Source organism: Kitasatospora sp. NPDC049285, from assembly GCF_040678815.1.
GTDB lineage: Bacteria > Actinomycetota > Actinomycetes > Streptomycetales > Streptomycetaceae > Kitasatospora.
Genome location: NZ_JBFAQR010000012.1, coordinates 1 through 114,016, shown reverse-complemented (window position 1 = coordinate 114,016; position 114,016 = coordinate 1). Strand labels below are relative to the sequence as shown.

At 73.2% G+C, this 114,016-nt stretch carries 100 protein-coding genes, 1 tRNA gene and 2 pseudogenes (1 of these 103 cut by a window edge); 68 read left to right on the top strand and 35 right to left on the bottom strand.

Annotation, left to right across the window (positions count from 1 at the left end; translation table 11 throughout):
• Positions 1-414: the 3' portion of an ABC transporter permease gene (locus AB0K51_RS11445; protein ID WP_363453097.1), read on the top strand. Its footprint begins 390 nt before the window's first position; 414 of the gene's 804 nt are visible here — the last part of the coding sequence; the start codon falls outside the window, past its left edge; the stop codon is at positions 412-414.
• A 53-nt stretch (positions 415-467) separates the two neighbouring features.
• Positions 468-1,133 (top strand): DUF2567 domain-containing protein, encoded by a 666-nt coding sequence (locus AB0K51_RS11440; RefSeq protein ID WP_363453095.1) that lies wholly within the window; start codon positions 468-470, stop codon positions 1,131-1,133.
• A 25-nt stretch (positions 1,134-1,158) separates the two neighbouring features.
• On the opposite strand, the gene ybaK is transcribed toward AB0K51_RS11440, so the two are convergent.
• The 3 genes from ybaK to AB0K51_RS11425 form a co-directional block, all read right to left on the bottom strand.
• The gene (gene ybaK / locus AB0K51_RS11435) at positions 1,159-1,659 is read right to left on the bottom strand and encodes a Cys-tRNA(Pro) deacylase (RefSeq protein ID WP_363453093.1); all 501 of its coding nucleotides are present in this window, start codon (positions 1,657-1,659) and stop codon (positions 1,159-1,161) included.
• 13 nt (positions 1,660-1,672) lie between these two features.
• Entirely contained in the window at positions 1,673-2,401 is a 729-nt protein-coding gene (locus AB0K51_RS11430) for an LON peptidase substrate-binding domain-containing protein (protein WP_363453091.1), read from the bottom strand.
• Between the two features lie 61 nt (positions 2,402-2,462).
• Positions 2,463-4,118 carry an oxidoreductase gene (locus AB0K51_RS11425; RefSeq protein WP_363453089.1) on the bottom strand — a complete coding sequence of 552 codons (1,656 nt, stop codon included), beginning with the start codon at positions 4,116-4,118 and terminating at the stop codon, positions 2,463-2,465.
• Positions 4,119-4,227: 109 nt separating this feature from the next.
• On the opposite strand from AB0K51_RS11425, the gene hisD reads away from it, so the two are divergent.
• Genes hisD through hisF form a run of 8 tightly spaced genes read left to right on the top strand, consistent with a single transcriptional unit; the run spans position 4,228 to position 9,970 of the window.
• A complete protein-coding gene (gene hisD / locus AB0K51_RS11420; RefSeq protein WP_363453087.1) occupies positions 4,228-5,535 on the top strand; it encodes a histidinol dehydrogenase in 1,308 nt (435 codons plus the stop codon).
• Positions 5,532-6,632: a histidinol-phosphate transaminase gene (locus AB0K51_RS11415; RefSeq protein WP_363453085.1), complete on the top strand. Its 1,101-nt coding sequence runs from the start codon at positions 5,532-5,534 to the stop codon at positions 6,630-6,632. The genes hisD and AB0K51_RS11415 overlap by 4 nt, the downstream gene beginning before the upstream one ends.
• A 6-nt stretch (positions 6,633-6,638) precedes the next feature.
• The gene (gene hisB, locus AB0K51_RS11410; protein ID WP_363453083.1) at positions 6,639-7,232 is read left to right on the top strand and encodes an imidazoleglycerol-phosphate dehydratase HisB; all 594 of its coding nucleotides are present in this window, start codon (positions 6,639-6,641) and stop codon (positions 7,230-7,232) included.
• The gene (locus AB0K51_RS11405) at positions 7,232-7,375 is read left to right on the top strand and encodes a hypothetical protein (RefSeq protein WP_363453081.1); all 144 of its coding nucleotides are present in this window, start codon (positions 7,232-7,234) and stop codon (positions 7,373-7,375) included. The genes hisB and AB0K51_RS11405 overlap by 1 nt, the downstream gene beginning before the upstream one ends.
• An 11-nt stretch (positions 7,376-7,386) precedes the next feature.
• Positions 7,387-8,022, top strand: coding sequence for an imidazole glycerol phosphate synthase subunit HisH (hisH, locus tag AB0K51_RS11400; protein WP_363453079.1), 636 nt, complete (start codon positions 7,387-7,389; stop codon positions 8,020-8,022).
• 21 nt (positions 8,023-8,043) lie between these two features.
• On the top strand, positions 8,044-8,772 hold the full coding sequence (gene priA / locus AB0K51_RS11395; RefSeq protein WP_363453077.1) for a bifunctional 1-(5-phosphoribosyl)-5-((5-phosphoribosylamino)methylideneamino)imidazole-4-carboxamide isomerase/phosphoribosylanthranilate isomerase PriA: 729 nt from the start codon (positions 8,044-8,046) through the stop codon (positions 8,770-8,772).
• Complete coding sequence (locus AB0K51_RS11390; protein WP_363453075.1) at positions 8,769-9,203, top strand: RidA family protein; 435 nt, start codon at positions 8,769-8,771, stop codon at positions 9,201-9,203. Before priA ends, AB0K51_RS11390 begins: the two co-directional genes overlap by 4 nt.
• The gene (gene hisF / locus AB0K51_RS11385) at positions 9,200-9,970 is read left to right on the top strand and encodes an imidazole glycerol phosphate synthase subunit HisF (RefSeq protein WP_363453073.1); all 771 of its coding nucleotides are present in this window, start codon (positions 9,200-9,202) and stop codon (positions 9,968-9,970) included. Before AB0K51_RS11390 ends, hisF begins: the two co-directional genes overlap by 4 nt.
• A 54-nt stretch (positions 9,971-10,024) precedes the next feature.
• Here hisF and AB0K51_RS11380 read toward each other — a convergent pair whose 3' ends face one another.
• The 3 genes from AB0K51_RS11380 to AB0K51_RS11370 form a co-directional block, all read right to left on the bottom strand.
• Entirely contained in the window at positions 10,025-10,807 is a 783-nt protein-coding gene (locus tag AB0K51_RS11380) for a VOC family protein (protein WP_363453071.1), read from the bottom strand.
• Positions 10,808-10,952: 145 nt separating this feature from the next.
• Positions 10,953-11,597 carry a TIGR03085 family metal-binding protein gene (locus AB0K51_RS11375; protein ID WP_363453069.1) on the bottom strand — a complete coding sequence of 215 codons (645 nt, stop codon included), beginning with the start codon at positions 11,595-11,597 and terminating at the stop codon, positions 10,953-10,955.
• A 139-nt stretch (positions 11,598-11,736) separates the two neighbouring features.
• Positions 11,737-12,258, bottom strand: a complete 522-nt coding sequence (locus AB0K51_RS11370) for a hypothetical protein (protein ID WP_363453067.1) — start codon at positions 12,256-12,258, stop codon at positions 11,737-11,739.
• A 180-nt stretch (positions 12,259-12,438) separates the two neighbouring features.
• On the opposite strand from AB0K51_RS11370, the gene AB0K51_RS11365 reads away from it, so the two are divergent.
• The 22 genes and pseudogenes from AB0K51_RS11365 to AB0K51_RS11260 all read left to right on the top strand — a co-directional run bounded on the left by AB0K51_RS11365 (position 12,439) and on the right by AB0K51_RS11260 (position 36,104).
• Entirely contained in the window at positions 12,439-12,732 is a 294-nt protein-coding gene (locus AB0K51_RS11365; RefSeq protein ID WP_363453065.1) for a hypothetical protein, read from the top strand.
• Complete coding sequence (locus tag AB0K51_RS11360) at positions 12,732-14,450, top strand: WXG100 family type VII secretion target (protein ID WP_363453063.1); 1,719 nt, start codon at positions 12,732-12,734, stop codon at positions 14,448-14,450. Before AB0K51_RS11365 ends, AB0K51_RS11360 begins: the two co-directional genes overlap by 1 nt.
• Positions 14,451-14,555: 105 nt before the next feature.
• Positions 14,556-15,047, top strand: a complete 492-nt coding sequence (locus AB0K51_RS11355) for a hypothetical protein (RefSeq protein WP_363453061.1) — start codon at positions 14,556-14,558, stop codon at positions 15,045-15,047.
• A gap of 61 nt (positions 15,048-15,108) precedes the next feature.
• On the top strand, positions 15,109-15,486 hold the full coding sequence (hisI, locus tag AB0K51_RS11350) for a phosphoribosyl-AMP cyclohydrolase (protein ID WP_363453059.1): 378 nt from the start codon (positions 15,109-15,111) through the stop codon (positions 15,484-15,486).
• A 42-nt stretch (positions 15,487-15,528) separates the two neighbouring features.
• Positions 15,529-17,034, top strand: coding sequence for an anthranilate synthase component I (locus AB0K51_RS11345; RefSeq protein ID WP_363453057.1), 1,506 nt, complete (start codon positions 15,529-15,531; stop codon positions 17,032-17,034).
• Between the two features lie 514 nt (positions 17,035-17,548).
• Complete coding sequence (locus tag AB0K51_RS11340) at positions 17,549-18,157, top strand: TIGR02234 family membrane protein (RefSeq protein WP_363453055.1); 609 nt, start codon at positions 17,549-17,551, stop codon at positions 18,155-18,157.
• Between the two features lie 155 nt (positions 18,158-18,312).
• Positions 18,313-18,561 (top strand): HGxxPAAW family protein, encoded by a 249-nt coding sequence (locus AB0K51_RS11335; RefSeq protein WP_363453053.1) that lies wholly within the window; start codon positions 18,313-18,315, stop codon positions 18,559-18,561.
• Positions 18,562-18,654: 93 nt separating this feature from the next.
• Entirely contained in the window at positions 18,655-19,116 is a 462-nt protein-coding gene (locus AB0K51_RS11330; RefSeq protein ID WP_363453051.1) for a DUF2752 domain-containing protein, read from the top strand.
• Between the two features lie 142 nt (positions 19,117-19,258).
• Positions 19,259-20,071: an indole-3-glycerol phosphate synthase TrpC gene (gene trpC, locus AB0K51_RS11325; RefSeq protein WP_363453049.1), complete on the top strand. Its 813-nt coding sequence runs from the start codon at positions 19,259-19,261 to the stop codon at positions 20,069-20,071.
• 214 nt (positions 20,072-20,285) lie between these two features.
• The gene (trpB, locus tag AB0K51_RS11320; RefSeq protein WP_363453047.1) at positions 20,286-21,515 is read left to right on the top strand and encodes a tryptophan synthase subunit beta; all 1,230 of its coding nucleotides are present in this window, start codon (positions 20,286-20,288) and stop codon (positions 21,513-21,515) included.
• Between the two features lies 1 nt (position 21,516).
• Positions 21,517-22,326, top strand: coding sequence for a tryptophan synthase subunit alpha (gene trpA / locus AB0K51_RS11315; RefSeq protein WP_363453045.1), 810 nt, complete (start codon positions 21,517-21,519; stop codon positions 22,324-22,326).
• 144 nt (positions 22,327-22,470) lie between these two features.
• Complete coding sequence (locus AB0K51_RS11310) at positions 22,471-22,641, top strand: hypothetical protein (protein WP_363453043.1); 171 nt, start codon at positions 22,471-22,473, stop codon at positions 22,639-22,641.
• A gap of 130 nt (positions 22,642-22,771) precedes the next feature.
• Positions 22,772-23,278, top strand: coding sequence for a MauE/DoxX family redox-associated membrane protein (locus tag AB0K51_RS11305; RefSeq protein WP_363453041.1), 507 nt, complete (start codon positions 22,772-22,774; stop codon positions 23,276-23,278).
• Positions 23,279-23,341: 63 nt separating this feature from the next.
• On the top strand, positions 23,342-24,199 hold the full coding sequence (locus tag AB0K51_RS11300) for a thioredoxin domain-containing protein (RefSeq protein WP_363453039.1): 858 nt from the start codon (positions 23,342-23,344) through the stop codon (positions 24,197-24,199).
• 83 nt (positions 24,200-24,282) lie between these two features.
• On the top strand, positions 24,283-25,296 hold the full coding sequence (gene lgt / locus AB0K51_RS11295; protein ID WP_363453037.1) for a prolipoprotein diacylglyceryl transferase: 1,014 nt from the start codon (positions 24,283-24,285) through the stop codon (positions 25,294-25,296).
• 187 nt (positions 25,297-25,483) lie between these two features.
• A complete protein-coding gene (locus AB0K51_RS11290) occupies positions 25,484-26,224 on the top strand; it encodes a VIT1/CCC1 transporter family protein (protein WP_363453035.1) in 741 nt (246 codons plus the stop codon).
• A 442-nt stretch (positions 26,225-26,666) separates the two neighbouring features.
• A complete protein-coding gene (gltB, locus tag AB0K51_RS11285; RefSeq protein WP_363453135.1) occupies positions 26,667-31,247 on the top strand; it encodes a glutamate synthase large subunit in 4,581 nt (1,526 codons plus the stop codon).
• Entirely contained in the window at positions 31,240-32,700 is a 1,461-nt protein-coding gene (locus AB0K51_RS11280; protein WP_363453033.1) for a glutamate synthase subunit beta, read from the top strand. The genes gltB and AB0K51_RS11280 overlap by 8 nt, the downstream gene beginning before the upstream one ends.
• A 333-nt stretch (positions 32,701-33,033) precedes the next feature.
• A complete protein-coding gene (locus AB0K51_RS11275; RefSeq protein ID WP_363453031.1) occupies positions 33,034-33,903 on the top strand; it encodes a helix-turn-helix transcriptional regulator in 870 nt (289 codons plus the stop codon).
• A 73-nt stretch (positions 33,904-33,976) separates the two neighbouring features.
• Positions 33,977-35,434, top strand: coding sequence for an aldehyde dehydrogenase family protein (locus AB0K51_RS11270; protein ID WP_363453029.1), 1,458 nt, complete (start codon positions 33,977-33,979; stop codon positions 35,432-35,434).
• 160 nt (positions 35,435-35,594) lie between these two features.
• Positions 35,595-35,858 (top strand): annotated as a pseudogene (locus AB0K51_RS11265) (FAD-binding molybdopterin dehydrogenase); the annotation flags it as partial.
• Positions 35,838-36,104 carry a helix-turn-helix domain-containing protein gene (locus AB0K51_RS11260; protein WP_363453133.1) on the top strand — a complete coding sequence of 89 codons (267 nt, stop codon included), beginning with the start codon at positions 35,838-35,840 and terminating at the stop codon, positions 36,102-36,104. The pseudogene AB0K51_RS11265 and the gene AB0K51_RS11260, both read left to right, overlap by 21 nt.
• Positions 36,105-36,209: 105 nt before the next feature.
• On the opposite strand, the gene AB0K51_RS11255 is transcribed toward AB0K51_RS11260, so the two are convergent.
• Positions 36,210-38,045 (bottom strand): 5'-nucleotidase C-terminal domain-containing protein, encoded by a 1,836-nt coding sequence (locus tag AB0K51_RS11255; protein WP_363453027.1) that lies wholly within the window; start codon positions 38,043-38,045, stop codon positions 36,210-36,212.
• Positions 38,046-38,369: 324 nt separating this feature from the next.
• Here AB0K51_RS11255 and pyk point away from each other — a divergent pair, with 324 nt between their 5' ends.
• Positions 38,370-39,794 (top strand): pyruvate kinase, encoded by a 1,425-nt coding sequence (gene pyk, locus AB0K51_RS11250; protein ID WP_363453025.1) that lies wholly within the window; start codon positions 38,370-38,372, stop codon positions 39,792-39,794.
• 72 nt (positions 39,795-39,866) lie between these two features.
• On the opposite strand, the gene AB0K51_RS11245 is transcribed toward pyk, so the two are convergent.
• Positions 39,867-40,796 (bottom strand): NADP-dependent oxidoreductase, encoded by a 930-nt coding sequence (locus tag AB0K51_RS11245; RefSeq protein ID WP_363453023.1) that lies wholly within the window; start codon positions 40,794-40,796, stop codon positions 39,867-39,869.
• A gap of 149 nt (positions 40,797-40,945) precedes the next feature.
• On the opposite strand from AB0K51_RS11245, the gene AB0K51_RS11240 reads away from it, so the two are divergent.
• The 4 genes from AB0K51_RS11240 to AB0K51_RS11225 all read left to right on the top strand — a co-directional run bounded on the left by AB0K51_RS11240 (position 40,946) and on the right by AB0K51_RS11225 (position 45,427).
• Positions 40,946-42,289 carry a helix-turn-helix transcriptional regulator gene (locus AB0K51_RS11240; protein WP_363453021.1) on the top strand — a complete coding sequence of 448 codons (1,344 nt, stop codon included), beginning with the start codon at positions 40,946-40,948 and terminating at the stop codon, positions 42,287-42,289.
• 187 nt (positions 42,290-42,476) lie between these two features.
• Positions 42,477-43,469, top strand: a complete 993-nt coding sequence (locus AB0K51_RS11235; protein WP_363453019.1) for a hypothetical protein — start codon at positions 42,477-42,479, stop codon at positions 43,467-43,469.
• Positions 43,470-43,544: 75 nt separating this feature from the next.
• A complete protein-coding gene (locus AB0K51_RS11230) occupies positions 43,545-44,528 on the top strand; it encodes a hypothetical protein (RefSeq protein ID WP_363453017.1) in 984 nt (327 codons plus the stop codon).
• Positions 44,529-44,545: 17 nt separating this feature from the next.
• Positions 44,546-45,427, top strand: coding sequence for a hypothetical protein (locus AB0K51_RS11225; RefSeq protein WP_363453015.1), 882 nt, complete (start codon positions 44,546-44,548; stop codon positions 45,425-45,427).
• 23 nt (positions 45,428-45,450) lie between these two features.
• On the opposite strand, the gene AB0K51_RS11220 is transcribed toward AB0K51_RS11225, so the two are convergent.
• Positions 45,451-45,524, bottom strand: a tRNA-Leu gene (locus tag AB0K51_RS11220).
• Between the two features lie 97 nt (positions 45,525-45,621).
• Between AB0K51_RS11220 and AB0K51_RS11215 the strand changes: the two genes are divergently transcribed.
• Complete coding sequence (locus tag AB0K51_RS11215) at positions 45,622-46,275, top strand: response regulator (RefSeq protein WP_363453013.1); 654 nt, start codon at positions 45,622-45,624, stop codon at positions 46,273-46,275.
• A 71-nt stretch (positions 46,276-46,346) separates the two neighbouring features.
• Here the strand turns inward: AB0K51_RS11215 and AB0K51_RS11210 are convergent, their stop codons facing one another.
• The 7 genes from AB0K51_RS11210 to AB0K51_RS11180 form a co-directional block, all read right to left on the bottom strand.
• Positions 46,347-47,063 carry an ABC transporter ATP-binding protein gene (locus AB0K51_RS11210; RefSeq protein ID WP_363453011.1) on the bottom strand — a complete coding sequence of 239 codons (717 nt, stop codon included), beginning with the start codon at positions 47,061-47,063 and terminating at the stop codon, positions 46,347-46,349.
• Positions 47,060-47,896, bottom strand: a complete 837-nt coding sequence (locus tag AB0K51_RS11205; protein ID WP_363453009.1) for an ABC transporter ATP-binding protein — start codon at positions 47,894-47,896, stop codon at positions 47,060-47,062. Before AB0K51_RS11205 ends, AB0K51_RS11210 begins: the two co-directional genes overlap by 4 nt.
• A 7-nt stretch (positions 47,897-47,903) precedes the next feature.
• Positions 47,904-49,859, bottom strand: a complete 1,956-nt coding sequence (locus tag AB0K51_RS11200) for a branched-chain amino acid ABC transporter permease (protein ID WP_363453007.1) — start codon at positions 49,857-49,859, stop codon at positions 47,904-47,906.
• Positions 49,860-49,864: 5 nt separating this feature from the next.
• Positions 49,865-50,794, bottom strand: a complete 930-nt coding sequence (locus tag AB0K51_RS11195; RefSeq protein WP_363453005.1) for a branched-chain amino acid ABC transporter permease — start codon at positions 50,792-50,794, stop codon at positions 49,865-49,867.
• Positions 50,795-50,878: 84 nt separating this feature from the next.
• Positions 50,879-52,108: a branched-chain amino acid ABC transporter substrate-binding protein gene (locus tag AB0K51_RS11190; RefSeq protein WP_363453003.1), complete on the bottom strand. Its 1,230-nt coding sequence runs from the start codon at positions 52,106-52,108 to the stop codon at positions 50,879-50,881.
• Between the two features lie 299 nt (positions 52,109-52,407).
• On the bottom strand, positions 52,408-53,067 hold the full coding sequence (locus AB0K51_RS11185; protein ID WP_363453001.1) for a Tat pathway signal sequence domain protein: 660 nt from the start codon (positions 53,065-53,067) through the stop codon (positions 52,408-52,410).
• 84 nt (positions 53,068-53,151) lie between these two features.
• Positions 53,152-53,604 carry a hotdog fold thioesterase gene (locus AB0K51_RS11180; protein WP_014135167.1) on the bottom strand — a complete coding sequence of 151 codons (453 nt, stop codon included), beginning with the start codon at positions 53,602-53,604 and terminating at the stop codon, positions 53,152-53,154.
• A gap of 200 nt (positions 53,605-53,804) precedes the next feature.
• Here AB0K51_RS11180 and polA point away from each other — a divergent pair, with 200 nt between their 5' ends.
• Genes polA through AB0K51_RS11165 form a run of 3 tightly spaced genes read left to right on the top strand, consistent with a single transcriptional unit; the run spans position 53,805 to position 57,648 of the window.
• Positions 53,805-56,486 carry a DNA polymerase I gene (gene polA / locus AB0K51_RS11175; RefSeq protein ID WP_363453131.1) on the top strand — a complete coding sequence of 894 codons (2,682 nt, stop codon included), beginning with the start codon at positions 53,805-53,807 and terminating at the stop codon, positions 56,484-56,486.
• Positions 56,487-56,527: 41 nt separating this feature from the next.
• Complete coding sequence (locus AB0K51_RS11170) at positions 56,528-57,121, top strand: GNAT family protein (protein WP_363452999.1); 594 nt, start codon at positions 56,528-56,530, stop codon at positions 57,119-57,121.
• Between the two features lie 47 nt (positions 57,122-57,168).
• Positions 57,169-57,648, top strand: coding sequence for a hypothetical protein (locus AB0K51_RS11165; protein WP_363452997.1), 480 nt, complete (start codon positions 57,169-57,171; stop codon positions 57,646-57,648).
• A 7-nt stretch (positions 57,649-57,655) separates the two neighbouring features.
• Here AB0K51_RS11165 and hrpB read toward each other — a convergent pair whose 3' ends face one another.
• Both hrpB and AB0K51_RS11155 read right to left on the bottom strand, forming a co-directional pair.
• Positions 57,656-60,247, bottom strand: a complete 2,592-nt coding sequence (gene hrpB, locus AB0K51_RS11160) for an ATP-dependent helicase HrpB (RefSeq protein ID WP_363452995.1) — start codon at positions 60,245-60,247, stop codon at positions 57,656-57,658.
• Between the two features lie 5 nt (positions 60,248-60,252).
• On the bottom strand, positions 60,253-61,164 hold the full coding sequence (locus AB0K51_RS11155) for a class I SAM-dependent methyltransferase (RefSeq protein WP_363452993.1): 912 nt from the start codon (positions 61,162-61,164) through the stop codon (positions 60,253-60,255).
• Positions 61,165-61,587: 423 nt separating this feature from the next.
• Between AB0K51_RS11155 and rpsA the strand changes: the two genes are divergently transcribed.
• The 3 genes from rpsA to AB0K51_RS11140 all read left to right on the top strand — a co-directional run bounded on the left by rpsA (position 61,588) and on the right by AB0K51_RS11140 (position 66,144).
• Positions 61,588-63,078, top strand: coding sequence for a 30S ribosomal protein S1 (rpsA, locus tag AB0K51_RS11150; RefSeq protein WP_363452991.1), 1,491 nt, complete (start codon positions 61,588-61,590; stop codon positions 63,076-63,078).
• A gap of 260 nt (positions 63,079-63,338) precedes the next feature.
• Positions 63,339-65,471: an MMPL family transporter gene (locus tag AB0K51_RS11145; protein ID WP_363452989.1), complete on the top strand. Its 2,133-nt coding sequence runs from the start codon at positions 63,339-63,341 to the stop codon at positions 65,469-65,471.
• Between the two features lie 28 nt (positions 65,472-65,499).
• Positions 65,500-66,144, top strand: coding sequence for an MBL fold metallo-hydrolase (locus tag AB0K51_RS11140; protein WP_363452987.1), 645 nt, complete (start codon positions 65,500-65,502; stop codon positions 66,142-66,144).
• A gap of 230 nt (positions 66,145-66,374) precedes the next feature.
• Here AB0K51_RS11140 and AB0K51_RS11135 read toward each other — a convergent pair whose 3' ends face one another.
• Positions 66,375-67,256, bottom strand: coding sequence for an alkaline phosphatase family protein (locus tag AB0K51_RS11135; protein WP_363452985.1), 882 nt, complete (start codon positions 67,254-67,256; stop codon positions 66,375-66,377).
• A 190-nt stretch (positions 67,257-67,446) separates the two neighbouring features.
• Here AB0K51_RS11135 and coaE point away from each other — a divergent pair, with 190 nt between their 5' ends.
• Both coaE and AB0K51_RS11125 read left to right on the top strand, forming a co-directional pair.
• Complete coding sequence (gene coaE, locus AB0K51_RS11130; protein ID WP_363452983.1) at positions 67,447-68,055, top strand: dephospho-CoA kinase; 609 nt, start codon at positions 67,447-67,449, stop codon at positions 68,053-68,055.
• A 107-nt stretch (positions 68,056-68,162) separates the two neighbouring features.
• Positions 68,163-70,280, top strand: coding sequence for an MMPL family transporter (locus AB0K51_RS11125; RefSeq protein WP_363452981.1), 2,118 nt, complete (start codon positions 68,163-68,165; stop codon positions 70,278-70,280).
• Here AB0K51_RS11125 and AB0K51_RS11120 read toward each other — a convergent pair.
• The 3 genes from AB0K51_RS11120 to soxR all read right to left on the bottom strand — a co-directional run bounded on the left by AB0K51_RS11120 (position 70,235) and on the right by soxR (position 72,575).
• A complete protein-coding gene (locus AB0K51_RS11120) occupies positions 70,235-71,059 on the bottom strand; it encodes a sulfurtransferase (protein WP_363452979.1) in 825 nt (274 codons plus the stop codon). The genes AB0K51_RS11125 and AB0K51_RS11120 overlap by 46 nt on opposite strands.
• 65 nt (positions 71,060-71,124) lie before the next feature.
• Positions 71,125-71,976, bottom strand: coding sequence for an SAM-dependent methyltransferase (locus AB0K51_RS11115; protein WP_363452977.1), 852 nt, complete (start codon positions 71,974-71,976; stop codon positions 71,125-71,127).
• Positions 71,977-72,086: 110 nt separating this feature from the next.
• On the bottom strand, positions 72,087-72,575 hold the full coding sequence (soxR, locus tag AB0K51_RS11110; protein ID WP_363452975.1) for a redox-sensitive transcriptional activator SoxR: 489 nt from the start codon (positions 72,573-72,575) through the stop codon (positions 72,087-72,089).
• Positions 72,576-72,641: 66 nt separating this feature from the next.
• Between soxR and AB0K51_RS11105 the strand changes: the two genes are divergently transcribed.
• Both AB0K51_RS11105 and AB0K51_RS11100 read left to right on the top strand, forming a co-directional pair.
• Entirely contained in the window at positions 72,642-73,328 is a 687-nt protein-coding gene (locus AB0K51_RS11105) for a transketolase (protein ID WP_363452973.1), read from the top strand.
• Between the two features lie 29 nt (positions 73,329-73,357).
• The gene (locus AB0K51_RS11100; protein ID WP_363452971.1) at positions 73,358-74,263 is read left to right on the top strand and encodes a transketolase C-terminal domain-containing protein; all 906 of its coding nucleotides are present in this window, start codon (positions 73,358-73,360) and stop codon (positions 74,261-74,263) included.
• 10 nt (positions 74,264-74,273) lie between these two features.
• Here the strand turns inward: AB0K51_RS11100 and treZ are convergent, their stop codons facing one another.
• The 4 genes from treZ to glgX form a co-directional block, all read right to left on the bottom strand.
• Positions 74,274-76,010 carry a malto-oligosyltrehalose trehalohydrolase gene (gene treZ / locus AB0K51_RS11095; RefSeq protein ID WP_363452969.1) on the bottom strand — a complete coding sequence of 579 codons (1,737 nt, stop codon included), beginning with the start codon at positions 76,008-76,010 and terminating at the stop codon, positions 74,274-74,276.
• On the bottom strand, positions 76,007-78,382 hold the full coding sequence (gene treY / locus AB0K51_RS11090; protein WP_363452967.1) for a malto-oligosyltrehalose synthase: 2,376 nt from the start codon (positions 78,380-78,382) through the stop codon (positions 76,007-76,009). The genes treZ and treY overlap by 4 nt, the downstream gene beginning before the upstream one ends.
• A gap of 138 nt (positions 78,383-78,520) precedes the next feature.
• Positions 78,521-79,363 carry an SDR family oxidoreductase gene (locus AB0K51_RS11085; protein ID WP_363452965.1) on the bottom strand — a complete coding sequence of 281 codons (843 nt, stop codon included), beginning with the start codon at positions 79,361-79,363 and terminating at the stop codon, positions 78,521-78,523.
• 118 nt (positions 79,364-79,481) lie between these two features.
• Positions 79,482-81,611 carry a glycogen debranching protein GlgX gene (glgX, locus tag AB0K51_RS11080; RefSeq protein ID WP_363452963.1) on the bottom strand — a complete coding sequence of 710 codons (2,130 nt, stop codon included), beginning with the start codon at positions 81,609-81,611 and terminating at the stop codon, positions 79,482-79,484.
• A gap of 392 nt (positions 81,612-82,003) precedes the next feature.
• Here glgX and AB0K51_RS11075 point away from each other — a divergent pair, with 392 nt between their 5' ends.
• From AB0K51_RS11075 to AB0K51_RS11065, 3 genes are all read left to right on the top strand, one after another.
• Positions 82,004-83,260 (top strand): SAV2148 family HEPN domain-containing protein, encoded by a 1,257-nt coding sequence (locus AB0K51_RS11075; RefSeq protein WP_363452961.1) that lies wholly within the window; start codon positions 82,004-82,006, stop codon positions 83,258-83,260.
• Positions 83,261-83,469: 209 nt separating this feature from the next.
• Complete coding sequence (locus tag AB0K51_RS11070) at positions 83,470-84,690, top strand: Dyp-type peroxidase (protein WP_363452959.1); 1,221 nt, start codon at positions 83,470-83,472, stop codon at positions 84,688-84,690.
• A gap of 101 nt (positions 84,691-84,791) precedes the next feature.
• Positions 84,792-85,499, top strand: coding sequence for an exonuclease domain-containing protein (locus AB0K51_RS11065; RefSeq protein WP_363452957.1), 708 nt, complete (start codon positions 84,792-84,794; stop codon positions 85,497-85,499).
• A 57-nt stretch (positions 85,500-85,556) separates the two neighbouring features.
• On the opposite strand, the gene AB0K51_RS11060 is transcribed toward AB0K51_RS11065, so the two are convergent.
• The 3 genes from AB0K51_RS11060 to AB0K51_RS11050 all read right to left on the bottom strand — a co-directional run bounded on the left by AB0K51_RS11060 (position 85,557) and on the right by AB0K51_RS11050 (position 89,782).
• Positions 85,557-86,546, bottom strand: a complete 990-nt coding sequence (locus tag AB0K51_RS11060) for a polysaccharide deacetylase family protein (RefSeq protein ID WP_363452955.1) — start codon at positions 86,544-86,546, stop codon at positions 85,557-85,559.
• Between the two features lie 127 nt (positions 86,547-86,673).
• On the bottom strand, positions 86,674-87,552 hold the full coding sequence (locus AB0K51_RS11055; RefSeq protein WP_363452953.1) for an aminoglycoside phosphotransferase family protein: 879 nt from the start codon (positions 87,550-87,552) through the stop codon (positions 86,674-86,676).
• Positions 87,553-87,592: 40 nt separating this feature from the next.
• Positions 87,593-89,782: an MMPL family transporter gene (locus tag AB0K51_RS11050; RefSeq protein WP_363453129.1), complete on the bottom strand. Its 2,190-nt coding sequence runs from the start codon at positions 89,780-89,782 to the stop codon at positions 87,593-87,595.
• Between the two features lie 515 nt (positions 89,783-90,297).
• Between AB0K51_RS11050 and AB0K51_RS11045 the strand changes: the two genes are divergently transcribed.
• The 3 genes from AB0K51_RS11045 to AB0K51_RS11035 all read left to right on the top strand — a co-directional run bounded on the left by AB0K51_RS11045 (position 90,298) and on the right by AB0K51_RS11035 (position 94,782).
• A complete protein-coding gene (locus AB0K51_RS11045) occupies positions 90,298-92,463 on the top strand; it encodes an MMPL family transporter (protein ID WP_363452951.1) in 2,166 nt (721 codons plus the stop codon).
• A 288-nt stretch (positions 92,464-92,751) separates the two neighbouring features.
• Positions 92,752-92,955 (top strand): cold-shock protein, encoded by a 204-nt coding sequence (locus tag AB0K51_RS11040; protein WP_363452949.1) that lies wholly within the window; start codon positions 92,752-92,754, stop codon positions 92,953-92,955.
• A 174-nt stretch (positions 92,956-93,129) separates the two neighbouring features.
• Positions 93,130-94,782, top strand: coding sequence for a DEAD/DEAH box helicase (locus tag AB0K51_RS11035; protein ID WP_363452947.1), 1,653 nt, complete (start codon positions 93,130-93,132; stop codon positions 94,780-94,782).
• Between the two features lie 115 nt (positions 94,783-94,897).
• Here AB0K51_RS11035 and AB0K51_RS11030 read toward each other — a convergent pair whose 3' ends face one another.
• Complete coding sequence (locus AB0K51_RS11030) at positions 94,898-95,350, bottom strand: MarR family transcriptional regulator (protein ID WP_363452945.1); 453 nt, start codon at positions 95,348-95,350, stop codon at positions 94,898-94,900.
• Positions 95,351-95,461: 111 nt separating this feature from the next.
• Between AB0K51_RS11030 and AB0K51_RS11025 the strand changes: the two genes are divergently transcribed.
• On the top strand, positions 95,462-95,950 hold the full coding sequence (locus AB0K51_RS11025; RefSeq protein WP_363452943.1) for a hypothetical protein: 489 nt from the start codon (positions 95,462-95,464) through the stop codon (positions 95,948-95,950).
• Positions 95,951-96,094: 144 nt separating this feature from the next.
• Here AB0K51_RS11025 and AB0K51_RS11020 read toward each other — a convergent pair whose 3' ends face one another.
• On the bottom strand, positions 96,095-97,306 hold the full coding sequence (locus AB0K51_RS11020) for a YihY/virulence factor BrkB family protein (RefSeq protein ID WP_363452941.1): 1,212 nt from the start codon (positions 97,304-97,306) through the stop codon (positions 96,095-96,097).
• Positions 97,307-97,528: 222 nt separating this feature from the next.
• Here AB0K51_RS11020 and AB0K51_RS11015 point away from each other — a divergent pair, with 222 nt between their 5' ends.
• From AB0K51_RS11015 to AB0K51_RS10965, 11 genes are all read left to right on the top strand, one after another.
• A complete protein-coding gene (locus AB0K51_RS11015) occupies positions 97,529-97,612 on the top strand; it encodes a putative leader peptide (RefSeq protein WP_318264789.1) in 84 nt (27 codons plus the stop codon).
• Positions 97,613-97,798: 186 nt separating this feature from the next.
• Positions 97,799-99,520, top strand: a complete 1,722-nt coding sequence (locus tag AB0K51_RS11010) for a nitrite/sulfite reductase (protein WP_363452939.1) — start codon at positions 97,799-97,801, stop codon at positions 99,518-99,520.
• Entirely contained in the window at positions 99,517-99,693 is a 177-nt protein-coding gene (locus tag AB0K51_RS11005) for a hypothetical protein (RefSeq protein WP_363452937.1), read from the top strand. The genes AB0K51_RS11010 and AB0K51_RS11005 overlap by 4 nt, the downstream gene beginning before the upstream one ends.
• Positions 99,677-100,375: a phosphoadenylyl-sulfate reductase gene (locus tag AB0K51_RS11000; protein WP_363452935.1), complete on the top strand. Its 699-nt coding sequence runs from the start codon at positions 99,677-99,679 to the stop codon at positions 100,373-100,375. Before AB0K51_RS11005 ends, AB0K51_RS11000 begins: the two co-directional genes overlap by 17 nt.
• Positions 100,376-100,424: 49 nt before the next feature.
• Positions 100,425-100,991, top strand: coding sequence for an adenylyl-sulfate kinase (cysC, locus tag AB0K51_RS10995; protein ID WP_363452933.1), 567 nt, complete (start codon positions 100,425-100,427; stop codon positions 100,989-100,991).
• Positions 100,988-101,926, top strand: coding sequence for a sulfate adenylyltransferase subunit CysD (gene cysD / locus AB0K51_RS10990; protein WP_363452931.1), 939 nt, complete (start codon positions 100,988-100,990; stop codon positions 101,924-101,926). The genes cysC and cysD overlap by 4 nt, the downstream gene beginning before the upstream one ends.
• 2 nt (positions 101,927-101,928) lie before the next feature.
• Positions 101,929-103,257, top strand: a complete 1,329-nt coding sequence (locus AB0K51_RS10985) for a GTP-binding protein (protein WP_363452929.1) — start codon at positions 101,929-101,931, stop codon at positions 103,255-103,257.
• 220 nt (positions 103,258-103,477) lie between these two features.
• A complete protein-coding gene (locus tag AB0K51_RS10980; RefSeq protein WP_363452927.1) occupies positions 103,478-104,620 on the top strand; it encodes an aliphatic sulfonate ABC transporter substrate-binding protein in 1,143 nt (380 codons plus the stop codon).
• A gap of 138 nt (positions 104,621-104,758) precedes the next feature.
• Positions 104,759-105,562 carry an ABC transporter ATP-binding protein gene (locus AB0K51_RS10975; protein WP_363452925.1) on the top strand — a complete coding sequence of 268 codons (804 nt, stop codon included), beginning with the start codon at positions 104,759-104,761 and terminating at the stop codon, positions 105,560-105,562.
• Positions 105,549-106,448, top strand: a complete 900-nt coding sequence (locus AB0K51_RS10970; protein WP_363452923.1) for an ABC transporter permease — start codon at positions 105,549-105,551, stop codon at positions 106,446-106,448. The genes AB0K51_RS10975 and AB0K51_RS10970 overlap by 14 nt, the downstream gene beginning before the upstream one ends.
• A 6-nt stretch (positions 106,449-106,454) precedes the next feature.
• The gene (locus AB0K51_RS10965) at positions 106,455-107,249 is read left to right on the top strand and encodes a CbiX/SirB N-terminal domain-containing protein (RefSeq protein ID WP_363452921.1); all 795 of its coding nucleotides are present in this window, start codon (positions 106,455-106,457) and stop codon (positions 107,247-107,249) included.
• Positions 107,250-107,303: 54 nt separating this feature from the next.
• Here the strand turns inward: AB0K51_RS10965 and AB0K51_RS10960 are convergent, their stop codons facing one another.
• The 3 genes from AB0K51_RS10960 to rsgA all read right to left on the bottom strand — a co-directional run bounded on the left by AB0K51_RS10960 (position 107,304) and on the right by rsgA (position 110,572).
• The gene (locus tag AB0K51_RS10960) at positions 107,304-107,810 is read right to left on the bottom strand and encodes a methylated-DNA--[protein]-cysteine S-methyltransferase (protein ID WP_363452919.1); all 507 of its coding nucleotides are present in this window, start codon (positions 107,808-107,810) and stop codon (positions 107,304-107,306) included.
• A complete protein-coding gene (locus tag AB0K51_RS10955) occupies positions 107,807-109,399 on the bottom strand; it encodes an AlkA N-terminal domain-containing protein (protein WP_363452917.1) in 1,593 nt (530 codons plus the stop codon). The genes AB0K51_RS10960 and AB0K51_RS10955 overlap by 4 nt, the downstream gene beginning before the upstream one ends.
• A gap of 99 nt (positions 109,400-109,498) precedes the next feature.
• Positions 109,499-110,572, bottom strand: a complete 1,074-nt coding sequence (gene rsgA, locus AB0K51_RS10950) for a ribosome small subunit-dependent GTPase A (protein ID WP_363453127.1) — start codon at positions 110,570-110,572, stop codon at positions 109,499-109,501.
• Positions 110,573-111,041: 469 nt separating this feature from the next.
• Between rsgA and AB0K51_RS10945 the strand changes: the two genes are divergently transcribed.
• Both AB0K51_RS10945 and AB0K51_RS10940 read left to right on the top strand, forming a co-directional pair.
• Positions 111,042-112,274, top strand: a complete 1,233-nt coding sequence (locus AB0K51_RS10945) for a hypothetical protein (protein ID WP_363452915.1) — start codon at positions 111,042-111,044, stop codon at positions 112,272-112,274.
• Positions 112,265-112,585 carry a hypothetical protein gene (locus AB0K51_RS10940; RefSeq protein WP_363452913.1) on the top strand — a complete coding sequence of 107 codons (321 nt, stop codon included), beginning with the start codon at positions 112,265-112,267 and terminating at the stop codon, positions 112,583-112,585. Before AB0K51_RS10945 ends, AB0K51_RS10940 begins: the two co-directional genes overlap by 10 nt.
• Here the strand turns inward: AB0K51_RS10940 and AB0K51_RS10935 are convergent.
• Positions 112,582-114,016 (bottom strand): annotated as a pseudogene (locus AB0K51_RS10935) (hypothetical protein); the annotation flags it as partial. The gene AB0K51_RS10940 and the pseudogene AB0K51_RS10935 overlap by 4 nt on opposite strands.

The window sequence follows — 114,016 nt, the reverse complement described above, 5'->3', positions numbered from 1 at the left end:
TTCACGGTGCCCGGGGTGTTCGTCACCGCCGGGGCGGGCTGCTGGCTGTTCGACCTGCCGATGGGTCGGCTCTGGGTCCTCGCGGCGGTGATCCCGCTGGCCGGGGCCGCGCTGGCCGGGCTCGGGGCGGCCCTCGGGCTGCTCGCCCCGCGGCAGGAACTCGCCACGCTGGCCGGGCAGTTGGGCATGTCCGCGGCGCTGCTGCTGGGCGTCCTGCCGGCCTCCCGGCTGCCCGGCGCGGTGCAGTGGCTGCGCGACCTGCTGCCGTCCAGCTACGGCGTCGACGCCTTCGCGCTGACCTTCGCGCCCGACCCGGACTGGGCCCGGGTGCTCCTCGACCTCGGGGTGTGCGGCGCGGTCGGCCTGGCCTCCCTCACCCTCGCCACCTGGGCCTACCGGCGGGCCGCCCGCTGACCTTCCCGGGCGGAGATCGACACCTGCGGGGGCGGTCGTGAAACGATGGGGCCGTGACCGTACCGAACACACCTGCGGGTAGCACCCCCGGGCCGGACCCGTTCGCCCCGCCGCACTTCCCGCCGCAGCCGCCCGTCCGCGCCCCGCGACGGCCCCTCGGGCCCGAGCTGGGGATCGGCGCGCTCATCACCGTCGCCGGCGCGGTCCTCGGCGTCCTGCTCGGCTACCTGTGGCTCTGGCTGGCCCCCCGGATCGGCTTCCAGGTCCAGGGCAACCGGATCCTGTACCTGGACCCGGAAGGCGAGGAGGGCATCGCCGCCGACGCCGTCTTCGCCCTGCTCGGCCTCGGCTTCGGCATCCTCACCGCGCTGGTCTCCTTCCTGCTGACCCGCGCCCGCGGCGGCGGCATCGCGGTCGCCGTCGGCCTGGTCCTCGGCGGCCTGGCCGGCTCGGTCATCGGCTGGCAGCTCGGCATCCGGCTCGGCCCCACCAGTGACCTCCGCGCGCACGCCCTCGCCGTCGGCGACGGCGGCCGCTTCGACGGCCCCCTGCAGCTCTCCGCACACGGCGCGCTGCTGGTCTGGCCGATGGCGGCGACCGTCCTGCTGCTGGCCCTCTCCGCGGCGTTCGGCAAGCGCGAACCCGACCTGCCGCCGTACTGGGCGACCACACTTCCCCCGCTGCCGCCGCCCGCGGGGGAGAAGCCGGCGGGCGAGTAGGCGACGGCGGAGCAGGCGGCGGGGTTCAGCCCCGGCCGATCTCCGCCGTCCGCGCCCCCGTCAGCCGCACCAGGTCGGCAGGGGCGAGCTCCACCTCCAGGCCGCGGCGGCCCGCCGAGACGAAGACCGTCGCGTGGCCGAGGGCGGAATCGTCGACCACCGTGCGCAGCGCGGTGCGCTGGCCGAGCGGGGAGATACCGCCGAGGACGTAGCCGGTGGCGCGCTCGGCCGCCGCGGGGTCGGCCAGCGCGGCCCGCTTGGCGCCGAGCGCGGCCGCCAACGCCTTGAGGTCGAGCTGGCCGGAGACCGGGACCACCCCGACCGCGAGCGTGCCGTCCAGGTCGGCGAGCAGGGTCTTGAACACCCGCTCCCGGGGGACGCCCATCGAGTCGGCGGCCTCCTCGCCCCAGCCCGCGCCGGTGCCGTGCTGGGTCACCTCGTAGTAGTGCACCGTGTGCGGTACGGCGGCCTGCTCCAGCCTCAGCAGGGCAGGGGTGCCGGCCGGGCCGCGCTTCTTCTTCGGCATCGGGAGGGGCCTCCTAGTTGGGGCTGAACGCCTGCCGGGTGAGGTCGGCGGCGGGCAGCGAGGGGAGCTTGGCGATCACCGCGGTCTCGTGGCGGAGCAGTTCGAGCTCGCGGGCGAGCCGCTGGGCGGTGTCGGGGCAGGCGAGGAGTTCCTGCTTGACGGACACCGGCAGCACGGTGGCGGCGGCGACCAGGTAGGAGAGCACCTGCGGGTCGTCGGGGAGGGTCTGGTCGCCGGTGAGGCTGGCCTCGCGGGCGCCGGCGATGCGCTTCTGGTAGGTGCGGAAGACCCGTTCGACGCCGGAGGCGAGGGCGCCCGAGCCTTCGCCGGGCTGCTCGGGCAGGACCGAGACGTCGCCGACCAGGTAGGGGCCGGTGGCGTCGAGGGCGCGCAGCCGGAACCGGGTGGTGCCGGTGACGAGCAGCTCGTAGCGGCCCTCGGGCTGCTCCCGGATGTTGGCGACGTCGGCGACGCAGCCGACCGCGTACAGGGCGTCCATGGGGTCGCCGCCGGGGGTGCCGATGCCGTCCAACGGGCCTGCGGGGGCGTCGAGTTCGCGGACGGGGGCGACCTCGCGGCCGTCCTTCACGGCGATCACGCCGAAGCGCCGCGGCTCGTCCTCGGGCTGCTTCTGCAGGTCGGCGACCAGCCGGCGGTAGCGCTCCTCGAAGACGTGCAGCGGCAGGACCAGGCCCGGGTAGAGGACCGTGTTGAGGGGGAAGAGCGGCAGCCGATCAGTCACGGCGGACAGCGTAGTTGGCACGGGGCCGCCCCCGCGCCGGACTTTGCCCGGGGGCGGGCGGTCAGCTGCGCTGGAGCAGCCGGGTGACGCCGGCCACGGCGGTGGTGGCGAGCACCCAGCCGGTGAGCACGAGCGCCGCGGCGACCCACTGGCCGGTGCGGTCGGGGTTCCAGCCGGACTGGCCGAGGTCGACCAGCGGCAGCACCTTGCTCGCGGCGTACAGCGCGGCGTTCCAGGTGGGGACCTCGTCGGCCTTGAGCGGCTCGGGCGGGTGGTCGGCGAAGTACGCGGTGCCGAGCGCCCAGGCGAGGACCAGCCAGGCGGCGGCCCGGCCGGGCCGGTAGCCGTAGCCGACCGCGACGTCCTGGAGGTGACCCCAGATCCGGCCGGGCAGCGGGAGGGTGCGCCGGCGGCGGCGCTGCTTGGCGTGCAGCACGGTGCGGGCGTCCTCGTCGGCGCCGTCACGGCGCAGTGCGGCGGCGAGCTGCTCGTACGCCTCGGGCCGGAACTCCTTGCCGGAGTCGACCCAGGCGATCCGGCGCTCCAGCGGGAAGTCCTCGGCGGGGCGGAGGGCCTCGTAGGTGAAGCCGGTGAGCGAGACGTGGTGGGCGGTGGGCCAGCTGCCCGGGGTGTCGATCAGGTTGCCGATCCGGGCGCGGCTGAGCGAGACCGGCCCGGTCGGCGGGGTGACGCAGGTGAAGCGGAGTTCGGGGGACTGGATCCGGCTGAGCGCGAGTTCCTCGCCGGGGCCGAGGTGGAACTCGGCGAGGGAGATCAGGCAGGCGTTCTCGAAGCGCGCGTCGGAGAGCCGGATCCGGCCCCAGGCGCGGAACGGGGTGTAGCTGGTGGCCCGGTTGTCGGCGGTGTTCACGGGCTCGCCGTAGCCGGAGCCGTACACGGAGCGCGAGCCGGTCCAGCCGGCGTCCTCGGAGCTGGCCAGGTACAGGGTGTGGCCGACGCTGATCCGGGCGGCGTCGAGCGCGTTGGGGTTGCCGGCGGCGGCCCGCAGCTGGGCGCCGCGGAGGGCCAGGCGGCCGCCGATGCGGGCCGATCGGAGGCTCAACTCGCCCTGCAGCTCGAGGCGTTCGGCCTCGACGTCCTGGTTGACGGTCATCCCGTCGGCGGAGACCGCGCGGCCGTACAGGTCGGGGCCGACGGCGCTCTGGTTGAGCAGCAGGTCGGTGCCGATCCGGGCGTCGGTGAGCCGGATGCCGCCGGGTATCCCGCAGCGGGCGAGGTGCACGTCGCCGTCGCTGGCCAGCCGGGAGGCCTCGATCCGCGGGACGTGGCAGGAGACCAGCCGCAGGGTGCCGATCGAGGCCTCGGAGATCAGCACCTTGCCGTCGAACCGGCAGAGCTGGAACTCCACGTAGCTGTCGATCCGGCCGCCGGCCAGCCTGAGCTGTCCGGTGATCGCGGCGCCGGTGAGCTTGAGCGAGGTGACCCGGCCGGGGCGGGCCGGCGGGCCGGCCAGCAGCAGGCGGGCGATCACCTCGGCGCGGACGGTGCGCTCGGGACCCCACGCCTCGGCGGCGAACGGGTCGTCCGGGCCGTCCGCCGCGCCGTCGGGCCGGACGGCCTCGCCGGCCGGGGCGGGCAGGTAGAGCCGGGCGGCGCGGCGCGGCTGCTCGGTGCGCAGGTCGTACACCTCACCGCTGCGGAACGCCTCCCACAGGCCCCGCTCGGCCTCGCTCCACTCCTCCGGCGCCTGCTCCACCGTGCCTCCCCCGACGATCCCGCCCCGACGATCTTGAACTGTCTCACCCTTCGTATCACGGACTGAAATGCCCGGATGCCGGTTTCAGCCACTCCTTACACTTGGCCCTGTGATCTCTCGAATCGACCTGCGCGGCTCCCAGGTGGACCCGCGCGACGTGCTGCCCCGTGCCGAGTTCGACGTCGAGGCCGCCCTGGAGAAGGTGCGGCCGATCGCGGAGGACGTGCGCCATCGCGGGGTCGCGGCGCTGATCGAGATCACCGAGCGCTTCGACGGGGTCCGGCTGGAGTCCACCCGGGTGCCGGCCGCGCAGATCGCCGAGGCGCTGGAGCAGCTGGACCCGAAGGTGCGCGCCGCGCTGGAGGAGTCGATCCGCCGGGCCCGCGCCGTCCACGGCGACCAGCGCCGCGCCGGCCACACCACGCAGGTGGTGCCCGGCGGCACGGTGACCCAGCGCTGGGTGCCGGTCGACCGGGTCGGCCTGTACGTGCCCGGCGGCCTGGCGGTCTACCCGTCCTCCGTGGTGATGAACGTGGTGCCCGCGCAGGAGGCCGGGGTGACCGGCATCGCCGTCTCCTCGCCGCCGCAGAAGGCCTTCGGCGGCCGGGTGCACCCGACCATCCTGGCGGCCTGCGCGCTGCTCGGCGTCGACGAGGTGTACGCGGTCGGCGGCGCCCAGGCGGTGGCGATGTTCGCGCTGGGCACCGAGGAGTGCGCGCCGGTCAACCTGGTCACCGGCCCCGGCAACATCTACGTGGCGGCCGCCAAGCGGCTGTTCGCGGGCCGGATCGGCATCGACTCGGAGGCCGGCCCGACCGAGATCATGGTGCTAGCGGACGGCACCGCGGACGCCGTCGAGGTCGCCGCCGACCTGATCAGCCAGGCCGAGCACGGCCCGACCTCCGGCTCGGTGCTGGTCACCGCCTCGGTCGAGCTGGCCGACGCGGTCGAGGCCGAGCTGAAGACCCAGGTCGCCCGCACCCGGCACGCCGAGCGGGTGGCCGAGGCGCTGGGCGGCCCGCAGTCCGGGATCATCCTGGTCGACGACCTGGACCAGGGCCTGGAGGTGGTCAACGCGTACGCCGCCGAGCACCTGGAGATCCAGACCGCCGACCCGCACGCCGTGTCCGAGCGGGTGCGCAACGCCGGCGCGATCTTCCTCGGCCGGTTCACGCCGGTCTCGCTGGGCGACTACGCGGCCGGCTCCAACCACGTGCTGCCGACCGGCGGGTGCGCCTGCCACTCGTCCGGTCTGTCGGTGCAGACCTTCCTGCGCGGCGTGCAGGTGGTGGAGTACGACCGCGAGGCGCTGGCCGGGATCGCCGCGCACGTGGTCACCCTGTCCGAGGCCGAGGACCTGCCCGGTCACGGCGACGCGATCAAGGCCCGATTCGAGTGGAGTGTCCCCAGCTCGTGACGAAGATCGACGACCTCCCCATCCGGGACGAGCTGCGCGGCCAGTCCCCGTACGGCGCACCGCAGTTGGACGTGCCCGTCCAGCTGAACACCAACGAGAACCCGTACCCGCTGCCCGAGCCGCTGGTGGCCCGGATCGCCGAGCGGGTCGCCGACGCCGCCCGGCAGCTCAACCGCTACCCGGACCGCGACGCGGTGGAGCTGCGCACCGGCCTGGCGGCGTACCTGAGCTCCACCACCGGCTTCGGGGTGACGAAGGACCAGGTGTGGGCCGCCAACGGCTCCAACGAGGTGCTGCAGCAGCTGCTGCAGACCTTCGGCGGGCCCGGCCGCACCGCGATCGGCTTCGAGCCCTCGTACTCGATGCACGCGCTGATCGCCCGCGGCACCGGCACCGAGTGGGTCTCCGGCCCGCGAGACGACGACTTCACCATCGACCTGGACGCCGCCCGCCGGGCCATCGCCGAGCTGCGGCCCAACGTGGTGTTCGTCTGCTCGCCGAACAACCCGACCGGCACCGCGGTCGAGGCCGACACCGTGCTCGCGCTGTACGAGGCCGCGCAGGCGGCCGGGCCCAGCATGGTGATCGTCGACGAGGCGTACGTGGAGTTCTCGCACCGCGCCTCGCTGCTGCCGCTGCTGGCGGGCCGCCCCAACCTGGTGGTCACCCGGACCATGTCGAAGGCGTTCGGCGCGGCCGGGCTGCGGCTCGGCTACCTGGCGGCGGACGCCGCGGTGGTGGACGCGGTCCAGCTGGTCCGGCTGCCGTACCACCTGTCGGCGGTCACCCAGGCCACCGCGCTGGCCTGCCTGGAGCACACCGACACCCTGCTCGGCTACGTCGCGCAGCTCAAGTCCGAGCGCGACCGCCTGGTCCTCGCGCTGCGCGGGCTCGGCCTCGAAGTGACCGACTCCGACGCCAACTTCATCCAGTTCGGCCGCTTCGCCGACACCCACGCGGTGTGGCGGGCGATCCTCGACCAGGGCGTGCTGATCCGCGACAACGGCGTGCCCGGCTGGCTGCGCGTCACCGCCGGCACCCCCGCCGAGAACGACGCCTTCCTGAGCGCCGTGTCGCAAGCAACCAAGGAGCTGTAACCCCGCATGTCCCGTATCGGCCGCGTCGAACGCACCACCAAGGAGACCTCCGTCCTGGTCGAGATCGACCTCGACGGAACCGGAAAGACGGACGTCTCCACGGGCGTCGGGTTCTACGACCACATGCTCGACCAGCTGGGCCGCCACGGTCTCTTCGACCTCACCGTCAAGACCGAGGGCGACCTGCACATCGACACCCACCACACCATCGAGGACACCGCCCTCGCGCTCGGCGCCGCCTTCAAGCAGGCGCTCGGCGACAAGGTCGGCATCTACCGCTTCGGCAACTGCACCGTGCCGCTGGACGAGTCGCTGGCCCAGGTGACCGTCGACCTGTCCGGCCGCCCGTACCTGGTGCACACCGAGCCGGACGGCATGGCCCCGATGATCGGCTCGTACGACACCACGATGACCCGGCACATCCTGGAGTCCTTCGTGGCGCAGGCGCAGATCGCCCTGCACGTGCACGTGCCGTACGGCCGCAACGCCCACCACATCGTGGAGTGCCAGTTCAAGGCGCTGGCCCGGGCGCTGCGCTACGCCTCCGAGCGCGACGTGCGCGCGGCCGGCATCCTCCCGTCCACCAAGGGCGCGCTCTGATGGCGACGGTCCTGATCTTCCTCGGGATCTTCTTCGCCACCGGCGTCTGGACGTTCTGGAAGCAGGAGAAGCCGAAGAGCGTCATCCTCGTCCTCGGCTTCGCCTCGGCCATGTGCCTGGCCGCCGGCATCATGCGCTACTAGGAGGCCGCGAGATGTCCAAGAACGTCGTGGTGCTGGACTACGGGTCCGGCAACCTGCGCTCGGCGCAGCGCGCGGTCGAGCGGACCGGCGCGAACGTCACCGTCACCTCGAACTTCCAGCAGGCGCTCGACGCCGACGGGCTGCTGGTCCCCGGCGTGGGCGCCTTCGAGGCGTGCATGCGCGGACTGAAGGCGGTCCGCGGCGAGCAGGTGATCGGCCGCCGGCTGGCCGGCGGGCGGCCGGTGCTGGGGATCTGCGTCGGCATGCAGATCCTGTTCGAGAAGGGCGTCGAGCACGGCGTGGAGACCGCGGGCTGCGACGAGTGGCCCGGCGTGGTCGAGCCGCTGGACGCCCCGATCGTGCCGCACATGGGCTGGAACACCGTGGACGCGCCCGAGGGCAGCCGGATGTTCGCCGGCCTCGACGCCGACACCCGGTTCTACTTCGTGCACTCCTACGGGGTGCGGCACTGGGTCCTGGAGCAGCACGCCGAGAAGCTGCGGCCGCCGCTGGTCACCTGGGCCACCCACGGGCAGCCGTTCGTCGCCGCCGTGGAGAACGGTCCGCTGTGGGCCACCCAGTTCCACCCCGAGAAGTCCGGCGACGCCGGCGCCGCCCTGCTGACCAACTGGGTCGACACCCTCTGACGAGCTGAGAGTCCATCAGATATGAGCAAGCGCCTCGAACTGCTGCCCGCCGTCGACGTCCGCGACGGCCAGGCGGTCCGCCTGGTCAAGGGCGCCTCCGGCACCGAGACGTCCTTCGGTGAGCCGCTGGCCGCCGCCCTGGCCTGGCAGAACGCCGGCGCCGAGTGGCTGCACCTGGTCGACCTGGACGCCGCGTTCGGCACCGGCAGCAACCGCGAGCTGCTCGCCGAGGTCACCGGCCGGCTCGACATCAAGGTCGAGCTGTCCGGCGGCATCCGCGACGACGCCTCGCTGGCCGCCGCCCTCGCCACCGGCTGCACCCGGGTCAACCTGGGCACCGCCGCGCTGGAGACCCCCGAGTGGGTGGCCAAGGTGATCGCCGAGCACGGCGACAAGATCGCCGTCGGCCTGGACGTGGTCGGCACCACCCTGCGCGGCCGCGGCTGGACCCGCGACGGCGGCCAGCTGTACGACGTGCTGGCCCGCCTGGACGCCGAGGGCTGCGCCCGCTACGTGGTCACCGACGTCAACCGCGACGGCACCCTGACCGGCCCCAACCTGCAGCTGCTGCGCGACGTCTGCGCCGCCACCGACCGCCCGGTGGTGGCCTCCGGCGGCGTGTCGTCGCTGGACGACCTGCGGGCGATCGCCACCCTGGTGCCGGAGGGCGTCGAGGGTTCGATCGTCGGCAAGGCCCTCTACGAGCAGAAGTTCACCCTCGAAGAGGCCCTGGAGGCTGTGTCCCGATGACCGACGAAACCCCGGTGGCCGCCGCCCGTCACTCCGGAACGTCCCCCTTCGAGGACCAGTACGGATTCTCCCGGGCGGTGGCGGCCGGGGACTTCGTCCTGGTCTCGGGCTGCACCGCCTACGACAAGGGGATCGTCCAGGCCGAGGGCGACCCGTTCGAGCAGTCGATCGCCGCCTTCAAGATGGCCTTCGACGCGCTCGACCACTACGGACTCACCGTGGCCGACGTGGTCCGCACCCGGATGTACCTCACCCACGTCCGGGACTGCGACGAGGCCGGCCGCGCCCACAAGGAAGTCTTCGACCAGGTCCGCCCGGTCACCACCATCGTGGTGGTCCAGGGCCTGATCGACTCCCGGATGATGGTCGAGGTCGAGGTCGAGGCCTACCGCCCCGGCCTCGCCCGCACTTTGGAAGGCACCCAGCCGTGACCCTCGCAGTACGCGTGATCCCCTGCCTGGACGTGGACGCCGGACGCGTCGTCAAGGGCGTCAACTTCCAGAACCTGCGCGACGCCGGCGACCCGGTCGAACTCGCCAAGCTCTACGACGCCCAGGGCGCCGACGAGTTGACCTTCCTCGACATCACCGCCTCGTCGGGCTCCCGGGAGACCACCTACGACGTGGTGCGCCGCACCGCCGAGCAGGTGTTCATCCCGCTCACCGTCGGCGGCGGGGTGCGCACCGTCGAGGACGTCGACCGGCTGCTGCGCGCGGGCGCCGACAAGGTCGGCGTCAACACCGCGGCGATCGCCCGGCCCGAGCTGATCCGCGAGATCGCCCAGCGCTTCGGCCGCCAGGTGCTGGTGCTGTCGGTGGACGCCCGGCGCTGCGCCGAGGGCACCGAGACCGCCTCCGGCTTCGAGGTCACCACCCACGGCGGCCGCCGCGGCACCGGCCTGGACGCCATCGAGTGGGCGGCCCGGGCCGCCGAGCTCGGCGCCGGCGAGATCCTGCTCAACTCGATGGACGCCGACGGCACCAAGGACGGCTACGACCTGGAGATGATCACCGCCGCGCGCAAGGCCGTGGCCGTCCCGGTGATCGCCTCCGGTGGCGCGGGCAAGCTCGCCGACTTCGCCCCCGCCGTCGACGCCGGTGCGGACGCGGTGCTCGCCGCCAGCGTCTTCCACTTCGGCGACCTGACGATCGGCCAGGTCAAGGACGAGCTGCGGGCCACCGGGCACCCGGTGCGCTGACGGCACGTCACCGCGGGTGCGCCCCGACCCGGGGCGCACCCGCCGCGCGTCGTCCTACCGCTGCCGGGGCTCCGGCTCCAGGATGGCGAACTGCGCGCCGAACGGGTCGGCCAGCACCGCGATCCGGCCCACCGTCGGCACCTGCTCCGGCGGCACCACGACGCTGCCGCCGGACTGCCGGACCTGATCGGTGGTCAGCAACGCGTCGGCGACCGCGAAGTGCACCAGCCAGCCCACGTTGACCCGCGGGTGGACGCCCGCCACCCCGCCGAACGAGGCCGCGAACTCGTCCGCGCCCTCGGCGGTGCGCAGCACGGTGTAGTCGACGTCGGCCACCCCGGAGTCCCGGGTCCGCCAGTCGAACAGGCCCTGGTAGAAGCGCAGCGCGGCCGGGATGTCCGAGGTGTGCAGCTCCGCCCAGCACAGCCCGCCGTCCCCGCCGACCGCGTCCAGGCCCACGGTGTCGCCGGACTGCCAGATCGCGAACTGCCCGCCGGTCGGGTCGGTCAGCTGGGCGAACCGCCCGGCGGTGAAGACGTCCGCCGGCTCGGTGCGGACGGTGCCGCCGAGCTGGTCGGCGGCCTTGGCGGTGGCGTCGGCGTCGGCGACGCGGAAGTACACCGTCCAGGCGGGCAGCGCCTCCTCCTCGGTGAGCGGGCCGACCGCGGCCACCGTCCTCCCGTCCTGCTGGAAGAAGCCGTAGCCGCCGGACTCCGGCCCGGCGGACCGGAGGGTCCAGCCGAACACCGAGCCGTAGAACAGCGCCGATTCGGCGGTGTCCGGGCTGCCGAGGTCGATCCAGTTGGGCGAGCCGAGCCAGAAGTCGGTGCTGACCATGGGCGTGCTGCTCCTTCGGGCGGGGACGGGAAGGCCACCGCCAGGCTGGCACACCGGTGTGACGAATCCGGCCGACGCGCCGTCGGCCCGCCCCGACGTGTCGCGGGGTCGGGCCGACGCGTCGTCAGGTCGGGCGGACGCGTCGTCAGTTTCCGGGCAGCGGGAGGGCCGCGGCGACCCGCGCCACCGCCTCCGGGTCGCCGCTCGCCTCCACCGCGGCCTTGGCGCCGCGCCCGGACAGGAAGAGCACCAGCTCGCCGGGCTCCCCGGTGACGGTGACCGCCGGGCCCTCGCCCGCGCCCTGGCGGAACGTCACCATCCGGCCGTCCGGGTGGCGCAGCTGCAGGGTGACCGGCGAGCGGGCGTCGGAGAACCTGGCCACCACCGGCACCCGCTTCCACAGCGCCTCGGCGAGCGCCGGGTCCACCGGCTCGGGCTCGAACGGCACCGCGCGGCGGACGTCCTCGGCGTGCACGAAGTACTCGACCAGGTTGGCGGCGGCGTCGGCCCCGGGCAGCCGGAACGGCGACAGGGTCGGCGGGCCGGACCGGAAGACCCGCACCAGCTCCTCGAACGGGCGGGCCGCGTAGCGGTTCTGCACCTTCTCGGTGTGCCCGGCGAGCGCGCGCAGCCGGATTCCGGCGGCGGCGTCCGGCCGGGCCTCGCGCACCACCAGGTGCGCGGCCAGGTCCCTGGTGGTCCAGCCCGCGCACAGCGTGGGCGCCTCCGGCCCGGCAGCGGACAGCAGTTCGGCAAGACGGGCGCGCTCAGCCCGGGCGTGGCTCGACATGGCCACACCCTAGGCCCTCGCCGGAAACTCCCGCCGGGCGGTCTGCCCCATTCTCCCCGCCCCCTTCAACTCCCTCGGGGCTGGTGGAGATGGCTGGAGATCCGACCGAGTCGTCAGACCGGCCCCGCCGACCGCAGGTCTAGCGCAGAGGGGCGGTCAGCTTCGTCCCGTGCTGCCTGCTGCTGGCGGTCAGCGTGCACGTCGCGTCGTGCATGCCCTGCTGGTAGTACTGCAGGTAGGGGCCGATCGGGAAGCCGTAGTACGGACCGCCGCCGCCCTGCCGCTGCTCGGCCGCGGCCAGCGGCGCCTGGCACAGCTCGCGCATCGCCCGGCCGATCGCGGTGTCGCTGGTCAGCCCGTCCGGCAGCACCACGTCGGCGATCGCCTCGCCGTCGTGCGGCTGGTCGCAGGGCCGGGCCTCGGCCTTGGCGATCACCTCGGAGAGCTGCGGGTGGTCCAGGCAGGTGCCCGGCGTGAAGAACGGGTACGGCAGCTGCCTGCTCGGGGACGGCGAGGGCGACGGACTCGGCGAGGCGCTGGGGGACGGCGGCGGGGGAGCCGCCTGCCGGTGCGCGGGCTCCGGCCACAGCAGCACCGAAGCCGCGACCACCGCCAACGCCGCCACCACCGCGGCCAGCGCCGCCTTCTGCCGCTTCGTCACGCCAACCCCCTCGGTCCGCCGCCATTGTGGCGCTCCGCCGGGCGACGCGTCACGGGTTCGCGGCGATCCGCGGGCGAACCAGTTTGCGAATGCTTTGCATGAAGATCAGTAGCATGGCGGATTCTTGGTCAAGACGGTCGCCGAGGAAGGGCAACTGCCATGGGGGACAGCGGATTTCGGGTGGAACCCGAAGCACTCGACCGGTATTCGCAACTGCTCGCCGAGCAGTCCGAGCAACTGAGCCGGATCGCGGCGGCCACCGCCGCCATCACCATCTCGTCCGACGCCTTCGGACACCTGCCGAACGCCCAGCACCTGGCGTCGGCCTACCAGGAGCACGCCAGCGCCAGCCGGCAGAACCTCGGCGACCTCGGCGAGGCCGTCACCGGCACCTCGGACGGCCTGGCCCACGTCGCGCAGACCTACACCGACCACGAGCAGCAGCTCAGCGCCGGCCTGGGCGGTGGCAACTGATGTCGCGCGGTTCGCACTCGCACTCCGGCTCGCACAACTCCGGTTCCCACGGCTCCGGTTCGCGGCCGTCGGCGCCGCACGGGCCCGACCCGCGGGTCCCCGTCCACACCCCGGACCCGGCGCCGCCCGCCCACACCCCCGGCTCCACCGGCCACCAGGGCGGCGACCCCGGCGGGGCCGCGCGGCCCGGCCACGACCCGCAGGGCCGCACGCCGTCGCCCGGCGCCGACCCGGGCACCGACCCCGCGGACGGCGGCGACGCCGCCGACCCGCGCGAGTCCTGGTGGAAGGGCGCGCTGCGCAGCGGCGCGGAGTCCGCGGGCGGCTCGCTCGGCGAGCACGCCGGCGACTGGGCGGGGGAGAAGGTGTTCGGCTCCGGCGGGCAGCAGGAGCCCGAACCCGGCGGCGGCGAGGCCCCGACCGGGCTCGACGGCCTCCCGCCGACCGACGGCGCGGAGCCCGGCGGCGAGGACCCGGACGCGGACTTCGACGCGCAGGGCGACGTCCCCGACCCCGGCTTCGCCGGCGGCCCGGTCGGCTCCGGCGCGACGACCGGCTCGGACGGGGGGATGAGCTCCACCCTGGCCCGCCGCGACGTGCAGCCGTACGGCGGCGGCAGTTCCGCGTACGACTGGGCGCACGCCCAGGTCCAGCAGGCGATGGACCAGCTCCAGCCGGCCGAGCACCCGTCGCGCGGCGGTCTCGGCGGGATGCTCGACGAGGCGGTCGAGTACGCGCTGAAGGAGTCCGGCCTGATCGAGATGCTGGAGAAGGTCACCGGCAACCTGGCCGAGCTGAACGCCGCCGCCGAGGAGTGGCAGGCGCAGGCGGGCGCCGTCCAGCAGGTCGCGGCCGAGCTGCGCGGCGGCGCGGTGCCGGTCTCCCAGGCCTGGGAGGGCCAGGCCAGCGACTCCTTCGGCGGGCACATGGGCGAGGTCGCCGACGCGCTCGACCAGACCGCCGAGGGCATGCGGCAGACCGCGCAGATCATCAACTCGGCGGCGCAGGAGTGCGCGGCGGCCGAGGGCATGGTGGTAGAGATCATCAGCGAGGCGATCGAGGCGCTGATCGCCTCGCTCGCCGCCGAGGCGGTGATCGCGGTGGTCACCGCGGGCATCGGTCTGATCGCCGACGCGCTGATCACCGAGGCGGAGATCACCGTCTTCGTCGCCCGGGTGGCCCGGGTCTCCACCGAACTGGCCCAGAAGCTCGAGGAGTTGCTCAAGGCGCTGAAGGAACTCGGCAGCGCCGTCAAGGCGGTGAAGAACCTGCAGACCGCCCGCAGCGCGCTCGCCAAGGTCAAGGAGGTGAAGACCGCCGTCCAGGGCCTGCGCGACTTCGAGGAGGGCGGCGACGGCCTCGGCAAGCTGGCCGGCGACGCCTTCCGGAACCGCTCGCTGGACGGCGTCGGCTCCGGCCTGAAGGACTTCGCGGTGCGTCAGGCCGTCCGGCAGGGCGACGAGTTCGTCACCGGCAAGGCCGAGGACGCGTTCAGCAGCGCCCTCGGCCTGGACGACGGCGCGGAGCGCGGCGACGGCACCGTGAAGGGCGCCTTCGCGGCGGCCGGGCGCTCCGCGCTGGGCGTCGCCAAGGAGACGGTGCTCGGCGACACCAACCGCAACGCCGTCACCGAGGAACTGCTGCACGACACCGGGCTGGAGCGCGACCCGGCCCCGTACCGGGTCGACACCACCCGGATCGAGGCCGCGTTCGGCTGACCGTCGGCGCGGGCGGCGGGGCGCTGACGGACCGTCGGCGCCCCGCCGCCCGCGCGTCGCCTACCCTGGGACGCGGCACGGCCCTGAGTTTCGAGGGGTCACAACATGCGCGTCGGCATCGCCGGGCACCGGGGGCTGTCCGAGATCACCGAGATGCTGGTCCGGGGCGAGCTCTGGCGGCTGGTCACCGGCCACGCCGCCTACGACCTGGTCGGCGTCGGCTGCCTCGCCGAAGGGCCGGAGACCTGGTTCGCCCAGGCCGTCCTGGACCACGGCGGCAAGATCGAGACCGTGGTCTCCGCCACCGCCCACCGCACCGGTGCGTTCCTGGGCGACGGCTGCGGCCGCACCCGCCGGAGGCTGCTCAACCACTCCACCGCGGTCCACCGGCTCGCCCCGGCCGAGCACGGCGGCCTCGGCGACGACACCCGCCGGGCCCTGATCGGCATGATCGACGAACTCGTCGCGGTCTGGGACGGCCGCCCCGGCAGCGCCACCGCCGAGACCGTCGCCGCCGCCCGGGCCGCCGGGCTCTACGTGGAGGTGGTCTGGCCCGACGGCTGCCAGAGCCCCGCGGCCGACGGAAGCGTCCACTGATCCGTCCGCATCCTGAACGCCGGGGCCCGGCGGGCCCGTACGGCCTGCGAGAATGAACCGCATGTCGACCAACCCCGCCGCCCCCGGCAGCACCGCCCTCGACCCGGCGATCGCCGCCCGCCTCAAGCGCACCCCGGACGGCCTGCTCCCCGCCGTCGCCCAGCAGTACGACACCGGCGAGGTGCTGATGCTCGGCTGGATGGACGACGAGGCGCTGCACCGCACCCTCACCACCGGCCGCTGCACCTACTGGAGCCGCAGCCGCAACGAGTACTGGGTCAAGGGCGACACCTCCGGCCACGTCCAGCACGTCAAGCAGGTCGCCCTGGACTGCGACGGCGACACCCTGCTGGTCAAGGTCGACCAGGTCGGCGCGGCCTGCCACACCGGCGAGCGCACCTGCTTCGACGCCGACGTCCTGCCGCTCGCCGCCCAGTAGCCTTTCCCCGACCGTCCGCCCTTCTCATCTGATCGGTGTCCCATGGACCTTGAGGCCTTCCGCACGCTCGCCGCAGACACCCGGGTCATCCCCGTCACCCGCCGGCTCCTCGCGGACGGCCTCACACCGATCGGCGTCTACCGCAGCCTGGCCGCCGAACGCCCCGGCACCTTCCTGCTGGAATCCGCCGAGCAGGGCCGCAGTTGGGCCCGCTACTCGTTCGTCGGGGTGCGCAGCGGCGCCGTCCTGACGGTCGGTCAGGACGGCGGCGCCCGCTGGCTCGGCGAGCCCCCCGTCGGCATCCCGGTCTCCGGCGACCCGCTGGAGGTGCTGCGCGCCACCCTCACCGCCCTGCACACCCCCCGCCACCCCGACGACGGCCTGCCCCCGCTCACCGGCGGCCTGGTCGGCTACCTCGGCTACGACGTGGTCCGCCGCCTCGAGAAGCTGCCGGACCTCACCCCGGACGACCTGAAGCTCCCCGAGCTCACCCTGCTGCTCGCCACCGACCTCGCCGTCCTCGACCACGCCGACGGCACCGTGCTGCTGATCGCCAACGCGGTCAACCACAACGACCTCGCCACCGGCGTCGACGAGGCCCACGCCGACGCCGTCGCCCGGCTGGACGCGATGGAGGCCGACCTGCGCCGCCCGGTCGACCCCGGCCTGGCCACCTTCACCCCGGTCGCGGTCGACGCGCACTCGCCGTTCGGCGGCGAGCCGTACCGCAAGGCCGTCGACGTGGTGAAGGAGCGCATCCGGGCCGGCGAGGCCTTCCAGGTCGTCCCCTCGCAGCGCTTCGAAGCCCCCTGCGAGGCCTCCGCGCTCGACGTCTACCGGGTGCTGCGCACCACCAACCCCAGCCCCTACATGTACCTCTTCCGCTTCCCAGGCCCCGACGGCGGCGCGGACGGCGGCTTCGACGTGGTCGGCTCCAGCCCCGAGGCCCTGGTCAAGGTCGCCGAGGGCGCCGCCATGCTGCACCCCATCGCCGGCACCCGGCACCGCGGCGCCACCCCGCACGAGGACGCCGAGCTCGCCGCCGAGCTGCTCGCCGACCCCAAGGAACGGGCCGAGCACCTGATGCTGGTCGACCTCGGCCGCAACGACCTCGGCCGGGTCTGCGCGCCCGGCTCCGTCGAGGTGGTCGAGTTCATGCAGGTCGAGCGCTACAGCCACGTCATGCACATCGTCTCCACCGTCACCGGCACCGTCGCCGAGGGCCGCACCGCGCTCGACGTCCTCACCGCCTGCTTCCCCGCCGGCACCCTCTCCGGCGCCCCCAAGCCCCGCGCCATGCAGATCATCGAAGAACTCGAACCCACCCGCCGCGGCCTCTACGGCGGCTGCGTCGGCTACCTCGACTTCGCCGGCGACTCCGACACCGCCATCGCCATCCGCACCGCCGTCATCCGCGACCACACCGCCTACGTCCAAGCCGGCGCCGGCGTCGTAGCCGACTCCGACCCCCACGCCGAAGACACCGAATGCCGCAACAAGGCCACCGCCGTCCTCCGCGCAGTGGCCGCCGCCAACACACTCCGCTAAGCCCCCGCCCCCGCCTGCGCCGCGCCCCGTGCAGGTGCAGCCGCCTGCGGCGAGCCGGCGGGGCCATTTCGGATGTCGCCCCGCTGACCCCGCCTACAGCGGCCCGCTCCGCGGGCTCCCTGCCTGCGCCTGCGGCGGGCGGCCGGGCCATTTCGGATGTCGCCTCTGGCCCCGCCCCCGGCGGGCCGCTCAGCGGGCGCTCCTGATCCCACCCCGGCGGGCCGCTGCGCGGGCAGTCGTCCGGGTGGGCGTGGCCGCCTGCGGCGGGCTGGCCGGGCTGCTCCGGGTGTCGGTCCTGGCTCCGCCCCGGTGGGCTCCCCTGTCACCCGCCTGCGGCGAGCCGGCCGGGCCAGTCCGGATGTCGTCCCCTTACCCCCGCCCCCGGGGGCCGCTCCGTAGGTGGTGTTCGCAGCGCCCCGCAGGGTCGTGGCTCTCGCGGGTGGCGGGCCGGCAGCGTGGTGCCGTGCGGAGGGGCTGGTGGTGGGGGTGGTGTTGGGTCGGGGACACTGGTCGGGTGAGTGAGACCGCTGTTTCTGCGAAATCCCGGCGCGCCCTCGGGCTGATGCTGGTGCTGACCGTGCTCGGGGCCGTGCTGGTGCTGACCTCCGTGGGGCGGACGTGGGCGGAGGGGACCGCTGCGGGGCTGGAGGGCGGGCGGCTGGCGGTGAGTGCCACGGGGAGCGCGTTGACGGGGTTGCCGACGGGGATGGCGATGGTCGCGCTCGCGGCGATGGTCGCGGTCTTCGCGGTCCGCGGCCGCGCCCGCCTACTGGTCGGGGCGCTGACCGTGCTGGCGGGCCTGGGCACCGTCGCGGGCGCACTGCTCGGCAACAGCGACACCGCCGGCCTGCACGCCGCCGCGGCCAGCAAACTGGCGGTGAGCGGCGCCCACGCCGAGCAGATCACCCGCACCGCGTGGCCCTGGGTCGCCCTGGCCGGCGGCGTGCTGCTGGCCCTGGCCGGCCTGCTGACGGTGCGGTTCGGCCGGTCCTGGCCGGCGATGGGCTCGCGCTATGAGGCGCCGACCCGCGCCGCGGCCGCCCGCTCGGCCGTCACCACCCCCGCCACCACCCCCGCTGACCTGTGGAAGGCGCTGGACCGCGGCGAGGACCCGACCGGCTGAGGGCTCCGTCCGGGTCGACTGAGGGCTCCGTCTCACCAGAGTGCCCCCGCTTGGGGACGCCGTGTACGGCCCGGCACAATGGAGAGCGTCAACCCCGTCGAGCGCCACCCCGGACCGCGCGACCGGGCCCCGAAGATACAAGGAGCACCAACAAGATGTCGTCAGCAGCGCACGGCCACACCCCCGCCGCCTGGACCGGCGTGACCATCTCGTTCGTCGGCTTCTGCATCGCCGGCGTGGCCATGATCATCCCGAACGTCCTGCTGGTCGTCGCGGGTATCGCCGTGGTCCTGATCGGCGGCGTGGTCGGCAAGGCGATGTCGATGGCGGGCATGGGCAAGCCGGCCAGCAAGAACTTCGCGCCGGTGGAGTCCGCGGAGCGCACGGCGGTCACCGCGAGCTGACCAGGCGTCGGTGTCACCTCGGACGGCGGGCGGCGCGCCCGCCGTTCCGCCTTTCCGGGTGCAGTGCGCCCGATCGGGGGCACAATCATCGCCGTGAACGCTCCCGCTGCCCCGCAGCCCGCCGCCCCGCAGCCGGCCCCGGCGGGCTCGCCGCTGCGCCGGCTGGCCTCCCCGCTGGCCGCGCTGACCGCCGTCGCGCTGCCGACCGCCTTCGTCGGTCTGGTCGACCCCAACTCGCCGGGCCACTACCCGGTCTGTCCGGTGCTGCAGGCGACCGGCTGGTGGTGCCCGGGCTGCGGCGGGCTGCGCTCGGTGCACGCACTGACCCGCGGCGACGTGCTGTCCGCGCTGCACGACAACGTGCTGGTGGTGGCGCTGGCGGTGGTCTTCCTGGCGTTCTGGGGACGCTGGGTCTACACCGCGGTGCGCGGCCTGCCCAAGCCGGGCTTCCGGATGACCGGACGGCAGACCGTCCTGCTGGTCGTCCTGCTCACGCTGTTCACGGTGCTGCGCAACCTGCCGGTCGGGGTCGGGCTGGCGCCGCCGGTGGTGTGAGGGCGGCGCGGGCGGTCCGCCGATCGAGACGCGCGCCGGGCGGATGCGGGATGCGCCCCCTGCGCCCGATACCATCGAATGGTCGGGGAGTGCCCGAACACCCACCCCGGCTCCAGCCAGAAGAAACGATGGGGGCGCACGCGTGACTGTGCTCGACGAGATCATCGACGGGGTCCGGGAGGACCTCGCCGAGCGACAGGCCCGGGTCTCCCTGGACGAGCTCAAGGAGCTCGCCGCCAAGGCACCCGAGGCGAAGGACGGCGTGGCCGCGCTGCGCGGCGACGGCGTCCGGGTGATCTGCGAGGTCAAGCGCTCCAGCCCCTCCAAGGGTGCGCTCGCGGCGATCGCGGACCCGGCCGCCCTGGCGGTCGACTACGCGGCCGGTGGCGCGGCCGCGATCAGCGTGCTCACCGAGCAGCGCCGCTTCGGCGGCTCGCTGGCCGACCTGGACGCGGTGCGCGCCGCGGTGGACACCCCGGTGCTGCGCAAGGACTTCATCGTCACGGCCTACCAGCTGTGGGAGGCCCGGGCGCACGGCGCGGACCTGGCGCTGCTGATCGTCGCCGCCCTGGACCAGCCCGCGCTGGTCTCGCTGATCGAGCGGGCCGAGTCGATCGGACTCACCCCGCTGGTCGAGGTGCACGACGAGGAGGAGATCGCCCGCGCGGTGGACGCCGGCGCGCGGATCATCGGCGTCAACGCCCGCAACCTGAAGACCCTCGAGGTCGACCGGAACACCTTCGGCAACGTGGTGGACGCCATCCCGGCGCACGTCGTCAAGGTCGCCGAGTCCGGGGTCCGCGGCCCGCACGACCTGATCACCTACGCCAACCAGGGCGCCGACGCGGTGCTGGTCGGCGAGTCCCTGGTGACCGGCCGCGACCCGCGTGCCGCGGTCGCCGACCTGGTCGCCGCCGGGGCCCACCCGGCGCTGCGCAACAACGGGCGGGGCTGAGCCTCCGCCATGTCGATCGCCACCCGTCTCGCTCCCGGCTGCCGCCCGCGCGGCTGCCGCGCGCCCGCACGCCGGGTGCTGGGGCGGCGGGTGCGCTACGTGATCGGCAGCGAGCCCGGACAGGTCCCCGGACGCCGATGGCGCGGAACCCGCGGCTGAATCCCGCCGCCCGTTCCACCTTGCACGCCGTCAACCCTTCATCCGAGGACGGATCATGTCCGAGCTTCACCTTCCGGGTACCCAGGTCCCGGACGCACGCGGCTACTTCGGCGCCTACGGCGGCCGATTCATCCCCGAGGCGCTGGTCGCCGCCGTCGAGCAGGTCGCCGAGGAGTACGAGAAGGCGAAGGCCGATCCGGCCTTCGCCGCCGAACTCGACGCGCTGCTCAAGGACTACACCGGCCGGCCCAGCCCGCTGACCGACGTCCACCGGTTCTCCGCCGAGGCGGGCGGGGCGCGGGTCCTGCTCAAGCGCGAGGACCTCAACCACACCGGCTCGCACAAGATCAACAACGTGCTGGGCCAGGCGCTGCTCACCAAGCGGATGGGCAAGACCCGGATCATCGCGGAGACCGGCGCCGGCCAGCACGGCGTGGCCACCGCCACCGCCTGCGCCCTGTTCGGCTTCGACTGCACCATCTACATGGGCGAGGTCGACACCCAGCGGCAGGCCCTGAACGTCGCCCGGATGCGGATGCTGGGCGCCGAGGTCATCCCGGTGAAGTCCGGCAGCCGCACCCTCAAGGACGCCATCAACGAGGCGTTCCGCGACTGGGTCGCGAACGTCGACTCCACCCACTACCTGTTCGGCACCGTCGCGGGCCCGCACCCGTTCCCGATGATGGTCCGCGACTTCCACCGGGTGATCGGCATCGAGGCCCGGCAGCAGGTGCTGGACCGCACCGGGCGGCTGCCCGACGCGGTGGTCGCCTGCGTCGGCGGCGGCTCCAACGCGATGGGCATCTTCCACGAGTTCATCCCGGACGCGGGCGTGCGCCTGATCGGCTGTGAGGCGGCCGGCGAGGGCGCCGAGACCCCCAGGCACGCCGCCACCCTCACCAAGGGCGACCCGGGCGTGCTGCACGGCTCGCGCACCTACGTGCTGCAGGACGAGGACGGCCAGACCATCGAGTCGCACTCGATCTCGGCGGGCCTGGACTACCCGGGCGTCGGCCCGGAGCACGCCTGGCTGAAGGACACCGGCCGCGCCGAGTACCGCCCGGTCACCGACCGCGCGGCGATGGAGGCCCTGCGCCTGCTGTCGCGCACCGAGGGCATCATCCCGGCCATCGAGTCCGCGCACGCCCTGGCCGGCGCCCTCGAGCTCGGCCGCGAGCTCGGCCCGGAGGCGACCATCCTGGTCTCGCTCTCCGGCCGCGGGGACAAGGACATGCACACCGCCGCCGAGTACTTCGGCCTCTACGACGCCGAGGGGACCAACTGACATGGCCGACACCCTGCTCACCACCGCCCTCGCCGCCGCCAAGGCGGAGGGCCGCGCGGCCCTGATCGGCTACCTCCCGGCCGGGTTCCCGACCGTGGACGGCGGCATCGCCGCGATCAACGCGCTGATCGAGGGCGGCTGCGACGCCGTCGAGGTCGGCCTGCCGCACTCCGACCCGGTGCTGGACGGCGCGGTGATCCAGACCGCCGACGACATCGCGCTGCGCGGCGGCGTGAGGATCAAGGACGTGCTGCGCACCGTCGCCGAGGTCGCCGCCGCCCACCCGGCGGTGCCGGTGCTGGTGATGACCTACTGGAACCCGGTGGACCGCTACGGCACCGCCCGGTTCGCCGCCGACCTGGCCGCGGCCGGGGGAGCGGGCTGCATCCTGCCCGACCTGCCGGTCGAGGAATCCGCGGAGTGGCGCAAGGCCGCCGCCGAGCACGGTCTCGACACCGTCTTCGTGGTCGCCCCGTCCTCCCAGGACGCCCGGCTCGCCGAGGTGACCGCGGCCGGCTCCGGCTTCGTCTACGCCGCCGCGGTGATGGGCGTCACCGGGACCCGGGCCGCCGTCGGCTCGATGGCCGAGGACCTGGTCGCCCGGACCCGGGCCACCACGCCGCTGCCGGTCTGCGTCGGCCTCGGCGTCTCCAACGCGAAGCAGGCGGCGGAGGTCGCGGCCTTCGCCGACGGCGTGATCGTCGGCTCGGCGTTCGTGCAGCGCCTGCTGGACGCCCCGGACCCGGACGCCGGCGTCGACGCGGTGCGCGCGTTGGCCGCCGAGCTGGCGGAGGGCGTCCGCCGGCGCTGACCGCACGGCCGTGGAAGCCGCCCGGGGAGCAACTCCTGCTCCCCGGGCGGTTTTTCGTCTACTCCCGACGGGTGAATCAGCAAACCCGGGCCCGGGACCCCGGCGTTGAACCCCCGGATGGTTCGTCGGCGAAAGGGCGTGCGCGTGGCGTGGGTGCAGAAGTCGGTGCTGTGGCGGGCGGCGTTGGCCGGGCTGGCGCTGGCCGCCGCGCTGGCCGGGAGCGGGGGCGTGGAACGGGAGTTGGCGCGGGCGGGCGCGGAGCGGGCGGTGGAGTGCCGGCAGCCCGCGGTCCCCTGCAACGCGCCGGACCGATGATCCGTCAATTCGGACGTATGACCGTTTAGTATCGCTCATACGGCGTAACTCGCCAATGTGGAGGAACCACCCGCCATCCCCTACGGTTCATCAGGCAGGAAACGGTGGCAGCACGCCCGAGGGGGAACTGATGGCCAGTCAGCAGGCCGATCGCGGCCGGGCGGTCCGCCGGGCGGTGGACTCCCCGGCGGCCGAGTGGTTCGGACTGGCGGTGCGGCTAGGCCTCGCGGTGGTGTGGGGCTGGGCGGGCTGGGCGAAGGTCTCCGACCCGGCCGAGGCGGCGCAGGCGGTGCGGGCGTACGAGATCCTCCCCGAGGCGCTGGTGAAGCCGGTCGGCTGGGGACTCCCCTTCCTGGAGCTGGCGTTGGCGCTGCTGCTGGTGCTCGGTCTGGGCACCCGGATCGTCGCGGTGATCTCGGCGGCGCTGCTGCTCGTGTTCATCGCCGGCATCTCCTCGGCGTGGGCCCGCGGCATCTCGATCGACTGCGGCTGCTTCGGCGGCGGCGGCGCGGTGGACGAGTCGCAGACCAAGTACCTGCAGGAGATCCTGCGCGACTCCGGGTTCCTGCTGCTGTCGGCGTGGCTGATCTACCGGCCCAGGACCAAGCTCTCGCTGGACGCCTGGCTGGCCGCCTGACGCCGCACGGCCGCTGACCACTGATCAGAAGAACCGAACCCCCAGGACTGGCAAGAGCACCCCATGAGCGACAAGAACCGAGAAGGCAAGCGCACCGCCCGCGAGCGGATGGCGCAGGAGCGCGCCGCCGAGCAGGCGCGGGCGAGCCGGAACAAGAAGCTGATCGTCGGCGGCACGGTGCTCGCGGTGATCGCGGCGGCCGTGGTGATCGGCGTGGTGGTGCAGAACCAGCGCTCCAAGCCGGAGACCCCGGCCGCGGCCCCGGCCGGCGCGATCGGCGACAAGAACCTGGTGATCCCGTCCGGCGCGAGCAACGCTCCCTCCACGCTGACCGTGTACGAGGACCCGCGCTGCCCGGCCTGCGGCAGCTTCGAGCGGACCTTCTCGCCCACCATCGACCAGCTGGAGGACGCCGGGAAGGTGGTCGTGAACTACCACATCGTCTCGTTCATCGACCGCTCGCTGGGCGGCAACGGCTCCAAGTACGGCGCCAACGCGCTCGCCTGCGCGCAGAACGCCGGGCACTTCCGGGACTACCACGACGTGCTGTACCGCAACCAGCCCGACGAGACCGAGGACTCCTTCGGCAACAAGCAGACCCTGATCACCCTGGCCAAGCAGGTGCCGGGCCTGGACACCCCCGAGTTCGAGAACTGCGTCAACTCCAACCAGTTCGGCGGCTGGGTCTCCGCGGTGCAGCAGGACTTCGACAAGTCCAGCTACAAGTCCACCCCGACGGTGCTGCTGAACGGCGAGCCGATCTACGCGAAGAAGGGCGACGAGCAGATCAGCCCGGAGAACCTGGTGAAGTGGGTCGACCAGGCCAACCAGGGCAAGCCGCTGGGCACCCCCGGCTCGCACGGCCAGAGCCCGGCGCCGTCGTCGACCGCCGCCGAGTCCAACACCCCGCCCTCGCCGTAGGGCGGGCCGGGACAGGAGTGACGCTTCCGTGACCCGCTCCGGTGCCGGTGTGCCGGGCGGGACACGGTAGCGTCGGCAGTGCCATGGATCTCGCATACATTCCGAGCCCGTCGCGGGGCGTCCTCTACCTGGGGCCCATCCCGCTGCGCGCCTACGCCTTCTGCATCATCATCGGTGTCGTCGTGGCCGTGTGGCTCGGCAGCAAGCGCTGGGTCGCCCGCGGCGGCGGCAAGCACACCGTCGGCGACATCGCGGTCTGGGCGGTGCCGTTCGGCCTGGTCGGCGGCCGCCTCTACCACGTCATCACCGACAACCAGCTGTACTTCGGCGAGGGCAAGCACCCGATCGACGCGCTGAAGATCTGGCAGGGCGGCCTCGGCATCTGGGGCGCCATCGCCCTCGGCGCCGTCGGCGCCTGGATCGGCGCCCGCCGCCGCGGCGTCCCGCTGCCCGCCTACGCCGACGCGATCGCCCCCGGCATCGCGCTCGCCCAGGCCTGCGGCCGCTGGGGCAACTGGTTCAACCAGGAGCTGTACGGCCGGCCCACCGACCTGCCGTGGGGCCTGAAGATCGACAAGACGCTGGAGGACGGCACCGTCGTGCACGGCGTCTACCAGCCGACCTTCCTCTACGAGTCGCTCTGGTGCGTCGGCGTCGCCCTGCTGGTGATCTGGGCCGACCGCCGCTTCACCCTCGGCCACGGCCGGGCCTTCGCGCTGTACGTCGCCGCCTACACCGTCGGCCGGTTCTGGACCGAGTGGCTGCGCATCGACGAGGCGCACCACTTCTTCGGCCTGCGGCTGAACGACTGGGTGGCGATCCTGGTCTTCGTCGGCGCGGTGGTCTACCTGGTGCTCTCCGCCCGGCTCCGCCCCGGCCGCGAGGACCCGGACGCGATCGACCCGCAGGCCACCCGTGAGCGGGCCGAGGCGAAGGCCGCCGAGGACGCGAAGGACGCGAAGGACGCCGAGCCCGCCGACGGGACGGCCGACGGGGCGCCGTCCGCCGATGTTCCGTCCGACACGCCCGCGGAGCCCGAGCAGGCCCCGCAGGAGGTCGCCCCGGAGACCTCGAAGGACTCCGAAAAGCCTTCCTGAGCAAGGAAGTTGAACCCCCGTTGGGGCCGTCCCCGCCGACTCGGCGGAGACGGCCCCAACTGCCTTTGGGCAGGCTAACTTTGCTGGAAATGCCCAGGTCAAGGGGTTACTTTCACAGGGTGAGCGCAGCCCTGCCGGTGCACGGCCAGGGGGGAGTCCGCCGTGTCCGGAAGGGGCAGCAACAGCCATGACCACGATCACCGCCGCACCGCAGACCGAGGGCCCGCAGCCGCGGATACCCGCCGAGGGCCACCACCGGGACGTCAACGGCGGCTGGCTGCGCCCGGCGGTGTTCGGCGCGATGGACGGCCTGGTCTCCAACTTCGCCCTGATGACCGGCGTGGCCGGCGGCGCCGCCGCGCCGGGCACCGTGGTGCTCACCGGCCTGGCCGGCCTGGCGGCCGGCGCCTTCTCGATGGCGGCGGGGGAGTACACCTCGGTGGCCTCCCAGCGCGAGCTGGTGGAGGCCGAGCTGGAGGCCGAGCGCCTCGAGCTCAAGCGCAACCCGCACGGCGAGCTCGCCGAACTGGCGCAGCTGTACATGGCCCGCGGCGTCGACGAGGAGCTGGCCCACGCGGTGGCCCGGCAGCTGTCCGCCGACCCGGACACCACGCTGGCGGTGCACGCCCGCGAGGAGCTGGGCGTCGACCCCGAGGACCTGCCCTCGCCGCTGGTCGCCGCCGGCTCCTCGTTCGCCTGCTTCGCGCTGGGCGCGCTGATCCCGGTGCTGCCCTACCTGCTGGGGGCGACCGCGCTGTGGCCGGCCGCGCTGCTGGCGGTGCTCGGCCTGTTCGGCTGCGGCGCGGTGGTGGCCCGGGTGACCGCGCGCAGCTGGTGGTACAGCGGACTGCGGCAGCTGGCGCTGGGCGGCTCGGCGGCCGGGGTGACCTACCTGCTCGGCCGGCTGATCGGCGGCGCGGTCGGCTGACCGGCGACCCGAACGGGCCTGTGGAATCACCCAGCGCACTGCATGGTTATGCCTTGGACCGGGTGACGTTCCACACATGGGCGGGCCCTGGTGCCTTGTCCTGGTCTCGACATCCGGCCGTCGACCCGCACATTCCCATCCCGGGTCGGCCCCCGGGAGCGGAATCGCAGGCCACCCCCGCGTCAGAGGTGTGCCGAGGGCGTTTCGCCCCTGTTTCGCCGGTCCGGGCGGAGGGCACACTGGAGGGGATGCGCGGCGCTGCGCGTCCCCCCATCCGCCCTGTGACCTGCGGATTGTGTCCGGGATATGGACGCAGGAATCCACTTCCCGGGATCTTGGGCATCATGTAACCTGCACGAAATCGCATCAGGGCCAACGTCGTCCCCGCTGCATCACGCACCAGCCAATGACGACGACGGGAGAGCCGATGCTGTCTGCATCCATGCACTCCGGCCACGGGAACGTGAAGGCCGCAGGCCCCTACGCCCTCGTTCCGGATGCGCGCCCTCTGGCCCAGGGTCTGTACGACCCGCGCAACGAGCACGACGCCTGTGGCGTCGGGTTCGTGGCCACGCTGACCGGCATCGCCGACCACAAGATCGTCGAGCAGGCGCTGACCGTGCTGCGCAACCTGGAGCACCGCGGCGCCACCGGCGCCGAGCCGGACTCCGGTGACGGTGCGGGCATCCTGACCCAGGTCCCGGACGCCTTCCTGCGCAGCAAGGTCGACTTCGAGCTCCCCGCGGCCGGCTCCTACGCCGTCGGCATCGCCTTCCTGCCCGACGAGGACGCGGCCGACGCCGCCGCCGTCGCGCAGATCGAGGCGATCGCCGCGCAGGAGGGCCTGACCGTCCTCGGCTGGCGCGACGTCCCGGTCACCCCCGACCTGCTGGGCGCCACCGCCCGCTCCGTCATGCCGCGCTTCCGCCAGGTCTTCGTGGGCCACGGCGAGCGCACCGGCATCGAGCTGGACCGGGTCGCGTTCGTGCTGCGCAAGCGCGCCGAGCGGGAGGCCGGGGTGTACTTCCCCTCGCTGTCCGCCCGCACCCTGGTCTACAAGGGCATGCTGACCACCGGCCAGCTGGAGCCCTTCTTCCCCGACCTGTCGGACCGGCTGTACGCCTCCGCGATCGGCCTGGTGCACTCGCGCTTCTCCACCAACACCTTCCCGAGCTGGCCGCTGGCCCACCCGTACCGCTTCGTCGCGCACAACGGCGAGATCAACACGGTCAAGGGCAACCGCAACTGGATGACCGCCCGGGAGTCCCAGCTCGCCACCGACCTGATCCCCGGCGACCTGAACCGGATCTTCCCGATCTGCACCCCGGACCACTCCGACTCCGCCTCCTTCGACGAGGTGCTGGAGCTGCTCCACCTGGGCGGCCGCTCGCTGCCGCACTCGGTGCTGATGATGATCCCGGAGGCGTGGGAGAACCACGCCACCATGGAGCCGGCCCGCCGCGCCTTCTACCAGTACCACTCCAACCTGATGGAGCCCTGGGACGGCCCGGCCAGCATCACCTTCACCGACGGCACCCAGATCGGCGCGGTCCTCGACCGCAACGGCCTGCGCCCGTCCCGGTACTGGGTCACCGAGGACGGCCTGGTCGTCCTCTCCTCCGAGGCCGGCGTGCTCGACATCGACCAGCAGAAGGTCGTCAAGAAGGGCCGCCTGCAGCCCGGCCGGATGTTCCTGGTGGACACCGCCGAGCACCGGATCGTCGAGGACGAGGAGATCAAGTCCGCCCTCGCCGCCGAGCACCCGTACGAGGAGTGGGTCGCCGCCGGGCAGATCCAGCTCGCCAAGCTCCCCGAGCGCGAGCACATCGCGCACACCCACGCCTCGGTGACGCGCCGTCAGCAGACCTTCGGCTACACCGAGGAGGAGCTGCGGGTCATCCTCGCGCCGATGGCCAAGACCGGCGGCGAGGCTCTCGGCTCGATGGGCACCGACTCGCCGATCGCCGCGCTCAGCGAGAAGCCGCGCCTGCTGTTCGACTACTTCACCCAGCTGTTCGCGCAGGTCACCAACCCGCCGCTGGACGCCATCCGGGAGGAGCTGGTCACCTCCCTGCACAGCAACCTCGGCCCCGAGGGCAACCTGCTGGACGCCTCCCCGGCGCACTGCCGCTCGGTCGGCATCACCTTCCCGGTGATCGACAACGACGAGCTGGCGAAGCTGATCCACGTCAACGCGGACGGCGACCAGCCCGGCCTGAAGGCCGTCACGCTGTCCGGCCTGTACAAGGTCGCGACCGGCGGCCAGGGCCTGGCGGCCCGGCTCGCCGAGATCGCCGCCGAGGCCGACGCGGCGATCGCCGACGGCGCCCGGATCATCGTGCTCTCCGACCGCCACTCGGACGCCGAGCACGCCCCGATCCCGTCGCTGCTGCTCACCTCGGCGATCCACCACCACCTGATCCGTACCAAGCAGCGCACCCAGGTGTCGCTGCTGGTCGAGGCCGGCGACGTCCGCGAGGTGCACCACGTCGCGCTGCTGATCGGCTACGGCGCCGGCGCGGTCAACCCGTACCTGGCCATGGAGTCGGTCGAGGACCTGGTCGCCCAGGGCGTGTTCGTCTCGAACATCGAGCCCGAGAAGGCGATCAAGAACCTGATCAAGGCGCTCGGCAAGGGCGTCCTGAAGGTGATGTCCAAGATGGGCATCTCCACCGTCGCCTCCTACCGCGGCGCGCAGGTCTTCGAGGCCATCGGCCTCGCCCAGGAGCTGGTGGACGCCTACTTCGCGGGCACCACCACCAAGCTCGGCGGCATCGGCCTGGAGCAGATCGCCAAGGAGACCGCCGCCCGCCACGCCAAGGCCTACCCGGCCTCCGGCATCGCCGCCGCGCACCGCGCGCTGGACATCGGCGGCGAGTACCAGTGGCGCCGCGAGGGCGAGCCGCACCTGTTCGACCCGGAGACGGTCTTCCGCCTCCAGCACTCGACCCGCACCAAGCGCTACGACGTCTTCAAGCAGTACACGGACCGGGTGAACGCCCAGTCCGAGCGCCTGATGACGCTGCGCGGCCTGTTCAAGCTGGACGGCCTCGGCCGGACCCCGATCTCCATCGACGAGGTCGAGCCGGTCTCCGAGATCGTCAAGCGGTTCTCCACCGGCGCGATGTCCTACGGCTCCATCTCGATGGAGGCGCACGAGACCCTCGCGATCGCGATGAACCGCCTCGGCGGCAAGTCCAACACCGGTGAGGGCGGCGAGGACCCGGAGCGCCTGTACGACCCGGAGCGCCGCTCGGCGATCAAGCAGGTCGCCTCCGGCCGGTTCGGCGTCACCTCCGAGTACCTGGTCAACGCGGACGACATCCAGATCAAGATGGCCCAGGGCGCCAAGCCCGGCGAGGGCGGCCAGCTGCCCGGCCACAAGGTCTACCCGTGGGTCGCGAAGACCCGGCACTCGACCCCGGGCGTGGGCCTGATCTCCCCGCCGCCGCACCACGACATCTACTCCATCGAGGACCTGGCTCAGCTGATCCACGACCTCAAGAACGCCAACCCGGACGCCCGCATCCACGTGAAGCTGGTCTCCGAGGTCGGTGTCGGCACGGTCGCCGCGGGCGTCTCCAAGGCGCACGCCGACGTGGTCCTGATCTCGGGCCACGACGGCGGCACCGGCGCCTCCCCGCTCACCTCGCTGAAGCACGCGGGCGGCCCCTGGGAGCTCGGCCTGGCCGAGACCCAGCAGACCCTGCTGCTGAACGGCCTGCGGGACCGGATCGTGGTCCAGACGGACGGCCAGCTGAAGACCGGCCGCGACGTGGTGATCGCCGCGCTGCTGGGCGCCGAGGAGTTCGGCTTCGCGACCGCCCCGCTGGTGGTCTCCGGCTGCATCATGATGCGGGTCTGCCACCTGGACACCTGCCCGGTCGGCGTCGCCACGCAGAACCCGGTGCTGCGCGAGCGGTTCTCCGGCAAGGCCGAGTTCGTGGTCAACTTCTTCGAGTTCATCGCCGAGGAGGTCCGCGAGATCCTCGCCGAGCTGGGCTTCCGCTCCATCGAGGAGGCCGTCGGCCACGCCGAGCACATCGACGCCGAGGCCGCGATCGACCACTGGAAGGCCGCCGGTCTCGACCTGGCCCCGCTGTTCCACGTCCCCGAGCTGCCCGAGGGCGCGGCCCTGTACCGCACCACCGAGCAGGACCACGCGCTGGACAAGGCCCTCGACAACCAGCTGATCGAGCTGGCCGAGGACGCCCTGGTGCGCGGCGAGGCCGTGCGCATCCAGCTGCCGATCCGCAACGTCAACCGCACGGTCGGCACCATGCTCGGCCACCAGGTGACCAAGCGGTACCGCGGTGAGGGCCTGCCCGAGGGCACCATCGACGTCACCTTCACCGGCTCGGCCGGCCAGTCCTTCGGCGCGTTCGTGCCGAACGGTGTGACGCTCCGCCTGGAGGGCGACGCCAACGACTACGTCGGCAAGGGCCTGTCCGGCGGCGTGCTCGTGGTCCGCCCGGCCCGGGACGCGGCCGCGATCGGCGCCGACGCGCAGAACCACGTGATCGCCGGCAACACCATCGGCTACGGCGCCACCTCCGGCCGCATCCACCTGCGCGGCAAGGCCGGCGAGCGTTTTGCGGTCCGCAACTCCGGTGCCACCCTGGTGGTGGAGGGCGTGGGCGACCACGGCCTGGAGTACATGACCGGCGGTCGGGTGCTGATCCTCGGCGAGACCGGCCGCAACCTGGCGGCGGGCATGTCCGGCGGCATCGCCTACGTGCTCGACCTGCGCCCGGCCAACGTGAACAGCGGCATGGTGGGCATCGAGGCCCCCAGCGCCGCCGACCGCGAGTGGCTGCGCGAGACCGTCCAGCAGCACTACGAGGAGACCGGCTCCACCGTCGCCGCCGAGCTCCTGGCCGACTGGGGCAGCGGGGTCTCCCGCTTCTCCAAGATCATGCCCACCGACTACAAGGCTGTGCTCGCCGCCAAGGACGCCGCTGAGCGCGATGGCCTCTCCGAGGTGGAGACCACTCGCAAGATGATGGAGGCGGCAAATGGCTGACCCCAAGGGCTTCCTGACCACGCCCAAGCAGCTGGCGGAGCGCCGTCCGGTGGACGTCCGGCTCCGTGACTGGAACGAGGTCTACGTCGAGCGCAGCCTCCTTCCGATCATCACCAAGCAGGCCGGCCGCTGCATGGACTGCGGCATCCCGTTCTGCCACAACGGCTGCCCGCTCGGGAACCTGATCCCCGAGTGGAACGACCTCGCCTACCGGGACGACTGGTCCGGCGCGATCGAGCGGCTGCACGCGACCAACAACTTCCCGGAGTTCACCGGCCGCCTGTGCCCGGCTCCCTGCGAGTCGGCCTGCGTGCTGGGGATCAACCAGGACGCGGTGACCATCAAGAACGTCGAGGTCACCATCATCGACAAGGCCTGGGACCGCGGCGGGGTCACCCCGCAGGTCCCGGAGCGGCTGTCCGGCAAGACCGTCGCCGTGGTCGGCTCCGGCCCGGCCGGCCTGGCCGTCGCCCAGCAGCTCACCCGGGCCGGGCACACCGTGGTGGTGTACGAGCGCGCGGACCGGATCGGCGGCCTGCTGCGGTACGGCATCCCCGAGTTCAAGATGGAGAAGCGCCACATCAACCGCCGCATCGAGCAGATGCGCGCGGAGGGCACCCGGTTCCGCACCGGCGTGCACGTGGGCGAGGACATCACCGGCCAGGACCTGCGCTCGCGCTTCGACGCCGTGGTGGTCGCGGCCGGCGCCACCACCGCGCGCGACCTGCCCGTCCCCGGGCGGGAGTTGAACGGTGTCCACCAGGCGATGGAGTACCTGCCGCTGGCCAACAAGGTCCAGGAGGGCGACTACGTCGACTCCCCGATCTCGGCCAAGGGCAAGCACGTCGTGGTGATCGGCGGCGGCGACACCGGCGCGGACTGCGTCGGCACCGCGCACCGCCAGGGCGCCGCGTCGGTGACCCAGCTGGAGATCATGCCGCAGCCGTCGGAGGCCCGGCCGGCCGGCCAGCCCTGGCCGACCATGCCGATGACGTACAAGGTGACCTCGGCGCACGAGGAGGGCGGTGAGCGGATCTACTCCGTCTCCACCACCCACTTCGCCGGCGACGAGGACGGCAACGTCCAGGAACTGCACCTGGTCGAGGTCGAGTTCAAGAACGGCAAGTTCGAGCCGGTGCCGGGCAGCGAGCGGGCCATCCCGGCCCAGCTGGTCACCCTGGCGATGGGCTTCACCGGAACCGACGTTCGCAACGGCCTGGTCGAGCAGCTGGGCGTCGAGCTGGACGCCCGCGGCAACATCGCGCGGGACGGCAAGTTCGGCACCAACGTCGATGGGGTGTACGTTTGCGGTGACGCCGGCCGCGGTCAGTCGCTGATCGTCTGGGCGATCGCCGAAGGCCGCTCCGCCGCCGCGGCGGTCGACAAGTACCTGGGCGGGAAGACCCCTCTCCCCGCCCCGATCAAGCCGACCGACCGGCCGCTGGTGGTCTGACCGACCGCCGGCCCACGAACGCCTGTCCCCCGCGACCGCAAGTTCGCGGGGGCCCGGCCGACAAACACCGACCCGCCAGAGCCGCCGGGCCCGGTCATGACGGCGCCTGCCCACTCCCCGACCAGGTAAGGGCAGGCGCCGAAGTCTTTTCCGGCGCGGTGCCATTCCCGCGCCGGGTCCTTTTCCGGCCACCGGCCGATTCGGTGCGAACAGTCGACACGCGTCGCATTACAACGGCTTGGCCAAAAGCGCTCAGGATCTCGCGGAGTGTCGCCACGCAGTGGCAGACTGCATCCCACGGGGTCCAACTGTCGTTCTTGGGCGGAGGTTTGCATGACGGGCCTGCCGACGGGCAGCGGAGCGACCGCGCGCCGTATCCAACTGGGTGCCCAGTTGAGGCGGCTGCGCGAGGCCCGTGGCGTGACCCGGGAGGACGCGGGGTACTCGATCCGCGCCTCGGAGTCCAAGATCAGCCGGATGGAGCTCGGCCGGGTCGGCTTCAAGCAGCGCGACGTCGCGGACCTGCTGACCCTGTACGGCGTGCAGGACGAGGAGTCCCGCGCCGCCCTGCTCGGCCTGGTCGGCGAGACCAACGCCCCGGCCTGGTGGCACGGCTACGGCGACGTGATCCCGCAGTGGTTCCAGACGTACCTCAACCTGGAGGACGCGGCGAACCTGGTGCGCAGCTACGAGGTGCAGTTCGTGCCCGGGCTGCTGCAGACCCCCGAGTACGTGCACGCGGTGATGCGGGCCGGCAGCCCGGGCGTGCCCGAGGAGGAGATCGAGCGGCGGGCCGCGGTGCGGCTGCGCCGCCAGGTGCGGTTCCTGGCCGAGGGGACGACCGCCCGGCTGGAGCTGATCGTCGACGAGACGGCGCTGCGGCGGCCGCGCGGCGGGCCCGAGGTGATGCGCGGTCAGCTGGCCCGGCTGGCCGAGCTGTCGCTGCGCGAGACCATCAGCCTGCGGGTGCTGCCGCTCGGGATGGGCGCGCTGGCCGCGGACAGCGGGGCGTTCACGGTGCTGGCCTTCCCCGAGCCGGACCTCTCCGACGTGGTGTACGTGGAGCAGTTCACCACGGCGATGTACCTCGACAAGGCGGTCGAGGTGGCCGAGTACAACGCCGCGCTGGAGAAGGTGTCGGCGGCGGCGCTGTCCGAGGAAGAGACCCGGGCGCTTCTGGCGGAGATCCTCCAAGAGGACTAGTACGCAATTAAGATGATGATCCGTCAGAAGGCGACAGTGCCTCTTGAGGTGACAGTCCCGAAGGGATCATCGGATGTCCTTGATCACGGAACTCGCCCAGCAGTACATCGACGGCCAGTGGCGGCCGGGCACCGGCTCCTGGGACATCGTCGACCTCGACCCGTACACCGGTGAGAAGCTCGCCTCGTTCACGGTGGCCACGGCGGACGAGGTCGACCAGGCGTACCGGGCCGCCGAGCGCGCGCAGAAGGTGTGGGCGCGGCAGAGCCCGTACGAGCGGCGGCTGGTGTTCGAGCGGGCGCTGCGGGTGATCGAGCAGCGCGAGGCGGAGATCCTCCAGGTGATGACCGTCGAGCTGGGCGGGACGCTGCTCAAGTCGGCGTTCGAACTCGGGCTCTGCCGGGACATGCTGCGCGAGTCGATGGCGCTGGCGATGCGCGCCGAGGGGAAGATCCTGCCCTCGCCGGTGCCCGGCAAGGAGAACCGCCTGTACCGGCTGCCGGTCGGCGTGGTCGGCGTGATCAGCCCGTTCAACGCTCCGGTGTTCCTCTCGCTGAAGGCGGTCGCCCCGGCGCTCGCGCTCGGCAACGGCGTGGTGCTGAAGCCGCACCAGGACGCCCCGGTCAGCGGCGGCACCCTGCTGGCGAAGATCTTCGAGGAGGCCGGGCTGCCGGCCGGCCTGCTGAACGTGGTGCTCACCGACATCGCCGAGATCGGTGACGCCTTCCTCGAGCACCCCGTGCCCAAGGTGATCTCCTTCACCGGCTCGGACGCCGTCGGCCGGCACGTGGCGACCGTCGCCGCGAGCCACTTCAAGCGCACCGTCCTGGAGTTGGGCGGCAACAGCGCCCTGGTGGTGCTGGACGACGCGGATGTGGACTACGCGGTGGACGCGGCGGTGGCCAGCCGGTTCCTGCACCAGGGCCAGATCTGCATGGCCGCCAACCGGATCCTGGTGGACCGCAGCCTGTTCGCCGAGTTCAGCGAGAAGTTCACCGCCAAGGTGTCCTCGCTGCGGGCCGGCGACCCCGGCGAGCCGGAGACCCAGCTCGGCCCGCTGATCAACACCGCCCAGGCCGAGTCGGTCACCGCCGAGGTCGCCAGGGCCATCGCGGCCGGCGCCCGCCCGCTGCTGCACGGCAGCACCGTGGGCACCCTGGTGCACCCCACCGTGCTCACCGACATCCCCGAGGACGCGCCGATCCTGCGCCGCGAGGTGTTCGGCCCGGTGGCGCTGCTGATCCCGTTCGACGGCGAGGAGGAGGCCGTGCGGATCGCCAACGACACGCCCTTCGGCCTCTCCGGCGCCGTGCACACCGCGGACGTCGAGCGCGGCGTCCGGTTCGCCCAGCGGATCGACACCGGCATGGTCCACGTCAACGACGGCACCATCGCGGACGAACCGCTGGTCCCGTTCGGCGGCGAGAAGAACTCCGGCATCGGCCGGCTGGGCGGCGAGGCCACCGTCGACGCCTTCACCACGCTGAAGTGGATATCCATCCAGCACGAGCGGTCCCAGTTCCCGTTCTGACGCAGCCCGTTCTGACGCACCCCTTCCGACGCACCCCCGGCAGTACACCGACGCCCCTCCGGCGGACCGGTCGCAGCGGCTTCCGCTGGTCGATCGTCCAGCGCCGGAGGGGCGTTCTGGTAGGGCGCACCACTGCCGGGCGGGGCCGGGGGATTGCTTGACTCACCTGTTCTCCGAACCCCAGCCCGCGGCGCGGCGGTTGATCGACCTCCAGCGGTTCGGCTGGCCCCCGCTGACCCCGACCCCGGACGGCGGGCTGGAGCTCGCCGCGACCTGCACCATCGCCGAACTCTCCCGCCACGCACGGCAGTCGCCGAGTGCGGCGGCGGGCCTGGTGGAGCAGTGCTGCCGGGCCTTCCTGGCGTCCTGGAAGATCTGGAACGCGGCCACGGTCGGCGGCAACCTGTGCAACGGGCTGCCCGCCGAGGTACGGGCGGCCTACCGGGAGCGGCTGCTCGGGCCGCTCGCCGGGCACGAGGCCCTGCTGGCGACCCTGGCGGCGTTCCTGCGCCACGACGCCTCCTGGACCCGCACCGCCGAGGCGCTGCACGTCCACGTGAACACCGTGCACTACCGGATCCGCCGGATCGAGGAGCTCACCGGCCGCGACCTGCTCCGGCTGGACGCCCGGCTCGACCTGTCCGCCGCCCTGTGCTGCGTCGGCGCCTGACCACGCGTCAGGGGCCGTCCCGGGCGCGGCGGTCGCACCCGGAACGGCCCCTGCGGGAACGCGTTCACCCGCGGCATCGGCTCAAGGCGCCGGCCGCGCCGGAGGTCAGAACAGCGGAACGCCCTGGCGGACCAGGCGCCAGCCGCCGTTGCCGTAGAACTCGGTCGGGTCGATGACGCCCTTGGCCTTCACCCAGGCGATCATCGTGTTGCGGATCTCGTCCGAGTTGGCCCAGATCTGCTGCGCCTTGGCGACGTGCGGGAAGTTGCCGCCGCCGTTGGCACGGTAGTTGTTGACCGCGAGGACGAACTGCGCGGCCGGGTCGACCGGGGCGCCCTGGTACGACAGGCCGACGATCCGGCTGCCGACCGGCTGCGAGATGTCGATGTCGTAGGTCAGGCCGTAGATCGAGTCGTAGTTGTAGTCGGGGGTGTTGTTCGCCTGGTTGGTCAGGGTGTCCAGGTTGATCGGGTCACCGGGGGCCAGCTGGGCGTAGTACTTGGCGGAGAACTCCAGGTAGTCCTTCAGCTGGGCACCCGTCAGGAGACGGGCCTCCAGGGTGTTCTCGTAGATGTACAGGCCGGCCGCGTCGCGCAGCTTGACCTCGCCGGCCGGGATCACCGCGGTGCGGTTGAACGGCGCGGCCTGGGCGACCACCGGCAGCTTGGCGTACTGGCCGCCGGCCAGCGCGGTGCGGACGGCGTCGGCCTGGATGCGGCCGATCAGGTCGATGATCGGGGTGTCCTTGAAACGGGACTCCGCGATCGAGAGCGTCTCCTTGCAGGTGCCGATGACCTGGTTGACGTAGGCGACGACCTTCTTGTGCTGGGCGTCGATCAGCTTCACGATCTTCGGGTCGTCGGCGACGGTGTTGCTGTTCAGCACCCGCGAGGTGACCGAGGAGACGGTCCACTGGCCGCGAGCGAACTCCACCTCGAAGTCGAAGCAGGACAGGCGCTGGGCCCAGCACAGCGGCTCGGAGAGGACGACGGTCTTCCCGGTCTTCTGGTTGGTGATCAGCCGCTGCGCCACCTCCTTGTGGGTGTGGCCGACCAGCACCGCGTCGATGCCGGGGACGGTGACGGCCATCTCGCCGGAGGCGTCCTCGGGCCAGGGCAGCTGGTCGCCGTAGGAGGAGGGCTCGTCGATGCCGGAGTGGGCGGAGACCACCACCACGTCGGCGCCGGCCGCCTTCATCCGCGGCACGTACTTGGCGGCCATCTCGACGATGCCGGGGAAGATCATCTGGCCCTGCACGTTGGCCTTGTCCCAGATCGCGATGCCGGGGTTGGTCAGGCCCAGGATGCCCACCCGCAGCGGCCGGCCGTGGCCGAGGTGCATCTCCTTGATGACGTACGGCGGGAAGGCCGGCTTCTCGTTCTTGGCGAACAGCGCGTTGGCGCCCAGCAGCGGGAACTCCAACTGCTCCTCGAAGGCGCGGACGGTGGAGATGCCGTAGTTGAACTCGTGGTTGCCGAGCGCGGCGGCGTCGTAGCCGATGGCGTTCATCGCCTCGGCCATCGGGTGGCGCGGCGGGCGCTTGCCGGTGATCGGCTCGACCCGGGCGTAGTAGTAGGTGAGCTGGGTGCCCTGGATGATGTCGCCGGCGTCGATCAGCAGGGTGTGGCAGTGGCCCTTCTCGGCGCGGACCTGGTCCACCAGGGTGGAGATCTTGGCCAGGCCGACGTCGTTGTGCGCCTTGTCGTCGTACTCGGCGTCGGTGAAGTAGTCCCAGTTGAGCACCCGGCCGTGCAGGTCGGTGGTGCCCATCACGGTGAAGCTCGCCTTGAACGGGACCGGGCCCCGGCCGCGGGCCTCGTCCTGGTCGGCCTCCGCCGCGGAGGCGGGCGTCGCGGTCGCGGTGGTGATGCCGCCGACGAGGGCGGCCCCGGCCGCGGTGGCGGCGGAGCGGGTGACGAAGTCACGGCGGTTCAGGGACATCGAGGACTCCAGATCGAACAGGCGGGCCGTCAGCTGCGGCCGGTGGCACGGGCGATGACGTTACGGCAGCACGGTGACGCGCGTAGAGAAACGCGCGTAGAAGTCTGCCGGTTAATTCCGCCGCAGACCAGCCCCCCGACGTTTCCATCAGATGAGCACTGGGCGACCCGTCCGTGACGGGGCACCGCTCGGCCCGATCCGCTCGTACACGCTTCCGTCAACCCCCGCGGTATCGGGCCGTTCATCGAATCTTTCGCCAACTGCCATGGCAGAGCAGCCTGGAGCGTTCTGGCTACGCCCCGGTAATGCCTAGGCTTCTGAGCCATGCGCCGAGCAAAAATCGTCTGTACTCTCGGGCCTGCCGCGGATTCGTACGACCAGATCAAGGCCCTGGTCGACGCCGGCATGGACATCGCCCGACTCAATCTCAGCCACGGCTCCCAGCACGAGCACGAGGAGCGCTACCACCGGGTCCGCAAGGCCGCCGACGAGACCGGCCGCAGTGTCGGCATCCTCGCCGACCTGCAGGGCCCCAAGATCCGGCTGGCCACCTTCGCCGACGGACCGGTCCTGCTGGAACGCGGCGACGAGTTCACCATCACCGTGGAGGACGTCCCGGGTGACCGGGAGATCTGCGGAACCACCTACAAGGGCCTGGCCGCCGACGTGTCGCGCGGCGAGCGGATCCTGGTCGACGACGGCCGGGTCTGCCTGGAGGTCACCCACGTGGAGGGCCCCCGGGTCCACTGCATCGTCATCGAAGGCGGCCTGGTCTCCGACCACAAGGGCCTCAACCTGCCCGGAGTCGCCGTCTCCGTGCCCGCGCTGTCCGACAAGGACGTCGACGACCTGCGCTGGGCCGTACGGACCGGTGCCGACCTGATCGCGCTGTCGTTCGTGCGCAGCGCCCGGGACATCGAGGAGGTGCACCGGGTGATGGACGAGGAGGGCCGCCGGATCCCGGTCATCGCCAAGATCGAGAAGCCGCAGGCGGTGGAGAACCTCGCCGAGATCGTCGACGCCTTCGACGGCCTGATGGTCGCCCGCGGCGACCTGGGCGTCGAACTCCCGCTGGAGGAGGTGCCGATCGTCCAGAAGCGCGCGGTCAAGCTGGCCAAGCGCAACGCCAAGCCGGTGATCGTCGCCACCCAGATGCTGGACTCGATGATCAACGCCTCCCGGCCGACCCGGGCCGAGGCCTCCGACGTCGCCAACGCGGTGTTCGACGGCACCGACGCGGTGATGCTCTCCGGCGAGACCTCGGTGGGCAAGTACCCGGTGGAGACGGTCCGGACGATGGCCCGGATCGTCGAGGCCGCCGAGACCGACATCCTGGCCGCCGGCCTGCCGCCGCTGACCGAGAGCAGCAAGCCGCGCACCCAGGGCGGCGCGGTGGCCCGTGCCGCCGCCGAGATCGGCGACTTCCTGGACGCCAAGTACCTGGTCGCCTTCACCCAGAGCGGCGACACCGCCCGCCGGCTGACCCGCTACCGCTCGCCGATCCCGGTCCTGGCCTTCACCTACGAGCCCGCGGTGCGCAGCCAGTTGGCGCTGACCTGGGGCGTGGAGACCTTCCTCGGCCCGTTCGTGCCCACCACCGACGAGCTGGTCGCCCAGGTGGACGCCGCGCTGCTCAGCCTCGGCCGCTGCCGGCCCGGCGACATCGTGGTGATCACCGCGGGCTCCCCGCCCGGCCTGGCCGGCTCCACCAACCTGGTCCGCGTGCACCACGTGGGTACCGTCAACTAGCCGATGCCGGAAGGCATCTGACGGTCCGTCGAGCAGGCCTCCTGTCCGACGGGCCGTCAGCCGGGCCGGTGGTCAGACCGTCAGCACGATCTTGCCGCGCAGGTGCCCGTGCTCGCTGATCCGGTGCGCCTCGGCGGCCTCCGCCAGCGGCAGCACCCGGTGCAGCGGCAGCCGCAGGGTGCCCGCCTCGTGCAGCGCCAGCACGGCCGCGAAGGCCCGCGCGTGGTACGACTCGCCGCCCTCGCCGCCGCCGGTGAACCGGACGCCGTACTGGTGGCCGCCCGCGGCGTCCGCGATCGTCACCACCCGGTCCGCGCCGCCGGTCAGTTCGATCGACAGCGGCAGCACCCCGCCCTGCCCGGCGGCGTCCACCGCCCGGTCCACCCCGCCCGGGGCGGCCGCCCGCACCCGCTCCGCCAGGCCCTCCCCGTACGCCACCGGGATCGCGCCGAGCTCGCGCAGGTAGTCGTGGTTGGCCTCGCTCGCGGTGCCCACCACGGTGATCCCGCGGGCCCGGGCGAACTGCAGCAGCAGCGTGCCGACCCCGCCGGCCGCGCCGTGCACCAGCAGCGTCTCGCCGGGCCGCGCCCCCAGGACGTCCAGGACCCGCTCGGAGGTCTCCGCCGCCACCGGCAGCGCGGCGGCCTCCGCCCAGCCCAGCGAGGCCGGCTTGCGGACCAGCGCGGCGGCGTCCACCAGCGCGTGCTCGGCGTACCCGCCGCCGACCGTGCCGCCGAACACCTCGTCACCGGGCGCGAAGCCGGTGACGCCCGCGCCGACCGCCTCCACCGTGCCGGCCACCTCGTAGCCCGGCACGAACGGGAACGCGACCGCGAAGACGCCGTCCAGCGCGCCGCTGCGCAGCTTGTGGTCGAGCGGGTTGACGCCCGCCGCGCGGACCGCCACCCGCACCTGGCCGGGACCGGGGGCGGGCAGCTCGACGTCGACGGGGCGCAGCACGTCGACGCCGCCGTAGTGCGGGAAGGCGATGGCCTTGGTCATGGGAACGTCCTTGGGATCGAGGAGGGTTGGGCCTTGCGACAGCTCCATCCTGCGACCTGTCCGGCCCCGCCCCGGCCCGCCTTTCGGACGGTTCGACCTGGCCGAACGGACAGGCCGGCGACCGGTGCGGCGGGGTTAGGCTGGTCGGCATGGACGAGAGCTGGCAGGAGCACTGGGGCCGACCCGAGGACGCGCTGGCCAGGGCGGTCGAGGTGCTGCGCACCCCGCGCCCGGGCCTGCTGCCGCGGGTGTCGGAGGCGGTCGGCACGCTCGTCCCGCACCAGGCGGCGGCCCAGCTCAGCGGCGTCTGCGTGTTCTCCCCGACCAACGTCACCGGCCCGGCCGCGCTCACCGAGGGCATCGGCGCCGTGGAACTCTCCCAGCTCGGCGAGCTGGCGGCCGGCGCGGCCGAGCGGAGCGGCGAGCGCCGGCCCTGGCAGGGCGAGGCCGAACTCGCGGGCCACACCCGGCCGGTGGTGGTGGTCAGCGCCGACCCCGGCCACGGCAAGGGCGCCGTGCTGGTGCTGATCCGGGCCGACGCCACGCCGGTCGCCGCGGGCGCGCTCGCCGTCCTGCAACGCCTGTGGGACCTGGTGGTCGCCCACTCCGACCACCGCGCCACCGACGCCGCCCCCACCCAGACCGCCGTCTCCCGGGTCACCGCCAACGCCCGGGCCCGGGCCATCGCCGAGTCCACCGGAGCGCACAGCGCCGCCCTCGCCGCGATCCTGGCCCCGCTGCGCTCCGCCGACCTGGACGACGGCGCCGCCCGCCGCGCCGCCACCGAACTCGCCGTCACCGCCCTGCTCGACCTGCGCCGCGGGGCCGAACTGGACCGCACGCTCAGCGAGGAGCCCGCCGACGCCGCCTTCGCCCGGCTGGCCCGCGAACTGCGGCCGCTGCTCCGGCACACCCGGGTCCGGATGGACGCCGTCCCCCCGGTGGAGGGCGACCGGACCGTCGCGGCCGACACCGCGCACACCGCCCGGGACGCCGTCCGGGCGGCCGTCCTGCTGATGCTCGACCAGGAGAAGCCCACCCGGCTGCACGTGAGCTGGCAGTTCACCCCGGACGCGACGCTGCGCGCCGTGGTCCGCGCCGACGGTCTCGGCCTGCTCGCCGCCGACGCGCTCACCGTCCACCGCACCGCCGACCGGATCGCCGCGCTCGGCGGCCGGCACACCGTCGAGGCGGTGCCCGGCTGGGGCACCACCGTCACCGTCGACCTGCCGCCGGCCCCGCCCGGCCCCGGCCTCGCCACCGACCCGCTGGACGGCCTCCAGCCGCGCGAGCTGGAGGTGCTGGGCCAGCTCGCCCGCGGCCGCCGCAACCGGGAGATCGCCGCGGCGCTGCACATCAGCGAGTCCACGGTGAAGTTCCACGTGGCCAACATCCTGGCCAAACTCGGCGTCGGCTCCCGCGGCGAGGCGGCCGCGCTGGCCCACCGCGCCGGACTGCCGCACGGCGTGGCCGGACTCTCCGCGGCCTCCTGATCCGGCAACCGGCGGGACACCGGAAGGTTCGCCAACTACCCTTTCCCTGTAGCGACTTCACCGCCAGGACGCGGCCTCGTCCCGGATCCGTCACGGACCGGTCCGGCCGGTCCGCGGGTGGGTACCGTCCTGCCGACGGCGTCGTAACCCACACACCCCGAGCGGCGCCGAGGGAGGGAACCCCGCGATGAACAGCAGCACTCCGCGCCCGGCCAGACGCTCCGTCAAGGCGGCCGCCGCCGTCGCCGCCGCCGTCCTGGTCGCCGCGCTCGCCACCGCCTGCGACCCGTCGGACACCCCGGCGCCGGCCGCGTCCACCGCCGCCGCCAAGGGCACCGCCCCCACCGCCAGCGCCCCGGCGGTCGCCCCCACCGCGCCGACCTCCGTGCAGGTCGGCAAGACCGTCTGGTGGGGCGGCCTCAAGTTCGAGGTCAAGGACGCCAGTTACGCCGCCGGCCCGAACGGCGACTACACCGTGACGCTGAACACCAACGTCACCAACACCTTCAAGACCACCGCCATCCACTACTGGCCGAGCCTCGCCCTCGACCTGTCCGGCAGCCCGGTCACCGGCGACCTGGGCACCGCCGCCCCGCCGGTCCCCGGCGCCACCAACCCGCTACCGGTCACCTTCAAGGGCAACGTCGACCCCAAGCACCCGTTCAGCTTCGACGGCGCCTCCTTCGTCCTCGGCGACCCGGGCGTCGCCCAGGCGGTCGCCCCGCTCGGCAAGGGCGGCCGGACGGCGGTCACCCTCAAGCCGGTCGACCTCAAGCTCGCCGGGAACTCCATCACCTCCGGCCGGCTCACCCTCGACCTCAAGTACGCCCAGCTGCGCGCCGACTTCGGCGACGGCAACGGCGTCACCACCCTCAAGCCCGGCCAGCGCGCCGTCCTGGTGGTCTTCGACATGAAGGGCAACGTCGGCCCGGCCGGCATGGCCGTCGACGGCTCCTTCCTGCGCCTCAAGCTCCCCAACGGCCAGGAGGTCGGCCCCACCGTCGCCCCCATCGAGGCGATCTACCCCGACCGCCCCACCCGCCAGGACATGGCCGCCTGGTTCGTCTTCAACGGCGCCACCGACGGCGACTACACGCTCTCCGTCACCGACGCCCCGGGCGCCGCCGCCCCGGTCAAGCTCACCGCCGCCGCGGTCGCCGACAGCGGCCCGCTCGCCTGATCCCGAACCATCGTCAGTACCTCGCCCGGGCGCGTCCACCGCGCCCGGGCACACGCAGTAACGGGGGGAACCACCATGCACCGACAGTTCACCGCCACCGCCGCGATACTCGCCGCCGCCCTGCTCGCGGCCGGCTGCGCCGCGCCGTCCGCCGACCGCGCCGACTCCAAGGTCCCGAGTACTCGTCAGCTGCCGTTCCTGACCCAGAAGGTGACGGTCAACAGGACGGCGTGGTTCGCCGGCGAGGCCTACCGGGTCACCGACCTGACCGTCACCGCCCAGCCCGACGGCCGCAACCAGGTCACCCTGGTCGTGCAGGCCACCACCGGCTTCCCGTTCAGCGTGATCGGGGACCAGCCGCACCTCAGCCTGGAGGCCGACGGCCTCGCCGTGGCCGACCTCGGCAAACCGATGATGTCCGGCTCCGGGGGCATGACCACGACCACCACCTTCAAGGCCAAGGACGTCGGCCTGGACGGGAAGCCGCTCGATGCGGACGGCCTCACGCTGGTGCTCACCGCGCCCGGCCTGGTCCGTGCCGTGATCCCGCTCGGCGCGCCGCAGCCGGGCGTCACCGAGCTGCTGGAGCCCATCGCGCTGAAGCCCTCCGCCGCCACGCTGGAGACCGGCCGCTACCGGCTGGCCCAGGCGGCCGCCCAGCTGCGCCAGGACTGCACCGGCAGCCCGGACGCGGTGCACCAGCTGGGTGGCAGCAGCCCCGACGGCATCGACCACGGCAGCCGGGCACTGGACGCGCTGAAGCCCGGTCAGCACTCCGTCGTGGTCTGGTTCGACGCCCCGCCCGGCACCACCCCCGACGGCCTCGACCTGCACCTCACCCTGCCCGACGGCCGCCGGATCGCCCCGAGCACCCCGCCGGTCGTGCTCGACTACCAGGGCCGCCACGACGCGGTGAACCTGTCCGCCTGGTTCGACTTCTACGGCGGCACCACCGGCGTCTACACCCTCGAGGCCGCGGACCGCGGCGCCCCTCCGGCCACCCTGACCCTGCACGAGGCCCCCACCGACGGGGGCTCCCCGACCCAGGCACCGGTGTGACGGAGGTGAGCGGAACCATGAGGAGGAACGCCACGGGTCCGGCCGCGATGCTCCTCGCGGCCGCCCTGCTGTCCGCCTGCGGCCCGGACGGCGGGACGGCGCCCGCGCCGACCAGGACGCTCCAGGTCGGTGCCACGGCCTACTGGGGCGGCGACGTCATCGACCTGCAGAGCGCGTACGAGACCCGGCAGCCGGACGGACGGCCGGCGGTCGGTGTGCTCGTCGCGGCCACCCTCGCCGGGCCGGCGACCCTCGCCTCCGTCCGGCCGCACTACTTCCTGGAAACGCACGGGCAACCGCTGGCCGAGCTGACCGGCCCCGCCCCGTGGGGGGAGAACACGGCGACGGTGAGCGAGGGCGGCCTGCTCGAGGCCCGTGACCTCGGCGGCGCCGGGCAGCAACTGCACCTGGAGGACCTCTCGCTGGTGATCACCGCGCCGGGCAAGGTGCGGGCGGTCCTGCCGCTGGTACCCGGCGCGCCCGGAGCCGAACCGCTGGCCCCCGTACCGCTGCACGCCTCCGCCGACATCCTCGCCACCGGGCGGTACCGGCTCGCGCTGCACGCGGCCGAACTCCGCGGCGACTGCACGCTGAACGTCGGCGGCGGGAACCTCCCCGGGCGGCCGGTCAGCGCGTTGGACGCAGGCCGACACACCGTCACGGTCCAGTTCGACGTCCCGTTCGGCACCACCGGCGACGGCCTGGCCCTGCGGCTCACCCTGCCGGACGGTCGCACCCTCGCACCGACCGGGCCGCTGAACCTGATGGCCACGGGGGAGGGCATCCCCGGCTCCGGCAACCTGGCGGCCTGGTTCGACTTCGACGGACCGACCGCGGGACGCTACACGCTGACGGCGACCGACGCGGGGGCCGCGCCCGCCGCCATCACGCTGGAGTGAGCGACCTTGGAAAGCAAGGTAAGTGCCCCGAGTGGGATTCGAACCCACACCGTACGGTGTTTGAGACCGTTGCCTCTGCCGATTGGGCTATCGGGGCCCAGCGGATCGAAGGTCAAACCCCCACCGTGGTGAACCAAACATACCGTGTCTGGGTAGGCTCGTGCATGCAGCACCCCGCCGGACCGAGGAGCCCCGTGAGCACCGCCGACGAGCAGGCCCAGCCGCTTGACACCGACTCGCCCCAGATCACCCGAATCGTCATCGCCGAGGACGAGGCACTGATCCGCCTCGACCTCAAGGAGATGTTGGAGGAGGAGGGCTACACCGTGGTCGGTGAGGCCGGCGACGGTGAGACCGCGGTCCGGCTGGTCGAGGAGCTCAAGCCCGACCTCGCCATCCTGGACGTCAAGATGCCGGTCCTGGACGGCCTCTCCGCGGCCGAGCGGATCCACGAGGCGCACCTGGCGCCGGTGCTGATGCTCACCGCCTTCTCGCAGCGCGAACTGGTCGACCGGGCCCGCGACGCCGGGGCGATGGCCTACATCGTCAAGCCGTTCAGCAAGAGCGACCTGGTCCCGGCCATCGAGATGGCGGTCTCCCGCTACACCGAGATGCGCACCCTGGAGCAGGAGATCGCGGACCTCTCGCAGCGGCTGGAGACCCGCAAGCTGGTCGACCGGGCGAAGAGCGTGCTGCAGACCAAGTTCGGTCTGAACGAGCCCGCCGCGTTCCGCTGGATCCAGAAGACCTCGATGGACCGCCGGATGACCATGGCCGCGGTCGCCGAGGCCGTGATCGAGGAGGGTGCCGCCCAGGACCGCAAGAAGTCCGACGCGGCCGAGGGCTGAGCGAAGGCCCGCAGACGCGGCGAGCGCCCCACCCGGAAACCCGGGTGGGGCGCTCGCCCGTTGACGGGGGGTCAGTCCTCGCCGAGGTAGCTGCGGCGCACCGACTCGTCGCGCAGCAGCTCCGCGCCGGTGCCGGAGAGCGTGATGTGCCCGGTGGTCATCACGTACGCCCGGTCCGAGAGCGAGAGCGCGGCCTGCGCGTTCTGCTCGACCAGCAGGATGGTCATGCCGGACGCCTTCAGCTCCACGATGGTCGCCATGATCTTCTGCATCATCAGCGGGGAGAGGCCCATCGACGGCTCGTCCAGCATCAGCAGCTTCGGACGGGACATCAGCGCCCGGCCCATCGCCAGCATCTGCTGCTCGCCGCCGGAGAGGGTGCCGGCCGCCTGCTTGCGACGCTCGCCGAGGATCGGGAAGAGCGTGTAGGCGCGCTCCACGTCCTCGGTGATCCCGGCCGAGTCCTTCCGCAGGAAGGCGCCGAGCAGCAGGTTCTCCTCGATCGTCATCCGCGGGAAGATGTGCCGGCCTTCGGGGGAGTGGGCCATGCCCAGCGCGACGATCCGGTGCGCGGGCACCGTGTCGATCGCCGCCCCCTCGAACAGGATCTTGCCCGAGGTCGGCCGGAGCAGACCGGACAGGGTCCGCAGGGTGGTGGTCTTGCCGGCGCCGTTGGTGCCGATCAGGGTGGTGACCTCGCCCTGGTTGACGGTGAAGCTGATCCCCTTGACGGCCTCGATCTTGCCGTAGGCGACGCGGAGGTCCTCGACCTCGAGCAGAGCGGTCACTGGTCGGCCTCCGTAGCGGCGGTGGTTCCCTCGAGCGGAGCACCGAGGTAGGCGGTGATCACCCGCTCGTCGTTCTGGACCGTCTCCCGGTCGCCCTCGACGATCTTCTGACCCTGCACCAGCACCGCGGTGCGGTCGCACAGGTTGAAGATGAACTTCATGTCGTGCTCGATCACCAGGATCGCGATGCCCAGGTCCCGGATGGCGAAGACGAGTTCCTCCGCGGCCCGGGTCTCCTGCGGGTTCATGCCCGCGGTCGGTTCGTCGAGCAGCAGCAGGCCGGGCTCGCTGGCCAGCGCCCGGGCGATCTCCAGCTTGCGCTGCTCGCCGTAGGGCAGGTTGCGGGCCAGGTGCTCGGCCTTGCCCGCCAGGCCGCAGAACTCCAGCAGCTCCATCGCCCGGGCCCGGCTCTGCTGCTCGGCCCGCTTGTAGCCGGGACCGCGCAGGATGGCCGAGAACAGGCCCTCCTTGGTCCGGGTGTGCCGGCCGACCAGCACGTTCTCCAGCACCGTCATGTTGGAGAACAGCCGGATGTTCTGGAAGGTCCGGGCGATGCCGGCCTGGGTGACCAGGTGCGGCTTGGGCGGCAGCACCTGGCCGCGGTACGTCACGGTGCCCTCGGTCGGCACGTACAGGCCGGTCAGGCAGTTGAAGAAGGTGGTCTTGCCGGCGCCGTTCGGGCCGATCAGACCGACGATCTCACCCTGGCGGACCGTCAGGTCGACCTGGTTGACGGCGGTCAGGCCGCCGAAGCGCATCACCACGCCGGAGGCTTCCAGCACGGGTTCGGCGAGCGGCGCGGACGCCGGGGCGGGGGCGGTGTCGGTGGTCATGAGGTGCTCACGCCCCTGCCTTGGTCAGTGCTTCGTCGGTCGGCGCGCCGCCCTGCTCGGGCACCTGCGCCTCGTGGTACTCCAACTGCTGGCGGCGGTTGGCGATCAGGCCCTCCGGGCGGAAGCGCATCAGCAGGATCAGCGCGATGCCGAAGGCGAGCAGCTGGTACGACTGCAGGAACTGCAGCTTGGCCGGGATCAGGAAGAGCATCGCCGCGCCGACCAGCGGTCCGCTGATGGTGCCCATGCCGCCGAGGATCACCGCGGCGAGCAGGAAGGCGGAGTTCGGCGGGACGGCCCCGGCGAACTGGTACTGGTCGGGGGAGACCGCGCTGGCCACGTGGGCCTGCACGGCGCCGGCCAGGCCGGCCAGGGTGGCGCCGAGCGCGAAGGCGATCAGCTTGACCCGGAAGCCGTTGACGCCCATCGCCTCGGCGGCGGTCTCGTCCTCGCGGATGGCGACCCAGGCCCGGCCGATCCGGGAGTCGGCGACGCGGCTGAAGACGGTCACCACGATCGCGGTGGCCACCAGCATCAGCAGCAGGTAGTTGCCGAACTTGCCCAGGTGCAGGCCGAGGATGTCGTGCGGCTGGCCGAAGTCGAAGCCGAGCAGGTTGACGTCCGGGATGGCGGCGATGCCGTTCGGGCCGTTGGTCAGGCTCGGGCCGGAGTTGCCGTCCAGGTTGTTCATGGCGATCCGGAAGATCTCACCGAAGCCGAGGGTGACGATCGCCAGGTAGTCGCCGCGCAGCCGCAGGGTGGGTGCGCCGATCACCACGCCGAAGACCAGCGCGGCGGCCGCGCCGATCAGCACCGCGACCGGGAACGGCAGGTGCACGCCGCGGAAGACCGAGAACTGCGAGCCGGAGACCAGGGCCGCGGCGTACGCGCCGACGCCGAGGAAGGCCACGTAGCCGAGGTCCAGCAGGCCGGCCAGGCCGACCACCACGTTCAGGCCGAGCGCCACGGTCGCGAAGATCAGGATGTTGACCCCGATCAGCACGTACGTGTCGCCGCTCTGGGTGAACGGGAACGCGGCGGCCGCGGCGAAGGCCGCGCCGGTGGTCACCGCCCGGTGACGGGTGGTCAGCTCGCGCAGCCGGGCCACGGCGCCGGAGGCGTTCAGCGCGGCCGTGGCGAAGGCGGTCAGCAGCAGGAAGCCGATGAACAGCTCGCCGTACTCGGTGGAGATGCCGAAGTCGGCGGCGGCCAGGCCGACCGCGAAGACCGCGGTGACGATCAGGATCTCGACCCAGGAGCTGAGCTGCTTCGCGGCGGGCAGCGGGCGCTCGATCCGGCCGAGGCGCAGCAACCAGTCCGTCAGCAGCCCGATCTGGATCACCACGATGCCAACGGGCAGGGCGACGAAGAACCAGGCGTTCTCGCTGAAGATCGGCCGGATGCCGGTGGGGACCACGTCCAGCGCCCAGCCCTGTGCGAGGCCGATCCGGAACAGGACGGCCGCGGCGGCGACGGCGAACCACCACCACTGCAGGATGCGCAGCTTGACGGTGGTGCGGCGGTCCAGCGGCAGGCCGAGCGCGCCGGCCACGGCGAGCAGGGAGCCGAGCAGGACGACCCAGCCGCCGGGCTCCAGGTTGGCCAGGCCGCCGAGCTGGACGGCGATCGCGCCGGCCGAGTAGCCGCCGACCGCGAGGGTGCCGAGGGCGGCGAACAGCACGCCGTTGTTGCCGCCGGAGGGGCTCAGCCAGCGCAGGCCGGGCACCTGCGCGGCGGCCAGCGCCAGCAGGACGGTGAGCAGGCCGCCGACCAGGGCCAGCCACTGCAGGCCGGCCGGGGAGCCGTAGTAGGTGAGGTCGCCGGGGAAGGCGTCGGTCCAGGTCCAGGACATCAGCGCGGAGGCCGCCGCGAGGGCGCCGCCGGCCACCGTCGCGGCGCGCGCGGCGCCGACCGGAATCGGGAGGACGGGAGAAGTCTCGTGCGAAGCTGCGGAGTTGGTCATCTGCCTCACGCCCGGTCTGCGACGCGCTCGCCCAGCAGGCCCTGGGGCCTGACGAGCAGGACGACGATGAGAAGGACGAACGCCCACACGTTGGCCCAGGCGGCGCCGCCGAGCTGGTGCATGCCGGGGACGTTCTGGATGTACGCGGTGGCCATCGACTCGGCGACGCCGAGGACCAGCCCGCCGAGCATCGCGCCGTAGATGTTGCCGATGCCGCCGAGCACGGCGGCGGTGAAGGCCTTCAGGCCGGCGAGGAAGCCCATCATGAAGTCGACCTGGCCGTACCGCAGGCCGTGCGCGACGGCCGCGACGGCGGCGAAGGCCGCGCCGAGGGCGAAGGCGACCACGATGATGCGGTCGGTGTTGATGCCCATCAGCTTGGCGGTGTCCGGGTCCTGCGCGGTGGCCTGCATGGCGCGGCCGGTGCGGGTCAGCCGGACGAACGAGGCCAGGATGATCATGCACAGCGGTGCGGCGATCAGCAGGAACAGGTCGTTGCGCTGCAGGTGGAACGCGCCGAGGCTGATCGGGTCGCCGCTGAACTGCGGGAACGAGACGGCCTTCTTGGCGCCCGGGTAGAACGCCCAGACCAGCTGCTGCAGGGCGATCGACAGGCCGATCGCGGTGATCAGCGGGGCCAGCCGGGGCGCGGTGCGCAGCGGGCGGTAGGCGAACCGCTCCGCCGCGGTGGCGGTGAGCACGGAGGCGATCACGCCACCCACCAGCATGACCGGGAGCGCGACCCACAGCGGGGTGCCGTGGGGCAGCGCGGCGTACGACGTCAGCGCGCCGAAGCCGCCGATCATGAAGATCTCGCCGTGGGCGAAGTTGATCAGTTGGACGATGCCGTAGACCATCGTGTAGCCGACGGCGATCAGGCCGTACATCAGGCCCAGCATCAGGCCGTTGGCCAGGTTTTGCGGCAGTTCGTGCACCGCAGGCCTCCGTGGTTGGGGGATGGGAAAGGCGGGGGGCACTCGTGGCGCCCCCCGCCCGGACAACGCTGTGGTGACGAAGGGTCAGCCGGTGTAGGTGCCGCTCTTGACCGGGACCCACTTGTTGTCCTTGACGGTGTAGACCGTCAGCTGCTTGTTGGTGGTGTCGCCGTACTGGTCGAAGGAGACCTTGCCGGTGACGCCGTCGAAGCTGACCTTGCTCAGCGAGTCGATGACCTTGGCGCGCAGGTCGGTCGGGACCTTGCCGCCGTTGTCCGCGACGGCCTTCTTGACGGCCTCGATGATCGACCAGGCGGCGTCGAACGAGTAGCCGCCGTAGGCCGCGTACGGGTCCTTGTAGCCGGCCGCCTTGTAGTCGCTGATGAAGGTCTTGGCGGAGTCCAGCTCCTCGACCGGGGCGCCGACCGAGGTGGCCAGGTCGCCGTTGCTGTTGTTGTTCGACAGCTTGATGAACTCGTCGTCGTACAGGCCGTCGCCGCCGAACAGCGGGACCTTGGCGCCGGCCTTCTTGATCTGGTCGCTGAGCGGGCCGCCCTCGGGGTACTCGCCGCCGTAGTAGACCGAGTCGGCGCCGGAGGAGGCGACCTTGGTGGCGACCGCGGAGAAGTCCTTGTCGTCCGGGTTGATGTGGTCGGCGCCGACCACGGTGCCGCCGAGCTTCTTGAACTCCTCCTGGAAGATGGCGGCGAGGCCCGCGCCGTAGGTCTTCTTGTCGTCGATGACGTAGACCTTGGTCTTCTTCGCCTCGCTGTACAGGTACTGGGCGGCGAACTTGCCCTGCACCACGTCGGTGGTGGCGGTGCGGAAGTACGAGGCGTACGGGCGGACGAACTTGCTGCTGCCCCAGTCCGGGCCGAGGCTCAGCTGCGGGTTGGTGTTGGCCGGCGAGACCTGGGCCAGGTGGGCGTCGTTGAAGACCTTCTGCATGGTCAGCGAGACGCTGGAGTTCAGCGGGCCGACCACGCCGGCGACCTCGGACTTGCCGACCAGGGCGGTGGCGTTCTGCTGGCCCGAGGTCGGGTTGGCCTGGTCGTCCATCGCCTCGATGGCGAAGGTGACGCCGGGGACGGTCTTGTCCTTGTTGGCCTTGTTCACGGCCAGGTCGACCGAGTTCTTGATGCCCAGGCCCAGCGCGGACAGCTTGCCGGTGAGCGGGGCGTCGACGCCGATGACGACCTTCGTGCCGCCGGCCGCGCTGTCCGTGCCGGACTTGGCGCCGCGCGAGCCGCAGGCGGAGAGGGTGAGCGCTCCGGTGACTGCAATGGTCACGACAAGCAGTGAGCTCTTTCGCACGACGAGGGTCTCCTTCAGGGTCTGGAAGACACGCGCACAGGGCAGGCGGTGCCGGTCGCGCCCGGGCCGAGGCCCGAAAAGGGATATCCGACGGCGCGGTGACTGGCCGTGACTCTAAACCGCCGACGACGCCTCGGGCACTGGGCGCGGACAGGCTGTGATTCTCTTGTTATGAGTAGCGGTTGAATCCATCTCACATGCTGGATGGTGGTGCCACCCGGACCCCGGAATTCCGGGCCTCGTCTCGCTGTTCGGAAGGAGCCCACCGGTAACCCGCTGGTCATGGCGATGTTCACCGGTTATCGGACGGAAGTGTCCGCCGGGCTGGCCGTGGGCGTGCGCGTCCGATTATCGGAACCGGGGCAGGCGGAATGTATCGCCAGTGACAGGTCGCGGGCGTAGGAGTCGCCGAGAATCTGACTCACCGTCTCCATTGCGCGCGTGTTACGCAGCGTTACATCCAGGAATGGAAGTCCCGCGTCGGCCGGCGCGGCCGAGCAGTCGGTCACCTTCAGTCCCACCCGCAACTCCACCGAGGCGCCCGCCGGAACGGTCTGCGGCAGCCAGCCCGAGACCACCACCGACAGCCCCCGGTAGCCCTGGCTCACCCCGAGCACGTCCACCGGCGCGGCGCTCCCGTTGTGCGCCGTCAACTTCAGTGCGAAGTCCTCCTGCCCGAACGGCGCCGGACCGCCGTAGCCGAACCGCATCGCCTGCGAGGGGTACGGCGGCGGCGGAGGGGAGTTGGCGTCCTGCGCGGGCCGGTGCGCGGCGTGCCGGGCGGTCAGCGCGGCGGCGATCAGCAGCAACACCGAGACCAGGACTAGCTTCTGACGCCCACTCAGCAACGGCTGCTCGGGATCGTGAATGGGCCGCAGCGGCGTCCAGGTGCCCTCGCCCGCCTCCACCGGCCCGAGGAAACCCCCTGCGCTGCTTGGCAGTTCATCGTCCCCGGACATAGCGACGCCCCCTTGTCCAGCCAAGATTGCCCCTACCGGAGCACGGCCAAACCAAGGGGGCGCAGGGGGCGCGAACGACGCGGGCTACAGGTCGCGCAGCATGCAGGTGAGCCGGCAACTGGTGATGCGGCGGCCGGTGTCGTCGGTGACCGCGATCTCGTAGGTGGCGGCGGTGCGGCCCTTGAAGACCGCGGTGGCCACGCCCGTGACCAGGCCCGAGGTGGCCGAGCGGTGGTGGGTGGCGTTCAGGTCGACGCCCACCGCGTAGCGGCCCGGACCGGCGTGCAGCATCGCGCCGATCGACCCCAGGGTCTCCGCCAGCGCCGCCGACGCCCCGCCGTGCAGCAGCCCGTACGGCTGCTGGTTTCCCTCCACCGGCATGGTCCCGACCACCCGGTCCGGCGACGCCTCCACGATGGTGATGCCGAGCTTCTCGCCCAGGTGCCCGCCGGAGAAGGTCTCCGGGCTCACCCCCAGCTTGGCGAAGTGGTCCAGCACGTCCTGGGGCACTTTCAGTACGGGCGCCGCGTCGGTCATGGTGCTCCTGTTCGGGGTGTCACTTCCTCGTGCCCGTTGATCGTACGACTGTCTACCCGCCGGTAGGGAGGTGCTCCGCGCCGCTCCGGGAGATGTCGCCGGCTGCCCCTAGGATCTGAGGCGGCAGTGCAACCGGCAGGACAGGACGTGACGTGGCTACGCAGAGTGCAGGCAAGGGTACGGCCGAGCGGCCCCGACTGATGCTGCTGGACGGGCATTCGATGGCCTACCGGGCGTTCTTCGCGCTGCCGGTGGAGAACTTCTCCACCACCACCGGCCAGAGCACCAACGCGGTCTACGGCTTCACCTCGATGCTGGTCAACACCGTCCGCGACGAGGCGCCCACCCACCTCGCGGTCGCCTTCGACCTGTCCCGGCAGACCTTCCGCGCCGAGGAGTTCCCCGAGTACAAGGCGAACCGCGCCAAGACCCCCGACGAGTTCCGCAGCCAGGTCCCGCTGATCGGCGAACTCCTCGACGCCATGCGCATCCCGCGGATCACCGCCGAGGGCTACGAGGCCGACGACATCATCGCCACCCTCGCCACCGCCGCGGCGGCCGAGGGCTTCGAGGTGCTGATCGTCACCGGCGACCGCGACTCGCTCCAACTGGTCTCCGAGCACGTCACGGTGCTCTACCCGACCAAGGGCGTCTCCGAGCTGACCCGCTACACCCCGGAGAAGGTCGCCGAGAAGTACGGCGTCCAGCCGAACCAGTACCCCGACCTCGCGGCGCTGCGCGGCGACCCGTCCGACAACCTGCCCGGCATCCCCGGCGTCGGCGAGAAGACCGCCGCGAAGTGGGTCAACCAGTTCGGCTCCTTCGAGGAGTTGGTGAACCGGGCCGACGAGGTCAAGGGCAAGATCGGCGAGAAGCTCCGGGAGAACCTGGAGTCGGTGCAGCGCAACCGCAAGCTCACCGAGCTGGTGCGGGACGTCCGACTCCCGCTCGGTGTCGGCGACCTGGCCCGAGGCCCGTTCGACAAGGACGAGGTCGGCCGGCTGATGGAGGCGCTGGAGTTCCGCAACCCCAACTTCCGGGACCGGGTCCAGGGCATCGACCCGGCCGGTGCCGAGGGCGCCGCCGAGGCCGAGGCCGCCCCCGGCCCCGCCGTCGACGGCGACCTGCTGACCGTGCCCGGCGCGCTCGCCGCCTGGCTGGCCGAGCACACCGGCGAGGGCCGCACCGCGCTGGCCGCCGACTACACCTGGGCGCTCGGCAGCGGCCGGGTCACCGAGGTCGCGCTCGCCACCGGCACCGCCGCCGCCTGGTTCGACCCGAGCGCGCAGGAGGAGGACGACGACCGGGCCTTCACCGCCTGGCTCGCCGACCCCGCCCGGCCCAAGGCGCTGCACATCGCCAAGCAGGTGATGCGCGCCTTCGCCGAGCAGGGCTGGCAGTTCGCCGGCGTCACCGCCGACACCGCGCTCGCCGCGTACCTGGAGAAGCCCGGCCGCCGCGCCTTCACCCTCGACGTGCTCGCCGAGGAGTACCTGGCCCGCTCGCTGGCCCCCGCCGCCGAGGCCGAGACCGGCCAACTCACCTTCGACGCCGAGGAGTCCGACCCGACGGCCGGCGCCCAGGCGCTGATGACGCAGGCCCGCGCCGTCCACGACCTCGCCGAACTCTTCGACACCCGGCTCGCCGAGGTCGGCGCCGTCGAACTGTTCCACGACATGGAACTGCCGATCGCCGAACTGCTGGCCCGGATGGAGCGCTACGGCATCGCCGCCGACCGCGCCTGGCTGCAGGGCCTGGAGGCGCAGTTCGCCGCCGAGATCCAGCGCTGCGTCGAGGAGGCGCACGCCGCCGCCGGGCGCGAGTTCAACCTCGGCTCGCCCAAGCAGCTCCAGGAGATCCTGTTCGGCGACCTCGCGCTCCCCAAGACCAAGAAGATCAAGACCGGCTACACCACCGACGCCGACGCCCTCACCTGGCTGGCCGGCCAGACCGACAACGAACTGCCGGTCATCCTGCTGCGCCACCGCGACCAGGCCAAGCTGCGCACCACCGTCGAGGGCCTGCTCAAGACCGTCTCCCCGCATGGCCGGATCCACACCACCTTCAACCAGATGGTCGCCGCCACCGGTCGGCTCTCCTCGCAGGACCCCAACCTGCAGAACATCCCGGTCCGCACCGAGGAGGGCCGCGCCATCCGCCGCGCCTTCGTGGTCGGCGAGGGCTACGAGACGCTGCTCACCGCGGACTACTCGCAGATCGAACTGCGCATCATGGCGCACCTGTCCGAGGACGCCGCCCTGATCGAGGCCTTCGCCTCCGGCGAGGACCTGCACACCACCGTCGCCTCCCAGGTCTTCTCGGTCGCCCCCGGCGACGTCGACGCCGAGATGCGCCGCAAGATCAAGGCCATGTCGTACGGCCTCGCCTACGGCCTGTCGGCGTACGGCCTGTCCCAGCAGCTCGGCATCCGGCCCGCCGAGGCGCAGGGCCTGATGGACACCTACTTCGAGCGCTTCGGCGGCGTCCGCGACTACCTGCACAACGTGGTCGAGGAGGCCCGCGCGGTCGGGTACACCGAGACCCTGCTCGGCCGCCGCCGCTACCTGCCCGACCTCACCAGCGACAACCGCCAGCGCCGCGAGATGGCCGAGCGGATGGCCCTCAACGCGCCCATCCAGGGCTCCGCAGCCGACATCGTCAAGATCGCCATGCTCCGGGTCGACGAGGCGCTGCGCGACGCGAAGCTCTCCTCCCGGATGCTGCTCCAGGTGCACGACGAAATCGTGCTGGAGGTCGCCCCCGGCGAGCGCGAGCAGGTCGAGGCGGTCGTCCGCGAGCAGATGGCCGGCGCGTACCCGCTGCGCGCCCCGCTGGACGTCTCGGTCGGCGTCGGCGCCAACTGGGAGGCCGCCGCGCACTAAATCGCTTGCCGGGGATTGATCGACGAATCGACAATCGCCTGATGAGTGATCAACTTCCCACCCCCGCAGGCACGTTCGCCGACAAGCCGACGCTGACGGGGGAGCGGGTCCTGCTCCGGCCGGTCCGGCCGGAGCAGGACCTGCCCATGCTCCGCGCCGTGATCCAGGACCCGGAGGTGCTCCGCTACACCTCCGCCTCCTACACCCCCGTGCCGCCGCCCTGGGACGACGCGATGGAGCGGCGCGTCCAGGACTGGTACACCACCCGCAACGACCAGCCGGACCGGCTCGACCTGATCATCGTCGACCGCGCCACCGGCCGCGGCGTCGGCGAGGTCGTCCTCAACGAGTGGGACGCCCCCAACCGCGCCTGCAACCTCCGCATCGCCATCGGCCCCGACGGCCGCGACCGCGGCCTCGGCACCGAAGCCGTCCGCCTCCTCACCGACCACGCCATCCGCACCCTCGGCCTCAACCGGGTCTCGCTCTCCGTCTACGCCTTCAACGCCCGCGGCCGACGGGCCTACGAGAAGGCCGGCTTCCGCGTCGAGGGCATCCGCCGCCAGGTCCTGCGCTGGGGCGACGAGTGGATCGACGACATCGACATGGCGGTGCTCGCGGAGGAGTGGCACTGACCCGCTAGGCTGCGCGCGCCGATTCGGGTACGTCGTGGGGTGGAGCAGTGAACGTCTTGCAGGTCAGGGGCCGCCAGGTGGGGATCGCCGTCGCGGCCGCCGCGGTGGTGACCGGCGGCGCGGTGTGGGCGGCGACCCCGACCTCGGGCGGTCCGCACCCGCTACCGCTGCCGGCCGCGAGCTCCGCACCCGCGACGCCGAGCGACAGCCCCACGCCGACGCCCTCGCCCACCCTGTCACCGACGCCTTCGCCGACGCCGAGTCCCGACCCCGCGACGCCCACCACCACGCCGCAGGCGACGGCAGCCAAGGCGCACGCGTCGAAGACGCCGATCACCGAGGTGACCCCGGGCACGCACTGCAACTGCGACAACACCACGCCGTCGCGCAATCCCGACTGCCACTACGACGCGCAGGGGCGGCTGATGGCCTGCGGGCCGATCCTGTCGCTCAGCCCGCTGCCCAACCCCGCGGCGTCCCCTTCGCGCTTCACCGCCGGCACGGTGCCCCCCGGGGCTCGTCTCTGACCCGGCGTCACTTCCGCGGATTGGCCCGCCTGGTGGGCTCTGCGGTGGTGGGGTCCTCGGGCCAGGGGTGGCGGGGGTAGCGGCCGCGGAGGTCGGCGCGGACGGCGCGGTAGCCCTCGCGCCAGAAGACCGCGAGGTCGCCGGTGACGGCGGCGGGGCGGCCGGCGGGGGAGAGCAGGTGGACGGTGAGCGGGACGCGGCCGTCGGCGAGGGCCGGGGCGGCGTCCCAGCCGAACAGCTCCTGGAGCTTGACGGCCAGCACCGGGCGGTCGCCCGCGTAGTCGACCCGGATCCGGCTGCCGCTGGGCACGGTGATCCGCTCCGGGGCCAGCTCCTCCAGCCGGCCGGCCTGGCCGCTCGCCCACGGCAGCAGCCGCTGCAGGGCACTCGCGGTGTCGATCCGCTCCAGGTCGGCCCGCCGCCGGGCCCTGGACAGCTCCGGTTCCAGCCACGCGTCCGCCGCCGCGAGCAGCGCCGCGTCGCTGACGTCCGGCCAGGGCTCGCCGATCGTCCGGTGCAGGAACGCCAGCCGCTCGCGCAGCCCGGTGCCCGCCTGAGACCAGCCCAGCAGCGCGCCGACGCCCTCGCGCGTCAGCCCGTCCAGCAGTGCGGCCCGCACCAGCGCCGGATCCGGATCGGTGAGGGGCGCCGCCGCCAGTTCGACCGCGCCGAGCGTCTCCACCCGACGGGCCGTCACCTCCCGCTGCCGCAGCGACCAGGCGACCTCCGCACGGGAGTCCAGCAGCGCCCCGGCCGCCTGCCGCGCCGTCGCCTCGTCGATCGCCACGGCCCGCAGCACCCGCGCCGAGGGCGCCCCGGCGGGCCGGTCCGCCACCGCGACGGCCAGCCAGCCGCCGGCCGGCAGCCGGGAGCCCGCCATCAGCTGCGCCGCCGTCCCGGACACCATCAGGTACGAGCCCTCCCCGCCGTCCCGGGCCCTGGCCACCCGCTCCGGATACGCCAGTCCGACGATCAGCCCGGCCGCCACGGCGTCGGGGCCGCCCACTGACACGGCGTCACGGCCGGGACCCTGCGGGGCTGCCACCGCGCCCTCGTCCGCCGCCGCGCCCGCCTCGCGGAGCGCCCGCTCCAGCCGCCGGGTCTCGTCCTTCCAGCGCCGCGCGTAGGGGTCGTCGCCGCGGCGGACGGTGCGCCAGATCTCCGTCAGGTCGTCGCCGAGGGCGCGCGGCGGCTCCTCGGAGAGCAGGGCGACCAGTTCGGCGGCGCGGCGCGGACCGACCGCGGGCGCGCCGTCGAGCAGGGCGCGGGCCAGCCGGGGGTGCAGGCCGGTGCGGGCGATGGCGCGGCCGCGGTCGGTGGGGCGGCCGGCGGCGTCGGTGGCGGCGAGCGCCCGCAGGGTGGCCCGGGCGGCGGCCAGGGCGCCGGGCGGGGGCGGGTCGGGGAGGGTGAGCCCGGTGGTCTCGGGGTCGCCCCAGCAGGCGGCCTGCAGGGCGAAGGAGGTGAGGTCGGCGAGGGCGATCTCGGGGGTGGGGAAGCGCGCGGCCCGGGCGTCCTCCACCTCGGCCCAGCACCGGTACACGGTGCCCGGCGCCTCGCGTCCGGCCCGGCCCGCGCGCTGCCGGGCGGCGGCCAGCGAGGCGCGCACGGTGACCAGCCCGGACAGTCCGCGGGCGTGGTCGGTGCGCGGTTCGCGGGCCAGCCCGGAGTCGACCACCACCCGCACGCCCGGCACGGTCAGCGAGGACTCCGCGACCGAGGTGGCGAGCACCACCCGCCGCCGGTCCCCGGGGGTCAGCGCCGCGTCCTGCACGGCCTGCGCCGCCTGCCCGTGCAGCTGCAGCACCTCGACGCCGTCCAACTGCTGCGCCACCCGGGCGATCTCGCCGACGCCGGGCAGGAAGCACAGCACGTCGCCGGCCCGTTCGGCGAGCGCCCGGCGGACCGTCGCCGCGACGTGCGCCAGCAGCGCCGGGTCGACCCTGGTGCCGTGCGGCGGACGGACGGTGCCGGGCGGCGGCGCCCACACCGTGTGCACCGGGTGCGAGACGCCCTCGGCGGCCACCACCGGTGCGCCGCCGAGCAGTTCGGCCCAGGCGGCGGTGTCGGAGGTGGCCGAGGCCAGTACCAGCTGCAGCTCCGGCCGCAGCGCGGCGCGGACGTCCAGCAGGAAGGCGAGGGCGGTGTCGGCGTCCAGGTGCCGCTCGTGGCACTCGTCGAGGACCACCAGGTCGACCCCCGGCAGTTCGGGGTCGCGCTGCAGGCGCTGCAGCAGGACGCCGGTGGTGACCACCTCGACCCGGGTGCCGGGGCCGGCCCGCCGCTCGCCGCGCACCGTGAAGCCGACCTCCCCCAGCCCCAAGGGGGGCTGGGAGGTACCCCCACCGCCGACCGGCTCGCCCAGCAGCCACGCCATCCGCCGGGCCGCGGCCCGCACGGCCAGCCGGCGCGGTTCGGCGACCAGCACCCGGCGCGGCGGCCCGGGGAAGGCGGCCACCAGCCCGGCCAGGGCGAGCGGCACCAGGGTGGTCTTGCCGGTGCCGGGCGGCGCGGACAGCACCGCGACGCCGTGCTCCGCCAGCGCGCCGGCCAGCCCGGGCAGTGCGGAGCGGACCGGCAGTTCGAGCCCCCCGGGTCGCACTGCGCTCAGCCGTCCCGGCGGGAGACGAAGATCGCCGTCCCGGGCAGGTGCCGGCCGCGCAGCGGGCTCCAGCCGCCCCACTCCTGCTCCAGCTCCTCGGGCCACTCGGGCTCCACCAGGTCCAGCAGCGTGAACCCGGCCGCCACCAGCTCCCGGACCCGGTCGCCCACCGTGCGGTGGTGCTCGACGTAGGTGGCCCGGCCCTGCTCGTCCTGCTCCACGTACGGCGTGCGGTCGAAGTACGAGGAGCTGGCGGTCAGCCCCTCCACGCCGGGCTCGTCCGGGAACGCCCAGCGGATCGGGTGGGTCACCGAGAACACCCAGCGCCCGCCGGGCCGCAGCACCCGGTGCACCTCGCGCATCAGGGCGGCGGTGTCCGCGCTGAACGGCACCGCGCCGTACGCCGAGCAGGCCAGGTCGAACGAGCGGTCCGCGAACGGCAGGACGGCGGCGTCCGCCTGCACCACCGCGACAGGCTCCAGGCCGCGGCCCAGGTCGATCCGGCGGGAGTGCTGCAGCTGCCGGTAGGAGATGTCCAGCGCCACCGGACGGGCGCCGCGGGCGGCCAGCCAGCGCGAGCACTGCGCGGCGCCGGAGCCGATCTCCAGCACGTCCCGGCCCTTCAGCTCCGCCGGGTCGCCGAGCAGCCGCACGTCGGCCTCGTCCACCCCCTCCGGGCACCAGGTGAACCGGTCGTCCCCGAGGAACTCCCCGTGCTCGTCCTGGTACTCGTCCGCGTTGCGGTCCCACCAGTGCCGGCTGGCCCGGCTCGACTCGTCCGCCCCGGCCTCCCGCCGCAACGCCTCGTCGCCGTCGTCCTCCTCCTCCGCCTCCCCGTCGTACACGGCGGGGACCTCGTACCCGGCCGGGTCGTAGTCGCGGGGCTCGTCGGAACCGGGGGCGGTGGAGTGGGTCATGGAGTCCGTCACGTAGGCTAGGGGCTGCGGAAGCGCTGCTGCACGGTACCGGGCCTGTACGGGGATCGGGACGGGCACGTGGCATCCGGGGTAGGGCCGGCCGGGGCCGCCGTGAGGTGCGCATTCGGAGGATATGGCCTGATCCATCCCGGCCTCTACCGGTCTCGCCAGCTTCGGCGTTGACCGTGCCTGGGTGTCCCCGTATGCTACAAGTTGCGCTGCGGGCCTGCGCGCCTCGGACGGAGCAGGTCGCGCTCGCATCTGTCGAAGACCCCAACGGTCGTCGGACGGACACCGGGATTCCGATCGTAGAGATCGATTCGGTGGCCGTTTTCTGGCCTGCACGGCTTTCGGTGGGAGCGATCAGGGCCCCCCGCGTGGCATTACCTACGACTTCTTGTCCGTACCGGAGCCCTTTTCCTAATGACGAGCCCCACCGACACCTCTGTCAGCACCACCCCGCAGGTTGCGGTCAACGACATCGGCGACGCCGAGGCCTTCCTCGCCGCCATCGACGAGACCATCAAGTACTTCAACGACGGCGACATCGTTGAGGGCGTCATCGTGAAGGTCGACCGTGACGAGGTGCTCCTCGACATCGGTTACAAGACCGAGGGTGTCATCCCGTCCCGCGAGCTCTCGATCAAGCACGACGTCGACCCCCACGAGGTTGTCTCCGTTGGCGACAACATCGAGGCCCTGGTTCTCCAGAAGGAGGACAAGGAGGGTCGCCTCATCCTGTCCAAGAAGCGTGCGCAGTACGAGCGCGCCTGGGGCACGATCGAGAAGATCAAGGAAGAGGACGGCATCGTCACCGGTACCGTCATCGAGGTCGTCAAGGGTGGTCTCATCCTCGACATCGGCCTCCGCGGCTTCCTCCCGGCCTCGCTGGTCGAGATGCGCCGCGTCCGCGACCTCCAGCCCTACGTGGGCAAGGAGCTCGAGGCGAAGATCATCGAGCTGGACAAGAACCGCAACAACGTGGTCCTGTCCCGCCGTGCGTGGCTGGAGCAGACCCAGAGCGAGGTCCGTCAGACCTTCCTCACCACCCTGCAGAAGGGTCAGGTGCGCTCCGGCGTCGTCTCCTCGATCGTCAACTTCGGTGCGTTCGTCGACCTCGGCGGCGTCGACGGTCTGGTGCACGTCTCCGAGCTGTCCTGGAAGCACATCGACCACCCGAACGAGGTTGTCGAGGTCGGCCAGGAGGTCACCGTCGAGGTTCTCGACGTGGACATGGACCGCGAGCGCGTCTCCCTGTCGCTGAAGGCGACCCAGGAGGACCCGTGGCAGCAGTTCGCCCGGACCCACCAGATCGCCCAGGTCGTCCCGGGTAAGGTCACCAAGCTGGTTCCGTTCGGTGCGTTCGTCCGCGTGGACGAGGGCATCGAGGGCCTGGTCCACATCTCCGAGCTGGCCGAGCGCCACGTCGAGATCCCGGAGCAGGTCGTCCAGGTCGGCGACGAGATCTTCGTCAAGGTCATCGACATCGACCTCGAGCGTCGTCGCATCAGCCTCTCGCTGAAGCAGGCCAACGAGTCCCTCGGTGCCGACCCGGCGTCGGTCGAGTTCGACCCGACCCTGTACGGCATGGCCGCCTCGTACGACGACCAGGGCAACTACATCTACCCGGAGGGCTTCGACCCCGAGGCGAACGACTGGCTGCCCGGCTTCGAGAAGCAGCGCGAGGAGTGGGAGCGGCAGTACGCCGAGGCCCAGACCCGCTTCGAGCAGCACCAGGCCCAGGTCATCAAGTCCCGCGAGGCGGACGCGGCTGCTGCCGCCGAGGCCGGCGAGGAGGCCCCGGTGTCCGGTGGCGGCTCGTACTCCTCCAGCAGCGACGAGGGCTCCGGCGCTCTCGCTTCGGACGAGGCCCTGGCGGCCCTGCGCGAGAAGCTGGCCGGCGGCCAGAGCTGAACAGGCTCCGCGCATCGGCTGAATAGCTGAGAAGCCCCCACCCGAGAGGTTTTCGGGTGGGGGCTTCGGCGTACCCGGGGATCTTAAGTGCCTTTTATGTGAAGGAAATTGTGAGATGAGGCTCATCGTCCGTCTATAGGACGAACATGCCGCTGCGCCTACATTGAGAGGACTTGTCCGAAAGGCTCCCGCTTATGCGCAGCAGGTCCCGCTCCACTGCCGAGGTCCAGGTTTCCGGTCGGCTGGCCGCTCTTGGTCGCGTGTGCTTCCGCCACCGCCGTTGGGTGCTGGCGTTCTGGGCGGTGGTGCTGGCCGTGGGGGTGCTGATCGGCGGCCGGGTGTTCGAGGGGTCGGTGGCGGCGACCGGGAGCGGCGGGTCGGAGTCGGCGCGCGGCGGGAACGTGGTGCAGGCCGCGGATCCGGTGAAGGGGACCGTCAGCGCGGTGGTGGACGGGCCGGGCGTCGCGGACGAGGGCGTCAAGGCGGCCGTGCAGGCGGCGAGTTCGGACGTCTCGAAGCTGCCGGGCGTGGTCTCGGTGGCGAACACGTACTCGACCGGCGGTCAGCTGACCGCGAGCGACGGCAAGGCCTCGCTGGTGAGCGTGCGGATGGCGGACGGGTCGACCAGCGGGCAGCTGGGCGCCGTGACCGACCGGCTGGAGCAGATCACCGCGTCGGGGGCGCACACCGTGGTCGGCGGCGACCTGGTGCTGCAGCAGGAGGTCAAGCAGCAGACGGCGAAGGACACCCGTTTCGGGGAGATCGTCACGCTGCCGTTGACGTTGATCGTGATGGTGCTGGTGTTCGGCGGGCTGGCCGCGGCGGGGCTGCCGGGGATCGGGGCGATCGCCTCGGTCGGCGGGGCGCTGCTGGCGATGTTCGGTTTCAGCCAGATCATGGACATCGACACGAGCGTGCTGCCGATCGCGACGGTGCTGGGGCTGGGCCTGTCGATCGACTACGCGCTGCTGATGGTGAACCGGTTCCGGGAGGAACGCGGGCACGGGGCGACGATCGCCCAGGCGGTGGAGCGCACCGCGGCGACCGCAGGCCGGACGGTGGCGTTCTCCGGGCTGACCGTGGCGGTGGCGCTGAGCGGGCTGTTCGTCTTCACCAGCCCGGTGTTCCGGGCGGTGGCCGCGGCCGGGGTGAGCGTGGTGGTGATCGCGGTGGCGGCGGCGCTGACGCTGGTGCCGGCGCTGCTGGGCTTCGTCGGCGGGCGGATCAAGGCGCCGACCGCGCCCGTCCCGGACGAGGGGTTCTTCTCGCGGACGGTGCGCCGGGTGCAGAAGCGTGCGATCCCCGTGATGCTGGCGTGCGTGGCGCTGCTGCTGGCCGCCGGGGCGCCGTTCCTGGGGTCGCACTTCCGGAACTCGGGCGCCGACGTGCTGCCGAAGAACTTCGCCTCCCGGCAGGTCGCCGAGGCGGTCCAGCAGCGCTTCCCGGACCAGGCCCCCGCGCCGGTGCAGGTGGTCGTCGAGGGCACTCCGCAGCAGGCGCAGCAGTACGCGGACTCCGTGGTGGCGAAGCTGCCCGGCGTGTCGGGCGTCCGCGCGGTGGTCCCGGTCTCGGACCGGGTGAGCACGGTGGACGTGCTGGTCAAGGGCGACCCGCAGGGCGCCGAGGCGAAGCGGGTGGTCGGTGAGCTGCGCGCCGAGCGCGGCGGGCTGGCCACGTACGTGACGGGTGACGCCGCGTCGCTGGTGGACTTCCAGCACGAGATCGGGACCCGCGGGCCGTGGGCGCTCGGGCTGGTGGCGGCGGGCACGCTGGTGCTGCTGTTCATGATGACCGGCTCGGTGGTGCTGCCGGTGAAGGCGCTGCTGATGAACGTGCTCTCGCTGGGCGCGTCGCTGGGCGCGCTGACCCTGGTGTTCCAGCACGGCTACTTCAGCGGGCTGCTCGGGTTCACCCCGACCGGCGGGCTGGAGACGGTGATCCCGGTGCTGGTCTTCGCCTTCGCGTTCGGGTTGTCGATGGACTACGAGGTCTTCCTGCTGTCCCGGATCAAGGAACTGCACGACCAGGGATACGACTGCGCCAAGTCCGTGGAACTGGGCCTGCAGCGCAGCGGCCGGATCATCACCTCGGCCGGGCTGCTGATGGTGATCGTGTTCGCCGGGTTCGCCGCCGGGCAGATGCTGATGGTCAAACAGATGGGCATCGCCCTGGCGGTCGCCGTCGCGGTGGACGCCACCCTGGTGCGCACGCTGCTGGTGCCCGCCACCATGACCCTGTTCGGCCGGCTCAACTGGTGGGCGCCGGCGCCGCTGCGCCGCCTGCACCGGATCATCGGGCTGGACGAGCACGTCGAACTGCCGCCGCTGCAGCCGGTGGTGCTGCCGGCGCCGCGCCCCGCGATGGACCCCGAACTGGCGGGCGTCGCACGCTGATCGGCCTGACGGGTCGTAGGCTGACGGCATGCGACTGACGAAGTTCGGACATGCCTGCGTGCGGCTGGAGCACGCCGGTGGGGCAGTGGTGATCGACCCGGGGATGTTCACCGGGCCGGAGGCACTCGAGGGCGCGGACGCACTGCTGATCACCCATGAGCACATGGACCACTTCAGCGAGGAGCGGGTCCGGGCGGCGGTGGAGGCCCACCCCGGCCTGCGGATCTGGACCAACCACGCGGTGGCGCCGCTGCTGGAGGGCATCGGCGCGAAGGTGACGGTGGTCGGCGACGGTGACGCCTTCGACCTGGACGGCCTGCCGGTGACCGTGCACGGCGAGTGGCACGAGGTGATCCACCCCGACATTCCGCGGGTGCGCAACGTCGGCTTCCTGCTGGGCGGCCGGGTCTTCCACCCCGGCGACTCCTTCACCGTGCCGCCGGACACCGTGGACACCCTGCTGCTGCCGCTCGGCGCGCCCTGGCTGAAGGCCGGCGAGCTGGTGGACTACGTGCGGGAGGCGCGGCCGCGACAGGCGGTGGCGATCCACGAGGGCACCCTGAGCGAGATCGGCCAGGTCATCCACGGCCGCCTGCTCGGCCCCGAGGGCCCGGGCACCGGCGGCGCCGACTACCGCGTCCTCGCCCCGGGCGAGTCGGTGGACGTGCCCTGACAAGGCCTCCCGGGCGCAGGGCGACGCGCGTTCGCCCGGTGCCGGGAGTTCCGCTGCGCGGGGCCCTGGGCTGTGTCCTCGGCTGCGCGGGCCCTGCCGGCGGCGCTCCTGCCGCTGCGCGGGGCCCGGCGCCCCCGGGTGAGCCCCGCGCAGCGGAACGAGGAAGGCGTCCCGGTCCCGCGCAGCGGCACTGCAAGCTCGGGCGGCGCGCCGCCGGTCGCAGCGGGGTGTCAGGCGAGGGCGGGTTCGGTGGTGGTGAAGGGGCGGCCGTCGAGGGTCCAGTGGGGGTCGGGGGTGATGTCGAGGGCCGCGTAGACGTGGGCGGCCACGTCGGTGTGGTGGAGCGGGGCGACGGGGGCGCCGGGGGTGATGCCGGGGCCGCAGGCGGCGATCCAGGCGGTGCGTTCGAGTTCGGTGCGGCCGCCGTGGCCGCCCTGGTCGAGGTGGCCGTGGTCGGTGACCACGATGACGGTCCACTGCTCCTCGGCGTTGCGGGGGCGTTCGCGGACCGCGGCGAGCAGCCGGCCGAGGCGGACGTCGGCGGCCTCCACGGAGCGGCGGTAGTCCTCGCCGCAGCCGCGGAAGTGCGCGGTCTCGTCGGGCGCGCCGAGGTAGACGAAGGAGGCCTGCGGGTCGTCGTCGCTGCGGCCGAGCACGTACTCGGCCTCGGCGGTGACCCGCTCGTCGACCTCCTCCCAGGCCTCGGGGGTGTCCTCGAGCGGGGCGATGTAGGAGAGCCGGGCGGGTGCGGCGAACAGCGGGCCGCCGTCGCGGGCGAGGAAGAGCGGCTCCCAGCCGCCGACGGCGAAGGTGCGGCGGCGGTGGGTCCTGGCGAGGCGGGTGGTGAAGTCCGGGAAGACGTCGAGCCGGTTGCCGCCGAGGTGGTTGCCGTACACGCCGTGCTTGGCCGCGCCGACGCCGGTGACGATGGTCGCCCAGCACGGCCCGGACATGGTCGGGGTGGCCTCGTCGACCTGCACCGGGGCGAGGAATCCGGCGGCGGCGACCGCGTCCAGCTGCGGGGTGTGCAGCGCCTCCAGCAGGTCGAGGCGGACGCCGTCGATGCCGACGACCAGGACCCGGCGCGGGCCGGCGGGCCAGAGGCTGGACACGGGGAGCTCCGTTCGTTCGAGGGTGTTCGGCCGACCCTAACCGGAGCGCCGGACTCCCGGAAGCTGTACGGACAACTCGGACCAAGCGGCACAAGGGGCGTGCGGGCGAGAGTTCCCGCACTGTTCGACCGGCGTTCGTCTGCGCCGAGCCGGTCTCGGCGGCCCGGCTACGGGCCGGTAGCCTGGCGGCATGCTGAGGATCGGACTGACCGGCGGGATCGGCGCGGGCAAGAGCGAGGTCTCGCGGCAACTGGCCGCGCTGGGCGCGGTGATCGTGGACGCCGACCTGATCGCCCGTGAGGTGGTCGCCCCCGGGACGCCCGGACTGGCCGCCGTGGCCGCCGAGTTCGGTCCCGGCGTGCTGCTGCCGGACGGTTCGCTGGACCGCCCGGCGCTCGGCCGGCTGGTCTTCGGCGATCCGGCCAGGCTGGCCGTGCTGAACGCCATCGTGCACCCGCTGGTGCGCGAGCGCTCCGCCGAGCTGGAGGCCGCCGCCGGACCGGACGCGATCGTGGTGAACGACGTCCCGCTGCTCGCCGAGAACGGCCTCGCCCCGCTGTACGACCTGGTCGTGGTGGTCGACGTCCCCGACGAGCAGCGGCTGCTCCGACTGGTCGAGCTGCGCGGCATGGCCGAGGACGAGGCGAAGGCCCGGATGGCCGCCCAGGCCACCCGCGAGGACCGCCTCGCGGTCGCCGACGTGGTGCTCGACAACAGCGGCACTCTGGAGCAACTCACCGAGCGCGTCGGCCGGTTGTGGCAGGAGCTGGGCGAGCGGCAGGCCGCCGCGCGGGGCTGAACGTCGGCGCGCGGCGCCGGGCCGGGCGGGGGATGCTGGGAGGACGAGCGCGCGGGGCGGACGACCGGCCCGCCGTAGGTACCTGACGCCCTCAGGGGGCCGGCGCGATGAGTCCCAGCAGGAGATTGGCGGCGCTGCCGTGCGGGCGGCGCGGTAAGTGGGTGGTGCTGGCGCTGTGGCTGGCCCTGCTGGTGGTGGCCGCACCGCTGGCCGGGAAGCTGATGGGCGCCGAGGACAACCAGGCGTCCAGTTGGCTGCCCGGCAGCGCCGAGTCCACCCAGGTCCTCAACGAGCAGCGGGCGTTCCAGCCGATCGACACGGCCGTGGCCGTCGTGGTGTACCAACGCGACAGCGGCATCACCGTCGAGGACCACGCCAAGGCGGTGCGGGACGCCGCCGCGTTCGCCACCGCCCCGCACGTCACCACGCCCATCACCGGGCCGGTGGCGTCCGCGGACGGCAAGGCGCTGCAGACCCAGGTCCCGGTCGAGATCGGCACCAGCGGGTGGAACAACCTCGGTCCGGCCGTCGACAGCCTGCGGGCCACCGCCGCCTCCGGCGACCTGCCCGGCCTGACCACCCACGTCACCGGGCCCGCCGGGATCGGCGCCGACCAGTCCAAGGCCTTCCAGGGCATCGACGGCACCCTGCTGTACGCCACCGTCACGGTGGTGATCGTGCTGCTGCTGCTCACCTACCGCAGCCCGGTGCTGTGGCTGCTGCCGCTGCTGTCCGCGGGCGCCGCGCTGACCGTCGCCGAAGCCGTCATCTACCTGTTCGCGAAACACGCCGGACTGACCGTCAACGCGCAGAGCGCCGGCATCCTGATCGTCCTGGTGCTCGGCGCGGGCACCGACTACGCGCTGCTGCTCACCGCCCGTTACCGGGAGGAGCTGAGACGCCATCAGGACCGGCACGAGGCGATGGCCTACGCCCTGCACCGCGCCGGGCCGGCGATCCTGGCCAGTTCGGCGACGGTCGCGGCGTCGATGCTCTGCCTGATGGTCGCCGAGATGAACTCCACCAGCGGCCTGGGGCCGGTTTGCGCGATCGGCGTGGTGGTGGCGCTGATCGCCATGCTCACCCTGCTGCCCGCGCTGCTGGTGGCCTTCGGACGCTGGGTGTTCTGGCCGGTGCGGCCCGCGTTCGGCACCGCCGAGCCGACCCGCAGCGGGCGCTGGGCGCACATCGGCGCGTGGATCTCGCGCCGCCCGCGCAAGGTGTGGATCGGCACCGGCCTGGCGCTCGCCGCCTGCACCGTCGGCCTGGTCTCGCTGAACGCCACCGGACTGAGCACCGCCGGGACCTTCACCGGCACGCCCGACTCGGTCACCGGGCAGCAGGTGCTCGCCGAGCACTTCCCCGGCGGCTCCGGCGCGCCGCTGTCGGTGATCAGCAACGCCGCGCCGGTCGAACAGGTCCGGCAGGCCGCCGCGGCCACGCCCGGCATCGCCGGGATCGGGCCGACGACGCTGCACGAGGGCGAGGCGTTCTTCCAGGCCACCCTGACCGACCCGCCCGACAGCGATCAGGCCAAGGCCACCGTCGACCGGGTCCGGGACGCGGTGCACGCCGTCCCCGACGCCGACGCCAAGGTCGGCGGCTCCACCGCCGTCGTCCTGGACGCCGGGCGGGCCGCCGCGCACGACAACAAGGTGATCATCCCGCTGGTGCTGGGTGTGGTGCTGCTGATCCTCGCCGCGCTGCTGCGCGCGGTGACCGCGCCGCTGGTGCTGATCGCCACCGTGGTGCTGTCGTACGCCGCGGCGCTCGGCATCAGCGTGTTCCTCTTCGAGCACGTCTTCCACTTCGAGGGCCAGGACCAGGCGTTCCCGCTGTTCGTCTTCGTCTTCCTGGTGGCGCTCGGCATCGACTACAACATCTTCCTGATGACCCGGGTGCGGGAGGAGTCCGCCCACGTCGGCACCCGCCGCGGCGCGGTCGTCGGACTCGCCGCGACCGGCGGCGTGATCACCTCCGCCGGCCTGATCCTGGCGGCCACCTTCGCCGTCCTCGGCACCCTTCCGGTGGTGGGCTTCGCCGAGATCGGCTTCACCGTCGCCCTCGGCGTCCTGCTCGACACCCTGGTGGTCCGCTCCGTCCTGGTCACCGCGCTGACCGTCGACCTCGACCACCACATGTGGTGGCCCAGCGCCCTCTCACGGAGACCGACGGTCCGTCAGCTTGCCTCCGTGGCACCCCAGTCGGACCAGGAGCCGTCGTAGACGGCGGTGGCGGGGTGGCCGGTGAGGTGGGCGGCGAAGGCGAGGACGCAGGCGGTGACGCCGGAGCCGCAGCTGGTGACGAGGCGGTGGCGGCCAGCGGTGGCGGCGGTGAGGCGGGCGTGCAGCTCGGGGAGCGGGAGGTAGCGGCCGTCCGGGGCGAGCAGCTCGGTGAAGGGCAGGTTCGCGGAGCCGGGCAGGTGGCCGCGGCGCAGGTGGGGGCGGGGCTCGGGGACGGCGCCGGTGAAGCGCTCGGCGGAGCGGGCGTCCAGGACGGCGGTGTCCGGGTCGGCGAGGGCGGCCGCCACCGCGGTCCGGTCGAGCAGCAGGCCCGGGCGCGGCCGGGCGGTGAAGTCCCCCGGGGCGTAGGCAGGTTCGGCGTCGGTGACGGGGTGTCCGGCGGCCCGCCAGGCGGGCAGGCCGCCGTCCAGGACGGCGGCCCGGTCGAAGCCCGACGCCCGCAGCATCCACCAGGCGCGAGGAGCGGAGTACACGCCCGCGCCGTCGTAGGCCACCACGGTGGAGCGGTCGTCGACGCCGAGGGCGCGCAGTTCGCGCTGGAAGTCCGCGGGGGACGGCATGGTGTGCGGGAGCGGCGAGGCGTGGTCGGAGAGCGGGCCGTCCAGGTCGAACGGCCGGGCGCCCGGGATCCGCAGCGGGGCGTGGCGGTGCGCGCCGATCCCGGCGTCCAGCACCACCAGGCCGGGCGCGCCGAGGTGGGCGGCCAGCCAGTCGGCGTCGACCAGCGCGGCGGGCAGGTCGACGGTCGGCAGCGGATTCACGGCGTCCTCCCGGGAGTTGGGGAAGCCACCATGATCGCACCGCCGACCGCGGCCGGCTGCGGGGCCTACGGCTTGCGGGCCACGCCCGCCCAGATCGCGACCTGCGGGTCGGTCTCCTGCGGCGCCTGGTCCGGGCGCCACAGCGGCGCGGTGACCAGGCCGGGCTCCAGCAGCTCCAGGCCGTCGAAGAACCGCAGCACCTGCTCGCGGGTGCGCATGGTCAGCTGCGCGGTGGCCGAGCGGTAGATCGCCGGGCCCTTGGCGGCGTCCTCCGGCGAGGAGAAGTCGCCGGTCGCGTGCGACAGCGCCAGGTAGCTGCCGGAGGGCAGCGCGTCGACCAGCGTCTTCACGGTCGTGTAGGGGTCGTCCGCCTCGTCGATGAAGTGCAGGATCGCGAAGAGCAGCAGCCCGACCGGGCGGTCCAGGTCCAGCAGGTCGCGCACCGCCGGGTCGCCGAGGATCGCCTTCGGGTCGCGCAGGTCGGCCTGCAGCACCGAGACGCTGCCCTCGCTCGCCCCCGCCAGCAGCGCCCGCCCGTGCACCAGCACGATCGGGTCGTTGTCCAGGTACGCCACTCTGGCCGCCGGGTTCACCCGCTGCGCCGTCTCGTGCGTGTTGCCCGCGGTGGGGATGCCGGTGCCGATGTCCAGGAACTGGTCGATGCCCTGCTCGGCGACGGTGCGCACGGCGCGCTGCAGGAAGGCGCGGTTCGCCAGCGCGCTGATCCGCACCAGCGGGCTGATCGACAGCACCTGCTCGGCGGCGGCCCGGTCGGCCGGGAAGTTGTCCTTGCCGCCGAGGTAGTAGTCGTACATCCGCGCCGGGTGCGGCACCTCGGGGCGGAGCTCGGCCGAGGGCGGCGGGGAGGCCTGGTCGCCGGACATCCAGTCCAGCGAGATCTCCTGATGGTCGGTCATATCTGCTCCCCCGTCGCAGTGGCACGCTTTCCGGGGCAGCATAGACGGGACGGGTGGGGAGCGGGAGACGGGTCCGGCAGATGGCGTCCGCCCGCCACCGGCGCCCGGTCTCAGGCCTCCCGCGGGCCGGGTTCCGGGCCGGAGGCCGGGTCGCGGGTGAGCAGGTAACGGGCGCCGGGGCCGGCCTCGGCGGCGCGGTCGGCGGCGTTGTAGAGCGCGCAGCGGGTGAGGGAGAGGCAGCCGCAGCCGATGCAGCCGGTCAACTTGGCCTTCATGTGCTGGAGTTCGGCGATCTGGCGGTCGATGCGGCTCTGCCAGGCGGTGGCGACGGCGGTCCAGTCCTGGGAGCTGGGGGCCCGGTCGTGGGGGAGCCGGGCGAGGGCGGTGCGGACCTCGTCGAGGGAGAGGCCGACCTGCTGAGCGGCGCGGACGAAGGCGACCCGGCGCAGCGTGGAGCGGGCGAAGCGGCGCTGGTTGCCGGTGGTGCGTTCGGCGTGGATCAGCCCGAGCTTCTCGTAGTAGCGCAGGGCCGAGGTGGCCAGGCCGCTGCGCTCGGCGAGCTGGCCGATGGTGAGGAGGTCGTGGCGGGTCGGTCCCATGATCGTCAGGATACCGCCGAGGGCGCGCTTGACTTGAAGTCGACTTCAGGTTGCACGCTCTTCGCCATGACGAGTTACGGATTCGCGGACCTGCCGCGACTGATCGCCCGGATGACCGGCGACGAGAAGCACGGCCCGGCGGCCCACTCCACCCTCGACGCGCTGTGGGTGCTGTACGACCGGGTGCTGAACACGACCCCCGCGAACATCGAGGCGCAGGACCGCGACCGGTTCCTGCTGTCCAAGGGCCACGGGCCGATGGCGTACTACGCGGTGCTGGCGGCGAAGGGGTTCTTCCCGGTGGAGCTGCTGGGGAGCTTCGGGTCGTATGACTCGCCACTCGGCCACCACCCGGACCGGCTGCTGGTGCCGGGCGCGGAGATCGGGTCGGGGTCGCTGGGGCACGGCCTGCCGCTGGCGGTGGGGACGGCGCTCGGACTGCGGGCGCAGGGGCTGGCCGACCCGGCGGTGTGGGTGCTGATCGGGGACGCCGAGTTCGACGAGGGCAGCAATCACGAGGCGGTGGCCTTCGCCGGGGCGTCCGGACTGGAGCGGCTGCACACCCTGGTGATCGACAACTCCTCGGCCACGCACGGCTGGAACGGCGGCATCGCGGCCCGGTTCGCCGGCGAGGGCTGGTCGACCGCGACGGTGGACGGCCGCGACCACGAGCAGCTCCACCGCGCGTTCACCGCCCCGCACCCCGGCCGCCCGCACGCGGTGGTGGCCCGTACCGAGCCCAAGAACGCCTGAGAAGACGCCTGAGAAGGGGAGGACCTCCGATGCAGACCCTGGAATTGACGATGCGTGAGCAGTTCGGTGCGACCGTGAGCGAGCTGCTGGAGCAGGACCCGCGGGTGGCGGTGGTGCTGGCGGACATCGGCACGGCGGGCTTCGCCGGGGCGGCCGCCCGGTTCCCCGACCGGGTGGTGAACGTGGGCATCCGGGAGCAGCTGCTGATCGGCGCGGCCGGTGGGCTGGCGCTCACCGGGATGCGGCCGGTGGCCCACACCTTCGCCAGCTTCCTGATCGAACGCCCGTGGGAGCAGGTGAAGTTGGACCTGGTGCACCAGGGCGTCGGCGCGGTGCTGGTGAGCGCCGCCGGCTCCTACGACTGGCCGGCCGGGGGCCGCACCCACATGTCGCCGGGCGACGTGGCGCTGCTGGACACCCTGCCGGGCTGGAACGTCCACGTGCCCGGCCACCCGGCCGAGGCGGACCTGCTGCTGCGGCACGCGGTCGCGGACGGCGACTCCCTGCAGTACGTCCGGCTCTCCGCGCAGCAGAACCGCGACGCGCAACCGGTCGTCCCCGGACAGTTCCTGACGGTTCGTCAGGGTAGCCGCGGCGTGGTGGTCGCGGTCGGCCCGCTGCTGGACGAGGTGCTGGCGGCCACCGACACGCTGGACGTCACCGTGCTGTACGCGGCGACCGTGCGGCCGTTCGACGCGGCGGGGCTGCGGGCCGCGGTCGGTGACCGGGCGGACGTGGTGCTGGTCGAGCCGTACCTGGCCGGCACCTCGGCCAACGCCGCCCACCAGGCCCTGGCCGAACTGCCGCACCGGGTCCTGGGGTTGGGCGTGCCGGTGGCCGAGCACCGGCAGTACGGGTCGATCCCCGAGCACCTGGCCGCGTACGGCCTGGACGCCGCCGGGCTGCACGCCCGGATCGCCGAGTTCCTCTGGTAGTGGCCGCCGGTCACCGCACCCGGACGACGGCGACCGCGTCCGGGCCGAGCAGGAAGCCCTCGCCGCCGGCCGGGCCGCCCTCGCCGAACAGGGCCGCCAACGAGGCGAAGGCGCCGTCCAGCGGGACGGCCAGCGGCTGCTCGCCGCCGAGCCGGACCAGCACCCGGTGGCTGCCGCGGTGCACGACGAGCCAGCCCGCCGCCGCGTCGTACCGGACCCGGACGGCCGACAGGTCGGCGGCCGCCAGTTCCGGGGCGGAGCGCCGCAGGCGGATCAACCGGCGGTACCAGTCCAGGAGTTCGGCGTGCGGGGCGCGGCCGGGCTCGGACCAGTCGAGGGTCGAGGCGCGGACCGTGGCCGGGTCCTGCGGGTCGGGGACGTCCTCGGCGCGCCAGCCGTGCTCGGCGAACTCCCGGCGCCGGCCCTGCCGGACGGCCTCGGCGAGCTGCGGGTCGGTGTGGTCGGTGAAGTACTGCCAGGGGGTGCCGGCGCCCCACTCCTCGCCCATGAACAGCATCGGGGTGAACGGCGAGGTCAGCACCAGCGCCGCCGCGGCGGCCAGCCGGCCGGGCGGCAGCGAGGCCGAGAGCCGGTCGCCGGTGGCCCGGTTGCCGACCTGGTCGTGGGTCTGGGCGTAGCCGAGCAGCCGGTGCCCGTACTCGGCGGGGAACGGGCGGCCGTGCGAGCGGCCGCGGAACGAGGACCAGCCGCCGTCGTGGAAGAAGCCCCGGGTGAGCGTCCTGGCCAGCGCGGCGTACGGGTCGGCCGCGAAGTCCGCGTAGTAGCCCTGGGACTCGCCGGTCAGCAGGGTGTGCAGCGCGTGGTGGAAGTCGTCGCTCCACTGCGCGGTCACGCCCTGGCCCCCGGCCGGGCGCGGCGCGGTGGTGCGCGGGTCGTTCAGGTCGGACTCCGCGACCAGGAACAGCGGCCGGCCGGTGGCCTGCGCCAACGCCTCGACCTCGCGGGCGAGTTCCTCCAGGAACGGCAGCGCCCGGTCGTCCGCCAGGGCGTGCACCGCGTCCAGCCGCAGCCCGTCGATCCGGTAGTCGCGCAGCCAGGCGAGCGCGCTGCCGATCAGGTAGGCCCGCACCTCGTCCGAGCCGGGGGCATCCAGGTTGACCGCGGCGCCCCAGGGCGTGTGGTGCCGGTCGGTGAAGTACGGGCCGAACTTCGGCAGGTAGTTGCCGGACGGGCCGAGGTGGTTGTGCACCACGTCCAGCACCACGCCCAGGCCGCGGCGGTGCGCCGCGTCGACGAAGCGCTTCAGGCCGTCCGGCCCGCCGTACGGCTCGTGCACGGCCCACGGCGACACCCCGTCGTAGCCCCAGCCGGAGCGGCCGGGGAACGGGCAGACCGGCATCAACTCGACGAAGTCGACGCCGAGTTCGACCAGGTGGTCGAGGTGTTCGGCGGCCGCGTCGAAGGTCCCGGCGGGAGTGAAGGTGCCGACGTGCAGCTCGTACACCACCGCGCCGGGCAGCGGCCGGCCGCGCCAGGCCGTCTCCGACCACGGGAACGCGGCGTGGTCGACCGGGCGGCTCAGCCCGTCCGGGCCGAACGGCTGGCGGGGCGAGCGCGGGTCCGGCAGCGCCCGCAGGCCGTTCAGCCGGAAGCCGTAGTCGCCGTCCGGACCCTCCCCCCGCCACCAGCCGGGGCGGTCCGGGTCGCGCTCCAGCAGGTACGGGATCGCCCCCACCTCGACCTCGACGACCTTCGCGTCCGGTGCCCACACCTGGTACGACGTCATGACCCCTCCGCGAGCAGCGCCACCGGCAACTGCTTGAACAGATAAGACAGTTCGACCGGGCCGCCCATGAAGTGGCGGTCCGTCAGCAGGTCCGTCCAGTTCCCGGCCGGCAGGTCCAGCTCGCTCTCCCGCCAGCCGCCCGCCCGGTGCAGGCCGTACGGCAGCCGGGTCACCGCGCAGATCACCCGCTCGCCGCGGCCGAAGGCCAGCAGGTGCTCGGCCGCCGGGCCGGTCGCCGCCAGCGGCCGGTACGGGCCGAGCTCGCGGGTACGGCGCAGGTGCAGCGCGTTGGTGGTCAGGTGCAGCTTCTCCCGCGTCAGGTCCCCGGCCCGCGGCGCGGCCGAGTCGGTCAGCCGCACCGCCAGCGCGCCCAGGTCCACCGGCGCCCGGTTGTCCGGGTCGACCAGGGTGTACAGCGGCTCCTCGCCGCCCTGGAAGACGTCCGGCACGCCCGGCATCAGCAGGTGGAGCAGCGCGCCGGAGAGCGAGTTCACCCGGGCGAACGGGGCCAGCAGCCGCACGAACCCGGCGATCCGCGGGGACAGGCCCGGATTGGCCAGCGCACCCCGCGCGTACTCGGTCAGCCAGCGCTCGAACGGCTCGTCCGGCTCGGTCCACGAGGTGCGCCGCTTCGCCTCGCGCACCGACTTCAGCGCCACCCCCAGCAGCCGCTCCTCGGACAGCGGCCACGCCGCCAGCAGGGTCTGCCACAGCAGCCAGGCGGTCGGCCGGTCCGCGCACGGGCCCGCCGCCACCGTCCACGCCGCGCACTCCGCCGCCCACGCCTGCGGCAGCTCGGCCAGCACCATCAGCCGCGCCCGGGCGTCCGCGCTGCGCTTGGTGTCGTGCGTGGACAGCGCCGTCATCGACTGCGGCCAGGCCCGCTCCAGCTCCTCGCACCAGCGGTGGAACTCGGCCGGCGGCAGCCCCGGACGCTCCGGCAGCCCGCCCACCTCGTTCAGGCTCAGCAGCGCGTTCCACCGGTAGAAGGCGGTGTCCTCCACGCCCTTCGCCGCCACCGCCGACGCGGTCTGCCCGAACCGGGCGCAGAACTCGTCCTTCGCCGCCGAGCGCCCCAGCTCCCCGAGGGCCAGCCCCCGCACCAGCAGCTCCGTGCCCGACGCCCCGTCCGGCGCGGCCAGCGCCCCGACCGCCGCCGGCGGGGCCGGCTCGCCCGGCACCACGTACGGCCGGTACACCGGATACTCCGTCAGCAGGCCCTCCAGCGCCCGGCGCACCTCCAGCGGCGAGTGGTCGGCCAGCGCCGTCTCCGCCGCGCAGATCCGCTCCACCAGCCGCACCAGCCGGTCGGTCTCCGCCGCCAGCGCCCCGCCCGGCGCCACCATCTCCGCCCGGCCCAGCCGGGCCGCCTCCGCCGCGCCCGTCCGGTCGCCGACGTCCCGCCGGTAGGCGGCCACCAGCTGCTCCGCGCCCACCAGGTCGGTCAGCACCCCGTCGATCCGGCGCAGCGCGTCGTAGCCGGTGGTGCCCGCGCACGGCCAGTCGTCGGGCAGCCGCTCCTCCCCGGTGAGGATCTTCTCCACCACCGTGTACGCCCCGCCGGTCGCCTCGTGCAGCCGCCGCAGGTAGCCGCGCGGATCGGCCAGCCCGTCCGGGTGGTCGATCCGGAAGCCGTCCAGCACGCCCTCCGCGTGCAGCCGCAGCAGCACCGCGTGGGTCGCCTCGAAGACCTCCGGCACCTCCATGCGCACCGCGATCAGCTCGTTCACGGTGAAGAACCGGCGGTAGTTCAGCTGCTCGTCGGCCAGCTTCCACCAGGCCAGCCGGTACCACTGGCGCTCCAGCAGCTCCGGCAGCGCCAGCTGCTCGGTGCCGGGGCGCAGCGGGAAGGCGTGCTCGTGGTAGCGCAGCACGTCGCCGTCGACGGTCAGCTGGTCCAGTACCGCGCCCAGCCGGTCGCCGAGCAGCGGCAGCAGCAGCCGGCCGCGGCCCGGGGCGTCCGCGGGGCCCGGCTGGGCGGTCCAGTCGATGTCGAACCAGGCCGCGAACGGCGAGTCCGGGCCGTCCCGCAGCACCTGCCACAGCGGCTGGTTCAACTGCTCGGGCACCGGCAGCGCCATGTGGTTGGGCACCACGTCGGCGATCAGCCCCAGCCCGTGCCGCCGGCACTCCGCCGCCAGCTCCCGCAGCGCCCCCTCACCGCCGAGCTGCTCGCTGACCCGGCCGTGGTCGACCGTGTCGTACCCGTGCGTCGACCCCGGCGCGGCCTCCAGCAGCGGCGACAGGTGCAGGTGCGACACCCCGAGCGCCGCCAGGTACGGCACCGCCCGCAGGGCGTCGTGCAGCGTGAACTCCGGCTGCAGCTGGAGCCGGTAACTGGCCGTCGGAGGGCGTGCGGCGGCTGACGTCATACCCGATCCCTACCCGGGCCGGGGGAGGCGTACCGCGCACTGCGCCGAACGGGCGCACGGCACGCCCCAACCCGGGCCCGGAGGAGGCGTACCGCGCACCGCGGCGAACGCGCGCACGGCACGCCTCCCGACGGACCGTCAGGCCGGGTCGGGCGCCGGCTGCAGTGCGCCGCTGAGCGCCTGACCCGCCGCCAGGTCGGCGGCCTCGGCGGCGTGCGCGGCCGTCAGGAACCCGTACGCGTCCGGGCCGACCGGCAGCCGCAGCGGCGCGGCGGGATCCGCGACCGCGCGCAGCACCAGCTCCGCGAAGTGCTCCGGACGGTTCAGCTCCGCGTTGTCGGCCATCCCGCGCAGCGCGCCGTGCATCGGCGCCAGCGCCTCCGTGTACACCGGCAGCCGGTCCGCCGCCTCGGTCATCGAGGTGCCGTACGAGGTGGCGAAGCCGCCCGGCTCCATCACCGTCACCCGGACGCCGAACGGGGCGGCCTCGGCGGCCAGCGTCAGGCTCATGCCCTCCAGTGCGAACTTGCCCGCCACGTAGGCGCCGAGGCCCGCGAAGCCGGTCCGGCCAGCGAGCGAGGAGACGTTGACGATGTGTCCGCCGCCCCGCGCCCGCATCAGCGGCAGCACCAGGCGCGACAGTCGCCACGGCGCGACCGCCAGCACCTCCAGTTGCTCCCGCAGCTCCGCGTCCGAGATCTCCTCCACCGCGCCGAACAGGCCGACGGCGGCGTTGTTCACCAGGACGTCGATCCCGTCCAGGCGGTCCTGTGCCAGCTCGACCGCGGCGGCGCAGGCGCCCGGGTCGGTCAGTTCCAGCCGGGTCACCGTCAGCCGGTCGGGGAACTCCGCCGCCAGCGCCTCCAGCGGCGAGGCCCGGCGGCTGGTCGCCACCACCGAGTCCCCGGCCTCCAGTACCGCCCGGGTCAGCGCCAGTCCGAGACCGGACGAACAACCGGTGATCAGCCATCCACGTGCCATGTGCTTCGTACCCCCTGTATCAACGGCCTTGTGCCGCAAGGGGGTTACCCCGATCGGGGGGTGGGGGAACGGCGAGGCGAGTGGCGTTCGGTCTCGGGTTGGCCGGCTTCGCCGGAGGCTATGCGGGGCGTTGGAGGACCATCAGGGAGCGGTCGGTGAGGCGGAGGGTGTCGCCGGCTTTGACACGGGGGCCGGTGCCGCGTGGGGGGACGGCGGGGAGGGAGGTGTCGACGACGACTTGCCAGGCTTCGCCGTGGTCCGCGGGGACGGTGAAGGTGAGGGCCTCGGAGTGGGCGTTGAACATCAGGAGGAAGGAGTCGTCGACGATCTTGCCGCCGCGGCGGTCGGGCTCGGAGATGGCGTTGCCGTTGAGGAAGACGGTGAGGGACTTCGCGTAGGAGGTGGACCAGTCCTGCTTGGTCATCTCCTCGCCGCCGGGGGTGAACCAGGCGATGTCGGTGAGGTCGTCGTGGGTGCCGGAGACCGGGCGGCCGTGGAAGAAGCGGCGGCGGCGGAAGACGGGGTGGTCGCGGCGCAGCCAGATCATCGCCTGGGTGAACTCCAGCAGGCGGGCGTCGGCGCCCTCGGCGGTGGGGGCGGCGGAGGGCCAGTGCACCCAGGTGAGTTCGGAGTCCTGGCAGTAGGCGTTGTTGTTGCCGCGCTGGGTGCGGCCGAGCTCGTCGCCGTGGGAGAGCATCGGGACGCCCTGGGAGAGCATCAGGGTGGCGATGAAGTTGCGCTGCTGGCGGGCTCGCAGGTCGAGGACGGCCTGGTCGGTGGTGTCGCCCTCGGCGCCGCAGTTCCAGGAGCGGTTGAAGGACTCGCCGTCGCGGTTGTCCTCGTGGTTGGCCTCGTTGTGCTTGTCGTTGTAGGAGACCAGGTCGCGCAGGCTGAAGCCGTCGTGGCAGGTGACGAAGTTGATGGAGGCGATCGGGCGGCGGCCGTCGTCCTGGTAGAGGTCGGAGGAGCCGGTGAGGCGGGAGCCGAACTCGGCCAGCGTCGCGGGCTCGCCGCGCCAGAAGTCGCGGACGGTGTCGCGGTACTTGCCGTTCCACTCGGTCCACAGCGGCGGGAAGTTGCCGACCTGGTAGCCGCCCTCGCCGAGGTCCCAGGGTTCGGCGATCAGCTTGGCCTGGGAGACGATCGGGTCCTGCTGGACCAGGTCGAAGAAGGACGAGAGCCGGTCGACCTCGTGGAACTGGCGGGCCAGCGTGGCGGCGAGGTCGAAGCGGAAGCCGTCGACGTGCATCTCGGTGACCCAGTAGCGCAGCGAGTCCATGATCATCTGGAGCACGTGCGGGCTGCGCATCAGCAGGGAGTTGCCGGTGCCGGTGGTGTCCTCGTAGAAGCGCTGGTCCTTGGCGAGGCGGTAGTAGGAGGCGTTGTCCAGGCCGCGGAAGGAGAGGGTGGGGCCGAGGTGGTTGCCTTCGGCGGTGTGGTTGTAGACCACGTCGAGGATGACCTCGATGCCGGCCGCGTGCAGCGCCTTGACCATCGACTTGAACTCCTGCACCTGCTGGCCGCGGTCGCCGGTGGAGGAGTACGAGGAGTGCGGGGCGAAGAAGCCGATGGTGTTGTAGCCCCAGTAGTTGGCCAGGCCCAGGTCGCGCAGCCGGTGGTCGCGGACGAACTGGTGCACCGGCATCATCTCGATGGCGGTGACGCCGAGCTTGGCCAGGTGCTCGATCACGGCGGGGTGGGCCAGGCCCGCGTAGGTGCCGCGGATCTCCTCGGGGATGCCGGGGTGCAGCCGGGTGAGGCCCTTGACGTGCGCCTCGTAGACCACGGTGCGGTGGTAGTCGGTGCGCGGAGGCCGGTCGGTGCCCCAGTCGAAGTACGGGTTGATCACCACCGAGTGCATGGTGTGCGGCGCGGAGTCGAGGTCGTTGCGGCGCTCGGGGGCGCCGAAGTGGTAGCCGTAGACCGACTCGTCCCAGTCGATGTGGCCGCTCATCGCCTTGGCGTACGGATCGAGCAGCAGCTTGCCGGAGTTGTGCCGCAGGCCCAGGCCCGGGTTGTACGGGCCGTGCACCCGGAAGCCGTAGCGCTGGCCGGGCTGGACGCCCGGGAGGTAGGCGTGCCGGACGAAGGCGTCGGTCTCGCGCAGCTCCACCGCGGTCTCCGAGCCGTCCTCGGCGATCAGGCAGAGCTCGATCCGGTCCGCGCTCTCGGAGAACACGGCGAAGTTGGTGCCCGCCCCGTCATAGGTGGCGCCGAGCGGGTACGGCTGCCCCGGCCAGACCTGCATGTGTCCTCAACTTCCCTGTGCCAGACGCGAACTGGCGCTCCATCGAGGGGTTTCCCGGCGGAGCGCCCGAGCATGTGCATGGCCGTCACGTCGTGACGCACGGCACATTCGCATACTCCCCAAAGGGAGGGCGAAGTCCGCGTCCATTCGGCCTTTGTTCGCCCGAACGGGTGTCCCAGGTGTCGCGCCGGTCTCCCTGGCCGGGGCCCGAGGTGACGGAGCGTCGGGCTTGCTGTCAAGAGGGCTGCGTGGCGGCGGGCCCGGACGATACGCTTGATCGTCCGGACCGCGCAGACTCCCGGGCCCATGCGACGCTGACCGGGGCCGCCATGGTGGAGTGTCAGCGGACGCACCGTCATCCCGGCGGCTGCGGGTGAGAAGTGAGGTAGTGGATGGGGTTCCCCGCCGGCGGCGACGGTCCTGACCCGCGGGCCGGGCGCAGCGAGGCCCCCACGCTGGTCATCCGGCCCGGCAGCGGACGCGGCCCCTTCCCCCCGCAGCCCGGCCCCGCCGAGGGCGGCCTGCCGCCCGCCTGGGCCGCCGAGCAGTGGGACGACGCCTACCGCCGGGTCCGGCTGGCCGGGCGGGCGTACGTGTGGCTGAACCTGGTGGAGCAGCGGATGCGCGCCCTGGTCGACGAGGTGCTGCGCCCGGTGTACGCGCCCGCGCACGGCGAGGAGTGGGTGACCGCCGCCGCCGGACCGGCCGGCGAGGAGTGGGTGCACCGGGCCGCCGCGGTGCGCGAGGTCTCCCGCCGCAAGGGCTACCTGCTCGACCCGGCCGACGACGACCCGCTGGTCTTCCTCACCCTGCCCCAGCTGCGCGAGCTGATGGTGCAGCACTGGCCGTGCTTCGAGCCGCACCTGCTGGACCGCCGGGAGATCGAGCTGGCGCTGGACGAACTGGAGGTCGCCCGGCACGTGGTCTCCCGCAACCGGGCGCTGTCGCAGACCGTGCTCGACCAGACCGAGCGGGCCGCCGCCCGGCTGCTCGCGCTGCTCGACGGCGGCCACGGCGGGGTGCCCGCCGACGTGGTCGAGGAACTGGTCGCCGGGCGGTACGCCGACGTGGTCGCGGTGCACGCCGACCGGGTCCGGCTGCAGCGCGACCTGCCGGTGGAGGACCTGCTCGACGGGGCGCGACGGCTCGACGCGGTCGGCATCGGGCTGGGCATGCTGTGCCAGAACTACACCGGCAAGCGGCTGGTGCGGCTGGCCTCGGAGGGCTGCCGGGTCCGGCTGCTGTTCCTCAACCCGGCGAGCAGTGCGGTACGCCGGCGCGAGCGCGAACTCGGCCTCGGGCGCGGCGAGTTGGGGCGCGCCGTGGAGATGAACATCATGCACGTGCGGCGGGTGCGGGCCCGGCTGCGGGACCCCGGCGGCTTCGAGATCCGGGTCTTCGACGAGCTGCCCCGGTTCACCGCCTACCTGGTGGAGGGTCCGCGCACCACCGGTCCCGGCGGCCGCCGCCGCTCCACCGACCTCGGCGTGATCCAGCCCTACCTGCGCAAGGCACGCGGCATCGAGTCGCCCGCCCTGGTGCTGCGCGGCGGGGCCGGCCAGGAGGCCGGCGGCACCGAGCCCGGGCTGCTGGAGGTCTACCGCGAGGAGTTCGAGGGGCTCTGGGGGGACTCCCGGGCGGTGTCCTGACGGACCGTCGGCGAGCCGAGCCGGCCGGTGCGCCGTGGGCGAGGTTCCGGTGCGGGCATCGGGGTGATGTTTCGTGTGATTATCGGCTGTTCGGATGGTCGGGTGTGGCAAGCGGGCGGAGCTCGGGGACCAGTCCGCTAGCCGGGCCGCCGGGGCTGGTACGGAAGCGGGCAGTGCCCACTCCGCCCGTCGCAGAAAGGCCAGCCCCGATGGCCGACCAGTCCAGCCGCTGCCCGTTCCCGCTCGACCGCCGCGGCTTCGTCCGCGGCAGCCTCGCCGCCGGTGCCGCGCTCACCCTCGGCGCCCCGCCCGCCGCGGCGGCCCCGCGCCAGACCACCCGGCCCCGCGCCACCGTCCCGTTCCACGGCCCGCACCAGGCCGGCATCACCGAACCCGCTCCCGGCTACGCCGTGTTCGCCGTGTACGACGTGCTCGCCCCCGACCGGGCCGCGCTGGAGCGGCTGCTGCGCGCCCTCACCGACCGGGCCCGGCTGCTCACCGAGGGCACCCCGGCGCCCGACGACAACGGGATGCTCGGCCCCACCGCACCCGCCGACGGCCTCACCGTCACCGTCGGCGTCGGGGCCTCGCTCTTCGACTCCCGGTACGGGCTCCACCGGGCCAAGCCGGTGCGCCTCGGCCCGATGCCCGCCTTCCCCGGCGACGAGGTGCGCGAGGCGGAGAGCGCCGGCGACCTCTCGCTGCAGCTGTGCGCCGCCGACCAGGACGCCGTGCTGCACGCCCTGCGCTCGCTGGGCGCGGCGGCCGGCGACCTGGTGCGTCCGCGCTGGCGGGTCGACGGCTTCCAGAACCCGCCCCGACCCGAACACAACCCGCGCAACCTGATGGGCTTCCACGACGGCGTCGCCAACCCCGACACCGGCTCCGCCCGCGAACTCGACCACCTGGTCTGGGTCACCGCCAACAGCGCCGAACCGGCCTGGGCGACCGGCGGCAGCTACCAGGTGCTGCGCACCATCCGGATGCGGGTGGAGGAGTGGGAGCGCCTCCCGGTCGCCGACCAGGAGCGGATCATCGGCCGCCACCGGGACACCGGCGCCCCGCTCGGCGGCACCCGCATCGAGGACCGGCCCGACTACCGCAAGGACCCCGACGGCAAGGTGATCCCGCTGACCGCGCACATCCGGCTCGCCAACCCGCAGACCCCCGCCACCGAGGACAGCCGGATCCTGCGCCGCGGCTACAACTACGACCGCGGCATCGCGCCCGACGGCGGCCAGGAGATGGGGCTCCAGTTCTGCTGCTACAACCAGGACCCGGCCCGCCAGTTCGAGGCCGTCCAGCACCGGCTGGCCCGGGAGCCGCTCGCCGCGTACCTGCAGGTCACCGGCGGCGGCTACTTCTTCGCACTGCCCGGCGTCCGCGACCGCGACGACCACTACGGGAGCGGCCTGCTCGCCGCGGTCTGAGCCCGCCCGGCACGCTCCGGACCGGACGCGCCGTCAGCGCTGTCACAGCCGCGCGGGATGATAGTGCGCATCGTGGCAGTGCTGACGGAAGGACACACCATATGACCTGGTGGAAGGGGCCGCTGACCGGTTTCGACCTGGAGACCACCGGTACCGACCCGGAGGAGTCCCGGATCGTCACCGCCGCCGTGGTCGACACCCTCGGCGGGCGCGTCGAGTCCACCGCCAACTGGCTGATCGACCCGGGCATCCCGATCCCGGCCGAGGCCGCCGCGATCCACGGCATCACCGACGCCGAGGCCCGCGGCCACGGCCGGCCGGCCGCCGAGGCGATAGAGGAGATCGCCGACGCGCTCTGCCGCCGGCTCGACGCCGGCCGCCCGGTGGTCGCCTTCAACGCCACCTTCGACCTGTCGCTGCTCGACGCCGAACTGCGCCGCCACCGCCGGCCCACCCTCGCCGAACGGCTCGGCCGGGAGGTCTCCCCGGTGGTCGACGCGATGGTCGTCGACCGCGCGCTGGACAAGTACCGCAAGGGCTCGCGCACCCTGCAACGGGTCTGCGAGGTCTACGGCGTCGAGCTGCACGACGCCCACGAGGCGGGCAGCGACGCGCTGGCCGCCGTCCGGGTCGCCGTCGCGCTCGGCGACCGCTACCCGGTGGAGGCCGGCGACCTGCCGCTGGCCGAACTGCACCGCCGTCAGATCGACTGGTACCGGGACTGGGCCGTCGACCTGGAGAGCTGGCTGCGCCGCAAGGACCCGGCCGCCGTGGTCGACCCCCGGTGGCCGCTCAAGGCGGCTTCCTGACAGGTGAGTTGACCCGGCGTCAGGACTGCCGCCGGGACAGCGGTCAGAGAGCTGCGGTCAGGAGTGCGGGAAGTCGAAGGTGTAGCCCTGCGCCACCAGCCAGGGCAGCAGCTGCTTCAGCGCCGCCACGGTCTGGGTGCGGTCGCCGCCGCCGTCGTGCATCAGCACCACGCCGCCCGGGCGCAGGGTCTGCTGCACGGTGGAGACGATCGACTGCACGCCGGGGCGGGACCAGTCCTTCGGGTCGACCGTCCAGCCCAGGGACTTCATGCCCTGGTCGGCGGCTATCTGCACGTTCTCCGCGGTGAAGTCGCCGCCCGGGGCACGCCACCAGGTGATGTCGGCGCTGCCGCCGGCCGCCTTCAGGATCATCGCCTTGGCGTCGCCGATCTCCGCGACCTGCTGGTCGTGGGACTGCGTGTGCATCGGCTGCGGGTGGTCCACGGTGTGGTCGCACAGCCGGTGGCCCTCGGCCAGGATGCGCTGCACCGCGGCCGGGTTGGCCTTGGCGTTGTTGCCGATCTGGCAGAACGTCGCGTGCGCGCCGTACTGCGCCAGCAGGTCCAGCACCTGGCCGGTGGCCGGGCCCGGGCCGTCGTCGAAGGTCAGCGCCACCGTCTTGCCGCCGGAGGCGGTGTGCCTCAGCACCGACCCGGCCGGGGCGTGGCCGCCGCCCGCGGGGGACTGCGGCGCGGAGGGCGCGGCCGAGGACGCGGACGCCGACGGGGACGGCGTCTGGGAGCTGTGCGGGGCGGACGGCGTCCGGGTCGGCTTCGGCTGGCTCGGGTCCACGCCCGGCGTCCCGCCGTCGCCGCTCGCCGAGGCGAACGGCGAGGAGGCGACCGCGTCGCCGCCCGGCGTCGCCTTCGCCGCCATCGACGTGCTGTTGCTCACGCTCGGCAGCGCCGAGGGGGGGCGGCTCGCGGCATCGCCCGCCGCGGAGGGCGAGCCCTGCCCGCCGCACGCCACCAGCAGGGCCGGGGCGAGCAGCGCGGAGGCGCCGAGGATCAGCGGACGACGACGGACGAGAGAACGGGGGAACACCATGGGGCGACTCCTGACGTCGTACCGGCCGCCTTGGACGGGGCGTCTCAGCGAGAACGACGCCAGGTACGAACGAGGTGGTTCCGCGCGGTGTGCGCTGCGCCACAAGGCGGGCTCCGCACGGGAACGGTCAGAACGCGAACCAGCGTACTGAAGTGTCGCCCTCACGCAGCGAGGTCACCCGGCGACGGAACTCGGCCTGCGCGGAAGGGTTTCCGGGCGTCTGCTGGGCCACCCAGGCGGCGCTGGCGGTCTCCCGGGCACCGCGCAGCACGGCGAATCCCGGCCAGTCGCGGACGTCCCAGCCGTAGGCGGCGGTGAACGCCGCGACGTCCGCGGCCGGTACGCCGTACCGGTCCTGACTGAGCGCCAGCACCACCAGGTCGTGCTCGCGCAGGTCGGAGGCGACGTACTCCAGGTCGAGCAGGACCGGGCCGTCCGGGGTGACGTGCACGTTGCGCGGGAGGGCGTCGCCGTGGATCGGGCCGGGCGGCAGGGCGGGGGCGAGCTCGGCGATCGCGGTGACAAAGCTCTCTTTCCGGGCACGCAGGAAGGCCGTGTCGGCGGGGTCCAGGTGACCCTCCGCGACGGCGAGCCAACTCTCCACCGGGGCGAGCAGGTCGCGCCTGCCGAGCGGGAACGGTGCGGCGGGCAGCGCGTGCAGGGCGGTCAGCAGCGGGGCGAGGTCGGCCGGGCGGGCCGGCCGGACGGCGGGGGCGAGGCGGTGCCAGAACGTCACCGGGTGGCCCTGGGCCAGCGCCACCCCGGCGGCGGCCGGGCGCACCACCGGCACCCCGGCCGCGTCCAGCCAGCCGGCCACCCGCAGTTCCCGCTCGGCCCGGGCCGCCTCGCCGGGGGAGCGGCCCACCTTGGCGACCAGCCGTTCGGCGGGCAGTTCGAAGACGGCGTTCTGGCCGAGCGAGATGAGCGCGGCCCCGGCCGGATCGATCCCGGCCGGGGCGCACGCCTCGCGGAGCAGGGCCTCGGCCCTGGGTTCGTCGAAGATCACCCGACCATTGTCGGGGGAGTGGGGCGCAGGGGGAGGGAGGCTAGAGCTCGGCGAGCGCCTTCTCCCGCGGCGCCGGGACGGCCGCCTCGGTGTGGTCCAGGTTCGGCAGCCAGGCCAGCCAGCGCGGCAGGTACCAGTTCCGCTCGCCGAGCAGCGACATCGCGGCGGGCAGCAGCACGGCCCGGATCACGGTGGCGTCGATCAGCACCGCCACCGCGAGGCCGACGCCCATCTGCTTCATCGACTGCATGGAGAGGGTGCCGAAGACCCCGAACACCCCGACCATGATCACGGCGGCGCTGGTGACGGTGCCGGCGGTGGTGCGGATGCCGTGCGCGACGGCGGTGCGGGTGGGCAGGCCGCGGTCGTGGGCCTCCTTGATCCGGGAGACCACGAAGACGTGGTAGTCCATCGAGAGGCCGAAGAGGATCACGAAGAGGAAGAGCGGCACCCAGCTCTCCACCGCGCCGACCCCGGCGGTGCCGAACAGCGAGGCGGCGACGCCGTGCTGGAAGACCAGCGAGAGCACGCCGTACGCGGCGCCGACCGAGAGCAGGTTGAGCAGCACCGCGGTGACGGCGATGCCGAGCGAGCGGAAGGAGGCCAGCATCAGCATGAAGGCGAAGGCGACCACGAAGGCGAAGACCGGGATCATCGAGTCGGACATCTGCCGGTTGAAGTCGACCGACCCCGCGGTGTTTCCCGTGACCGGGGCCTCGGTGCCGGGCACTTTGCCGACCGTGGCGGGGACCACCTCGGTGCGCAGGGTCTTCAGCGCCTCGGCGGAGACCGCGTCGTTTCCGGTGCCGTAGAGCGGGATGTCGACGGTGGCGACGTTCTGCGCGGCGTGCACCTGGAGGTTGGTGGGGCCGTGCATCTTTCCGGTGGCCAGGGCGCGGGACTGCAGTTCGGCGAGGGCCCTGGTCATCTCGGGGGAGGTGATGTCCCGGGCCTTGACCACCACGGTGGCGGGGGCGGGGCTGCCGGGGAAGGCGGCCTCGATCCGGGCCGAGGTGGCGACCAGCGCGTTGCCCTCGGGGAGCTGCTGCTGGATGGTCAGGTTGGCGGTGTGCATGGTCAGGGTCGGCGCGGCGAGGCCGAGCAGCAGGCCGCCGGCGATCACCGCGGCGGCCAGCGGGCGGCGCAGCACCGGCGTGAGCACCGCGTTCCACACCCGGCCGCCCTGCTGGGCGTCGGCCCGGCGCAGCCGGTTCAGGAACGGGACCTTGCCCTTCTCCACCCGGTCGCCGAGCAGCGAGAGCAGGGCGGGCAGCACGGTGAGCGAGCCGAGCACCGCGGTGATCACCACGATGATGGTGGCGAAGGACATCGCCTGGAAGTCGGCGATGCCGGTGAGGAACATGCCGGCCATCGCGACCACCACGGTGACGCCGGAGACCAGCACGGCCCGGCCGCTGGTGGCGGCGGCGATCCGCAGCGCGGTGGCCGCGTCGTGCCCGGCGGCCCGCTCCTCGCGCTCGCGGCGCAGGTAGAAGAGGCAGTAGTCGACGCCGACGGCGAGGCCGACCAGCAGCATCACGGAGCTGGCGTCGTTGCTGGTGTGCAGCATCCCGGAGGAGAGCGCGACCAGGCCGGAGGCGGCGACGAAGGCGGTGATCGCCAGCAGCACCGGGAGCACCGCGGCGACCAGCGCGCCGAAGGCGACCAGCAGGATGCCGAGGGCGAGCGGCACGGCCGTCCACTCGGCCCGGGCGAAGTCGTTCTTGAACTGGTCGTCGAACCACTTGCCGGCGCTCGCCTCGCCGAACTCCTCGATGGTGAAGTCGCGGTGCGCGCCCTGGACCCCGGCGACCGCGTCCACCACCACGGGGACGTTGGCCACCGCGGCCTCCCGGTCGGCGCCGGAGACGGTGAACTGGAGCAGGGCGGAGTGCCGGTCGGCGGAGATCGCCCTGGTGTCGTAGGGGCTGCGCAGGTCGGCGGTGCGGCCGGTGCCCTGGACGGCGGCGGCGACCTGGTCGACGGCGGCGCGGAAGGACGGGTCGTCGGCGGTGAGCGTGCGGCTCTGCACCAGCACGGTCTCGCCCGCCGGGGACTTCAGGCCCGCGTCGTCGAGGATCCGGGCGGCCTGCGCCACCTGGCCGGGCATCGCCTCGGCGTCGGTGACCTTGGTGGAGCCGTGCATCCCGCCGAGGTAGGCGGCGAGGACGACGAAGAGCAGCCAGCCGAAGACCGCGGTCTTCCGATGGCGGGCGCTCCAGGCGCCCATGGTGGCGGCGAGTCCTAGCTTCACGGTGGTGGATCCCCCAGGATGCGGACGGGCTTCGGGCCGCCCGGGTCGGTTGCGGTGGCTGCCGCGGCGCTGCTCGGGCGGCACAACAGACGCTATTGACCGCCGATCTGACGGACCATCCGGCTGGTTCCCCACTTTTCCCTGGTCCTGGCATCAGGGAGTGTGCTGGGGTTATCCCTACCCCCGGCCTCCTCCCCCCTCCTCCTTGAGGTCAGCCCGGCGTCCACCCTGAGGCGGACGAATCTCCACCCGGAGCACGAGGTGGGAGGGGCCTGGCGCGGGTGAGGATGGTGGGGGGCGGCGATACGGCCGCCCCTAGGGGGCGACACGCGGGAAACCCACTTGCCGGGCGGCAGGTAAGGGCCCGTAGGATGCTCCTACGTCCTTACCTGCCGACCGGCTAGAGCGCGCTGCGCTCGCGGCCCGGTCCTGCCGTTGCCCGGTCCCCGTCCCCCGGCGGCGGTGAACCATGCCCAGGAGGCATTTCGAGCATGTTCCACCGAATCGGACAATTCGTCGTCAAGCGCGCGTGGTGGGTGATCGCGGCCTGGGTGGTCGGCATGATCGCCGTCGCGGCCACCGCCCCGACCATCAACGCCCAGACCGACGAGGCATCGTTCCTGCCGAAGCACTACGAGTCGATCCAGGCCGCCTCGGTGCAGGAGAAGGCCTTCCCGAGCAGCTTCACGCCGTCCGCGTACGCGCTGTTCGAGCGCAACGACGGCGGTGCGCTGAACGAGAAGGACAAGGGCGACATCGCCAAGATCGTCCAGGGCCTCACCGACAAGAAGATCGACGCGGTCGAGAAGGTCGTTCCGGTCAGTGACCAGAGCACCTCCAAGGACGGCAAGTACGCGCTGTCCATGATCGCCATCGACAAGGCCAAGCAGCAGGACTCCAAGGCCTACGGCGACGTCGCCAAGGCGCTGCGCGAGGACGGCAAGTCCCTGGCGCAGGGCACCGACGTCAAGTTCCAGCTCGGCGGCCCCGCCGCCCAGTCGCTGGACCAGCAGGACGCCTCCGGCTCGGCCGACGCCGTGATCGGCCTGGCCACCGTGCTGCTGGTGGCGATCATCGTCGGCATCATCTTCCGCAGCGTGCTGGCCGGCGTGCTCCCGCTGGTGGTCTCGCTGGTGTTCGCGATGCCCGCCGCCAACGGCCTGATCGCCTACGCCACCAAGGCGTTCAACCTGGACAGCACCCCGGTGCTGTCGGCGATCCTGATCGTGGTCGTGCTCGGCGTCGGCACCGACTACTTCCTCTTCCTCGCCTTCCGCTACCGCGAGCGGCTGCGGGCCGGCGACGACCGCAAGGAGGCCGTGGTCAACGCGGTCGGCCGGGTCGGCGAGGCGATCGCCTCCGCGGCCGGCGCGGTCACCATCGCCTTCGCGGCGCTGATCCTCTCCAGCCTCGGCATGTTCAAGGCGCTCGGCCCGGCGCTGGCCATCGCGGTCGTGGTCACCGCCCTCGCCGCGCTCACCCTGGCCCCGGCGCTGCTCGCCGTCATCCCGGCCCGCGCCGTGTTCTGGCCCGGCAAGAAGTGGAAGAACGAGCCGAACAACGCCCGGTTCGCCGCCCTCGGCCGGGTGGTCGAGAAGCGTCCCGGCTTGGTGGCGCTCGCCTCCGGCGCGGTCCTGGTCGCCCTGTCGGCCGGTGCGCTGAACTACAACGGCATCTTCGACCTGGCGGGCAGCTCCATGCCCAAGACCGCGGAGTCCATGGTCGTCCAGGACAAGCTGGCCAACGGCTTCTCGGCCGGCGCCGCCGACCCGAGCCACGTCTACCTGACCAGCACCGCCGGCACCAAGCTCGACCCGAGCGCCTTCGAGTCGTACGCCGGCAAGCTCGGCCAGGTCCCGGGTGTCGCCCAGGCCTCGGCCAAGCCGCAGGTCAGCGAGGACGGCACCACGGCCGACTTCACCGTCATGCTGAAGGACAAGCCCGACAGCAACGCGGCGATCGACTCCGTCACCGAGCTCCGCAACGTGGCGCACAGCGAGGCCCCGGCCGGTACCGAGGCCAAGGTCGGCGGGCTCAGCGCCATCTACAAGGACATCAACCTGGCGATGACCCACGACTACACGCTGGTCTTCCCGGTCGCGGGTCTGCTGATCCTGCTCGTCCTCGGCCTGCAGCTGCGCAGCGTGGTCGCGCCCTGGTACCTGATGGCCTCGGTCGGCCTCGGCTACACCGCCACCCTGGGAGCGGCGACCCTGCTCTTCCAGAGCGTCAAGGGCGAGAGCGGCATGATGTTCATGCTGCCGATCCTGATCTACCTGTTCGTGGTCGCGATCGGCACCGACTACAACATCCTGATCATCGCCCGCCTGCGCGAGGAGGCCCGCGAGGGCCGCAACCCCCGCGAGGCGGCCCGCGAGGCGCTGCGCCACGGCGGCCCGACCGTCGCAGCGGCCGGCTTCATCCTGGCGGCGTCCTTCGCCACCTTCATGCTGGCGGGCAACGTCTTCATGCTGGAGTTCGGCTTCGGGATGGCCTTCGGCATCGCGCTGGCGGCCTTCGTGATGGCGATGTTCTTCACCCCGTCGCTGACCGCGCTGATCGGCAAGGCCGCCTGGTGGCCGGGCCACGGCGCGATGCCCGAGCCGCACGCCGACCCGCTGGCCAAGCGGGAGCCGGAGACGGCCGGCCGGGTCTGACCCGGTGACCCCGACAGGGGGCATGCGGCCCGACCGGGCCGCATGCCCCCTGTCGCGCCCGGCGAAACACGGTGTGACCAGCGGAACTTTTCCCGCCGTTGACGGGCCCGGCCGTGCTATTGTCGAAGCAGTTGCAGTATTGGTTCCCATGAACGTATGTGTGCGCCTGCTGGTTCCAACCAACAGGCGCATTTGTTTTGTCCGGTGTTTTGTCTCCGGATGGGGATCGCGGCTACGTGGGGCTCACGAGGTGTGGGTCCCAATGCCCCAGTGAAAGTGGAGACGGTTATGGCTACCGGCACCGTGAAGTGGTTCAACAGCGAAAAGGGCTACGGCTTCATCGAGCAGGACGGCGGCGGCGCCGACGTCTTCGCGCACTACTCGAACATCCAGTCCACCGGCTTCCGTGAGCTCGTCGAGGGCCAGAAGGTCGAGTTCGACGTCACGCAGGGCCAGAAGGGCCCGCAGGCCGAGAACATCCGCGTCATCTGAGTCCGGCTCCACGCCGACCTCACACGTCGCAGGCGAGGGCCCGTACCTCTGGGTGCGGGCCCTCGCCCATGTCGCCCACCGGCCGGGGCGGCGCACTCCCTCCTCTTCCCGACGGCCGACCCACCCCGCCGCCCTCGTCGCGGCGGCTGACGGCCCCTCAGGAACCGGAGCAGCATGACCGAGCAGTCCCGCCCCCGTAGCACCGACACCACCCGCCGACCCCGCCGGCCGCGGCGCACCGCGCAGGCGCCGACGCCCGCGCCCGCCGCCGACTTCACCCCGGTCCAGGGCACCCCGTCCCGGCCGCCGGCCGCCAGCTTCGCCGCGCTGGAGCTGCCCGCCGGGCTGCTGGCCGCGCTGACCAAGCAGGGCGTCACCGAGCCGTTCCCGATCCAGGCCGCCACCCTGCCGGACGCACTGGCCGGCCGGGACGTGCTCGGCCGGGGCCGCACCGGCTCGGGCAAGACCCTCGCCTTCGGCCTGCCGCTGCTGGTGCGCACCGCCGGCAAGCGCGCCTCCGCCCGCCGGCCGCTGGCCCTGGTGCTGGTGCCGACCCGCGAGCTGGCCCAGCAGGTCACCGAGGCGCTCGCCCCGTTCGCCGAGGTGCTCGGCCTGCGGATCACCACCGTGGTCGGCGGCATGTCGATCACCCGGCAGGCCAACCAGGTGCGCCGCGGCACCGAGGTGCTGGTCGCCACCCCCGGTCGGCTCGACGACCTGATCCAGCGCGGCGACGCGTTCCTGGACGACGTGGCGATCACCGTCCTCGACGAGGCCGACCAGATGGCCGACATGGGTTTCCTGCCGCAGGTCAGCAAGCTGCTGGAGCAGGTCGCCGAGGGCGGGCAGCGGATGCTGTTCTCCGCCACCCTGGACCGCAACGTGGACCGGCTGGTCAACCGCTTCCTCAGCGACCCGGTCACCCATTCGGTGGACCCGTCCGCCGGTGCGGTGACCACCATGGACCACCACCTGCTCCAGCTGGAGCCGACCGACAAGGCCGAGGCCACCGCCCGGATCGCCGCCCGCGAGGGCCGGGTGATCATGTTCGTGCACACCAAGCACGGTGCGGACCGGCTCGCCAAGCAGCTGCGCGCCCACGGCGTGGTCGCCGCCGCGCTGCACGGCGGCAAGTCGCAGCCGCAGCGCAACCGGGTGCTCGACCAGTTCCGCGACGGTCAGGTCACCGCGCTGGTCGCCACCAACGTCGCGGCCCGCGGCATCCACATCGACGGCCTCGACCTGGTCGTCAACGTGGACCCGCCGATCGACCACAAGGACTACCTGCACCGCGGCGGCCGTACCGCGCGGGCCGGCGAGTCCGGCACCGTCGTCACGCTGGTGCTGCCCGAGCAGCGCCGCGAGGTCAACCGGCTGATGACCATCGCCGGCATCCGGCCCACCATCACCAAGATCCGCCCCGCCGACGCCGAGCTGAAGCGGATCACCGGCGCCCGCACCCCCACCGGCGTCCCGGTCGTGCTCCCGGCCTCGGCCGCGGTGCAGGTCGAGGCGGCCGCGGCGACCGCCGTGAAGGCGGGCGACGGGCGGCGAGCGGACGGGCGTCGCGGCGAGGGCGCGCCCAAGCACGAGGGCGAGGCGCGGCGGCGTCCGGCGAAGCGCGGCGGCCTGCCCAAGGACGTCGACATGAGCGGCAACCCGCGCCGTCCGCGCCCCAAGCAGCGTCCCGGTGGCGCCGCGGGCGGCGGCTCCGGCCAGATGGCCGCGGGCTTCATCGGCAAGTCCGCGGGCCGCGCCAAGCCGGGCTCCGGCACCAAGAGCGGCTCCAACTACGGCACGGGCCGCCAGCGCCGCAAGAGCGACTGACGCACCGTCGAACCACGAAGGCCGGCCCCCGGAACGTACGGGGGCCGGCCTTCGGCGTTGGTGAGGGCTGCGGTCGGGGCGGGGCGACGCGGGCCGCCGGTGGGCGCCTCCCGGGTCAGGTGCGGGCGGGCTGCAGGGCGCGGACGGCGGTGACCAGGGGGGCCAGTTCGGGGCGCTGCTCGGCGGCGTCGAGGGCCTCGCGCAGGGCGCGGTCGTTGGTGGGGCGGGCCGCTTCGAGGAGGGTGAGGCCGTCGGGGGTGACGTTGGTGTAGATGCCGCGGCGGTCGGTGGGGCAGAGGTAGCGGGCGAGCAGGCCGCGGTCCTCCAGGCGGGTGACCAGGCGGGTGGTGGCGCTCTGGCTGAGGACCACCGCGTCGGCGAGCTGGTTCATCCGGAAGTGGCCGCCGTCGCCGTCGTGCTGCTCGGAGAGCACGTCGAGGACGGAGAACTCGCGGACGCTCAGCTCGTGCCCGGCCTGCAGGGCGCGCTCCACGTGCGCCTCGATCCGGCCGTGCAGCGCGGACAGCGCGCCCCAGCCGTGCGCCAGGCCTGGGTCCGGTCGGGTCATGGGCCGCGCTCCCTTCGGGTGTCGTGGCCCCCAGTTTAGTCCAAGGGCGCAAATGCCCGCGCGTGCAACTATCTGCCGCCTGGTGGGCCGGTGGCCGCATAGGGTGGCGGGATGGAGCAGCAGGCGCGGCTGGACGCGCAGGAGGCGGCGCTGGACGCGCTGCTCGCCGCGGTGGGGGCCGAGTTCGAGCCGGTCGAGGACGCGCGGGTGGCCAGGCTCGACGAGCGCGCGCCCGGGTATGCCCAGTACCACCGGATCGGCCACAAGCGGCAGGCCGCCTACCGGCTGCTGGCCGCCGACCGGGCGGCCACCGACCGGCACTACCCGGCGGTGCTGGACGCGCTGCTCGCCGACGACGACCCCAGCTCGCCGCGCTGGCTGGCCCAGGTGCTGCTCGCCGCGGGCGGGCGCGGGCGGCTGCAGCAGGCGCTGGTGGAGGCCGTGGAGCGCGGCGGGCCGTACCGGCAGGCCTGCGCGGTGGGCGCCTGGCGGTGGGCGGACGCCCCGTACGGGGAACTCGGGGAGCGTTTCCTGGCGGCCCGCCGGGAGGCGGCCGGGCGGTGCGCGGACCCGTGGGCGCGGGAGCGGCTGGCCGGCTGAGCCGGGCGGCGGCCGTTCGCGTGCGGGCTGCGTCGACGAACCGATCGGCGGATTCCCGCAGTGGGTGGGGGCGCGGGCTTCTCTTTACCGACTCGCGCCCCGTTCATGGGGATTGATATGCCGTCAGGCCGGGCGGGACGGCGGTCAGTGGCCGGGCGGGCGCCGGCGGCGGGTGTTCAGGCGGCGGCGGACGTCGTCGTGCGGGAGGAAGCCGGCCCAGCGCTCGGGGTACTCGGACGGGGGTGGGAGGTCGTCGTCCTCGTCGAACAGTTCCTCGTCGTGGCCTTCGGCGAGGCCGAACTGGCGGGCCCGGTCCGCGCGTTCGACGGCGCGGCGGGCGGCGGCCTCGCGGCCGCGCTGGACGGCGGCGTCCTCGTTGAGGCGCTCGGTCTCGGCGCGGGCGTCGGCGGTCTCCACGGTGGGCCAGCGGCGGTCTATCGCGGCGTTCATGGCGGCGCCGATCAGCACCGCCAGCGCCACCACGAAGATCCACAGCAGGACGGCGACCGGGGCGGCCAGCGAGCCGTAGACGGAGTGGCCCTCGACGGAGCTGACCAGGTACACCCGCAGCGCGACGCTGCAGACCACCAGGACCAGCAGGGCGACCAGCGCGCCGGGGATGTCCTCGCGCCAGGGCGTGCTGACCGGGACGGCCAGGTGGTAGAGCGTGGTGAGGAAGACGATCAGCAGCACGATGGCGACCGGCCAGTACAGTGCGCTGACCACCGCGCCGGAGCCCCGTACCGCGCCGACCACCAGGCCGGGCCCGGCGACCAGCAGCGGCAGCACCAGGGAGCCGATCACCAGCGCGCCCAGGTAGAGGCCGAGCGACATCAGCCGGGTCTTCACCAGTCCGCGCTTGCCGTCCAGGCCGTACATCACGGTGATGGTGTCGATGAAGATGTACAGCGCCCGTGAGCCCGACCACAGCGAGAGCAGGAAGCCCAGCGAGATCAGGTCGGGCCGGCCGGCGTCGAAGACGCTGGTGAGCAGCGGCTGGACGGTCTGGTCGATCGACGAGGGTGAGAGCACCGTCCCAGCTGCTGAGACGATGTCCGCCTTGAGCTTCTCGATGGTGCCGGCGCCGAGGATGTCGTCGAGGTAGCCGAGGGTGCCGGCCAGGCAGAGCAGCAGCGGCGGGATCGACAGCAGGGTGAAGAAGGCCGCCTCGGCGGCGAGTCCGGTGACCCGGTACTCGACGCAGGTGTTGGTGGTGTCCTTCAGCAGCGCCCACAGGGTGCGGTACCAGGTGGTGCGCTTCACGGCGCGCCGCCGTCCGCGGCGCCGGCGGGCCGGGCGGTCGCCGGCCGGGACGGTGCTGCCCGGGGGGTGCGGGGTACTGCCTGCTGCTTGCACGCCCCTACGGTATCGGCCCGCGCCCCACGGCCGGTGGAGCGCCCCCGGCCCCCGCCCGGGCGGGGGCCGGGCCTGCGGGCGCCCGGCGCTCTGGCCGGATCTGACGCCCCGACAGGACCGCCGGACCGCGGGTTTGCAGCGGTGTCCCAGTATCCGAAACGCACACGTCCACAATGCGGACGTTAGTGGACCGGGAGTAGCTCCCCGTGCGAATCTCTTGCCATGTCTAGCGCCGGAACCACCCTGGTTGGTCGACTCCACGTCGACCTCCTTCGCGTGTCCAGCGCCATCTGTCCGGTGACCTGAGCCCCACCCGCGTCGCAGCACCGCACCCGGCGCACCCTACGCCCATCCCCGCCGTAGCGGATGCGCGGACGCCTCCCGGCCCAGCGTCACCTCTCCTGCCGCCTGTGCAACACCGCAGGTCGGAGCGGCACGCGTCCGGGGCGCCACCACCCTCGCACCTGCCTAGCCGCTCGAAGGACTGACATCATGGCCCGCACTCCCGAACCGGTCGACGCTCCGGCCGGCGCCGCCCAGGCGCCCCGCCCCGCCGCCCGCAAGGTCACCCGCCACCGCGGTGAGGGCCAGTGGGGCATGGGCCACTTCACGCCGCTGAACGCCAACGAGCAGTTCAAGAAGGACGACGACGGTCTCAATGTGCGGACACGCATTGAGACGATCTACGCGCACCGGGGCTTCGACTCGATCGACCCGGCCGACCTGCGGGGCCGGATGCGCTGGTGGGGTCTGTACACCCAGCGCAAGGAGGGGATCGACGGCGGCAAGACCGCGGTCCTCGAACCGCACGAGCTGGACGCCGAGTTCTTCATGCTGCGGGTGCGGATCGACGGCGGCCGCCTGACGGTGGCCCAGCTGAAGGCGATCGGCGAGGTCTCCGAGGAGTACGCGCGCGGCACCGCGGACCTGACGGACCGGCAGAACGTCCAGTACCACTGGATCCGGATCGAGGACGTCCCGGCGATCTGGCAGAAGCTGGAGGCCGTCGGCCTGTCCACCACCGAGGCCTGCGGCGACACCCCGCGCGTCATCCTCGGCTCCCCGGTGGCCGGCATCGCCGAGGACGAGATCATCGACGGCACGCCCGCCATCGAGGAGATCCAGCGCCGCTTCATCGGCAACAAGGAGTTCTCCAACCTGCCGCGCAAGTTCAAGTCGGCGGTCTCCGGCTCGCCGCTGCTGGACGTGGCGCACGAGATCAACGACGTCGCCTTCGTCGGCGTGAACCACCCGGAGCACGGCCCCGGCTTCGACCTCTGGGTCGGCGGCGGCCTGTCCACCAACCCCAAGCTGGGCGTGCGCCTGGGCGCCTGGGTCCCGCTGGACGAGGTCGCGGACGTCTACGGCGGCGTGATCGGGATCTTCCGCGACTACGGCTACCGCCGCCTGCGCAACCGCGCCCGGTTGAAGTTCCTGGTCGCCGACTGGGGGACCGAGAAGTTCCGCCAGGTGCTGGAGGACGAGTACCTCAAGTACAAGCTGGTCGACGGCCCGGCGCCCGAGCAGCCCACCGGCCAGTGGCGCGACCACGTCGGCGTGCACCGGCAGAAGGACGGCAGGTTCTACGTCGGCTTCGCGCCGCGGGTCGGCCGGGTCTCCGGCAAGGTCCTCGGCCAGATCGCCGAACTCGCCGCCGCCCACGGCTCGGACCGCCTGCGCACCACCGCCGAGCAGAAGATGCTGGTCCTCGACATCGCCGAGGAGCAGGTCGAGTCGCTGGTGGCCGGCCTGGAGGCGCTCGACCTGCGGGTCACCCCCTCGCCGTTCCGCCGCGGCACGATGGCCTGCACCGGCATCGAGTACTGCAAGCTGGCGATCGTCGAGACCAAGCAGCGCGGCCGCACCCTGATCGACGAACTGGAGCGCCGCCTGCCGGAGTTCGAGGAGCCGCTGACCATCAACATCAACGGCTGCCCGAACGCCTGCGCCCGCATCCAGGTCGCCGACATCGGCCTCAAGGGCCAGCTGGTCACCGACGAGCAGGGCAACCAGGTCGAGGGCTACCAGGTCCACCTGGGCGGCGCGCTCGGCCTGGAGGCCGGCTTCGGCCGCAAGGTCCGCGGCCTGAAGGTCACCTCGGAGGGCCTGCCCGACTACGTCGAGCGGCTGCTGACCCGCTACCAGGCCGACCGCCACGACGGCGAGCGCTTCGCCCAGTGGGCGGCCCGGGCCAGTGAGGAGCAGCTGTCGTGAGTGAGCGCGCGGCCCCGTTCTTCTGCCCGTACTGCGGAGACGAGGACCTCTTCCCCAACGAGAGCGGCCACGGCGCCTGGGAATGCCGCGGCTGCCGCCGGGCCTTCCAGCTGAAGTTCCTCGGCCTGCTGTCACCGACCAACGGGGGTACCGGACATGACGACCGCGACTGACTACGAGGCGCTCGCGCTGAAGGCCGGGCAGGAGCTGGAGGAGGCCACCGCGCAGGAGATCCTGCGGTGGGCGGCCGACACCTTCGGCAAGCGGTTCTGCGTCACCTCCTCGATGGAGGACGCGGTCGTCGCCCACCTGGCCTCCACCGCGCTGCCCGGCGTGGACGTGGTCTTCCTGGACACCGGCTACCACTTCGCGGAGACCATCGGCACCCGTGACGCGGTCGCCGCGACCATGCCGGTCAACGTGATCACGCTGACCCCGAAGCTCACCGTGGCCGAGCAGGACGCCCAGTACGGGCCCCACCTGCACGACCGCGACCCCGACCTGTGCTGCTCGCTGCGCAAGGTCGAACCGCTGAACCGGGGCCTCGGCGCGTACGACGCCTGGGCGACCGGGCTGCGCCGCGACGAGTCGCCGTCCCGCGCCAACACCCCGGTGGTGGCCTGGGACGCCAAGCGCCGCAAGGTGAAGCTCGCCCCGATCGCCCGCTGGACCCAGGACGACGTGGACGCGTACGTGCAGGCCAACGGCGTGCTGCTCAACCCGCTGCTGTGGGAGGGCTACACCTCGATCGGCTGCTCGCCGCTTTCGTGCACCGCCAAGCCCGGCGAGGGCGAGGCGGGCCGGGCCGGCCGCTGGGCCGGGTCCGGCAAGACCGAGTGCGGCATCCACCTCTGACCCGCGCCCCCCGTTGATCAACCGTCACCGACCGTCAGGAGTAACCACCGTGACCACCGCCGACACTCTGGCCGCGGGCCGCGAGCGCGGCGCCACCGTGTGGCTGACCGGGCTGCCCAGTGCGGGCAAGACCACCCTCGCCTTCGCGCTGGCCGAGCGGCTGCGCGCGGACGGCCACAAGGTCGAGGTGCTGGACGGTGACGAGATCCGCGAGTTCCTCTCCAAGGGCCTCGGGTTCAGCCGCGAGGACCGCCACACCAACGTCACCCGGATCGGCTTCGTCGCCGAGAAGCTCGCCGCCAACGGTGTGAAGGTGCTCGCCCCGGTGATCGCCCCGTTCGCCGACTCCCGCGCCGCGGTCCGCGAGCGGCACGCCTCGAACGGCACCGAGTTCCTGGAGATCCACGTCGCCACCCCGGTCGAGCTGTGCTCGGAGCGGGACGTGAAGGGCCTGTACGCCAAGCAGGCGGCCGGCGAGATCTCCGGCCTGACCGGGGTCGACGACCCGTACGAGGCTCCGGAGGACCCGGAGCTGCGGATCCAGACACAGGGCCGGTCGGTGGCCGAGTCCGCCACCGAGCTGCACGCCTTCCTGACCGAGAGGGGCCTGGCATGACCGTCGCGACGCAGAGCCTGATCCACACCGGGGAGAGCCCGTTCGCGCTGTCGCACCTGGACGCGCTCGAGGCCGAGTCGGTGCACATCTTCCGCGAGGTGGCGGGCGAGTTCGAGCGGCCGGTGATCCTGTTCTCCGGCGGCAAGGACTCCATCGTCATGCTGCACCTCGCGCTGAAGGCCTTCGCCCCCGCGCCGGTGCCGTTCGCCCTGCTGCACGTGGACACCGGCCACAACTTCCCCGAGGTGCTGGCGTACCGCGACCGCACGGTGGCCGAGCACGGCCTGCGGCTGCACGTCGCCTCGGTGCAGGACTTCATCGACCGCGGCGTGCTGCGCGAGCGCCCCGACGGCACCCGCAACCCGCTGCAGACCGTCCCGCTGCTGGACGCCATCGAGTCCAACAAGTTCGACGCGGTGTTCGGCGGCGGCCGCCGCGACGAGGAGAAGGCCCGCGCCAAGGAGCGCGTCTTCTCGCTGCGCGACGAGTTCGGCGCCTGGGACCCGCGCCGCCAGCGCCCCGAGCTGTGGTCGCTGTACAACGGCCGGCACGCGGTCGGCGAGCACGTCCGGGTCTTCCCGCTCTCCAACTGGACCGAGCTGGACGTCTGGCAGTACATCGAGCGGGAGGGCATCGAGCTCCCGGAGATCTACTACGCGCACGAGCGCGACGTCTTCAAGCGCGACGGCATGTGGCTGACCGCCGGCGAGTGGGGCGGCCCGAAGGAGTCGGAGACCGTGGAGCGCCGCCTGGTGCGCTACCGCACCGTCGGCGACATGTCCTGCACCGGTGCGGTCGACTCCGACGCCGACACCATCGACGCCGTGATCACCGAGATCGCCGCCAGCCGCCTCACCGAACGAGGGGCGACGCGCGCCGACGACAAGATGTCCGAGGCCGCGATGGAAGACCGCAAGCGCGAGGGGTACTTCTAACCATGAGCACCATCCAGGAAGCCACCGCCACCTCGCTGTTGCGCTTCGCCACCGCCGGCAGCGTCGACGACGGCAAGTCCACCCTGGTGGGCCGCCTGCTGCACGACTCCAAGTCGGTGCTGACCGACCAGCTGGAGGCCGTCGAGCACGCCTCCCGCCGCCGCGGCCAGGACGCACCCGACCTGGCGCTGCTCACCGACGGCCTGCGCGCCGAGCGCGAGCAGGGCATCACCATCGACGTGGCCTACCGCTACTTCGCCACCGCCCGGCGCCGGTTCATCCTCGCCGACACCCCCGGCCACGTGCAGTACACCCGCAACATGGTGACCGGCGCGTCCACCGCCGAACTCGCCGTGGTGCTGGTCGACGCCCGCAACGGCGTGGTCGAGCAGACCCGTCGGCACGCCGCGGTCGCCGCGCTGCTGCGCGTCCCGCACGTCGTCCTCGCGGTCAACAAGATGGACCTGGTCGACTACGCGGAGCCGGTGTTCGCCGCCATCGCCGAGGAGTTCACCGCCTACGCCGCCTCGCTCGGCGTCAAGGACGTGGTGGCGGTGCCGATCTCGGCGCTCGCCGGGGACAACGTGGTCGAGCCGTCCGCGCACATGGACTGGTACGGCGGCCCGACGCTGCTGGAGCACTTGGAGACCGTCCCGGTCGGCTCCGACCCGAGCCTCGAGCCGGCCCGCTTCCCGGTGCAGTACGTGATCCGTCCCCAGAGTGAGGAGCACCACGACTACCGCGGCTACGCCGGCCAGTTGGCCTCCGGTGTGCTGCGGGTCGGCGACGCGGTCACGGTGCTGCCCTCGGGCCACACCACCACCGTCGCGGCGATCGACGCGCTCGGCGTGGCGACCGACCTGGCGTGGGCCCCGCAGTCGGTGACGGTCCGGCTGGCGGACGACATCGACATCTCGCGCGGCGACCTGATCGCGGCCGGCGCGGTGCCCGTCCCCACCAAGGACATCGAGGCGACCGTCTGCCACCTGAACGAGCGTCCGCTGCACGTCGGCGCGAAGGTGCTGCTCAAGCACACCACCCGCACCGTGCGCGCGCTGGTCAAGGAGATCAGCTACCGGATCGACATCGACAGCCTCGAACGGCGTTCCGGCGCCGAGGGGTTGAACGTCAACGACATCGGCCACGTGGTGCTGCGCACCGCCGAGCCGCTGGCCCTCGACGACTACACCGACAACCGCCGGACCGGCTCGTTCATCCTGATCGACCCGGCCGACGGCAGCACCCTCACCGCCGGCATGGCGGGCGAGGCCTTCGACAACGTCAGCACCATCGACGCTCCCGACGCTCCGACAGAGGAGGACTGGGTCTGATGCCCAGCGAGGCGTTCTCGGGCATGGACAAGGAAGGCGGCCGCATCGGCAGCGGCGTCCTCGGCAGCGGCCAGGGCGGCCTGACGCGATGTGGGGGCGGACAGGGGCACTGATCCCCTGTCACCGAGCCCGTCCCGGCCGTGCCTTCCCACAGCAGGCACGGCGGGCGGCCCGGCCCGATGTCAGGCACACCTTCCTTCTCTCACGAACGGGACACCTCATGGCACCGAGCGCCCAGCCCTCCCATACCCCGATCCGTCCGAACGCCGGCCGGATCAGACGGGCCGCCGTCGCGGCCGTCGCCCTGGTCGCCACCACCGGCCTGCTGACCGCCTGCTCCTACGGCTCCAAGAGCACGGACAAGGCGTCCGCCGCCCCGGCGGCCTCGGGCGCCAAGCTCTCCGCGGACACCGTGAAGATCGGCTACTTCGCCAACCTCACCCACGGCACCGCGCTGGTCGGCCTCAAGCAGGGCCTCTTCCAGAAGGAGCTCGGCGGCACCCAGATCAAGACCCAGGTCTTCAACGCCGGCCCGGCCGAGATCGAGGCGCTGAACGCCGGCTCGATCGACATTGGCTGGATCGGCCCCTCGCCGGCCATCAACGGCTACACCCAGTCCGGCGGCAAGTCCCTGAAGATCATCGGCGGTTCGGCCTCCGGCGGCGTCAAGCTGGTGGTCAACCCCGACAAGATCAAGACGGTGGACGACCTCAAGGGCAAGAAGATCGCCACCCCGCAGCTCGGCAACACCCAGGACGTGGCGCTGCTCAACTACCTCGCGGGCAAGGGCTGGAAGGTCGACGCGCAGTCCGGCGCGGGCGACGTCAGCGTGGTCCGCAGCGACAACAAGGTCACCCCCGACGCCTACAAGTCCGGCTCCATCGACGGCGCCTGGGTCCCCGAGCCGACCGCCTCCAAGCTGGTCACCCTCGGCGCCAAGGTGCTGCTCAACGAGAAGGACATCTGGCCCGACAAGAAGTTCGTGATCACCAACATCATCGTCTCGCAGAAGTTCCTCACGGAGCACCCGGACGTGGTGGAGGCCGTGCTGCGCGGCTCGGTGAACACCAACGCCTGGATCAAGGCCAACCCGGACCAGGCCAAGGCCGCCGCCAACGACCAGATCAAGGCCGACGCCGGCAACGCGCTGGACGCCGCGATCCTCGACCCGGCGTGGCAGGACATCGACTTCATCGACGACCCGCTGGCTAACACCCTGCAGGCCGAGGCAGACCACGCGGTCACCGCGGGCCTGCTGAAGAAGCCCAACCTGGCCGGGATCTACGACCTGGCCCCGCTCAACAAGGTGCTCAAGGAGAAGGGGCAGAGCGCCGTCGCCGACGCCGGCCTCGGCGCCAAGTAGCCGGCTCCCCCCACCGCCCCGCGGTCCGCGCCCCGTGCCCGCCCACCCGATGCCCAGTCACCGGGCGGGCGCGGGGCCGGACCCCGGATCCCCGCCCGGATCCAGCCCTTGCCCGGAACCCACCCGCAGGAGGTGCCCGTGACCACGGCACTGACCACGTCGCCCGACGCCCCCGGCGTCGGCCGCGCGGACGGCGAGTACGCCGTCCGCCTCTCGCACGTGCACAAGACCTTCGGCCGCCCGGGCAGCTCCGCCCCGGTGCTGGAGGACATCAACCTGACCGTCGCGCCCGGCGAGTTCACCACCCTGCTCGGCGCCTCCGGCTGCGGCAAGTCCACCCTGCTCAACCTGGTCGCCGGCCTCGACCAGCCGACCTCCGGCACCATCGAGGTCCCCGGCGGCCGCCCCGCCCTGATGTTCCAGGACCACGCGCTGTTCCCGTGGCTCACCGCCGGCAAGAACATCGAACTGGCGCTGCGCCTGGCGGGCGTCGGCAAGGCCGAGCGGGAGACCGAGGCCGAGCGGCTGCTGGAGCTGGTCCGGCTCGGCGGCTCCTACAAGAAGCGCGTCCACGAGCTGTCCGGCGGCATGCGCCAGCGCGTCGCCCTGGCCCGCTCGCTCGCCCAGGGCTCCAACGTGCTGCTGATGGACGAGCCGTTCGCCGCGCTCGACGCCATCACCCGCGACGTGCTGCACGACGAGATCACCCGGATCTGGGCCGAGCGCAAGCTCACCGTCCTGTTCGTCACCCACAACGTCCGCGAGGCCGTCCGCCTCGCCCAGCGGGTCGTCCTGCTCTCCTCCCGGCCCGGCCGGATCGCCCGCGAGTGGCGGATCGACCTGCCGCAGCCGCGGCGCATCGAGTCCGCCGGGGTCGCGGACCTGTCCGTCGAGATCACCGAAGAACTGCGTGGGGAGATCCGCCGCCATGTCCAGCACTGACACCGCCGCCCGCGTCCAGGACCAGCCCGTCGACTCCGCCAGCGTCGAGGCCGGGCTCGACGCGCTGGAGACCGTCCACGCCCAGCGCACCCCGGCGTCGGTGATCCTGCGTCAGAAGGTGCTGCCGCCCGTCCTCGGCATCGTGCTGGTGCTCGCCCTGTGGCAGCTCGCCTACAGCCTGGAGCTGACCACCCCCGACAAGCTGCCCAGCCCCGCCGACGTCTGGCACTCGCTCACCGACCTCTGGTACGCCGGAACGCTGTTCTCCATCATCTGGACCAGCGTCTGGCGCGGCCTGTCCGGCTTCGCGCTCGCGGTCGTGATCGGCACCCCGATCGGCCTGCTGGTCTCCCAGGTCAAGCCGGTCCGCGCGGCCGTCGGCCCGGTGCTGTCCGGCCTGCAGGCGCTGCCCTCGGTCGCCTGGGTGCCCGCCGGCGTCATCTGGCTCGGCATCAACAACTCCGCGATGTACGCCGTCATCCTGCTCGGCGCCGTCCCCTCGATCGCCAACGGCCTGATCGCCGGCGTCGACCAGGTCCCCCCGCTGTTCCTGCGGGCCGGCAAGACCCTCGGCGCCACCGGACTGCGCGGCGCCCGCCACATCCTGCTGCCCGCCGCCCTCCCCGGCTACCTGGCCGGCCTCAAGCAGGGCTGGGCCTTCTCCTGGCGCTCCCTGATGGCCGCCGAACTCATCGCCGCCTCGCCCGACCTGGGCGTCGGCCTCGGCCGCTACCTGGAGAACCAGCGCGAGTTCTCCGACATGTCCGGCGTCCTGCTCGGCATCATCCTGATCCTCTTCGTCGGCGTCGCCATCGACCTGCTGGTGTTCTCCCCGATCGAACGCCGCGTGCTGCGCAGCCGCGGACTGCTCGTCACCTCCCGGTAGCCCACCATGACGCTCCATCAGCTCCGCTCCGCGTCCGCGCCCCGTCCGGGGCGCGGCGCGGCCGCACTGCTCCTGCTCGCCCACGGCTCGCGCGACCCGCGCCACGCCGCCACCGTCGACGCCCTGGCCGCCGCCGTCCGCGCGCTGCGCCCGGAACTCCCGGTCACCACCGCCTACCTGGACCACTGCGCGCCCCGGATCGCGCAGGTCGCCCCGCGGCTCACCGACGCGATCGCCGTTCCGCTGCTGCTCGGCCGAGCCTTCCACGCCAAGCACGACATCCCCGCCGCGCTGCGCGCCGCCGGGTCCGCCGTCCCGGTCGCGAACGTCCTCGGACCGTCCCCGCTGCTGCTGGACGCGCTCGACCGCCGCCTCGCCGAGACCGGCCTGGACGTCGCCGACCCCGCGGTGCGGGCCCGCACCGGCGTCGTGCTCGCCGCGGCCGGCTCCTCCGACGCGGGCGCCAACGCCGCGACCCGCGCGGTCGCCGCCGAGTGGCGCCGCACCCGCGGCTGGGCCGCCGTGGAGACCGCGTACGCCTCCGCCACCGCCCCCACGGTCGCCGACGCGCTGGCCGCCCTGCGGGCCGTCCCGGCCGTCACCGCCACCGCCGTCGCGCCCTACCTGCTCGCCCCCGGGCTGCTCCCCGACCGGATCGCCGCCGCCGCCCGGGCCGCGGGCGCCGACCACCTCGCGCCCGTCCTCGGCCCGGCGCCGGAGCTGGCCCGTCTGCTGCTCACCCGCTACGACCAGGCCCGCACCGCGGCGACCGCCACCCGTACGGCGGACGCGGTCGCCTGACGCAGCGTCAGCCGCCCGGTCGGGGGAGCGGTGCCGCTACCGGGTGGCCCTGCCTCAGAACAGGGCCTGGCCGCTCTCGTGCGCGAGCAGCCAGCGCTTGGCGTCGATGCCCGCGGCGAACCCGGTGAGGGCGCCGCTCGCGCCCATCACCCGGTGGCAGGGGCGGACGATCAGCAGCGGGTTGGCGCCGACCGCGCCGCCGACGGCGCGCACCGCGCGGGGCGACTGCCCGGCGGCGTCGGCGAGTTGGCCGTAGGTGACGGTGCTGCCGTAGGGGATGTCGTCGAGCGCCTCCCAGACCTGCTGCCGGAACGGGGTGCCGACCGGGGCGAGGGGGAGGTCGAAGGCGGTGCGCTCGCCCGCGAAGTAGGCGGTGAGCTGTTCGACGGCGGGCGCGAGGGCGTCGGCGTCGGGCCGCCAGTCGTCGGCGGGGGTGTCGAGGGCGCCCTTCTGGCGGGGCGCGGTGACCGCGGTCAGCGCGAAACCGTGCTCCTCGTCGAGGGTTCCGCTGAGCAGCAGCGTGCCGAGCGGGCTGTCCATGGTGGTGAAGACGGTGGTCATACCGGTTCCTTGCACATCTCGCGGGTGGTCCGGGTCGGTGGGGCGGGTCGGTCGGCCGAGGCGGCGGACCACAGGTGGTGGAGGGCGTACGAGCGCCAGGGCGCCCAGGCGGCGCCGAGCGCTGCGGCGGTGCGCGGGTCGCCCGGCTCGCCGAGGCGGCGCAGGCCGTCCCGGACGCCGATGTCGGTGGGCAGGAAGACGTCGGGGTCGGCGAGGGCGCGCATCCGCAGGTAGCCGACGGTCCACGGGCCGATGCCGGGCAGTGCGAGCAGTTCGGCGGCGGCCTCCTCGCGGTCGGCCCCGGCGTCGAGGCGGACGGCGCCGTCGGCGAGTGCGGCGCACAGGCCGAGCAGGGCGCGGCGGCGGGCCTGCGGCATGGCGAGGTGCTCGGGGTCGGCGGCGGCGAGCGCGGCGGAGCCGGGGAAGAGCAGCCGCAGGCCGCCGTCGGCGGCGGGCAGCACGGCGCCGTAGGTCTCGGCGAGCCGGGCGGCCAGGGTGCGGGCGGCGGCGACGGTGATCTGCTGGCCGAGGACGGCGCGGACGGCCAGTTCGTGCGGGTCGACGTGGCCGGGGGAGCGCAGCCCGGGGCGGGCCGCGACCAGCGGGGCGAGCAGCGGGTCGGCGGCGAGCCGGCCGTCGACCGCGTCCGGGTCGGCGTCCAGGTCGAACAGGGCGCGCAGCCGGTGCACGGCGGTGGTGAGGTCGCGCAGGTCGGTGAGGGTGAGCCGGCAGTCCAGCCAGCCGCGGGTCGGGCCGTCGCCGGGGGCGAGTCCGTCCACCTCGGCGATGCCGTGGCCGTACGGGAGGGTGAGGGTGCGGCGGTAGGTGCGCACGCCGGGGCGGTCGGCGGGGACGACCTCCTCGACGCCGGGCACGGCGCGCAGGGCGAGGAAGTCCAGCAGGTGGGCGGTGTCGATCGCGCCGCGGTAGGCGAGGCGCAGGCTGAGCGTGCCGGCCGGCGCGGGGACGCGGCGGTGGCCGCCGCGTTCGACGCGCAGCGTGCTGGGGGTGCGGTCGTAGACCTCGCGGATGGTGTCGTTGAACTGCCGGACGGAGGCGAAGCCGGCGGCGAACGCCACGTCGGTGACCGGGAGTTCGGTGGTCTGCAGGAGGAGGCGGGCGGTCTGGGCGCGCTGGGCGCGGGCGAGGGCGAGCGGGCCGGCGCCGACCTCGGCGGTGAGCTGCCGCTGGAGCTGGCGGGCGCTGTAGCCGAGGCGGGTGGCGAGCCCGGCGACGCCCTCGCGGTCGACCACGCCGTCGCCGATCAGCCGCATGGCGCGGCCGACCAGGTCGGCGCGGTGGTTCCACTCGGGCGAACCGGGCACCGAGTCGGGGCGGCAGCGGCGGCAGGCGCGGTAGCCGGCGCCCTGGGCGGCGGCCGCGGTCGGGTAGAAGGTGCAGTTGGTGCGCTTGGGGGTCATCGCCGGACAGCTCGGACGGCAGTAGATGCCGGTGGTGCGGACGGCCGTGAAGAACACCCCGTCGAAGCGGGCGTCCCGGCTGTCCACCGCGCGGTACCTGGTCTCGTCGTCGATCACGTCATCCAGTCTGCGACATCCCGGCGGCGGCGACTGGCGGGAATCGGACATCGCCGTGGCCGGTGCTCCCGCAGTAGTGGCCGCGGGTCGCCGCAGGTGGCGGGGCGGGCGCCGCTGCCTGGGGCTGGCGGCGCCCGGTGCCTTCCGCGGTCAGGGCCGGGTGAGCGTCCGCGCGGACTTGGTGACGATCTTCCAGTGGCGGGCCCGCTCGGCGCGCAGCCGGGCGTCGGTGCGGGAGGCGATCCAGTCGTTCTCGCGCTGGAGCTTGAGGTAGCTCTCCCAGCGGCGCTCGGGCAGCTCGCCGTCCTCGAGGGCGGCGCGGACGGCGCAGCCCGGCTCGGTGCGGTGGCCGCAGTCGTCGAAGCGGCACTGCTCGGCGAGGGCGTCGATCTCGGCGAAGGCCTGGTTGATGCCCTCGCCGCCGAACAGGCCGACGCCGCGCAGCCCCGGGGTGTCGATGACCACGCCGCCGTCGGGCAGCGGGATCAGCTCGCGGGTGGTGGTGGTGTGCCGGCCCTTCTCGTCGACCGCGCGGGTCTGCTGGACCGTCATCACCTCCGCCCCGGCGAGCGCGTTGGTGAGCGTGGACTTGCCCGCGCCGGACTGGCCGATCAGCGCGCAGGTCCCGGTGGCACAGGCGCGCAGCTCGTCGACGCCCTGGCCGGCCTCGGCGCTGACCACCAGGACGGTGACTCCGGGCGCGACCGCCTCCACATCCGCCCGGACGAACTCCGCGTCGTTGACCAAGTCTGCCTTGGTGAGGACGATCAGCGGTTCGGCCCCGGACTCCCAGGCGAGCGCGAGGAAGCGCTCGACCCGGCCGAGATCGGGCTCCGCGGCGAGCGAGACGGCGATCAGCACGGTGTCGACGTTGGCGGCCAGCACCTGGCCTTCGGAACGTTTGTTGGCGCCCTTGCGGACGACCGCGGTGGTGCGTGGCAGCACCGCCGAGATCGCGGGTACGGGCTGGGCGGACGGGTCGACGGCGACCCAGTCGCCGGTGCACGGCCCGTCCGTCCGGTCGGCGGCGCCGACCGGCGGGGACTCCGCGCGGACGGTGCGCAGCCCGCCGGTGTCGGGATCGGCGAGCAGCACCTCGCAGCGTCCGCGATCGACGCGGGAGATGCGGCCCGGGAGCAGGCCCGCCTCGGCGAGGGGGGCGAACTCTACGGCCCGCTCCGCCGTCCAGCCGAGGCCGGAGAGCGGGTGGGCAGCGGAAGACAGGGAGAACAACGGGGGTGACCCTTCGAGGAGGTTTCCCCGGCCGGCGCCGTGGGGCGCGGTGGCGGCGTCAGCGTGTCGGTGACGCCTGGGTGAGGTCGGCCGGGAGGCGGTGGGAGGTGGATTCGACGGACTTCCGGACGCGGGCAGCAGCCTGCGCAAGCTCGGCAGTCATGGCCCTCACCTCCTGTTCTCGGCACACGCCTCGTACGCCCCGCCGCGGGGCGCCTCGATCGGCGGACGCCACGCTAGCCCCGTGCGTCCCGCCGCGCCACCGAATTAACCCGCCGCCGCGGCGGCACCCAACCCCGGTGCCCCGCACGGCTTCTGACGGTGCGTCCGGACGCAAGGTTTCCGCAAGGCGGCGCAAGGGTTCTCCAGCCGTTCCGCCACCACGGGCGGACATCCACCCGGCAACGGCGGTGCACGGTGCCCGTCGTCCGGCGGGAGGCCGGGAAGGGGGGAACGCGTCGTGTCTTGGGCGACTCTGCCCGACTGCAAGCGGGTCCTGGTGGTGGTGCACACGGTGGTGTACGGGAACCGGCTGCGGGAGATCTACGAACTGCTCGGGTCGGACCTGCGGGTCCAGGTGGTGTTCACGGTCGCGCCGCACGCCTTCAACGGCGGGGTGGCGGCGCTGCTGCTCGCGGTCGGCGGCACCGTGGTGCCCTGGGAGGAGGCGGTGCGCACGGAGTTCGACCTGGTCCTGGCGGCCGGGTCGCAGGGCGTCGAACAGCTGCGCGGCCCGCTGGTGCGGCTGCCGCACGGGGCGGGCCACCTCAAGCTGGCCCGCCGCCACACGCCGGTGGCCTCGGTCTCCGGCGCGCCGGACGAGCTGGGCAGTCGCGCGGCCGGACCGGACGGGCAGCGCCCCGTCTCCGGCCTCGGCCGCGACTACCTGCTGTGGCAGGGCCGGCCGAACGCCGCGGCGTACGCCTTCGCGCACCGCGACGACCTGGCGGAGCTGGCCCGGGCCTGCCCGGAGGCGCTGCCGCTGGCGGAGGTGGTCGGCGACGGCGACCACGACCGGATCACCGCCGAACTGCCCCGTCGCGCCGAGTTCCGCGCGGCCTTCGGCCTCGGGCCCGAGGAGCGGCTGGTGCTGATCTCCTCGACCTGGGGGCCGCTGTCGGTCTTCGGCCGGCTGGACGCGCTGCTGCCCCGGCTGGTCCGCGAGCTGCCGGCCGGCCAGTACCGCACGGCCCTGCTGGTGCACCCCAACGTCAGTGCGGGGCACGGCGGTTGGCAGGTCCGCCGGTGGGTGGAGGGGATCTCCGGCGGGGCCGTCTCGCTGGTCACCCCGGAGGCCGACTGGCGTCCGCTGCTGATCGCCGCCGACTACGTGATCGGCGACCACGGCTCGGTCACGCTGTACGCCGCCCTCACCGAGGCGCGGATCCTGCTCGCCCGGTTCCCGCACCGCGACGTCAACCCCCGCTCGCCGGGCGTCCAACTGGCCCGCACCGCGCCGGCCCTCCACCCGGCGCACCCGCTGGCCGCCCAACTCGGCTACGCCGACCAGCGCTACGACCGCGCGGCGTACGCCGCGATCGGCCGGCGGATCTCCTCCGAACCGGGCCGGTTCCGGCAGAAGATCCGCCGACTCCTCTACCGCGTCCTCGACCTCGGCGAACCCGCCCACACCCCCGAACCCGCACCGCTCGCCCTGCCCGCCCCGCTGACCGGCGGCGAACGATGGCACTGACCGTCACCGTCCGCCTGCCCGGCAGCGCCCACCCCGACCACCACCTTGCCGCCTGGCTCGGCGAGGACCGCCGGATCCTGCACTGCGCCGACGTCCTGTACGGCGAGGGCGACGAGCACCTGCTGCGCGACCTGCTCCGGCGGTGCCCCGGCTGCGCGGTGGTCGCTCTGCACGGCCCCGACGGGGTGCTGCGGATCGGCACCCGCCACCGGCCGGCGATCCGCCGCTACCGCCTGCTGACCGGCCACGCCCGCACCGCGGCGGCACTGGCCGGCGCACTCGCCCACGCCCGGCTGACCACCGGAACCTAGCCGGTCGACGGCGGCCGGAGGTCAGCCCACCCCTCCGGCCGCCCGTCCGTCGCCCTGTCACTCGCCCGGCGCGCCTGGGTGCGCTCGCCCGCTGCCACGTGCTCGAGGCGGTCGGCCAGCCGGGCGGTGTCGGGTGCGCCGAGCTCGCGGTACCGCGCGAGCGACTCGGCGAAGCGCTCCCGGGCGAGGTCGAAGTCGACTTCCGCCAGGGCGAGTTCGCCGAGCCACTCGACGGTGCGGGCGGCCCAGTGCGTGGAGCCCGCGGCACTGAACTCGGCCAGCGCGGTGGTCAGTTCGCGTTCGGCCCGGCGGTGGTGGCCGGTCGCGGTGTGGGCCCGGCCCAGCATGGCCCGGGCGCGGGCGAGTTCGTGCAGGTCGGGCGTCTGCGCCAACGCGGTGACGGCGTCGGTGAACTGGCGCACCGCCTCGGCGAGGTCGCGGGCGTCCACCGCGACCTCGCCGAGCGCGACGTGTGCCAGGCCCACGCCGCGCCGGTAGCCGATCGCCGCGCGCAGGCCCAGCACCTGCTCGAACTGCGCCCGGGCCGCGTCGAGTTCACCGGCCAGCCGGTGGGCCTTGCCGATGCCGCTGCGGGCCTGCGCCTCGGTGCGGGAGTCGCCGTCGGCCAGGGCGAGTTCCAGTGCCTGCCGGTACCAGTCGGCCGCCTCGGCGGGGCGTCCGGCGCTGCGCAGGCCGTAGCCGCCGGAGGTGAGCATCCGCTTCTCGGCCTCCCGGTCGCCGGCCCGCCGGGCCGCCTGCAGGCCCAGTGCGTGGGCCTCCACCTGGAGCCGGTGCAGGCGCAGGCGGTTGAACAGCGGCCACATCGCGTCGGTCAACTGCCAGACCAGGCCGTCCTGCTGGTCGCGCGCGGCGGCGCGGAGCACCGCGGTGAGCTGGGCCCGGTGCCGGTCGAGCCAGTCGACGGCGGCCGCACTGTCGGCGAACTCCGTTACGTGCCAAGGTGGTTGTCGGTAGTCGCGGGCGAGCGTGCGGTGGCCGGGGTGGATCGCCGCCTCGGCGGCGGTGGCGGCGGCCAGGTGGTGCTCGCCGACCCGGCGGACGGCCGCCCGACCGTCCGCCGCGCTCTCCCCGGTGCGGCCGAGTTCGCCCGCGTGCAGCCGGATCAGGTCGTGGAACCGGTGACGCTCGCCGTCCAGCTCCTCCAGCAGGTGCTCCGCGGCGAGCGCGTCGAGCAGCCGGTCGGCCTCCGGCAGCGGCAGCTCCGCGGCGGCGCCCGCCACCGCGGAGCTGAACTCGGCCACGGGCAGCAGCCCGAGCAGCCGGTACAGCCGGGCGGCGTCCGGCGCGAGCACCGCGTACGAGGCGTCCAGCGCGGCCTCGACGGCGGTGGCGGCGTCGCCGTCCAGCCGCAGCGCGGCCAGCCGGTCCGCCTCGCGGCGCAGCGCCTCCGCAGTGGCGGACAGCGGGTGG

Excerpts from the sequence above, each read along its gene's own strand:
- ybaK (WP_363453093.1), bottom strand. The coding sequence starts at position 1,659 with ATGCCGAAGAAGAAGCGCGGCCCGGCCGGCACCCCTGCCCTGCTGAGG.
- hisB (WP_363453083.1), top strand. The coding sequence starts at position 6,639 with ATGTCCCGTATCGGCCGCGTCGAACGCACCACCAAGGAGACCTCCGTC.
- AB0K51_RS11405 (WP_363453081.1), top strand. The coding sequence starts at position 7,232 with ATGGCGACGGTCCTGATCTTCCTCGGGATCTTCTTCGCCACCGGCGTC.
- hisH (WP_363453079.1), top strand. The coding sequence starts at position 7,387 with ATGTCCAAGAACGTCGTGGTGCTGGACTACGGGTCCGGCAACCTGCGC.
- priA (WP_363453077.1), top strand. The coding sequence starts at position 8,044 with ATGAGCAAGCGCCTCGAACTGCTGCCCGCCGTCGACGTCCGCGACGGC.
- AB0K51_RS11390 (WP_363453075.1), top strand. The coding sequence starts at position 8,769 with ATGACCGACGAAACCCCGGTGGCCGCCGCCCGTCACTCCGGAACGTCC.
- AB0K51_RS11380 (WP_363453071.1), bottom strand. The coding sequence starts at position 10,807 with ATGGTCAGCACCGACTTCTGGCTCGGCTCGCCCAACTGGATCGACCTC.
- AB0K51_RS11375 (WP_363453069.1), bottom strand. The coding sequence starts at position 11,597 with ATGTCGAGCCACGCCCGGGCTGAGCGCGCCCGTCTTGCCGAACTGCTG.
- AB0K51_RS11360 (WP_363453063.1), top strand. The coding sequence starts at position 12,732 with ATGTCGCGCGGTTCGCACTCGCACTCCGGCTCGCACAACTCCGGTTCC.
- AB0K51_RS11355 (WP_363453061.1), top strand. The coding sequence starts at position 14,556 with ATGCGCGTCGGCATCGCCGGGCACCGGGGGCTGTCCGAGATCACCGAG.
- hisI (WP_363453059.1), top strand. The coding sequence starts at position 15,109 with ATGTCGACCAACCCCGCCGCCCCCGGCAGCACCGCCCTCGACCCGGCG.
- AB0K51_RS11345 (WP_363453057.1), top strand. The coding sequence starts at position 15,529 with ATGGACCTTGAGGCCTTCCGCACGCTCGCCGCAGACACCCGGGTCATC.
- AB0K51_RS11335 (WP_363453053.1), top strand. The coding sequence starts at position 18,313 with ATGTCGTCAGCAGCGCACGGCCACACCCCCGCCGCCTGGACCGGCGTG.
- trpB (WP_363453047.1), top strand. The coding sequence starts at position 20,286 with ATGTCCGAGCTTCACCTTCCGGGTACCCAGGTCCCGGACGCACGCGGC.
- trpA (WP_363453045.1), top strand. The coding sequence starts at position 21,517 with ATGGCCGACACCCTGCTCACCACCGCCCTCGCCGCCGCCAAGGCGGAG.
- AB0K51_RS11305 (WP_363453041.1), top strand. The coding sequence starts at position 22,772 with ATGGCCAGTCAGCAGGCCGATCGCGGCCGGGCGGTCCGCCGGGCGGTG.
- AB0K51_RS11300 (WP_363453039.1), top strand. The coding sequence starts at position 23,342 with ATGAGCGACAAGAACCGAGAAGGCAAGCGCACCGCCCGCGAGCGGATG.
- lgt (WP_363453037.1), top strand. The coding sequence starts at position 24,283 with ATGGATCTCGCATACATTCCGAGCCCGTCGCGGGGCGTCCTCTACCTG.
- AB0K51_RS11290 (WP_363453035.1), top strand. The coding sequence starts at position 25,484 with ATGACCACGATCACCGCCGCACCGCAGACCGAGGGCCCGCAGCCGCGG.
- gltB (WP_363453135.1), top strand. The coding sequence starts at position 26,667 with ATGCACTCCGGCCACGGGAACGTGAAGGCCGCAGGCCCCTACGCCCTC.
- AB0K51_RS11280 (WP_363453033.1), top strand. The coding sequence starts at position 31,240 with ATGGCTGACCCCAAGGGCTTCCTGACCACGCCCAAGCAGCTGGCGGAG.
- AB0K51_RS11275 (WP_363453031.1), top strand. The coding sequence starts at position 33,034 with ATGACGGGCCTGCCGACGGGCAGCGGAGCGACCGCGCGCCGTATCCAA.
- AB0K51_RS11270 (WP_363453029.1), top strand. The coding sequence starts at position 33,977 with ATGTCCTTGATCACGGAACTCGCCCAGCAGTACATCGACGGCCAGTGG.
- AB0K51_RS11255 (WP_363453027.1), bottom strand. The coding sequence starts at position 38,045 with ATGTCCCTGAACCGCCGTGACTTCGTCACCCGCTCCGCCGCCACCGCG.
- pyk (WP_363453025.1), top strand. The coding sequence starts at position 38,370 with ATGCGCCGAGCAAAAATCGTCTGTACTCTCGGGCCTGCCGCGGATTCG.
- AB0K51_RS11245 (WP_363453023.1), bottom strand. The coding sequence starts at position 40,796 with ATGACCAAGGCCATCGCCTTCCCGCACTACGGCGGCGTCGACGTGCTG.
- AB0K51_RS11240 (WP_363453021.1), top strand. The coding sequence starts at position 40,946 with ATGGACGAGAGCTGGCAGGAGCACTGGGGCCGACCCGAGGACGCGCTG.
- AB0K51_RS11235 (WP_363453019.1), top strand. The coding sequence starts at position 42,477 with ATGAACAGCAGCACTCCGCGCCCGGCCAGACGCTCCGTCAAGGCGGCC.
- AB0K51_RS11230 (WP_363453017.1), top strand. The coding sequence starts at position 43,545 with ATGCACCGACAGTTCACCGCCACCGCCGCGATACTCGCCGCCGCCCTG.
- AB0K51_RS11225 (WP_363453015.1), top strand. The coding sequence starts at position 44,546 with ATGAGGAGGAACGCCACGGGTCCGGCCGCGATGCTCCTCGCGGCCGCC.
- AB0K51_RS11205 (WP_363453009.1), bottom strand. The coding sequence starts at position 47,896 with ATGACCACCGACACCGCCCCCGCCCCGGCGTCCGCGCCGCTCGCCGAA.
- AB0K51_RS11200 (WP_363453007.1), bottom strand. The coding sequence starts at position 49,859 with ATGACCAACTCCGCAGCTTCGCACGAGACTTCTCCCGTCCTCCCGATT.
- AB0K51_RS11185 (WP_363453001.1), bottom strand. The coding sequence starts at position 53,067 with ATGTCCGGGGACGATGAACTGCCAAGCAGCGCAGGGGGTTTCCTCGGG.
- AB0K51_RS11180 (WP_014135167.1), bottom strand. The coding sequence starts at position 53,604 with ATGACCGACGCGGCGCCCGTACTGAAAGTGCCCCAGGACGTGCTGGAC.
- polA (WP_363453131.1), top strand. The coding sequence starts at position 53,805 with ATGCTGCTGGACGGGCATTCGATGGCCTACCGGGCGTTCTTCGCGCTG.
- AB0K51_RS11170 (WP_363452999.1), top strand. The coding sequence starts at position 56,528 with ATGAGTGATCAACTTCCCACCCCCGCAGGCACGTTCGCCGACAAGCCG.
- AB0K51_RS11155 (WP_363452993.1), bottom strand. The coding sequence starts at position 61,164 with ATGACCCACTCCACCGCCCCCGGTTCCGACGAGCCCCGCGACTACGAC.
- rpsA (WP_363452991.1), top strand. The coding sequence starts at position 61,588 with ATGACGAGCCCCACCGACACCTCTGTCAGCACCACCCCGCAGGTTGCG.
- AB0K51_RS11140 (WP_363452987.1), top strand. The coding sequence starts at position 65,500 with ATGCGACTGACGAAGTTCGGACATGCCTGCGTGCGGCTGGAGCACGCC.
- coaE (WP_363452983.1), top strand. The coding sequence starts at position 67,447 with ATGCTGAGGATCGGACTGACCGGCGGGATCGGCGCGGGCAAGAGCGAG.
- AB0K51_RS11125 (WP_363452981.1), top strand. The coding sequence starts at position 68,163 with ATGAGTCCCAGCAGGAGATTGGCGGCGCTGCCGTGCGGGCGGCGCGGT.
- AB0K51_RS11115 (WP_363452977.1), bottom strand. The coding sequence starts at position 71,976 with ATGACCGACCATCAGGAGATCTCGCTGGACTGGATGTCCGGCGACCAG.
- soxR (WP_363452975.1), bottom strand. The coding sequence starts at position 72,575 with ATGGGACCGACCCGCCACGACCTCCTCACCATCGGCCAGCTCGCCGAG.
- AB0K51_RS11105 (WP_363452973.1), top strand. The coding sequence starts at position 72,642 with ATGACGAGTTACGGATTCGCGGACCTGCCGCGACTGATCGCCCGGATG.
- AB0K51_RS11100 (WP_363452971.1), top strand. The coding sequence starts at position 73,358 with ATGCAGACCCTGGAATTGACGATGCGTGAGCAGTTCGGTGCGACCGTG.
- treZ (WP_363452969.1), bottom strand. The coding sequence starts at position 76,010 with ATGACGTCGTACCAGGTGTGGGCACCGGACGCGAAGGTCGTCGAGGTC.
- treY (WP_363452967.1), bottom strand. The coding sequence starts at position 78,382 with ATGACGTCAGCCGCCGCACGCCCTCCGACGGCCAGTTACCGGCTCCAG.
- AB0K51_RS11085 (WP_363452965.1), bottom strand. The coding sequence starts at position 79,363 with ATGGCACGTGGATGGCTGATCACCGGTTGTTCGTCCGGTCTCGGACTG.
- glgX (WP_363452963.1), bottom strand. The coding sequence starts at position 81,611 with ATGCAGGTCTGGCCGGGGCAGCCGTACCCGCTCGGCGCCACCTATGAC.
- AB0K51_RS11075 (WP_363452961.1), top strand. The coding sequence starts at position 82,004 with ATGGGGTTCCCCGCCGGCGGCGACGGTCCTGACCCGCGGGCCGGGCGC.
- AB0K51_RS11070 (WP_363452959.1), top strand. The coding sequence starts at position 83,470 with ATGGCCGACCAGTCCAGCCGCTGCCCGTTCCCGCTCGACCGCCGCGGC.
- AB0K51_RS11065 (WP_363452957.1), top strand. The coding sequence starts at position 84,792 with ATGACCTGGTGGAAGGGGCCGCTGACCGGTTTCGACCTGGAGACCACC.
- AB0K51_RS11060 (WP_363452955.1), bottom strand. The coding sequence starts at position 86,546 with ATGGTGTTCCCCCGTTCTCTCGTCCGTCGTCGTCCGCTGATCCTCGGC.
- AB0K51_RS11050 (WP_363453129.1), bottom strand. The coding sequence starts at position 89,782 with ATGGGCGCCTGGAGCGCCCGCCATCGGAAGACCGCGGTCTTCGGCTGG.
- AB0K51_RS11045 (WP_363452951.1), top strand. The coding sequence starts at position 90,298 with ATGTTCCACCGAATCGGACAATTCGTCGTCAAGCGCGCGTGGTGGGTG.
- AB0K51_RS11040 (WP_363452949.1), top strand. The coding sequence starts at position 92,752 with ATGGCTACCGGCACCGTGAAGTGGTTCAACAGCGAAAAGGGCTACGGC.
- AB0K51_RS11035 (WP_363452947.1), top strand. The coding sequence starts at position 93,130 with ATGACCGAGCAGTCCCGCCCCCGTAGCACCGACACCACCCGCCGACCC.
- AB0K51_RS11030 (WP_363452945.1), bottom strand. The coding sequence starts at position 95,350 with ATGACCCGACCGGACCCAGGCCTGGCGCACGGCTGGGGCGCGCTGTCC.
- AB0K51_RS11025 (WP_363452943.1), top strand. The coding sequence starts at position 95,462 with ATGGAGCAGCAGGCGCGGCTGGACGCGCAGGAGGCGGCGCTGGACGCG.
- AB0K51_RS11015 (WP_318264789.1), top strand. The coding sequence starts at position 97,529 with ATGTCTAGCGCCGGAACCACCCTGGTTGGTCGACTCCACGTCGACCTC.
- AB0K51_RS11010 (WP_363452939.1), top strand. The coding sequence starts at position 97,799 with ATGGCCCGCACTCCCGAACCGGTCGACGCTCCGGCCGGCGCCGCCCAG.
- AB0K51_RS11000 (WP_363452935.1), top strand. The coding sequence starts at position 99,677 with ATGACGACCGCGACTGACTACGAGGCGCTCGCGCTGAAGGCCGGGCAG.
- cysD (WP_363452931.1), top strand. The coding sequence starts at position 100,988 with ATGACCGTCGCGACGCAGAGCCTGATCCACACCGGGGAGAGCCCGTTC.
- AB0K51_RS10985 (WP_363452929.1), top strand. The coding sequence starts at position 101,929 with ATGAGCACCATCCAGGAAGCCACCGCCACCTCGCTGTTGCGCTTCGCC.
- AB0K51_RS10980 (WP_363452927.1), top strand. The coding sequence starts at position 103,478 with ATGGCACCGAGCGCCCAGCCCTCCCATACCCCGATCCGTCCGAACGCC.
- AB0K51_RS10970 (WP_363452923.1), top strand. The coding sequence starts at position 105,549 with ATGTCCAGCACTGACACCGCCGCCCGCGTCCAGGACCAGCCCGTCGAC.
- AB0K51_RS10965 (WP_363452921.1), top strand. The coding sequence starts at position 106,455 with ATGACGCTCCATCAGCTCCGCTCCGCGTCCGCGCCCCGTCCGGGGCGC.
- AB0K51_RS10960 (WP_363452919.1), bottom strand. The coding sequence starts at position 107,810 with ATGACCACCGTCTTCACCACCATGGACAGCCCGCTCGGCACGCTGCTG.
- AB0K51_RS10955 (WP_363452917.1), bottom strand. The coding sequence starts at position 109,399 with ATGTCCGATTCCCGCCAGTCGCCGCCGCCGGGATGTCGCAGACTGGAT.
- AB0K51_RS10940 (WP_363452913.1), top strand. The coding sequence starts at position 112,265 with ATGGCACTGACCGTCACCGTCCGCCTGCCCGGCAGCGCCCACCCCGAC.